Source organism: Pseudomonas sp. MAFF 730105, from assembly GCF_055380705.1.
Genome location: NZ_AP018438.1, coordinates 3,580,217 through 3,695,559 on the forward strand (window position 1 = coordinate 3,580,217; position 115,343 = coordinate 3,695,559).

Below are 115,343 nucleotides of genomic sequence, written 5' to 3' on the forward strand. Positions count from 1 at the left end.
GATGCCGTTGCCGCCGAAGAACAGACTCTCCCCCCAGATCAGCCCGTGACGCCCCGCGCGAACCGATAACGTACGGTCGGCCAATTCACCGTTCCAGTAGACGAAGGCATCCAGCAGTTCGCCGTCACCACCGTGCAACTGACGGGTATCGCTGGTGAACTCGTCGAAGCCCACCGAACGTTGGTTGGCACTGGCCGCGTCGTTGTTGTCGTTGCGGTCCTGGTAAACGGTGTCGTACCAAGCGGCACCGCTCAGGCGGGCACCGAAGTTGTGATAACCAATATCCAGTTCGGAAAGGATATCCAGGCGATTGGAGATCAGCCCCTTGCCAAAGTTATGATCACCGTCATTCTGATTAAGCGCCGTCTGGCCCTCACTGAGTTTGCTGCTGGGGTTCTTGAGGCGCCACGCCGCGCTGTACTTCAGCGTGTTGTCCCAACGCAAGCTGAGATCGGGGTTACCGGTATCGATCTGAAACGCCTGGGCAGCCGAAGCACCAAGCCCCAGGCTGGCCGCGAGGGTCAGGGTGAAGGGGACACGCCGCGAGGCAGCGATCTTGCGAGTAGCCATCGAAGTAACCCTCTTTATTGTTGTTGTATGTCAGCTCTTCTGATGAACAGCGCCCGCCGTCGAGCAGGCCAAGCCTGCACGGGCATGAACATCCTTGGGAAAACGAAATCAGTCCTGCCGGCGCCTCAGATGGGCTCTGCCGTGATCTCGAGCATCCGCCTGACCAGGCCGATCCGATCGAAGCTGCGGTCGTGGGCAATTTCCTTATCGCCTGCCAACACCGAGCTTTCGCTGATGAATTTGCAACGCTCATAACGGCGCGCCATAAAGCGTTCGAACTGCTGTTCGACGCTGCCACCGGCAACCAGCTCTTCGCCTAGCACAACAGCATCTTCAATGGCCATGCCAGCGCCTTGGCCCAGGTGTGGCGTAGTGGCGTGCACCGCATCGCCAATCAGCACGACACGACCGCGGTACCAGGGCTCGTTGACGAACACCACCTCCAGCGGCTTGTAGATCACCCGTTCGCTGTCGATTATTTGCTCGCGCAGCTCGCCGATCAGGCCAGTGAAACCACTCAGGCGCTGGCGCATCCGAGTCGCCAGCGTGGCGGCCTCCATCCTCGGGTTGGAGGGCTCATGGGAAGTCACGAACAGGTACATCTGGTCGCGCCCCAGCGGCACCAGCCCGGCATTGCCGGCGGCTCCCTGAAAGGTGGCCAGATGATCGATTCCAGCGGCGCGCGGAAAGTTGTAGCGCCACACCGATTGGCCGGTGAAGCGCGGCAGGTACTGCTCGCCGAACAGCAAACCACGCATGTGGGAGTACAGGCCATCGGCACCCACGACCAGGTCATAACGGCCACGACTGGCATCGGTAAACAACACATCAACGCCCTCGCCCACCTGCTCCAGCGACTTGACGCTCAGGCCCAGACGGACCGGGACGCCAAGGGCAGCAACGGTTTCGCTGAGGACCTGATGCAGAGCCAGCCGCGAGATGCCGACGTTGGCTGGATACTCGGGGCCAGCCAGGCGCTGACCGGGGATTCGCGCCAGCTGTTCACCGTCCGTGGTATTGATGGTCACATCCTCAAATGCGTAGGCGGCGCCGAGGTAGCCGTCCAACACACCCAACTTGGCCATCTCGCGCACGACGTTACTCTGCTGGATGATGCCAACGCCGTAGACTGTCCACTGGGTCTTGAGCTCGACAAGATCGACTTCGATGTTCTTGCGACGCAAAGCGATCGCGGCACATAGACCACCGATACCACCACCGACGATAAGCACCTTTTTCACTGCGTTCATGCTCGTCTCACTCTTATTCTTGTTATTCACGCTAGCGTTCTGCCGGAGCGGTCCCAGGCTTCACTACCGGCTGTTTCTGCACACATTCGCTACCGCGTTGTGTTCACTTTCTCGGCAAAGCAGGCGTTTGACTAATCGCATGTAGGGATACGATGTATCAGCTAGCGCGATACGTTAACTAAGGTTCACACACTTACAATTGACCCGCTTCGAGCACCAGCCAATCGGCCTCTGCATGCCATTGCAGCGCACTCAGGCGCTCCCCCAGGCAAGGCCCGTAGACACACAGGCCACTGTCCGGAAGGAACCGGGCACCATGGGCGTAACAGACGATCTGACGACCATCGACACTGAGAAAACGATCCTTGCGGTACTCCAGCCGCACCTCCAGGTGCGGGCAACTGTTGCGATAGACCCGAACCTCACCACCATGGCGCAGGGCGAACACACTGTCCTTTCCCGTGCCCAGAGGATCGAACCCGCGTGCCTGGCCTTCCACCAGTTCATCCAGGCGACAGAGCACAAAGGCGTCGTGACTCATGGGCGACATCCGCACTCAGACCTGCTTGGGCGGCGGACCGCTCGGGAACCATTTTTCCCTTGACGTGAACAGGAACAACTGCGAGTTATCCGCCGACAACGGCGCCTGGCGTGCTTGCCAGGCATCATCGTGTTTGTCCATGTCTGCGTCGTATTCGATGTGACAGCCCAACGGACTGTTGAAGTACCAGAACCAGTTGGAGCCAAAGAGGTGGCGGCCCGGCCCCCAGAAGCTGGTCCAGCCTTTCTGCTCGAAGCGTCGCCCGGCCAGCAGTACTTCCGTGCCGCTGCCCATGTGAAAGGTGAAGTGCTCGCAGCCCTTCATGTGCGGTGGCGTCTGGATCATGAACAGGCAATGGTGATCATCGGAACCGGCCGGACGCATGAATGGACCCGCACCCACGAAGGTATCGGTGGTCATGAAGCCCAGGCGTTTGTAGAAGGCCTCGGCCTTGGCGGCATCCGGCACGAAATACACCACGTGGGAGAGCGTCCGCGGCAAGGCCTTCATGTCGGGATTGATGCCCGGTTGGTTGACCGGACGCTGAGGGGCATGGCCCGGCGCATTGGTCAGGTCAGCCGGCGCAGTGTATGGACGCCGCACACTGATCTGGAAAGCAATGGCAAAGCCCATGTCGTCGACACTGTGCACGGAGCCGTTGGCACCGCGAGTCACCGGGCGATCACGCCCCAGCTCATCGGCGATGGCATCCAGGTCAGCCGCGCCGGCCACGCCATAAACGGTTTCACGAATCGAGGGCGCGGGCCCGATGGCTGTCGGCAGACGAGTATCGTCAGCTCGACGGATAATCACGGCAGTGCCATCAAGGGCTTCAAAACGGCCGCCCTCGCTGTCGACATCGACAGCTTGCAGGCCATAGTCACACAGGCAATGGGTACAGGCTTGGATGTCGTCGACGCCAAAAATCAAGGCATCAAGGCCGATAATGTTCATTGTTACCACTCCATTTAAATTTTCAGCGCAAGGCCAACACTCACTTACGGCAGCAGTGCCGATGCGATGCGCTGCGCTGCCAATGCTGGTTCCTGGAGTCGATAAAGCGTCACGGCCAACCGACTGCGTGCCGATACTGACGCGGGGAAAATCCACTGACTAATCGCTTGTCGGGATGCGACCTATCGGCAAATGCGATACCTGCCTGCACCAAGCCAACGACGGGGAAGCTCGAACATTCATCGGTCACTTAGCCCCTTCGAGGGACTTGACGCCGTGATAGGAACGCCGGAAGGTATTTACAAAATAAATACAAAAATCGAGACCGCCATGCGCTTCAACCACCTGGATCTCAACCTCCTGGTGGCGCTGGATGTGTTACTGGAAGAGCAGAACATCACCCGCGCCGCCGAACGCCTGCACATGACCCAATCCGCCACCAGCGGTGTACTGAGCAGGCTGCGTGTCTATTTCGAAGATGAACTGCTGGCGCAGGTCGGCCGCAAGATGCAGCCCACGCCCTATGCCCGTGAACTCGCGGCACCCGTGCGCCAGATCCTGCTGACGATCCAATCGTCGATCACCGCCAAACCGGTGTTCGATCCAGCCACCAGCAAGCGTCATTTCCGACTGATCACTTCGGACTACCTGATCAGCGTCCTGTTTGCCCGGGTGATCCAGAAGATTTCCCTGGAAGCTCCGCACATTACCTTCGAATTGCTTGGACCCGGCGACACGTCCACCGAGCTGCTGATGCGCGGCGAAGCCGACATGATGATCGTGCCAGAGCGTTACCTCATCGAAGGCCACCCATCGCAGCTGTTGTTCGAAGAAGAGCACGTTTGTGTTGTATGGGACGGCAACACCCAAGTGGGCGATAGCATCACGCTTGAGCAGTACATCGAGATGGGCCATGTGTCCGTGATCTTCGGCCGCAACCGGCAACTGAGCGTCGAGGAGTGGCTGATGAGCCAATACGGCATCACTCGTCGCATGGAAGTGGTCACCCATGACTTCAACACTTTGCCGCAGTTGATCGTCGGCACCCAACGTGTTGCCACCATGCTCCAGCGCATGGCCAGGCTCTACGCCAACTACCTGCCGCTGCGCATCCTGCAACCACCGGTGAAAATTCCGGTGATGCGTGAGTTCATGCTCTGGCACCGAACCATGGACGGGGATCCGATGCATCGTTGGCTGCGTGCGAAGATCAGCCAGATCATCAACGAACTGGAGCAATAGATGCTCCTGTCGTTCGGCAACGAATCAGGTGCGGAAGTGCCGGACGGCCGCATTCAACTCTCCGCTCACCTGTTGCAGAGCGGCCGTTGATACTTGCAGTTGCAAGCTTCCCCTTGCACTGCCCTCGGCCACTTCGCGCACCCGTGTCATGCTATGGCTGACTTGCTCGGCCACCACGCTCTGCTGCTCGGCGGCGGCGGAAATTTGCTGGTTCATCTGCTCGATACGTGACACCGCCCGGGTGATTCGCGCCAATGCGTGAGAGGCTTGGGCGGCAAGCGCCACCGTTTCATCACTGAGCACATGGCTGCCTTGCAGACGCTCGGCGGCTTGCTGGGCAACACCACGCAGACGAGCGATCAGCCCTTCGATTTCCGTGGTTGAATGCTGGGTGTGCCGTGCCAGGCCCCGCACCTCATCGGCGACCACGGCGAAACCGCGCCCCTGTTCACCCGCACGTGCAGCCTCGATAGCAGCGTTGAGCGCCAACAGGTTGGTCTGTTCGGCCACCGCCTTGATCACATCGAGCACCCCGCCAATCGCTGCACTCTCCAGCAGCAGCGCCTGCATGGCTTGCGCACACCCCCTCATCTCCACCGCCAGCTGGTCGATCTTGCCAGCCGCCCGACGCACCAGCTCATCGCCCTCACGGGCCTGTTCGTCGGCATGTGCCACCGCTTCACGGGCCTCACCGGCGTTACGGGCGACTGCCTGCGCCGTCGCGGCCATCTGCTGCATGGCGGTGGCTGCCAGTTCGGTTTCCTGGTGTTGTTGTTCAACACCACGACTGTTGCTCTGACTCACATCGGCCAGGCTGGCGGCCATACCGTCAAGCGAGCCAACACCACGGTCGATGCGCCCGACCAACCCACGCAGGTTGCCCAGCATACTGCCCACTGTGGTCAACAGCTGGCCCAATTCATCGCGACGAACGCGGCCTGACGGCGGCTGACTCAGATCTCCCGCCGCCACGCGTTCGGCCAACTGCACGGTCTGACGCAGAGGCTGCAGAATCGACTGGCGGATCAACAGGCTGGCGCCCATGCCCAAGGCCAGCGCCAGCACGGTGATCAGGCCCAACTGACGAGACGCGGAGCGATTATCGTCTACTACTGCTTGCCTCTGCTGCTCGTCAGCCTGAGCCAGCAACTTGCTCACCTGCTCGGTTTGTGCGTTCATCGCCGCAGTGCTTTGTGCGCTTTTTCCACGGCTGTCGACGAACTCGATAAAGGCCTTGCGGTAGTCGCCCAGGGCCGTGCTTGCCTCTTGCAATGACTCGCCTTGCTGCTCGCCAAGATCAAGCGTTTGCATGGACGCCAGAAGGTCACTCATGCTCATTTCCCAGTCACTGCGGTAACGCTCCTCGCCGTCGAGCGAGTAGTACAGTTCACTGTCGCGCAGCTTGGCCAGCTTGTCCCGCAACGCGGCGGTCTGCTCAAGCAGTACCATCTGCTCACTGTTCGGCGGCGCCCCCTGCCCCAAGCGAGTGTTGAGCCCGTCCAATTGATCGAGGAACAGCAGGGTAAAACTATCGCCGGCCGCGCGCGCCAGCGACTGCATGCGCAGGCGCGCTTCGCGGGCCCGACGCAACGAGCCGGCATAACCGAGAAACTGCTCCAGATAAGCACTGGTAGCCGTGCGTACAGGGGCGCTCGCGGGGTCATTGGCTGGCTCAACATCGAGGTGCTGGCTCAGTTTTTCCAGCGTCTCGCGCACCTGGTCCAGGTGCTGCGAAGCAAGATCCAGAGCGAATTCTTTCTCGGCGATGCGGGCGCGCAGGATCAGTGCCTGAATCGATGACTCCTGACGTAGTTGCTCGCCGCGTTGCTGCAGCACGCCCAGAGAACGAAAAGCGGTGACAGCCACTCCCAGCGTCACCAGCAGTACCAGGCCGAAGCCCAGCGACAGCTTGGCCCCCACCGATAGATTGCCGAGCACACGGCTCAGTGCAGACATGCCCATTTCCTTGCACAGGAGGGAATAGAACGCCGTGACGAACGGTGTCAAAGCTCATCAACGGCGGGATCGAGTAGTGCCGACCGCCAACGGCGGCACGGTATGCGGCGGACTTTAATGAATCGAATCTCGACAGCACCAATCGCATCCTTCGCTAGGAACAATCGCCAAGTACGATGACAGGTGTCTGGATTTACGGCTTGAAGTGTGAGCGTCGCGTTCATTGACCCGATGCAATCCACACAAGCCATCGTCGTTTGCGATACCTGTCATCCCGACTCGCGATTGGCCAGATAGCCCACCTGCCCTTAGCCTGCTTCAAACCGCCCTGCCCGGACCCAATTGGCCTGGACCTGGCTGCCTGCCTTTGCTTGCACAAGGACAATAACAATCATGTTCCGCTACTTCCCAACCAACTACGTGTGGAATCTATCCGTCGACCTCGCCATTGAAATGGGTGCCCGCATCGGCGAAATCGAAGAGATGTGCGCGCCGCTGCAGGAAGCGGCCAAACAACCGGATGCCGCCGGTAGCAAGGCCTTCCGTGAAACCTGGGCAAAAATGGCGGACAAGCTGTGCGGGTTGGCCGAGGAAGACGAAGCCAAAGGCCGACGGTTATCAGCCGGGGAAAAATACAACCGCGCTGCCACCTATTACCTGAGCTGCGAACGCCTGCAAGCCCATGGCGCTCCCGGCCGCACGGCGCTGTACCAGCGTTTTTTACAAATCTTCCAACGCGGTATCGAACTGTCGCGGGAAAACTGCGAGCGCGTTGAGATCCCCTACGAGGGCAAGCACATCTCCGGGCTGCTGGTACGTGCCGAAGGCGTAACTGGTCCAGCGCCGATTCTGGTACAGGTCAATGGCTTGGACTCCACCAAGGAAATGAAATACCGGGTCGGTCTGCCCGCCTGGTTGGCCAAGCGTGGCGTGTCGTCGTTGATCATCGACCAACCCGGCACCGGTGAAGCACTGCGCCTTCATCACCTGACCGCACGTTTTGACAGCGAACATTGGGCCAGTCGCGTAGTGGACTGGCTGGAAACCCGCAGCGACATCGACGCCAAGCGCATCGGCCTGGAAGGCGTGTCGCTCGGCGGCTATTACTGTCCCCGCGCGGTAGCCTTCGAGCCGCGCTTCGCTTGCGGTGTGGTATGGGGTGCCAACCATGACTGGCGTGATGTGCAGAAGCGTCGCTTGGAGAAGGAAGGCAGCTTCCCGGTTCCCCATTACTGGTCGCATGTGGCCTGGGTATGGGGTGCCAAAGACACCGATGAGTTCATGGCCATTGCCGAGAATGTCCACCTGGACGGCATACTGGATCGCATCAAGGTCCCCTTCCTCGTCACCCACGGTGAAAAGGACTCACAGATTCCTTTGAAGTGGGCGCACCGCACTTACGAGCAGTTGGTCAACAGCCCAAAACGCGAACTGAAGATATTCACCGAGCGCGAAGGTGGGGTGCAACATTCGAGCTTCGATAACAGCATCAATGCCGGCCAGTACATTGCCGACTGGGTGGCCGAAACCCTGAACGGGCACACTGTCTGATCAACCGCGGCAGTATCCCGACCCTGTTTGTAATTCATTCGTCCGCACGCGTGGAAAAGTAAGGCTGCACCGCAAGCGATCTCAAGCGCAGCTGATCGCTCATGATTGCGGTCGCCTGTTTTCCGCTGCGCAGCGATCCGGCAAACAACCTGATCGAGTGTCAGAGCGTACATGGTCGTATCTGGCTCTCGATCTGGTTGTTCAAAGTCAACCAGGAATCGCTCGCCGCCATCCCGTCAGTTTGCTCTCCAATACTTTGGCCAACGCCAGGATACGGTCCTCCTTCCAATTCGGCCCGACGATCTGAATGCCGATCGGCAATCCCAGATCCGGATCCAGACCTACCGGTAACACCACTACAGGCGAACCGGAAAGACTGAAGGGAAATACATAGGAGTAACGTGAGCGCTCGTCCAACGACTCGCCCGGTTTAAATGCAATATCAGGGAAAACCGGGCAGACCAAAACATCATGCTCCCTGAAGAACCGACTCAGACCGCGGCGAAAGGTATTGATATACGCCAGCTCGCCTTTGAATTGGTCGACACTCAACTCGGTCGCCCTACTCGCTTTGACCAACCCGTCCAGGCAAGGCGACAATTGATCGCGCCCCAAACCGGGAAGGAACTTGTCCCAAGCCCTGCCCGCATCACCTCCGGACAGGAAGATATTCCACAGGCTGTCACAGGCCAGATCCATGCCTTCCGGGCAGGCCTGGCTCACACTCTGGACCACTGGTTCCAGCAGCCCCGCGATCCTTTGCATCGCGTCGACTATGGAGGGCCTGACCGTCACACCCGGCAGTTCATGGAACATCGCCACCCTGATCTGCTCGATAGCCAGTTCATCCTCGAACGGCACATCGACGGTATCCGGGTCATGCCCATCGGGCCCGGCGATCAAATAGCCCAGGGTCTTGACGTCATCGACGTAGCGGCCCAGAACACCATAGGCCGAAGTCATGTGGATCAACCCGGTGCGCTCCATCGGATACTGCCCGGTCAGCGGCACGCGGCCGTGGGTCAACTTGAGTCCGCAGATGCCATTGAAATGGGCCGGTATACGCAAGCTTCCACCCGCATCCGAGCCCAGGCCTCCCGGGCTGCAACCGGCGGCAATAGCGGCCGCCTCTCCTCCGCTGCTGCCCCCGGGGGTCCGGGAAAGATCGAAAGGATTGCGGGTACGCCCATACAGGAAGTTTTCCGTTTCAAAGGACATGCACAGCTCGGGCACATTGGTTATGCCCAGGATCAGCGCACCGGCCTGACGCAACCGTTGAACCACCGTGGCATCGCTGACGCTGGCCGGCCCATGCCACTCGGGCATACCGCAGGACATCTTGAACCCCTGGACATGACAGACATCCTTGATGGTGATGGGCACCCCTTGTAGACGCCCCAGCGGCAACCTGGCCGCTACCCGGCGATCCGTCTCGTCCGCTTGCTCAAGCAGTTGCGCCGCATCCGGCTGCTGGACGATGGCGTTGATCAACCCATTGTTTTCGGCGATTCGGTCCAGATAAAACGTAACGAGTTGTCGACTGGTTGTTTCCCCCGCTGCGATGGCTTGCGCCATGCCGGAAATACTCAGCGAGTCAAAATCCATTATGAACCCCTTTCATTGAATGAACTTCAGACTAAGGGAAACAGCTCTGGATTCGTAGCGCAGAAATTGAAGTGCCCGGCGGCGCTATCGCCGCCACACAGGACAAGACTGTCGGGCTTAAGGATTTTTTCTCTCAATAGCATCGAGAAAAAGAAAAAATATTTCTATAACGCTGCTGCCGACCTCGAAAAAAGCAAAAATCCTCTCACGGAGAAACAGATAATAGTTCCACACGATTTGCATCGACACACCCCTTATTGAAGTGCTCATAAAAACAAGGGTTCGAAAAACCTAACTGTAACGGCACTTGGCTGGAACAAACCTTCGCAACATACCGCCGCCCCTCAATCTGGTTCCCTCGGGAAAGCTTCATCGTGCAGAAGAACGTCACAAGGAGTGGACATGCTTCAAAGTAAAGTATTCAGGTATTCCCGCTGGGATATTGCGTGTTGCCTGGTGATCCCTTTCCAAATCAGCGTTTACACCCTATTGGCCTACCATTATCAAAGCCTGTCGCTGATCGCGCTGTTGGGCATGGTCCCCGTCCTGTTTGCCCTTTCCCTGCAGAACGCCGGTGCCAACCACAATCACTACCACACTCCATTCTTTCGCATTCGCTGGATGAACACGCTGGTGCGAATGGGCTTTTCCATGACGGAAGCGCCTAAAACGCCCTATAACATCGGCCATGGCATCCACCACGCCACCCATCAGTCATGGAACGACAAATCCATTCTGGCGATCCTCGGCCTGAAGCGCCCGCTCACAAAACAACTTATCAGCTTCGCTCTGTTCATCTTCGAATCGCTGGGACTGAAGTACTTCACCTTGTTGATCCTGCTTAAATACTGGCCTATCGAACGCGTCGCAGCCCTCGCCTCCCCGGAGGATCCGGAGTTAGCGACTCGTGCATTAAAGAAGCTGCTGGAACCGTCGAAACTGAAGGCCGCGAAATACGACCTGGCGGCGTGGTTCCTGTTCCGCCTGGTACTTTGCCTGATCGACTGGCAGTTTTTTTTCTTTTACTTCATTCCGGCCACTTACGTCATCGACAGCCTCAGACAAGGAGAAAATTATTTTCAACACTGGGGCGCAACAGACGCCTACGACCCGAAACGCGACTCCGTCAGCTGTTATGGAAAACTCTACAACCTGCTGACCTTCAACCTGGGTTATCACCAAGAACATCATTACAAACCCGGCCTGCATTGGCTAAGACTTCCAGAACTGACCAAAGAACTCCCCAGCGACCGGCATACCGTGCCTTATTCGCACTACTTCAATTCCCCTTGATGTTTCCGGAACGCGCCGTCCAGCTCAGTAAAGAAAACACGGCCAATGCGTCGTCCTAATCCCTTGTCGACCAGCAGGACCCCGCTACCACCATCGACACCGCGAAACTTCAGGGCCGTCAAATGAACAAGCCAACTACGCAAACCTTTAATACTTTCCTGGAAGTTGTTCGCTATAGAGCGGCTCAACATTCAGGCAGCGCTGAGCACCTGGCCTTTACTTACCTGGCTGACGGCGAGTCGGTAAGCGATAGCATGACCTTCGCTCAACTGGATCAGAAAGCCCGTAGCCTGGCGGCCCACCTGCAACGCCGTACCCAACCCGGGGACAGGGTGCTGCTGGTGTATCCCCCTTGCATGGAATACACCGTTGCCTTTTATGCCTGTGTCTATGCCGGGGTCATCGCGGTTCCGGCCCTGTCGCCGGCCAACGCCAAGACGCTGCCTCGACTGCATCTGTTGGCGCAGGACTCACAACCGACCCTCGCCCTGACGCTCGACACTGTACTCACCGGACTCGAGCGCATGGCCGCCACCGGTGGAACGGACAACCCACTGGACGACCTCATCTGGCTGGCCAGCAATACCCTGGAGGATGCGAGCGCGCAGTGGCGCAGTCCGCCGACCGTTGCGAGCGATATTGTGTTCTTGCAGTACACCTCGGGATCGACGGGCGCGCCGAAAGGCGTCATGGTCAGCAACGCCAACCTGCTGGCGAATGTCGAACTGTCGAAACAGACGTATCGGATACGCGAACAGGACGTCTTTGTCTCCTGGCTGCCGCCCCATCACGACTTCGGCCTGATCGGCGCGATCATACTTCCGGTCTATATGGCCAGCCACTGCGTGCAGTTCCCCCCGGCGGCGTTTGTCATGCGCCCCTACCGCTGGCTGAAATTGATCTCCGATTACCGCGCCCGGATCACCGGCGGCCCCAACTTCGCCTTCCAGCTCTGCGTTCAGCGCATCACCGAAGAACAGAAGAGTTCCCTCGATCTCAGCTCGCTGGAAATTGCCGTCAACGGCGCGGAACGTATCCGTCCGGCAACCCTGAAGGCGTTTGTCGAAGCATTTTCCGACTGTGGCTTGAAACCTCACGCCATGGTCCCGGCGTATGGCATGGCCGAGTCCGTACTGTTGGTGACCGCCAACATGCGAACCCCTGTCGGACAGCTGCCACTTATCCGCAGTATCAGCAAAAGCGCGCTTGAAGATGGCCAGGTCAAGCCTGAATTACATGCCGCGGATGCGGTGGAGATGGTGGCTACGGGCAACGAGTTCACCGGCGATCATCAGGTCGGGATTTTTCATCCGCAGCGCTCGGTGCGACTCGCTCCGGAACAGGTGGGTGAAGTCTGGATAAGAGGTCCGTCCACCGCCTTGGGTTATTGGCAACGGGAAGAAGAGAGCCGTATTTTCCATACCCAGGCTGAAGGTGAGGAAGGTCGCTGGTTGCGTACCGGCGATCTGGGGTTCATCAGCGACGGCGATCTCTATATCACCGGCCGGTTAAAAGAGGTCATGATCTTCGGCGGCCGCAATATCTACCCTCAGGACGTCGAGATGACGGTCGAGGCCCTGGACCCTGCGTTTCGCGCCAATGGCTGTGCCGCGTTCTCCATCGAGGACGGCGAGACCAGTCATCTGGTGATCGTGCAGGAGTTGGAATCCAGGCAACAGGCCGATACCGACAGGCTGATTTCCCGCCTCCGGGCTGAATTGGCCGATCGTCACGAAATCTTCGACCTGTCGGCGCTGCTGCTGGTCAAGACCGGCGTCATACCCAGGACCTCCAGCGGCAAGATCCAGCGGGGCCGCTGCCGACAGCTGTTCGATGCGGCACAACTGCCGACGCTCTGGTTCTGGAGCAGGGATGACGAAACGCATGAGGCGCAGGCTCAGGACAATCCGCGCCATGCGGAAATAGAGGCGCAGTTGTTATCGATCTGGCGGACCGCGCTGGATCGAGAGGACATTTCCAGTACCGACAGTTTTTTCGTCCTGGGCGGGCACTCACTCCTGGCCACGCAGATGGTGATGGAGGTGCGCAAGCAGTTCAACATTGAACTCCCCCTGAGCACCCTCTTCCACTCGCCGACACCGCGCCTGCTGGCAAGGGAAGTCGCCGCTGCGAAAGGCCCATCCAGTCAATCCCTGCCGGCCATCGCTCGCTCGCCACGCCAAGGTCCACTGCCACTGTCCTATGCGCAGCAACGTTTCTGGTTTCTCGACCAGTACCAACCGGACAATCCGTTCTATTCGTTGCCCCTGGCACTGACCATCGACGGGCCCCTGGACGTGCAGATTGTCCAGCAGGTCCTGAACCTGATGATCGCGCGCCACGCGCCGTTGCGAACCCTGTTCAAAAGCGAAGGCGGCATGCTCCAACAGCAGATCCTGCCGACGCTGGAAATCCCGCTGACGGTGGTCGATTTCAGCCAACAGGGCGACAACGCAGCGCCTGAAATCGCCAAGGCCATACGCGAGGAAGCCTATAAACCGTTCAATCTGGAACAAGGGCCGCTGATTCGCGCACGCTTGCTGCAAAGCGCTCCACAGCGCCATGTCCTGCTGCTGACCCTGCACCATATCATTTGTGACGGCTGGTCAAGCAAGGTGCTGCAAAGTGACTTCTCGGCACTCTACGACGCCCTTGCGCAAGGTCATCCGCTCCCACTTCCCGCGCTGCCCATCGAGTATGCCGACTACACCGTGTGGGAGCAGCAGAATCTCGCCGGGCCTTGGCTTGAGGAGCAACTGAATTTCTGGCGGACACACCTGGCCCACGCCCCGACCTCCCTGGATTTGCAGACAGATTTTCCACGCCACGAGAATACCGGCCAGGAAGGCGCTGTGCGCGAATTGCAAGTTCCATCGCCACTCGTTCGACAGCTCGAAACATTCGCCCGAGCACAAAACGCCACGCTGTTCATGGTCATGGTGACCGCCATGAATGTCTTGCTGCGACGCATGACGGGCCAGAATGACCTGTGCATCGGCGTCATGTCGGCGAACCGCCCGGAGGGCACCGAAGGCCTGGTCGGCAACTTCATTAACGTGGTGCCTTTGCACAGCCATATCGAGGGCGACGAGGATTTCAGCAGCCTGGTGAAATCCACGGCCCAACAGTTACTGACGACTTACGACCGACAAATCCCGTTCGAACTGATCCTCAAGCACCTGGCCCCACCGAGGCAAACCAGTGGCACCCCTTATGCCCAGCTCGTGATGAATTTTCACAACGAAATAGCCGAGCACGCACAGCCCTCGGGGTTGCAAAAGAACGGCGGTATCACCCTCGTCGGTCATCACCCGAACACAGTCAACCACGCAGCGTTCGAGCTGAAAGTGGAAGTGCACGCGTCAGCAGCGAACCTGACCGTGGCGGTCGAATACAACAAGGCGCTGTACGCTGCTTCGACCATCGACCGCCTGATGAATCACTTCTTCGTCGTGCTGGCCGGTGCGACTGCACAGCCACAGTTGCCGGTCAAAACCTTGCCCCTGCTGCAAGACGCCGAGCGGCAACAGTTGATCACCCAGTGGAACGACACCAAACGGGACTATCCCGTCGGACAAACGCTGCACGAGCTGTTCCAGCAACAGGTTGAACGCACCCCCGAAGCCATCGCGCTAGTCTTCGAGGAGGAGCAACTGAGTTACTCGCAGCTCAATGTCCAAGCCAACCAGCTGGCTCGTCATCTGCTCGACTACGGCGTCAAGCTCGACTCGCGGGTTGCGCTGTGCATCGAGCGCAGTCCGCAAATGGTCGTTGCGCTACTGGCCATCCTCAAGGCCGGGGGCGCTTATGTGCCCCTGGACCCCGGCTATCCGGCCGAGCGCCTGGCGTACATGCTGGAAGACTCGAAACCTGACGTGCTGGTTTCACAGGAGAACATGCGGCACTGCTTGCCTGAACATTCGGTACCGACCCTCTGGCTGGAGACCGAACAGCCAGAGATCGCGAAGCACCCATCGCACAATTTGAATATCGGTGATGCCGATTGCCTCGCCTATTGCATCTACACCTCCGGTTCCACAGGCCGTCCGAAAGGGGTGATGAATGCCCATGGTGCGGTGGTCAACCGGTTGCAGTGGATGCAAGAGCAGTACGCATTATCGAGCAACGACCGGGTCCTGCAAAAGACGCCCTTTTCGTTCGATGTATCGGTCTGGGAGTTCTTCTGGACCTTGCTCCAAGGGGCCCGGTTGGTCATCTGCAAACCCGAGGGTCACAAGGATCCGTCCTATTTGCAGGCCATCATCCGTGAACAGGAAGTGACCACCGCGCACTTCGTCCCCTCGATGCTGCAAGCCTTCCTCAAGTCAGGGGCATCGCCATCCGCGTTACGCCAGGTATTCAGCAGTGGTGAAGCCCTGCCGGTGGCCGTGGCCAATCAATTCCTCGAATATTATCCACACACTCGGTTGCACAACCTGTACGGTCCGACCGAAGCGGCCGTGGACGTCACGTACTGGGAATGCCAGCCCGGTTACCGTCACCCACTCGTACCGATTGGCCGTCCCGTGGCCAACACTCGGTTGTACCTTCTCGACGACACGCTGCAGCCCGTTCCCGTGGGCGTCATCGGCGATCTCTACATCGCCGGCGTGCAGCTTGCTCGAGGCTACCTCGAACGCCCTGACCTGACGGCAGAGCGTTTCATCCCGGACCCTTTCGATAGCCATGGTCGGCGGATGTACCTCACCGGGGACCGCGGGCGATATCTGCCATCGGGCGATATCCAGTACCTCGGACGTGTCGACGATCAAATCAAGATCCGAGGTTTTCGCATAGAGCTGGGCGAGATCGAAAATGCCTTGCTGCAGTGCACCGGTGTGCGCGAAGCCGTCGTCGTACCCAGGGATGATGCCTTTGGCGGCCAGTGCCTGGTGGCCTTCATCGCCTCCAGTGCGGGCGAGATCAATAGCGCGGAGCTACGCAAACAGCTTGGCAAAGTGCTGCCCGACTACATGCTGCCGAGCTTTTTCGTGGGTCTCGACGCATTGCCGCTCAGTGCCAACGGCAAGATCGATCGAAAGGCGCTTGCGCCTCACGTGCATCACGCGGACACACCGGCAGAGGAATACCAGGCCCCTACCACCGCCACAGAAAAAACCCTGGTCGCCCTATGGCAAGAGACGTTGAAAGTCCCGCGAATCGGGATCAACAACAGCTTCTTTGAACTCGGAGGGCATTCCCTGCTGGCCGCGCAGATTCTCGCCAGAACCCAGGAAATCTTCTCGGTCAGCCCTCCCCTGAAGCTGTTGTTCGAGTCGCCAACAATCGCTGCCATGGCGGTTTATGTGGACCAGGCAACACGAATGCCACGGTCGTCGCCTCCGCCGATAAGGCGCCTGGCGCGAAACCAGACGGTTGAGTGAGCGCCCGACTCCACAGCCGACCCACGGGTGCCGATCACCGGTCGCCCCTAAAAGAATGCCCTAGTGCCCCTGTTCGGATTCGATTGTTCTCGATGCATGCGCCACGCGAAGCGCTCTATCAAGACCCGGCGAACCCTGACAGGGAATCAGAGAGAGTTTGAGTCATGTCAGCCGATCAATTCAGTACTTCCTTTGCTCAGCAACGCCTGTGGTTCCTTGAACAATATGAACCCGGCACCGGCCTGTACAATATTCCGGCAGCCTGCCGGATCAGGGGGGTACTGCGGCTCGATGTCCTGGAACGTAGCCTCAACGCCGTCATCCAGCGGCATGAAGCGCTACGCACCCGTTTTGCGGTGGACGACGATCTGCCTGTGCAAATCGTCTCCCGCGAGGCGCCTGTGAAGATCACGCCTGTCGAGCTGACAGCACTCGTCGAACAGAACGTCACGCTACAACAGTTCATGGACGATGAAGCCGCCAAGCCTTTCGATCTGACGACCGCTCCGCTGATCCGGGCCACGGCCGTCAAGGTTCAGCCCGACGAACACATTCTGCTGCTGACTGTGCACCATATCGTTGCGGACGGTTGGTCCATGAGCATCTTGCTGAACGAACTCAGCAGCTTCTACGACGCCCAATTGCACGCCACTGCGCCCGCGCTGCCAGCGCTTGAAGTGCATTACGCCGACTACGCCGTCTGGCAAAGGGAATGGCTGCAGGAAGAAGTGATGCAGCCGCAACTGGACTACTGGGAAACCCAGCTCAAGGATGCGCCGAGCGTCCTCGAACTACCGACCGACCGTCCCCGCCCTCCTCGGCTCGATTACGCCGGCAACCGCGTCTATTTCAGCCTTCCCGTCGAGCTGGGGACACAACTCCAGCAACTCAGCCAACGTCATCACACGACCGTGTTCACGGTGCTGATCTGCGCCTTCAACACACTTCTTTTTCGCCTGGGCAATCAGTCCGACATCAGCGTCGGTTACCCGGTCGCCAATCGCAATAACGCAGAAATCCAGCCGCTGATCGGCTTCTTCGTCAATACCCTGGTGTTGCGCAGCCAGATGCGCGCGGAACAGCCCTTTGCCGACTACCTGCAACAGGCACAATCGACACTGCTCGAATCAGACCTGCACCAGGATATCCCCTTCGAACGCCTGGTGGAGGCACTGCGTCCAGCGAGGGAACTCAACCACTCGCCGATCTTCCAGGTGCTGTTTTCCTTCTTCAACCAAGATGTGGCGCAGGCACTGACACTCAGCGCAACGACCTCAAGTGCACTGACGCAGAACAGCCGTTTTTCCAAGTTCGACCTGTCGCTTGAAATGAACACCTGCCAGGGAACCCTGGGAGGCTTCTTCGAGTACCGGACCGCGCTGTACGACCAGGCCACAATCGAGCGCATGAGCGGCTATTACCGCGTATTGCTGGAGTCCATCGTTGCCGACGCCAACACCCGTATCGGCGACCTTGAGCTTCTACCCCAGCAAGAGCGGCTGTCTCGGCTGGCACCCGCCGCGACGTTGGCTGACCCGCGCGCCGTAGACCAATGCGCTCATGATCTGTTCCTGGCCCAGGCGCAGCTCACCCCCGATGCGATCGCCATCCTCTGCGCCGGACAACAAGTCAGTTACCGTCAGCTTGAGCAGCAAGCACGTACCATCGCGGCACGACTGGTGGCGCTGGGCGCGGGTCCCGAAACCTGCGTGGCGGTATGCCTCGATCGCTCGATCACCATGGTGGCAGCATTGCTCGGCACCTGGATCGCTGGCGCGACCTACATCCCGCTGGACCCCGGCTATCCCCATGCCCGCCTGCTGCATATGCTCCAGGACTCCGGCGCGAAGGTGTTGCTCAGCGAGAAACAGTACGCCGAGACATTCGTCGACGAAGGACTGCACATTGTCCTGCTCGATCGCACTGAACCCGAACCGCTCTACTCCGATAGCCGCTATCCCGTCACCGCCCGGAACACGGCGTACGTGATCTATACCTCGGGCTCCACCGGTTTGCCGAAGGGCGTCCAGGTGCCTCACCGGGCGGTCGTCAATTTCCTGCTCTCCATGACTGAGCAGCCCGGCATCAACGCCCAGGACCGGCTGTTGGCGGTGACCTCGATCTCGTTCGATATCAGTGTCCTCGAACTTTTTCTGCCGCTGATCAATGGGGCCAGCCTGGTCCTGGCCGAACGTGATGCGGCGGCCGATGGCCAGGCCTTGATCAAGTTGGCCATCCATCAGAATGTGACCTTCATCCAAGCCACTCCCTCGACCTACTGGCTGATGCTTGAAGCCGGTTGGCCCAGCACGCTGGCACTCAAGGTGCTCTGTGGTGGAGAGGCCCTCGCACCGGCGCTGGCGCGCAAACTGCTGCAACGCACCGACTCGCTGTGGAATATGTATGGGCCAACCGAAACCACGATCTGGTCGGCCATCAGCCGCGTGACGGACGAAACCAGCTCCATTGGCCGTCCGATCGCCAATACCGTGCTGCGTGTCCTCGATGAAGGTTCCCGCCTGTGTGCCACTGGCAGTCCGGGCGAGTTGCACATTGGCGGAGAAGGTGTCGCCCGGGGATACCTCAATCGTGCGGATCTGACCGCGCAGAAGTTCGTACCTGACCCCTATGGATCCGCGGCGGGAGATCGTCTTTATAAAACCGGTGACCTGGTCAAGTGGCTACCCAACGGCGAAATCGAATTCCTCGGGCGCATTGATCATCAGGTCAAGGTCCGCGGCTTCCGCATCGAACTGGGTGAAATCGAAGCACAACTGGTCAGTTACCCCGATGTGCGCCAAGGGGTGGTGATTGTCCGTGAGGATCAGCCGGGAGAGCAGCAGATCGTGGCCTACCTGCTGGTCGGCGAGCAATACTCGGCAGATCCGGCGCAACTGCGTCAGCACCTCGCGCAGACCCTGCCGGGGTACATGATCCCGTCACATTTCGTGGTCCTCGAACAACTGCCCCTGACTCCCAACGGCAAAATCGATCGCAAGCGCTTGCCAGCGCCTTGCGTAACGCCACCCGGCGATAGGCATGTCCTGCCCGGCACAGCCATGGAAAAGGTCGTGGCCGATATCTGGCAGCAAGTGCTCAAGCTGGAGAACATCGGTATCACCGATAATTTCTTCGACCTGGGCGGACACTCGATACTCGCCACCCAGGTGGTTTCCCGGCTGCGCAAAGCCCTGAATATCGATCTCACGGTGCGCACCCTGTTCGAAGCGCCGACCATTGCGCAACTGGTCGAATGCCTGGGCTCGGAGTCGGTTCGACAGGCCCCGCCGATTCTGCCGTATTCGCTGCCTGGAAGGCCTCAACTGCTGTCTTTTGCCCAGGAGCGCCTGTTCTTCCTGAATCATTTCGAGCCTGCCAGCGCGGCCTACAACATTGCGCTGGCCCTAGAGCTGAGCGGCGAGCTGGAAGTGGCGGCGCTGCACCGATCCCTGGACGAGCTGATCCATCGGCACGACTCATTGCGAACCACCTTTGCCCTCAACGAGGACGGAAAGCCCCAGGCACAGGTTCATTCCGAGGCGCTGGGTCAGATGGTCTACAGCGATCTGCGTCATCACCCAACACCGCGTTTGATCGCTCAAACCCAGGCCAATGCCGAAGCGCAACAGCTGTTTTCCCTGGAAGAGGGCCCGTTGTTACGGGCATCGTTGCTGCAAATCGCCGACCAGCGACACCTCTTGCTGTTGACCCTGCATCACATCATCGGTGACGGCTGGTCGGTCGCGGTCCTCGCCCGTGAGGTCATGGCTCTTTACCAGGCCTTTACCCAGGGACAACCCTCGCCCTTGCCGCCACTGGAAATCCAGTACAGCGACTATGCATTCTGGCAACGAGAATGGCAGGCGCCCATCGAGTTCGACGCGCAGATCGCCTACTGGGCCCAGCACCTGGACCAGGCCCCCACCACCCTGGAACTGCCGACCGATCGGCCGCGCCCGGCGATTCAGACCTACCGCGGCCAAGTCATCAGTCGGTCGCTGGACAAGTCACTGTCCGAACAGATCGACGCGTTGAGCCAGGCCCAGGGGGCCACCCCGTTCATGACCCTGTTGGCCCTGTTCAATGTGCTTCTGAACCGCTACAGCGGCCAGCAAGACATTGTGATCGGCACGCCGATCGCCAATCGGACCCGCTCTGAGGTCGAACCACTGATAGGCCTGTTCATCAACACCCTGGCCTTACGCACGCGGCTTGAAAGCAACCCGACCTTCAGCGAGCTGTTGGAGCAGGTTCGCAATACCACCCTCAGCGCCTACGCCCATCAGGAGTTGCCCTTCGAAAAAGTCGTCGAAGCCCTGGCGATCCCTCGTGACATGAGTCGCTCGCCGCTGTTCCAGGTGCTGTTCATCCTGCAAAACACCCCACTGGAAACACTTGCCCTTCCGGGCCTGGACATTGGCAGCTTCCCAGTCGAATCGACGACAGCCAAGTTCGATCTGACCCTTGAGCTGACGCCCTCGGCCCAGGGCTACCAGATGCGTTGGGAATACAACTGCGACCTCTTCTACACCGACACCGTCGAGCGCATGGCCAGCCACTTCGAAACACTGGCCCGCTCGGCGATCGACAATGCGCAACAACCGATCCAATTGTTGCCAATGATCACCGCGCAAGAGAAGCAGCGAATCCTCCTCGACTGGAATGCAATGCACCGCCCCTATCGTCCCCTGGCGGTCCATCAGTTGTTCACCGAAATGAGCGAGCAGTGCGCCAGCTTGCCGGCGGTGGTATTCGGCACCGAGTCGATGACCTACCTGCAACTGGAAGCCCGCTCCAATCAATTCGCCCATCACTTGCAACACTCGGGCGTCCAGCCGGGCATGCTGGTGGGAATCTGCCTTGAACGCTCGATGCATGTACCCGTGGCGATTCTCGCCATTCTCAAGGCCGGTGCCGTGTGCGTGCCCATGGACCCGAGCTATCCGACCGAGCGTTTGCGCTTCATGGCCCAGGATGCCCGCGCCCACCTGATTGTCACCCAGACCAGCCTGCTGCCCCGTGTCGAAGGTTGCAGCGATACCGTTATCTGTATGGACCAGTGTGCGAGCGCCTGGGAGCAAGCTTCGTCAAATCCAGCCAGGCAGCAGAACCTGCTTGATCTGTGTTATGTCATCTACACCTCGGGGTCGACCGGCCAACCCAAGGGCGCAGCCCTGACCCACGAAATGCTGACCAATCTGGTCCAGTGGCAACTCACCGAATCGCGCCTGGGCCGGGGCGATAACACGCTGCAGTTCTCGCCGCTGAGTTTCGATGTCAGTTTCGACGAGTTTTTCTCTACGTGGGCCAGCGGCGGCACACTGGTCATGGTCAGCGAAGAAACCCGCCGGGATCCCGTCCTGCTGCTGGAGCTTATCCAGCAACAGGAGATCGCGCGTCTGTTCATCCCATTCGTCGCCCTGCAAGGCATTGCCGACGCCGCCAGGGACCTCGATCAACTGGCCTGCCTGAAGGAGATCGTCTGCGGCGGGGAGCAACTGCAAGTCACTCAGGAAGTCGTCGAGCTGTTTCAGAAATTGCCCGATGCCTTGCTGCACAACCAGTACGGCCCCACGGAATCGCACTTTGTGACCGGCTACCGGCTCAGCGGCGACGCCTCCCAATGGCCAGCCCTTCCGCCTATCGGCAAGCCGCTGTTCAACTCGCAGATGTATGTACTTGATGCCAGTCTGGAGCCGGTTCCCGTCGGGGTGCGGGGTGACCTCTACATTGCCGGTGTACACCTGGCGCGCTGCTATTGGGAACGCCCCGACATCACCGCAGAACGCTTCATTCCCAACCCCCACAGCCTCACACCGGGCGCTCGAATGTACAAAACCGGTGACGTCGCGCGTTACCTGCCGGATGGCAACATCGAGTATCTGGGACGCTCGGACCATCAGGTCAAAATCCGCGGTTTCCGTATCGAGCTGGCCGAGGTCGAACAAGCTCTGATGGCCCTCGATACGGTGGCCAGCGCGGCGGCAGTCGTCAGGGAAGATCGTCCGGGACTCAAGAAACTGGTGGGCTACCTGGTCGCTAAAGGCGACTGCACGCCGGTGATCGCGGACATCAAAGAGCAACTGAAACGAACGCTGCCGGACTACATGGTCCCGACCGCCTTCGTCATCCTCGAATCCTTGCCCCTGACCCCCAGCGGCAAAGTCGAAAAACGCTCCTTGCCGCAACCCGAGGCCGACGCTCTCGGCGATAACTACGTCGCCGCCCGAAGCGAGAGCGAGCAACAGCTCGCCGCTATCTGGGCCAGTGTCCTCAACCTGCCACGGGTCGGTATCACCGATGACTTTTTCGAACTCGGCGGACACTCTCTGCTCGCCACCCAGGTCGTCTCGCGCATTCGTAAAAAAATGAACGTTGACCTGGCGCTGCGCACCCTGTTCGAAGCCCCCACGATCGAACAACTGCTGCTGCGTATCAACAGAAGCCCGGCATCGGCCCTGCCGGCAATCGCTGCCGCCGGCACGGGGTCGGGGATCAAAGCTGCGTCTTTTGGCCAGGAACGATTGTTTTTCTTGAATCGCCTTGACCATTCGAGCACGGCCTACAACATCCCACTGGCCCTGGAACTGAACGGCGCGCTGCACGTACCAACGCTGCGTCAGTGCCTGGACGAACTGATCCGGCGCCACGAGCCGCTGCGCACGACCTTTTCCCTTGGAGAAGACGGCCAGGTGGTGAGCATCGTTCACCCCCAGGTCGCCGACGTACTGGTCTATACCGACCTGTGTCATGCCCCACAACCGCTCTCGCTGGCCCGGGACCAGGCACGCAGGGACGCGCAGCAATTGTTCTCGCTGGAGAACGGCCCACTGCTACGGGTATCCCTGCTGCGGGTAGCGGAACAGCAACATGTCCTTCTGTTTACCTTGCATCACATCATTGCCGACGGCTGGTCGATCGCGGTGCTCAGCCGTGAAGTCAGCGCGCTCTACCAGGCGTTCAAGGCGGGTCAGGCCTCCCCCCTGCCGCCCCTGGAGATCCAGTACAGCGACTACACCCTCTGGCAACGGGAGTGCCTGGCCCCGAGTGTATTCGAGGCGCAGGCCGATTACTGGCGCCAACAACTATCCCGGGCCCCCGCCAGCCTCGAGCTGCCAACCGACCGACCGCGCCCGGCGATACAGAGCTACCGCGGCCAAGTCATCAGCCGGACGTTGGCCCCGGCCCTGTCCGGGCAGATCGACTCCTTGAGCCAACGCTTGGGCGCGACGCCGTTCATGACCCTGCTGGCCCTGTTCAACCTGCTATTGAGCCGCCACAGTGGCCAACACGACATCGTCGTCGGTACGCCCATTGCCAATCGGACCCGTACCGAGGTCGAACCCTTGATCGGCCTGTTCGTCAACACCCTCGCCCTGCGCACGCGGCTCGAGGGAAACCCAACCTTCCGCCAATTGCTGGAACAGGTCAGAAACACCACCCTCGGCGCCTACGCCCATCAGGACCTACCGTTCGAGAAAGTCGTCGAGGCCCTGGATGTTCCCCGGGACATGAGCCGCTCACCGCTGTTCCAAGTGATGTTCGTCCTGCAGAACACCGCGCCCGAGGAGTTGCGGCTTCCTGGCCTGGACGTCCGCAGCTTCGACATCGGCGCCACCGCCGCCAAGTTCGATCTGAGCCTGGAACTGACGCCTTCGGCCGACGGCTACCAGGCGCGCTGGGAATACAACAGCGACCTCTTCGAGGCCGCCACCCTCGAACGCATGGCCACGCAGTTTCAAACCCTGGCGGAATCTGTCGTCCAGAACGCCGAGAAACCAATCGCCAACCTCGATCTGCTCTGCCCATCGGAAAAAAACCGGATGCTCGAGCACTGGAATGCAACCGATGTGAGCTTCCATCCGGTGGCGGCGCTTCATCACCTGTTCGAACAGCAGGTCGAGCAGACCCCAGGCGCCATCGCGGTCAGCTTTGAAGGGCAACATCTCTGCTATCGGGAACTCAACGAAAAAGCCAACCAGTTGGCCCATCACCTGATTCAACGCGGCGTCGGGCCAGACGATCTGGTCGCAATCTGTCTGGAGCGAAGCGTCGAGATGGTCGTCGGTCTGCTGGGGATCCTGAAAGCCGGCGGTGCCTACGTACCGATCGATCCGCACTACCCGGACGAGCGTATCGCCTACATGCTCGAAGATGCCTCGCCGGTCATGACCCTGACCCAACGCAGCCTGATCGATCGGGTCGTATTGCAAAATAGCGACAGCCTGTGCCTGGACTCGGACGCGGCGTTTGCCCGCCAGCCGAAAACCAACCCCGGGCGCTCGCTGGAACCGGCCTGCCTGGCCTACTGCATCTACACCTCGGGCTCGACGGGCAAACCGAAAGGCTCATTGAACAGCCACCAGGCCATCATCAACCGAATCCTCTGGATGCAGGACGCCTTCCCGCTGGACGCCACTGACCGGGTGCTGCAGAAGACGCCGTTTTCGTTCGACGTATCCGTCTGGGAGTTCTTCTGGCCACTGTCCGTGGGCGCTCGCCTGCTGCTGGCCAAGCCCGAAGGACACAAGGACCCTGGCTACCTGGAAGCGCTTATCGAACGTGAATGTGTCACCACCGCGCATTTCGTCCCTTCGATGCTCAGCGCCTACATGGCCTTCACCCAGGCCGATCATAGCCGTGCCCTGCGCCGGGTCTTCAGCAGTGGCGAGGCGCTTTCCAGTTCGGTGCAAAATGAATTCTTCAAGCGCTACCCGGCGACGCAACTGCACAATCTGTACGGCCCAACCGAGGCCGCGATAGACGTCACCCATTGGCACTGCCAGCCCAATGACACGCGTGATGCCGTACCCATCGGCCGACCGATCGCGAACACTCGCACTTACATTCTCGACGATGCGCTGCAACCCGTTCCCATCGGTGTGACCGGCCAGCTTTACCTGGCCGGCGTGCAACTGTCCCGGGGCTACCTGAAGCGTGCGGACCTGACCGCCGAGCGGTTCCTGCCCGATCCCCACGGAACACCGGGAAGCCGGATGTACATGACTGGCGATATTGCCCGTTACCGTGCCAGCGGCGATATCGAATACCTGGGACGCAACGACCAGCAGATCAAGCTGCGCGGCTTCCGCATCGAGTTGGGTGAAATTGAAATGCGGCTGTGCGCTCACCCGCAAATCAGCCAGGCCGTCGTCAGCATGCACGCCAGCGAGCCCGACAACCCGACCCTCACGGCCTATTTGGTTGGCGTTGCCGGGGACCAGCCGAATGTCGCTGAGCTGAGAGCGTTTCTGGCCCAGACGCTGCCAAGCCATATGGTGGATATCTCATTCCTGTTCCTTGAGCAGCTGCCATTGACCTCGAACGGCAAGGTCGACCGGCGCGCACTCCCCGCGCCTGTCATCACGTCTCAGCCGCTCCCTGGCCAACTGTGCGCGCCGACCACGCCGCTCGGAAAAAGCGTGGCGACTATCTGGAAAAACACGCTGAAACTCGACGCCATCGCCTTGAACGACAACTTCTTCCACAGAGGCGGGCACTCGCTGCTGGCGATGAAGATGATCGATCAGGTCAACCGGGAACTGGGACTCGCCGCCTCCGTGCGCGACGTTTTCGAGTCAGCGGATCTGGGCACCTTCATCGACAGAATCAGCCAGGGGCTCGGCGAACGGAACTCGACCTGTATCAGGCTCAAGGGAGGGACGCACAAACACCTGTTCCTGGTGCATGCCGTTGGCGGTGTAGTGTCGCCCTACATCAAGCTTTCACAGCTGTTGCCCGATGACATGAATGTGCATGCCTTCCAGGCCAAAGGCATTGAAGGCGGCGCTCCCGTCTTCCAGACCCTGGAAGAGTTGGCCATGACCTATATCGCAGAGATGCTTGAGGTCCAGCCCGAAGGGCCGTACTTGCTGGGTGGCTGGTCAATGGGCGGGGTGATTGCCTTTGAGATGGCCCGTCAACTTGAAAGGCAAGACCGGCAAGCGCACCTGTTGCTGATCGACGCACCAGCGCCAGGCCGTCCAGCACAGGCGCAGACATGGCCCTTGGGGGCCTACCTGATGGACATGGCCCGCTCACTCTCGGTCAGCCTGCCATTCTCGGCCAGCGAGATGAGCCAACTGATTGAACATCCAGACCGGGACCCTCTGGCTATTACCGCGGCACGGCGGATCGGCTTGATCCCGGACAGCATGGACGACCACCAGCTGACGCGACGACTGCAGGTCTTCCAGGCCAACCAACAGGCCCTGGCGGATTATCTTCCCGAAGCCGGGATAAACAGCGACCTGACGTTACTGCACACAGAAGAAAGTGCCGAACTCCGGAACCAGTGGCGACCTTGGTGTGAGCGGTCGTTCAAGACGCATGCCTTCAAGGCCGACCACTACAGCATTCTGGAAGCTGCCACGCCGTATATCTGCAAGCACTTCAATTAAACACGAACAAACAAGATGGTTTGATAAGGAATGCCATGACCAACTTCAACGCTGATGTTTACACCCCGGCCAGTGTGCAAAGAGCCTCCGCGAACATGGCCTATGGCTTGAGTGACGTCGCTCATCCAAGCCCACTATTCCTGGAGACCCCGTACAGCGAACTCTGGAGCCGAAACGTCGGCTCCGCAGTCGTCAGCCTCTCGATCACAGCCGACGTCGCCTTGCTCGTCATTGCGTGTAAAAACCGCAACCTGAAGGTGCTGTCCCGCGACTGCGAGTTGCTCTGGTCCCATCGGTTTGCTGATGAGATCACCGCCACGGCCATCTCTTGCGCTCATCACATCGCGGTAGGCTCGCAACGGACCTCGGATGGAACGGGCACGGTCTATCTCTTCAGCGCCGATGGCCAGGAGCTGTTCAACGCCGTACTGGAATCGCCGGTTCACAGTATCAGCTTCTCGGCTGATGGTGCTCGCCTGACCATTCTCTGCAAAAACCAGGCGCATCATATCGCCACGCGAGTGGAGAACACTTATCAGCTCAGCCAAACTCGGCAACCGCATCTGGAGAACTCCAGCCATACCGACACCCTGTGGGCACTCAAGGACCGAGCGCTCGGCGGGCGGCATCAGGATGCCCGCACTTCAAGTGTGGCGGTGTCCCAGGGCGGAACGGTGGCGATAGGGTCGCTGGATGGCAAGATCCATCTCCTCAACCGCCAAGGCAAGCAACTCTGGTCCCGGCAAGTGGATGGCGAGGTCTGGGCCCTGGGCATTTCGGAAAATGGTTCGATCATCGTTTCAGGCTGCACCGACGGCACCGTCAAATTGCTCGCCAACCACGCCCATGATGCCTTTAACGAACAGATCAGCATTCAACAGTCCATCGCCGAACGTCTGGACAATGCCGCCGAGCAACGCCACGCGGTCAATGAAACCCTCGCCAGCCTGGGTCAGATGGGCCTGACCGAGTACGCCGCAAACTGGCTGAACGAAGGAGCGCTGCAGCTGGGCCAGGACAACCTGGATGAACTCGCCATCAAACTGCTCAGCGAGGACGTACAACGCTTCCCCAAGCACTACACCAGCCATTTTCTCCTGGCCCAGGCCCACCAGAAACGCCAGGAATGGCATCAAGCCGCACGGCACTTCACCTGGGCCGGCCAGGATGAACGGATGAAACTGCAGAGTTTCACCCTGGCCGGAGAATCCTTTCTCAATGCGGGTCTGCCCTCCGCAGCCAAATCCGCGTTCCGGCGAGCACGGGAGCTGACCGTCACCGAAGAGGCGAAAAAGACGCTCTACACCTTGGGCCGCATCCATGAGGAACAAGGCTCTGTCACTGAAGCCCAGAAATACTACGAGGTGGTGTTCACCCTCAACCCCAATTATCTCGATGTCTGCGCCAGGCTGCAGAGTCTCAATGCCCCATCCTCACAGCACACTTCCCGCCCCAACCCGGAAGACACGGACTGGTATGGCAGCCTGATTCACGAACTGCTCAGCCCGGTCTCGCAGCGCGGTTTCGACCTGGCCCCTGAAGACGGTGTCCCACATCCTCGGACCACGGAACTGACGTCAGTGGCCGAGCATCGCAAGCGCTTGCTGTCGATCATTTCCGAGTACGCTCTGGACAGCCAAGACAAGGTCGCCGACGCGAAGCTCGACTACGACGTCGCCGCCTATATGCGCTATGACTGTTCCGTCCCTGAGGACGAGGCGAAGAAGTCGCTGGAACTGGTCAACATGCTCGATTGCATCAAGCATTACGGACCGTTCAGCAAAAGCCTGGACATCGGCGCAGCCACCGGCCGCTACCCGACCCTGCTGGCCCAGCAAGGCATCCAGGCCTTTGGCGTCGATCTGGAACCGATGGCGGTGGAATATGCCCGGCAGAAGAGCAACGGTGCACTCAATCCGAACTTCCACCAGGGCGATGCCCGGGCACTGCCGTTCGAGAGCACCCAGTTCGATCTCATCACGTGCATGATGGGCACCGCGGCGCACTTTCCCAGACAAGACGTTCCCACCGTCCTTTCAGAAATTCATCGCTGCCTGGTGCCCGGTGGGTTCTGTGTCATCTCGACCTGGGACATCGAATGCCCGCACCTGACCTACCTTTCCATCTACTCCCATGAACAGAAAGAGTTGATGCGCCAGAACGCGATCAGCCGCGCCGATGCCAGCAAGATGGCCACCGCGCAAGGCTTCGTCGTCGAAGAGATCAGGAGCCTGGGATTGTTCCCGGAATCCCTGGGCTATGAGCTCGACCTGCAGCAGGACGGCCCTTACAGAATCAAGAACCTGCTGGACATGGATCTGGCCTTCAAAGCCAAATTTCCAAACCTGCATGGGCAGATGTACATGCTGATTATCAGGAAAATCTAACAATCCCTTACATTCCAAGGTAGTGCAACCATGACCACTGAAGAAAAAGACCACGGCGTTTACCTGGTCGTCGCCAACGCTGAAGAGCAGTACTCCATCTGGGCGGCCGACCTACCGCTGCCAGGAGGCTGGCACCTGGCGGGAAAACGCGGAAGCAAATCCGAATGCCTGGACTACATCAAGGAGGTGTGGACCGATATGCGGCCACTGAGTCTACGGCAACGCTTACAGGCTTGAGTCGATTGCCGCGCACAGGGGTTCACAACTATCGTGGCCCCTCTGCAGGCGTCGAGATGTTCAACCGGTGACCTGCTCTCCAGCCCCAAATCCCCCAGGTGCGGATTCCAGGGGCCATGTCTTTATCTAAAGGAATAGCCTGATGTCCGTGCGCAAAAGTTTCGCTGAAAAGGCAGCCATTTCAGACAACCGCGCCTCTCTTCTGCTACTGCTCATTGCGTTCGTCGATGCCGCCGGCCGTGGGCTTTTTCTCGCCGGAGCCACATTCTTCTATACCCAGGTCGTTGGCCTGAGCAACGTTGAAGTCGGTATCGGCCTGGCCTTGGCCGGTCTATGCGGCCTGGTCTGCGCGGTGCCCATCGGGCGCCTGGCGGATCGCCTTGGCGCCGCTCGGGTCCTGGCGTTTCTGCAGGTCTGGCGAATGGTCGGTTTTTTAATCTATCCCTTCGTCGACGAGTTCTACACGTTTCTACTGATTGCCTGCTTTATCGGCTGCGTCGAGCAAGCCGTCTGGCCCATCATCCAGACCCTGGTAGGGTCCGCGGTCAAAGCGGATGCCTATGTGAAGACAATGTCCAAGGTGGCGATCGTCAGGAATGTCGCCTACATGCTGGCCGCCGGTGTCTTTTCCATTGTGGTCAGCTTCACCAGCGGTCCGGGGGCAGTGATTGGCCTGCTCGTCGCCAACGCGCTGGCGTTCCTGTTTTCCGCCCTCTTGCTGGTGACCGCCAAGCTGCCTCACACCACAAAGGAGCCGGTGGATACCCAACGTGTAGCGGCGCCTGCACACCCGTTGAAGAACCTGAATTTCTTATCGCTCTCGCTGTGCAACGGCATTCTGTCGTTACATCAGGCGGTCATGACCATCGCCATTCCTTTATGGTTGCTGACCAAGACACAGGCACCGAAGTCACTGATCGGTATCATTCTGGTGATCAACGGCATCATGGCCATCACCCTGCAACTGGCGTTCAGCAAGCACGGCAACGAGGTGGTCCATGCGGCACGCAAGCACTTGTATGCTGGGATCACATTGGCACTTTCATGCGCGATGGTAGCGTTCACCACGGCGGAGCAACCCTCCTACCTGGTCGCTGGCATCCTGCTATTTGCCTGTGTGGTAATGACGTTTGGCGAGTTATGGCAATGTGCGGGCGCCTGGGGCATTTCGTATTATTTGGCCCCAGCCGAACATCGTGCCTACTACCTGAGCGTCTATGCGCTCGGAGCCAATCTGATGACCGTGATTTTTCCTGGGATATTGCCCATTGCCGTCGTAGAGGGCGGCTCCGCCGGGTGGATCGGCCTGGGGATCATCTTTGCCTTGGCAGGCATCGCCACCCCGCTTCTCGCCCGATCCGCGAGCCGTCGAGCCGTGACTGCAATGACCACAGAGGTGAGCGTGGGCGGCGCGCAGGCTTGACAGTGCGAATGTTCTGATAGGTGCGCCTATCCGTTGAAAACCGAGCACAGGGGGCACAATGTGTCCCCGGCATTGCCACCACGGATAGCAACTCGCGTCGCACGGTCTCTCATAAATCCCCTCTACGCGCCATGTCTGCAATGTTGTTGGCACGACATTTTGTAACCTCCTAGTGACATTCAAGCGCACTTTGGCCACTGCCTGGCCGCCCTTTCAAAAAATTTGCATCATCTAAAAATCAATGGCATCGTAATCAGCCAGGACGCTCTTTGCCGGCCCATTTTAGAAAGGATTCTATTTTGAAAAAGAACTCTACGGCGCTCGATGCAATAGATTTAAAAATCCTGAGCATAATGCAAACTAATTGCCTGACCACCACATCGAAACTTGCGGAAGTTCTTTCCATGAGCGAGACGCCCTGCTGGCGCCGCCTTCAGCGTCTGGAAAAAGAGGGCTTCATCCAGGGCTATCAAGCCATACTGAACAAGGAAGCCCTGGGGTTCGAAGTCACCGCATTCGTTCATCTTTCTGTCGACTCCCATACCGAAGAAGTGACCAGGAAGCTTGAGGAAAAAATCACCTTGTGCCCTGAAGTCGTCGCTCTTTACAACGTAACGGGGGATTATGATTTTTTGGTGAAGATCGTCTGCAAGAGCATTGCCTTATATACAACATTCATTGAAAAAACGTTGCGCAAAATTCCTTGCATCACGCAAATCAAAACATCGATCACACTTCGCGAAGTGTATGACTCAAAAATAATCCCGTTGTCCGCCTACACTTAAAAAGCATTCCCCCTCCAAAATGGCCTTGCGGCCAGTAACTCACTACCCGATCAAGCTCTATCAACACGCCGTCCTTGCATTAAAAACATAACTTTCAAGGAGTTGAATTGTCATGCCTACATTGGATAACGCTTTTCACAGTCTGCACCAGAATGGTCTGTTGGTCTTGGCCAATGTGGCCGATGCAGGTGGTGCGCGCATTGTCGAACGTTTGGGGGGCAAGGCAGTCGCGACCAGCAGCGCCGCCATGGCCTGGTCGCATGGTTATCAGGATGGCAACAAGCTGCCTCTCGACCTGCTGGATGCCACCGTCAAGTCGATGGTGCGGGTGCTCAGCGTACCGCTCACGGTGGATATCGAAGGCGGCTACTCGGATGACCCGGAGCGGGTCGGCCAGGTGATTGAGGCCGTCGTCGCCGCAGGGGCGGTCGGGATCAACATCGAAGACGGCCTGGGCTCTCCAGAGCTGCTTGTCCGCAAGATCGACGTCGCGAGAAGAGTGGCGGACCAGGCGGGCGTCAAGCTGTTCATCAACGTACGGACCGACGTCTACCTGAAAAATCTGTTCCCCGCCGAACAGCGCCTGGAGGAACTCCTGAAGCGCAGCGCACGCTATACCAGCGCCGGGGCGGATGGCCTGTTTGCCGCTGGCGTGGTCGATTCGAACGAAATTGCCACCGTCTGCCGCGAGACCAAACTGCCCGTCAACCTGCTGTCCCGGGACGGACTGCCCTCCCCGGACGAATTGAAGCGCCTGGGTGTCAGGCGGCTCAGCGCGGGTTCCAGCATCGCCGAGTTTCTGCACGGTGCCATGGGAGCACTGGTCCGTAGCTTCCTGGATAACGGCCAACTCGACACTCAAGCCTTGAAAGCCCATACATACGGCGAATTGAATGCGCTGATGGCGGCGAAGAGCGAGTAACGCTGTCCTGCGGACGAGGCCACACGCCAACGTTCGATTTGTACGTCCACCACTCCCCCTGACACTGGGAAATCCCAGGGCAAAAAAGAGCCACTCATTTAAGTGGCTCTTTTTTGCAGTTCCAGGAAAACCAGCAAACCCCTCCTCCTTCTTTGACAGGACGTCCCTCCATGCAACGGATCGTGGTGTCGGCAAATAACAGCCCATCGACCCTAACCCGTAAAATAGGTAATCACCTGGGCTTATCGCTTTTACTAGGGTGCTTATCACTTACTCAAACACCCCTATCCCTGGCGGACAACACCAACGGAAAAAGTCTCTACCTGCAGAGATGCGCCATGTGCCACGGATCAGATATCAAAGGCACAGGACCATTGGCTGACAAAAGCACCCCTCCGACCCCTGACCTGACCACCACCGCTTTCAAAAAACGACTCCATGATTATCCCGGCGTTATCGTTTCATCGGTCATCCTTCGTCCCAATGGAAACCTGATTCCAAAAACCCTGCGAGAGAATGGTGTGAAGCTACCGCCCCACGCTTGGAGCGTTCAGGACCTGCGGGATTTGAATGAATACATGAGCGGTGTGATTTCAAAAAATCGATAAGCCACAGAACGCCTGCGACGCTGCTTGCTTGATCCAAGCGATGTCGAGGCGTGCTTGAGTCGGAACCTTCAGGGCCTGTCGAAAATCCTCAGATGCTGCAGATCGGACCGCGCAGGCTACGCGACGAATGCGATAGTCCGACGTCCCCACGCAGAGTGTGAGGACGATCGGAGCCGTGGTAGCTATGGCGCTTGCGTTTCAGCCTGCAGGCTCGTCGGGTATTTCCGAGCCCGTTCAAGCATGGTCTTGGTATCCGGTAATCCAATAGTCTCCGGGCCGACAAAACCGGTTTTGTTATTGTTCTTGCCAATTAATTTAGGGTTGATTGCATCGAACAGGAAACTGAAACCCTGTTTCAACTGACTCTGGGCGATGCCGTGACACCCCATGCAGCCGCCCATGGTTTGGCTATGAGTGGCGTTGTCGAAATCCGGCACCCTGATGTTACTGAAGTTGCGCGTATGGGTAAGGACGTGATCTGGCGGAATCGGGAAGACGTTGCTACCGCGAAACAGTTGAATCCCCGGTTGGCTGCTTTCGACCATGATGTTGGCCAAATAATAATCCGGGTCGGTTTCCTCACTCGACGGAATGGCTTGCACGCCTTTGAGTTGGTAATACTTCCAGACTGAATTGCTGAATTCACCACTGCCGTTCATCAACTGTTTGACCTGGTCGTTTACTGCCTTGACTTCGGAGAAAACGGTTTGCGGCTGCACCACACTGATGGGGCCGGCCTGCCCGTCTGGAATCCCCTTGCTGCCGGAATAGATGGGCGGCGATACGAAGTTGCTGGCGGGCAGGGTCACCTGATGAATCCCGTTGCCGTCGGAGAATGTTGCCACCGGCGGCTGATTGTTTGAGTCGGGATAGGCGATACTTTTGTAATTGGCGACGTAGTAAAGCCCGGTCAGTGAGTTGCTATCCGGCAAGGTCAGAGCATCCTGATGCTCGAACGTGGCGAAGATGAACGTCGGATAGTTGGGCGTCTTGTGGATGATGTGCAAGGCGATCAATGCATAGGTTTCGTTATAAGCCACTGGATGCTGATCGTCGCCGTGATACGTCACCACAGTTGCTGTGTGGTAACGCCCTTGTTGAGCGCGCGGAATGTCCGCCAGTTTGCGCCATGTCGCCTTCACCTCCAGCGCGCCATCGGGCAGCACGACATTGGGTGGAAAGGCGGGCAAGGTTCGCGCATATTCGTAGATCACCGGGTTGGCCTTGGCTTCGAACAGAAGCTGACTGTCGTTCGAAGGAGCAAAGTTGTCCCCGTTCTTGGCCGGGTTGGGAGGGTTGACCGGGAAAAATATCGCGTTCTGGCCGATCTGGGTCGCCTCGTCGAGGTTGTTGTAATGGGCAAAGCTGGCACCCGCCGCTAAAGGGATACCCTTGGGGAAATTGATGTAGCTGTATTGTGGAAGGGAAGCGAACGGACGCGTAGGTCCGCCTGCCTTGTTCGGCTCCATTGCCGGAAACAACTCGGATCGATGGGCGAACGTCTGCCATAACAAGGGGCTGGGCGGTTGCGGCAGCTTGCCCGAATCAGCGAAGCTGGCAGCGGGATTACCGACGCCGCGGTTGGCCGGCAGCGGCGTGTTGGCTGTATTATTCAGGGCAATGAAGCTGCGCCAGGCAAAGGTTGCATAGTCGGTGTGGCTCAGGCCTGTCGCCAGATCCGTTGGCAGTTGCGGGTTGTTGGTGGTCAGGTCGTTTGCGGTGATGGCGTAGGAAACGCCCACTCCTGAGGGGTATGCCTCGAACGAAGGAAACGGGGCGGAGAAATACGGCGACCAGTTCACTCCATCGGTTGAGTAAAAGGTATTGGCATTGCTGGTGATGAATAAGCGTTCATCGATCATCGCTGCACTGTTCAGGAAACCCTTGGCCCCCTTGCCGATGATCCCATTCACCGTTTGCCGGGCTTCCCAATTACCGGCGCGATTATAAGGGCGTACATACATGGCGCCGCTCTCAAACCCGTAATAGGTCCATAACTTGCCGTTGTAAACGACCGGAACCATCGTCAAAATATCGGTGTTTTCCGCGAACGCCTGACTCTCCTTGCTCCAGTTAACACCGTCATCCGAGGTGACGTAATAGATAGCTTTGCCTGAGTTCTCACTGAAAAAAACGAACAGTTTTCCGTTGTACACGACAGGCTTGTTGTTAATGGCCGTATGAACAGTACTGATCGGACGAGGGGAAGACCAGTGTATGCCATCTCCGGAACTGATGGTCTTCAAGCGGCTCTGGGGATCGGCAAAGGTCAATACCAGTTTCTGCTTGAATACACTTACCGAGACATTGCCGTAGACGCTGTCCACCGGAATGGTCTGGGCCTTGGACCAGTTTTTTCCCTCTGCCGAAGTAGCGAAGTTGATATTTCTTATGTCGTTGTTTTCTGCCCAGAACATATAGATATTACCTTTGAACGACTGCACGGCCGGTACGAAATATGCCGAATGCCCGAATTTCACCGTGCTCGTCGAAGAAGGCTTGCCGCTTGTCGCGTCCGGACTGTCGAAAACATCGACTTCGATCCCAACTGCTTGTCCTTGTCTAGGCGTGGCGACAATCACACTCTCCCCATACGCCGTCGAGACCATCACCCAACTGCACAAGCACAGCATTACGTGGCGAAGCATTGTTGTAACTTTCATCTCTGTCATTCCTTTGAGTGTTTTGCTACAGGCACGTAAAACCCAGACCCGATTTGCTTTTCCCATACCCAAAAGGCGATAGGCAGACAGCGAATTGCCAGGTCAACAGGCTTTGTATTGCTACCGTGGAAAACTTACGGCGTTGCGACAGAAGCGCACGCTCTGAGCTTCGACGTCGTCGGCACCCGGGAGCGATATGCGAAGGGATGTAAGTACATAGTGCGATGCCTCCTGGCTTGGAAAAACGTTCGTCCTCCGGTGATTGTAGGAAAGATTATTCGCAAGGTGAGAGAAATTTATTATCGCTACACTCCCCTCTCTTTTTGCTAATGCGCCTTCAGGGGGGGAGTCTTCGAGAAAGGCTTCCAGAACGGCTGAGGCTTGCAACCGAATCTATCTGCGAGTTCGGCGCATCTGTTCAGCACCGCGTTGCGATAGCTGACCAGTGAATAATCGTCCTGGTGGTCGCAGAGTTCGTATCCCGTCTCTTCGACCATAAAGCGAGTAACAACCCCTTCATTCCCGTCTACGCTTGCTGGACGAGGCTAGGTTCTGTACGAAAAGTCTTGAGACGAAGGTAAGTCAAGGCGAAAACAGCCGTGGAACGGCCGGGGTCGCGTCCGACTGTACTGGAGTACATGAGCATTCCGAGGCTGTTTTCAACGCAGCATGAACGAGTATCAAGGCTTTTCGTACAGAACCTAAAGCGCTCGACAACCCCGGTCCGTAGAAGACAGATGGGCTGAGCGCCGAATAGACCGATAGGGAGATCATCCTGTGATAGATAGATATGCAGTCAAGACTGCCCGCTGACGTCCGAACCCGAGCCAGAGGACGCCGTTGATGCCAATCACGCAAAACACCCGCCTGGTGCAGGTCGACAGCCCCCTTGGTGGTAACGTCCTGCTGCTGCAAAGCATGGAAGGCAGTGAAGAATTAGGCCGGTGTTTTCACTATGAACTGGATCTGACCTCCGAAGACCGGGCGATCACCTTCGATCAGTTGCTGGGCAAGCCCATGGGCTTGACCCTGGAGCTGTACGAAGGCGCTAAACGCTACTTCCACGGGATGGTCTGCAGTTGCCGTCAGTTGACCGGCCACGGCCAGTTCGCCGGTTACCGTGTCACGCTGCGGCCCTGGTTCTGGTTGCTCACGCGCACGTCGGATTGCCGGATTTTCCAGAACAAGACAGTGCCGGACATCATCAAGCAGGTGTTCCGCGACCTCGGTTTCTCCGACTTCGAAGACAGCCTCAGCGGCAGTTATCGCGAGTGGGAATACTGCGTGCAGTACCGCGAAACCAGCTTCGATTTTGTCAGCCGGTTGATGGAACAGGAAGGCATCTATTATTACTTCCGGCATGAAAAGGCCCGCCATGTACTGGTGCTGGCCGATGCCTATGGTGCCCATACCACGGTGCCGGACTACGCCTCGGTTCCCTTCTATCCGCCCGATCGACAGATGCGCGAACGGGATCATTTCTACGATTGGCAACTGGCACGGGAAGTCCAACCCGGTTCCCTGGCGCTGAACGACTATGACTTCCAGCGCCCGCGCGCCAGCCTTGAAGTACGTTCCAGCGTCATGCGTGGCCACAGCAACGGCGACTACCCGCTCTATGACTATCCCGGGGAATACCTGCAGAGCAACGATGGCGAGCATTACGCGCGTACCCGTATCGAAGCCATCCACAGTCAGTTCGAGCGGGTGCAGTTGCGCGGTCTCGTTCGTGGGCTGGGCTCCGGTCATTTGTTCACACTGACGGGTTACGACCGGGCGGACCAGAATCGCGAATACCTGGTGGTGGTCGCACGCTACCAGATTCGCCAGGATCCCTATGAAAGCGGGCAGTCGGACCTCACCGAACAGTTCGTCAGCGAACTGGACTGCATGGACGCCCACCAGGCCTTCCGCCCTCTCCCGCTGACACCCATGCCCATTGTTCGCGGGCCGCAGACGGCGGTGGTGGTGGGTCCCAGTGGCGAGGAAATCTGGACCGACCAATATGGCCGGGTCAAAGTGCATTTCCACTGGGACCGTCATGACCAATCCAACGAGAACAGCTCCTGCTGGATTCGGGTGTCCCAAGCCTGGGCCGGCAAGAATTGGGGTTCGGTGCAGATTCCAAGGATCGGCCAGGAGGTGATCGTCGGTTTCCTGGAAGGCGACCCGGACCGACCGATCATCACTGGCCGCGTCTACAACGCCGAACAGACCGTGCCCTATGGACTGCCCGCCAATGCCACACAAAGCGGGGTGAAAAGCCGCTCCAGCAAGGGCGGTTCACCGGCGAACTTCAATGAAATCCGCATGGAGGACAAGAAAGGCGCGGAGCAGCTGTTCATCCACGCCGAGAAGAACCAGGACATCGAGGTCGAGAACGACGAAACCCACTGGGTCGGTCATGACCGCAGCAAAACCATCGACAACGACGAAACCGTGCACGTCAAACACGACCGCAAGGAGACGGTGGACAACAACGAGACCATCACCATCGGCGTGGACCGTACCGAGGATGTGGGCAACAACGAAAAAATCACCATCGGCGTCAATCGTACCGAGAAAGTCGGCAGTAACGAGACCATCACCATCGGAGCGGACCGCACGGAGAAGGTCGGCGCCAACGAAACCATCACTGTCGTCGGCAACCGCAGCGAGGACGTGGGCGGTAACGAGACGATCGGTATTTCCGGCAACCGCAATGAATCGGTCAAAGGCAACGAAGGCATCGAGATCAGTGGCAACCAGAGCACCGATATCAACGGTAATCACAACACCCAGATCGGCCAGAACGAATCCCGCGACGTCACCCAGAACCGCAGCACCGGTATCAAGCAGAACGACAGCCTGGATGTGGGCAAGCATTTCTCCCTCACCGCCGGCGATTCGATCACGCTGACCACGGGAGCCGCCAGCATCACCATGAAGAAGGACGGCACCATCATGATCAGCGGCAAGAACATCACCCTCGACGGCTCCGGCGCCATCAACATCAAGGCCAACAGGAACGTCGTCGTCAAAGGCCAGAAGATCCTGCAGAACTAGCCATGGAGTGGCCGCTATGACCATTGAATACCACCTACCCTCAGCCACCACCTGCGCGCCGATGCGCGTGGACGGCGTGGTGATTGGCGTATTGCTGGACGTGCCCAAGGTGGACGCCCCGGTGGTGGCGTTTCCCGGCTGTCCCGGTGAAACAGGCCTCGTCGCACGCACCACCACCCCGCTGACCCGTGAAGACATCGGCGTTCAGGTCGCATTGATGTTCGAGGCGGGCGACCCGGCACGGCCGCTGGTGATCGGCCGCATCCAGCGCCTGGAGGAACCTGCAGCGCCAGCGCTTGCCCACCTGGACGGTGAACGGCTGGAGTTCACCGCCGAGCGGGAAATCGTCCTGCGCTGCGGCAAGGCCAGCATCACTCTGACCCGCGCGGGCAAAGTGATCATCCGCGGCGCCTACCTCTCCAGCCGCTCCAGCGGGGTCAACCGCATCAAGGGCGGTTCGGTGCAGATCAACTAGAAGGTAGCCGGACCATGGAGCTGCTCAACGCCAGCAAACTGCTTGCTGCCTATACCCTGGGCATGGCCAGTGATGGCCGTGAATCCCTGGTCGTGGTGGTCAAAGGTACATTCAATCTGCCGCTGGACGGCCGCGTCGCGACCCTCGCCGACGTCCAGCAACCGCTACTGATGGCCGACATTTTTTTCGGCGAGCCGGGCCTCAGCGCGCCGCTGCGGGAGATGGACTTTGCGCCGTTCAAGCCATGTTGCGATGTGCTGGTGTGCGGCAAGGCCCATGCGCCCGGCGGCCGCCCCGTGACACAGTTGACCGCAGGCATTCGCGTCGGCCGCGTCAGCAAGGCCTTTTCCGTCTTCGGCCCACGGCAATGGCAACAGGGAATGCTCGGCGTCTCTCCCGGCTCACCGCAGCCATTCACCGAACAGGACATCACGTATGCCCAGGCTTTCGGCGGCACTCACTCCAGGGTGAACGCCCCCGAAATGCAGCAGTGCTACCCGGACAACCCGAGCGGTCGCGGCTGGTTTCCTGGCGGCATGGACAGCACGGTCATCATCGGCAGACCCATGCCGAACACCGAGGAACCGGGCAAGCCAGTCGACAGCCCTTGCGGTCACTTCCGCCCCATGGCCCTCGGCCCCATCGGCCGTAGCTGGCCGCAACGCGCCCGTTTCGCCGGTACTTACGACGATGCCTGGTTGGCGGACTGCTTTCCGTTTTTGCCGGGTGATTTCGACAATCGCTACTTCCAGGCCGCCCCTGCCGATCAACATACCGATTACCTGCGCGGCGGCGAGGATGTGCTGCTGTTGAACCTCACCCCCCAGGAGCGCGCCGGCTTTCGTATCCCTGAAATGGAAGTACCGGTGACCTTCTGCCTGAAAAAAGGCGGTCATGACACGGTGCAAGCGGTGATCGATACCTTGCTGATCGACACAGACGCGGGTCAGGTACAGCTGACCTGGCGTGTTTCCCGGCCACTGCGGCGCAACCTGTTCGAGATCGCTCAGGTGCTGGTCGGGAGCATGTCCGCGGGTTGGTGGCGAGCCCGTGAATTGGGCAAGAACTACTACCCGTCGCTCTCTTCCCTGGTAAAAGCCAGGCAGGCGCCCGAGGAGACGGACTGATGAGCGCGCTTTGCATCGTCGGCTCCGGCATGGTTAGCGCAGTCGGCCTCAGCGCGCCGGCGAGCTGCGCGGCGATCCGCTGCGCCATCGATAATTTCCAGGAGACCCGCTTTATCGACCGCGGCGGTGAATGGCTGATCGCTGCCAGCGTGACCTTGGAGCAGCCCTGGCGCGGTCGCATCAAGCTGATCAAGATGGCGGCCCGCGCCATCGCCGAGGCCTTGCAGAACACCCCGGGCGTCGACCCACAAAACACCCCGCTGCTGCTGGGGCTGGCGGAAGCCGAGCGCCCCGGCCGCCTCGAAGGTCTCGACAAGGGGCTGTTGCACGCCATCGAAGCCGAGCTGGGCCTGCGCTTTCATCCCAGCTCCAACGTCATCGTCCGTGGTCGGGTCAGTGCCGCGGTGGCGCTCCTCAATGCGCGCACGCTGATCTACCAGGGCGGCCACCGCCATGTGCTGGTCGCCGGCGTCGACTCCTTCCTCAGCGCCCCGACGTTGGACGCCTTCGAAGCGCGCCAACGCTTGCTCACCAGCCAGAATTCCAACGGTTTCATCCCTGGCGAAGGCGCCAGCGCCGTGGTGCTGGCCTCTCCCGTCGCCAGTGCAGATGCGCAACTGACGTGCGTAGGCTTGGGCTTCGGCATGGAAAAGGCCACGGTGGAAGCCGAAGACATTCCGTTGCGCGCCGAAGGCCTGACTCAAGCCGTACGCGCGGCCCTGAGCGAGGCCGGTTGTGGACTGGAGCAGATGGATTATCGGCTCACCGACCTGTCCGGCGAGCAGTACTACTTCAAGGAAGCGGCCCTGGCCTTGGGCCGCAGCCTGCGGGTACGCAAGGAGTTCTTCCACCTCTGGCATCCTGCCGACTGCATCGGTGAAGTCGGCGCCGCCATCGGCCCGGTGATGCTTGCCGTGGCCCTGGCCGCCAGTCGCAAGGGCTACGGCGAAGGCCCGAATATCTTCTGCCATCTCGGCAACGACGCCGGCGAACGCGCCGTGGCGCTGCTCAGTTACCAGAACATGAGGGCTGCGTGATGGCGAACGAGGTCTACGCCAACAACATGGAAGTGTCTTGCAAGGCGGCGGATGGCAAGTCCGTGGCCTGCTTTCCGGATGTGTGTTTCACCCCGCCGCAAACCGCGGCCACTCCGCTTGGCGTGCCCATCCCCTACCCCAATACCGGCATGGCCAAGGACACCACCCGGGGCACGCGAACCGTGAAGATCAGTGGCAAGGAGGCCATGCTCAAGGATAAGAGCTACTTCAAGACCAGTTATGGGGATGAGGCTGGCAATGCGCCGAAAAAGGGAATCATCACCAATAAGATCAAAGGGAAGGTCTACTTCACGGCCTGGTCGATGAATGTGAAGTTCGAAGGCGAGAACGTCGTGCGAAACATGGACCTGACCACCCATAACCATGGTTCGACGGCCAACACACTGACATGGCCCTATCTGGATGCGGTGGCCATGGCGGATCCCGAAAATCCCTGCGTCAAGTCAGGCAACGTGAAGAAGGTAAAGGCCGCCTGTCCTCCACCGGCCAAGTCGTTGTCACGCGGAGCCATACCTGGCCCGGCCGACAATACCAGCCCCGAGTGTTGTGAAGCACGCAAGTGCATGCTGGTACCAAACTCGCCAAAGAGCCGCTGTTCCAAGTGCGGAGGAAAGACGCCGCACCACCCGGTGCCGGTGGCCGATCTGTCGACCCCTCGCCCCATAAACCCGAAGACCGGGAAGCTGAAAGTCCGCGGCGATCCTTTCGTGCCCACCTATGACCACAACAAGGCACCCTGCATATGCGTAGAGGGCGCCGACCACAATTCCCGTGAAGGGCCGACAGATAAGCTCATGCAGCATGGACGTATCGGCCGCGGCTACGTGGTCAAGCGAGACGCAATGTTGAATGGTCGCGATGACTTCACCTACGCCGAAATCAGTGATCTCTCGGCACAAGCGGTCGCCGATGAGACGGGCTGCGACAAGGACTGCCTCAAGGCCCAGATCGACAAGGGACACCAAGACCTGGGGGTGGGTCCAAAATCAGGGATGCGCAGGGGAGAAGTTCGCGCACCTGCCCTTGAAAAAAAGCCGAAGAACCCGGCCCCATTGATATAGAGAAACCATCATGGACAATGAAGACTCCCTGTTTTTTACCTGCGGCCTGGTTGTGAAGGCCGGCACAATCGTTGTGCCTGCACAATACAACTCCCTGCCGGGCGAGCAAATGTCCAGGGTCGCCTTTTGCTTCGATGACAACTGGGTCTACAACGACGTCGACAACGATGTCATCGGGTCCGTCTGCTTCAGGCGCAGCGACAATAGCCTCTGGATGCTAGGACGCCATGGCAACCTTCGCCACGTGACGTCTGGCTCGGCGGACTTCACCCTCGCCAATATCCGAGGCAAGTTCGAAAACGATCGCATTGAAACAGGCCGCCTTGGCGAGCTGCTGTGCATCCGGGAAATCGCCAACGAGTTGTACATCTGCGGCCAGTCATCCCAGGTCTATCGACATTCGAACGGAGCCTGGGCAAGCATGAGCCCAACCGGGGCAAAGATCGGCTCGCCTACCCTGGAAAGCCTGGATGGGCTGGCCCACGACAACATTTATGCCGTGGGAGAAAAAGGCCTCATCCTGCACTACGACGGTTCACGCTGGAACTCGCTGGACTCCCCCACCAACCGTCCTCTGTCTCGCGTGCTGTGCAAAAGCGAAGACGAGGTTTACGTCTGCGGTAATGACGGTCTGTTGCTGGTTGGCAATCGCCATCAGTGGCATGTTCTCGACACAGAGAGAACCCTGAATTTCTGGGACATGGCGTTGTACGACGGGCAACTCTACATTTCCCACGTGCATGGCCTCGTTCGCTATGACGGGCAAGCCTTCTTCGATGTCGACACGGGCCTCACCCCTCCTCCCGGCGCCCATAAACTGGATACGGCAGATGGGCTGCTTTACTCCTTTGGTATCGACGACCTCCTCAAGTTCGACGGCCATCAGTGGGAGCGGGTGATATGCCCACACAACACGTGAGTTTGCGCATCGCCGTTATCATTGCGATGCCTATCCCATGAGCGACTCGCTGTCCCTGGTAATCGAACAACACGCCGAAGAAGCCAGCTTCCTCGCCAATCTGCGGGACGATGCCCTGCACGCCCCCCACTACGACATCGAACACCTCGGCACACTCGACAACCGCCTCGATGCTCACCTCGACGGGTTGCGTATCGCAGCCCATGACGGCCTGGAAACGCTCCTGGCGCAGCTCGGCCCCCATGCCATCGGCGAGATGTTCGCCTGTGTGGTACTGGCCTTCGAGACAGCCAATGGGAAAGTGTTGTCGCAGTTGAGCGAACACCTGCGACGTGCCCCAGAAACGGAACGTGGTTATCTGATGGCCTTGGGCTGGATTGACTGGGAACGGCTAGCGCCCTGGATCGAGCGCATGCTCGCCGCCCCTGAGCCGATGTTTCGCCGACTCGGCCTGGCCGCCTGCGGCATGCATCGGCACGACCCGGGCCCCGCCCTGCTTAAAGGGCTGTGCGACACGGCCCCAAGCGTGCTGGCCCGTGCCGCCCGCACCGCCGGCGAACTGCGCCGGCGCGACTTGCTACCCAACCTCCGTGCCCACTGCCGACACCCGGATCCAGCCACGTGTTTTTGGGCCAATTGGGCTACCGTCCAGATGGGTGATCAGCAGGCCTTGGAGCCCCTGCGCCAAGTCGCCGAGCAGCCGGGCGAATTTCAATACCGCGCCCTCTGCGTGTTGCTGGCCTGGCAGGAACGGGAGCCCAGCATCGCCTGGATACGCCAACTGGTACAGGATCCCCGGCACCGACGCGTCGGCATCCAGGCCCTTGGATTGCTGGGTGATCCGGTCTGCGTGCCCTGGCTGATCCAGCAGATGAGCGAGTTGCCTTACGCCCGTGTGGCCGGCGAAGCCTTCAGCCTGATCACCGGCGCCGACCTGGCGCTACTCGACTTGGAATTGCAAGAACTGCCGGACTTCGACACAGGCCCGAACGACAACCCCGCGGACCCGAACGTCGCCATGGACCCCGATGAAAACCTGCCCTGGCCCGACCCTCGGTCCATCGAAACCTGGTGGCAAGCCAACAACGGGCAGTGGCAGGTCGGCACCCGCTACCTGCTGGGATTGGCCCACAGTGAACGCACGTTTGCACAGGCACTGGTTCGTGGCCAGCAACGCCAGCGCATCGCCGCCGCCTGCGGTCTGGCCCGTTATCGGCCGAACGAGGTGCTTTTCCCCACAAGCGCGCCGACCTGGCGGCAAAAGCGGTTGCTGGGCATGACGGCGACGTTCGGGCGTTGATCCGTCAGTCACCCAGCAGCAAAAGCGTTTTGGAATCGGGCTCACCCGAATAGAACTGATCGAGCGCCTGCGGGTACAGGGCGGACTCGGGTTGCGCCGCCATGAACAGCGTCAGGCAGGAGCGAAACTTCAGATCGTCGGGCGAGCCGAATAGCTGCCCGGCGCTCAGGTCGTGGTGTTGCAGGACAGTGCTCACACACGCCTCCAGCCGGGGGCCGAGCACTTCGTGCTGCAGATACGCGCGGGCTTCGGCCACGCCAGAGATGGCGAACCGAGCGGCCATATCGGAACGACCAAGCCCCCGCAGTTGCGGAAATATGAACCACATCCAGTGACTGGTTTTCCGACCTGAGCGCAGCTCATCCATGACGCGGTTGAACACCGGGCCCTGGGCTTCGACAAAACGGGACAGGTTGTAAACGTCATACATGATGCGTATCCCTCCACCCGCCGGCCGCATCGTTCGCAGCCGGCAGTGTCCGTTCCAGCGAATGACCCATGACTCAGGCAGACTGCTCCTGCTTCAGACGCTTGAGCAGCGCATGGGCGGCGGCTTCGGAAGACGCCGGATTCTGACCGGTGATCAAATGCCCGTCCTCCACCACATAACTGGCCCAGTCCGCAGCCTTGGAATACTCGCCGCCTTTGGCCTTGAGCATGTCTTCCACCAGGAATGGCACCACCTGCGTCAAGCCTACCGCCTCCTCTTCGGAGTTGGTGAATCCCGTCACCTTTTTACCTTGCACAATCGGCTGCCCGTCCGGTGCGTTAACGTTTTTGAACACCCCGGGGGCGTGGCAGACGGCGGCAACAGGTTTATTCGCCTCGTAGAAGGCTTCGATCAGGACCTTGGAGTCAGTGCTCTCGGCCAGATCCCAGAGCGGGCCGTGGCCTCCTGGATAAAACACCGCATCGAAATCATAGGGATCGATTTCACCCAGCGGCACCGTGTCGGCCAATGCCATCTGGGCCTGGGTATCCGTGCCAAAGCGACGGGTCGCATCGGTTTGCGCGTCTGCTTCGTTGCTCTTGGGGTCCAGCGGTGGTTGCCCGCCCTTTGGAGACGCGAGCGTGACCGAAGCCTTGGCGTCGACGAACACGTAGTAAGGCGCGGCGAATTCTTCCAGCCAGAAACCGGTCTTCTTGCCGGTGCCGCCCAACTGATCGTGAGAGGTAAGAACCATCAGAATGTTCATGTGCATCCAGCCTCCGAGGGTAAACGGGCGAAGTGGGCTCGCCCTGCATTACTCTCAGAGGCCACATTGGGGCAGACGTTCAAGCCGGTTGGATCAACGTCCTACCAAAGCGCGACATCGTAGGTGAAGTAGATTCGGTTGCTGTCACGGCCCCGTGAGAAATCCGAACGATAGACGTAGTTGCGCAGCTTCACCCCCAGCCCCTTGAAAGTGCCTTGCTGCACGACATAGGCGACTTCGGCATCACGCTCCCATTCCTTAACGGTGCTGTTGGACTTGCCATCGTTGCCGCTCAGGTAGCGAGTGGAAAACGTCAGGCCAGGCACGCCGAGGCGGGCAAAATCGTAGCCATAGCCGAGCATCCAGGTCTTCTCGTCTTCCTCGATGAACTTGCCAATCCCGACATTGCTGAAGGAATAGACCGTGGCACCGCTGATGTACGGCAAGCCGGCCTCGCCGCTGAGCGCCTGGTAGCCAGCACTGAGCGTATGGCCGACAACAGCGTAGGACAGCAGGCCGCTGAGCATGTCGTTGTCGATCTTGCCGCCGTAGGCCGAACCTGAATCGACACTGTTGAAGTAGCGCAGGTCGCTGGTCAGTACCCCGCTGCCCAGCGGCAGGTCGTGTTGGATGCCGGCAAAGTTCTGTCGGTAGAAGTTCTCAAGCTCGCCGTAGAAGTAGCTCAAGCGGGTATTTTTCCCCAGCTTGTAATCGGCACCGGCGTAGTTGAAGTCACCTGACTGATCGCCACCGTAGCCGTCAGGCACGATTGGCATGCTGTCGCTGGAGTCCCGCAGCTTGAAACGCTCAAGATGCCCCCCGGTCAGGGCGAGATTGTCGATGTCGGTGCTGCTGATCTGCATGCCCTGGTAGGTCTGCGGCAACAGCCGTGCATCGTTGTAGATCAGCACCGGAGTCTTGGGCAACAAGGTGCCGTACTTGAGGGTGGTTTTGGCCACCCTGGCCTTGGCGGTCATGCCCGCGCTGGCAAACTCATCGGCGGCACGACCATCGTCATGCACAGGTAACAGGCCGGTGCCACTGCGGCCACGTCCGGAGTCGAGCTTGACGCCGAGCAAACCCAGGGCATCGACGCCAAAGCCAACGGTGCCGGGGGTAAAACCGGATTGGTAATCCAAGAGGAAGCCTTGGGCCCATTCGGTGCGCTCGCTCTTCGCGGTTCGCGCCGCTCGTGCGCTCATCCCGTGCTCGTCGCGGAAGTTTTCATTGAAGTAGACGTTGCGCAGTTGCAACTTGAGCTTGCTGTCGTCGATGAAACCCTCGGCGTTGGCGGCAGCCAGCGGCAATAGGCCAAGCATAGGAAATACAGCCCCACGGATCAGAGAAGTGTGCATATCGGTTTCTCGTTGTTGTTATTTGGCGTGCAAGCCAGCGCACACCTCGGCGACGAGGCGTGACAGGCGCAAAACGAAGGTGTCGGGTGGTTCAGGAAAACAGGGTCAGCGCACCGGTCAGCAAGGCCAGCGCGGTAATCACCAGGGACGTGAGCACGGCCCACTTGACGGTCGCTTTCTGGAAGTCGCCAAGGTCACGATCGACCATGCCCACCAGCAACAAAGTCGAAGCCACCAGCGGGCTCATCAGGTGCACCGGTTGACCGAGAATCGACGCCCGGGCGATTTCCACCGGATCGATCCCATACGCAGCAGCGGCATTGGCCAGGATGGGCACGACGCCGAAGTAGTAGGCATCGTTGGACAGGACGAAGGTCAGCGGCATGCTGGTGATCGCCACCACCAGCGGGAACAGATGTCCCCACGAGGGCGGAATCCAATCGACCAGAGTCTGTGCCAGTGCGTCGACCATTTTCGTCCCGGAGAAAATCCCGGCGAAGATGCCGGCAGCGAAGACCAGCAGGACCACGGTCATGGCGTTGCCCGAATGGGCAAGAATGCGCTCCTTCTGAATGTCCAGTTGCGGATAGTTGATCATCAGCGCCAGGACGAACCCGATCAGGAACAGGATCGCCGAATGCATGAGCCCCATCACCAGAGCCGCCATGACCGCGATCACCAGGAGCAGATTGACGTAGGCCAGTTTCGGGCGCTTGTGCGGGGTGTCCTCGATGATCGCCTTGATATAGCAATCCCCGCCGCCGCTTTGCAGCTGGACGTTGCCAATGCGCTTGCGCTCGGCACGGCCCAGCAGGAATGCGGTGAACACCACCCACAGCGCACCGCCGATCATGGTCGGCAGCAAGGGCACGAAGTAATCGCCGGCATCCAGGCCCAGTGCGGCAATCGCACGGGTCGCCGGGCCGCCCCAGGGGGTCATGCCGCTCATGATGCTCAGGGAGAGCATCGCCACGGTTGCCAGGATCATCGGGTTCATGCCGATCCGCTTGTACAACGGCAACATGGCGGCGCAGGTAATCATGTAGGTCGTCGTGCCATCGCCGTCCAGTGCCACCACCAGCGACAGCAAGGCCGTGCCGACGGCGATTTTCATCGGGTCGCCATTGACCCGCTTGAGGATCTTGCGGATCAGTGGATCGAACAGGCCGGCGTCGATCATCAGGCCAAAAAACAGGATCGCGAACAGCAGCAAGGCGGCCGAAGGCGCGACCATTTTCAGGCCGTCCAGCATCATTTTGCCGGTGGTGCCGCCGAACCCGCCGATCACCGCAAAGACAATGGGCACAATCGTCAGGGCCACGATCGGCGACAGGCGTTTGGTCATTATCAGGAAGGTGAAGACCACCACCATGGCCAAGCCAAGTAAAGCGAGCATAGGTCAGTTCTCTTGTTGTTATTCGTAGCTTTACCAACACCCAGGCGCGCGCCTTCCAACCTGCCAGGCGACACGTTCAGTGTGCCTGGCAGAATTCAGGAATGATGCAGCGCCGAGATATCGAGTTTGCCGTGACCGGCTAGAGGTGTTTCGCGGCCTTGGCGTCGTCCCAGGCGTCATCTGTCGCCTGGACCACTGACGGGGAAGGCTTGCCATCCAGGGTCTGCAACAGCACCTGGCGGTCGCAGGCATTCTCCGAGAGGGCAATCACCACGGTCGCCACCGCGTTGCTTGCCAGACTCGTCAGTGCCCGAGCCTCTGACATGAAGCGGTCGACGCCGATCAACAGGGCCAGGCCGGCCAGGGGAATGTCATGGATAACCGTCAGGGTCGAAGCCAACGCCACGAACCCACTGCCGGTCACCCCTGCCGCGCCCTTGGACGACAGCAGCATGATCGCCAGCATGGTGACGGTCTGGGTCAGCGTCAGCTCGATGTTGCAGGCCTGTGCGATGAAGATCGCTGCCAGCGACAGGTAGATTGCGGTGCCATCCAGGTTGAACGAGTAACCGGTTGGCAGCACCAGCCCCACTACCCCTTTCTTGCAACCCAGGGCCTGGAGTTTTTCCAGCATTCGCGGCATCACCGGTTCGGTCGAAGACGTACCCAGCACCACCAGGAACTCTTCGCGCAGGTAACGCAACAGTTTCCACAAGCTGAAGCCATGGGCACGGCAGATACCGCCCAGGACCACGAAAACGAAGAACCCACAGGCTATGTACAAGGTCATGATCAGCTTGGCCAGGCTCCCCAGCGACGTGATGCCGTACTGCCCGACCGTGAACGCCAAGGCGCCAAATGCGCCAATCGGGGCGAAACGCATCAGGTAGGAGAAGATCTTGAACACCATGTGCGAAGCCGACTCCAGTACGTCCAGTACCGGTTTGCCCCGCTCACCCAGCGAAGACAGGGCAAAGCCGCAGAGCACCGCGATAAACAAGACCGGCAGCACCTCGCCTTTATTGAAGGCGCCGATGAAGGTGTCGGGAATGATGTGCATGAAGAAGTCGACCACCCCCAGCTTCGCCGCCGAGTCGGTGTACTGCGCCAGGCCCTGGGTGCTCAAATGGGTCGGGTCGATGTTCATCCCGGCTCCGGGCTTGAACACATAGACCGCCACGAGGCCGATGATCAGGCTGACCACGGTCAAGCCCAGGAACAGCAGCATCGTCTTGCTCAACAAGCGCCCCAGCGAGCGCTTGTCGCTCATGCCGGCAATGCCGGTGACGATGGTGCAGAACACCACCGGCGCGATCATCATCTTGATCAGCTTGATGAAGGCATCGCCCAGCGGCTTCAAGGCAATCGCCTGTTGCGACCAGAAGTGCCCGACCACCACGCCCAGCAGCACGGCGCAGATGATCTGGAAGTAGAGCGATTTAACAACTTTCATGGCATCACCCATTTTTAGAATTGTTCTGATGCTAACGACAGCGACAGCCTGGCTACCCGGCCAGTCGCTGGGAACCCTTGGCGTAGACGAAACCTGAAAACAGTCGGCGCGCGGTACGCACCACCGAGGCGCGGATGGTCTCACCCTTTTCCCCGGCGTAGGACAAAACAACGTCGATACCGCCGCTTGGGTGCTCGATGCGGACCCGCTGCAAACGTGGCTCGCTGACACCGCCGATCAATCCGGCGGCCACGCTGCCTTCGGTCACACACGCGGTGGCAAGGCCGATGGACCCGGTAATCGCCAGCGCGCGATGGCAGTTGTGCGGCATGAAATAGCGCACCTGGAGCGTCCCGCCAGATTTGGCCGGCGACACCAGCACCGGCTTGGGAATCACCTTGTCGCTGACGTCGCCCAGGCCCATGGCCAGGCCGGCTTTCAACCGCAGGGACTCCAAGCGTTGCAGGAACACTTTATCGGCATCCAGTTCGGCGGGGCTTTCATCGCCGCGCTTGCCGAGCTGACTCGCTTCGACGATCACCATGGGCATGGCCATATCGATGCAAGTCACCGCAATGCCGTCGATGACGTCCTGCGCTTGCCCGGTAGGAAAGAGTTTGCCCGTCTTGCTGCCCGCCGCATCCAGGAAGGTCAATTGCACCGGCGCGGCAGTGCCCGGTACGCCGTCGATGGCGGTGTCACCCTCATAGCTGACCTTGCCGCCCGGGGTTTGCACCTCGGAAACGACGAAGGTACCGGTATTGAGGTTGCGGATACGCACCCGGGTATGGTCGCCGCCCGCCTTGACCAATCCCTGCTCGATGGCGAACGGACCGACGGCGCAGAGCATATTGCCGCAGTTGGGTGCGGTGTCGACCCGACGCTGGGACACCATGACCTGGACGAACAGGTAATCGACATCTGCCTCAGGGTGCAACGATGGGCTGACGATCGCCACCTTGCTGGTTTGTGGGCTGCCGCCGCCGATGCCGTCGATCTCCAGCTCATGGCCGGATCCCATCAGGTCGAGCAACAGCTCGTCACGTTCAACGATGGCGGCCGGCAGGTCCCAAGCGAGAAACACTGGGCCTTTGGAGGTACCGCCGCGCATGAGCACACAAGGAATTCGCTGCATGAACACTAACTCTTGTTGATCAATCTGGATAATTGATGTTCTGGAGGCAAGAGTGGCAGGCTTTGAAAAGTGTTTCCAATGCAAAGATCGGAGGCTTTATTGCGTTTTACGAATGAATGGTCGTAGGATGATCGGCACGACGCCTCGCTTTGCTTATGGGATCTGGCATGGAATATGAGCTTCAGGACATACGATCTTTCGTTAAAATCGCCGAACTAGGCAGTTTCCACGAGGCTGCTGATGCACTGCACCTGTCTCAGCCCGCCCTGAGCCGGCGCATGAAAAAACTGGAGGAAGGTCTGGGCACCGCCTTGCTTGATCGCACGACGCGCAAGGTCAGCTTGACCAGCGTTGGACGCGACTTCTTGCCCAAAGCCCGGCGTCTGCTGGACGACTTCGACGATTCGATCCTCAACATTCGCGAGCTGGCCGAGCGGCAAATCGGCCGGGTGACCCTGGCGTGCATTCCCACCGCAGCGTTCTATTTCCTACCGTCGGTGATCCGCTTGTACAACGAGCGCTATCCGAAAATCCGCATCCGCCTGCTCGACCTCAGTGCCAACGAAGGACTCGAGGCGGTCCTGCGCGGCGAAGCCGACTTTGGCATCAACATGATGAGCGGCCAGCACCCGGACATCGAATTCGTGCCCCTGGTCAACGAACCCTTTGTCCTGGCCTGCCGCCGCGATCATGAATTGGCTGGGCGCAGCGCCGTCACCTGGTCGGAACTCAGCGACTATCGCCTGATCGGGGTGGGTCGCCTGAGTGGCAATCGGATGCTGCTCGATCACGCCCTGTCGGGCCTGAGCTGGCGTCCGCAGTGGTTCTACGAGGTGCAACACCTGTCCACGTCACTGGGGCTGGTGGAAGCAGGCCTCGGGGTGTCGGCAATGCCCAGCCTGGCGATGCCCGCCGGGGACCATCCGACCCTGGTCAGCGTGCCGCTGATCGAGCCGGTGGTCAACCGATCACTGGGTCTGGTCTACCGACGAGGCGCGTCCTTGTCCCCCGCCGCCGAGAAGTTTGTCTCGATCCTGCTTGAGCAGTGGCCGCAGTAAGAGCGGTCCGCGGCAGGGACAGTCCTCAAGCTCGGCGCGCTTTGGGTCAGTCACCTGCGCCCGGCTGCGCCGCAACGGTTCGCTCGCCAACGAAGTCAGTACCTCCTGAGTGCCAAGACGAGCGTGACTTGCGCCTCAGGAATGATCTCGCTCAATCAACATCCGAGTCAGCGTGTTGTCTCTTACCCAATAGTGATGAAACAGTCCCGCCGCCGCATGCAGACCGATCAGCCAGTAGCCGGTACTGCCCAACAGTTCATGCCAATACTTCAGGCGCTTTGCGAAGTCAGGATCGATCGCCACCGGGGCCGGCAAATGGAAACCGAAATACGGGAACGGTTTGCCTCCAGCGGCCAGCATCAGCCAGGCCAGTAGCGGCGTGGCGATCATCAGCACGTACAAAGCCAGATGCATAAGGTGAGCCGTGCCGGTTTGCCATGCAGGCGGTTTCGGGGTGACCGGTGGGCGTGGCGTCAGGCGGCCGAGCAGTCGCACCCACACCAGAGCAAAAATGCTCAGACCGAAGAGACCGTGAAAGCCCATCAGCAGGCCGCGCGCTTCGCTGCCCCTGGGCAGGAAGCCTTTGATTTCGACACACGCGTACACGCCGACAAACAACGCGAGCATTAGCCAATGCAGGGTGATTGAAAGTTTTCCATAACGGGGTATGCCTTTGTCGCGGGTCATAGGAAGCGCCTCGTGATTGTCCTTCTCGACGGTCGACTCATTCGACAGTCTCCGGTTGCCCAGCGAACCGATGCCGCCACCCTGCCAGTCCATCCTTAAGGCAATCTGAAGGCAGAGCGCTCGTTAACTTGTTTTCAGCGCGCATGAGCATCATTGCCATCATTTGTCCGCCAGCCGTGGGCGGACTGGGCCAAAAGCGGCCCTCCAACCCGTCCATACAGAGAGCATAAAGAGTTTCACTGATTCGCCTGGGCATGGAAAAAATAAGCTACCTTGTTGAGCCAGTTTGCTTATCGCTCAGGGAGAGCACCGTGCCTTTGAACATCCAACTTTCGGAAAATGTGACTGAAGCAGAGCGGTTAGGAATCTTGAACCCGCTGCTGGCCCATAACCTGGCCAATGGTGGGGACGATGCACACGAGACGTTCGCCCTGTTGCTACGAGCCCCAGACAGCAATGAAGTGATGGGTGGACTGTATGGAAAAATTTCTTATCGATGGCTACTCATCGATCTCGTCAGTGTTCCAGAATCGATGCGTGGTCAGGGTATCGGAGAACGACTGATGCACATGGCAGAAGAAGTCGGAAAGGCGAAGCACTGCATCGGTATTTGGCTGGAGACTTTCAGCTTCCAGGCACCGGGGTTTTATCAAAAACTGGGTTATACCGAATTTGGACGCCTGGTGGATTATCCGCCGGGACATACCCGGTTTTATTTCCAGAAGCGGCTGTGCTGACAGCGCCTTATCACGCACTTCCAAGGTCGCCATCTCCATACATCGTCCAGGGCCGATCGCATGTCAGCTAAAAGAACGGCATTGATCTTGGCCAGCGCATTCGCCACAGCGAGGGTGAGCGTATCGTCGGCTTGGCGACTCACCCACTGGTCGCCGATGGCTAGCGCCTGTATTTCCTCTTCGGTGAAAGACAGCAGGGGCAGAAGGAATCCTGGTCGAAGAATGTAGCCGACACCGGGTTCTCCCTCGATGTCGGCGCCCATGTCCTGCAATGTGGCGACGTCACGGCGAATGGTGCGCTGGGACACACCCAGCTCATGCGCAAGCGCTTTGCCTGACACCGTTCTGCGGTGTCGGCGAAGCGCTTGCATCAGGTCGAGTAATCGGTGACTTCTGCTCATGCCTACTCCATCACCACGAGGCCCTTGCCACCGAGAGTCGTAGACGCTCTGCACGCCGAGCGATCTGGCCCGTTCCATGTCTCGGGCGCTGCAACTGCCGGAGACAACAGCACCGAAAAGCCGTGCGATCTGCACAGCGGCTTCGCCCACCGCCCCGGCACACCCGTTGATGAAGACATGCTGATTGGCCTGCAGCTTTGCTTTGTCGATCAGCCCATTCCACGCAGTGACGCCAGGGGTGCCCAGGCAGGCCGTCTCCTCGAAGGAAACACTGTCGGGCTTTTTGGCCAGGATGCCTCCTTTGTCACCAGCGCTTGGCAGAGCGCACCACTGTCCTTGAAGCGGGCTAGACCGAATACGGCGTCACCGACCTTGAGTCGCGTGACACCGCTACCAACGGCCGTGACGATGCCGGAGAAGTCCATGCCCATCGCGCGGGGAAACGCTCTGCCGGTGACAATCTTCATCTGTCCGTCGCGCAGCTTCCAGTCGATTGGATTGATGGCTGCGAACCTTACCCCCACCGCTACTTCCCCGTTGTCGGGCGCGGGTAATTCGAAATCTTCGACCCGCATCACTTCCGGGCCACCATAGTTGTTGTACTGGATACGTTGAAATCCGGGCATCGTGCAGTTCCTTCACAAAGCAAGCAGCGACGGGAATGGATGGGTATCTCTGCTTGAGGAGCACAGCATAAAACCCGGTGGTGCCAATTTATGGCACCATTCATAAAGATCGCGGGGCGTGGACGGTCGAGTTTCGACCGGCCTGATCAGTGCCTCCCTTCCATTAACTCCAAAGGAACTTGCAATGCCTCCAGGGCAACGTGAACTGGTGCAGATCGAACGCCGGTTGATCCGCACGCTGACCGAAGCGTGCGAAACAGCAAAAGGTGAAATCAAAGGCTTTACCTGGCTCACCCACACGGCTGACCTGAACGCGCTGACTAAAACCCTGAAGGTGACCTGGGTGTTCGAAACCCTCGCTGACAGACAGCAGGCCCAGGTTGAGGCGAAGGCTCGCATCCTTGAGCTGACGGCCATCGCGTTGAAAGAGGCTGGCATCGATCTGAACGTGTCGGATCGCAATGTTCGCCTTGACTCTGAGGAAGAATGCCAGCGCGGTCATAGCGGTGATTGGCAAAAACGTCTGGCTAAAAGTGGTTAAGGATGGCCAAGGCAATCGCCCTCCTGCATCTCGATATGCCAACTGAGGGGGACCTGCATGGAACGACCTCGCTATTTGCTGCTCTGGATGTGGCAACCGGTTCCAGCCGCAAGTTTCTGATCATAAAAGTATCGCGGTTCAATAGCCTTGCGCCGGCTCAACCGGCGCGAACGCTTTGGCAGCGGCTACGGTGTCCATGGATTCGCGCAATAGTTGAATTTTGCCGTCTTTGGCCACCAAGCGGCCGGCGTACATCTGCCGGTAGATGCGGCCGGTGGCAGGCACCAGGGCCTCTACGCTGTATTCGGCAAACGCCTGGTCGGGGGTGTCGATCAGAAAGCGCACGTTGCGGAATTTGAAATCTGGCACTTTACCAAGCAATGAGCTGATAAAGCCCTCAATGGCTGCTGGGCCCTGGACGCTGTGGGGGATGCCGAGCGACTCCAGATAGGGCAACTCCAGCACGCCATCCTCTGCGAACAGAGCCGCCGCCAAGAACGGCGTCTGGATGGAATCCAGGTACTGTTGAAGCAATTCCACGGCATTTCTCATGATAGCTTTCTCCCGAAACGAAATTGGATGGGCACTCCGCGCGGTGCCGACCAAACCACGTTAAAGGATCCACTCTGTTTCAAAAATAGAAGCCAATGAAATCCATCATTTCATAATTGAAAGGTTTGTACCCATCGTCTCATAACGGCCATCGCCAGACGGGCTCACTTAAATGCTCTGCAAAAAAGTCCGACAGCGCTTTGATTTTTACCGGCCGGGTACGGGCCGTGGGGGTGACGAAATACAGGCCGCCACGGGCCATGCTCCATTCCGGTAGCACCAAGACCAAGCGCCCATCCGCCAGGTATTCGCTGGCAATGAATTCCGGCAGTTCAGCGATGGCCAGTCCCTCAAGTAACACGGGTAATAACGCATCCGAGTTGGTCACTCTCAACGGGCCGCTGGGCACCACGTCTTCTTCGGTGCCGTCTTTATGGGTGAACCGCCACACTTGGCTGCGGGCTCGGTAGGCATAACTCAGGCACGTGCGGGCCGCCAGTTCGCGGGGATGACCGGGGTGGCCATGGGTGTCTAGATAAGCCGGTGAGGCGACCAGATATTGGGTGACAGCGCAGAGATGCCGTGCAACCAGCGATGAGTCCGGCAATACGGCAATGCGTAATGCCGCATCAAAGCCCTCGGCGATCAGGTCTACCGAGGCGTCTGAAAGGTGCAGGTCAATCGACAGCTCGGGATACTGCCGGATCAACTGCGGCATCAGCGGTGCCACCCAACGCAGTCCGAACGACATGGGGATCGCCAGGCGTACCTGGCCGCGGGGCTGGATCGATAACTCCTGAGCCTCGCTTTCCACCTCCTCGGCCTGCCGATAAATCTCCCCAGCCTTGGCTGCCATGCTCGCGCCGAACTCTGTGAGTGCCAGTTGCCGCGAGGTACGGTTGAACAAGCGCCCACCCAGGCGTTCCTCCAGCCGCGCGACTGCTCGGGATACCGTTGGCACCGACACGCTCATGACACGCGCCGCGCCAGCGAACGAGCCTTCTTCGGCCACCTTGGCGAACATCGCCAACCCTTCGAAATCTGGAAGTTTGCTCATTTCATTTCTGCAACGATAGGTTTCAGACAATTCTATTTTGAAAGTTTCGCCCCGTCGATAAGCTTCTCCCACACCGCAACTCACTCAATCGAAATACGGGAGAAACACCATGACTAACAAACTCGAAGGCAAAATTGCATTGGTTACCGGCGGCACTACTGGCATCGGCCTGGCCACCGCCAAACGCTTCGCTCAGGAAGGCGCCCACGTTTACATCACGGGCCGTCGCCAAGCCGAACTGGACGCCGCGGTCGCCGCGGTCGGCAACGCCACCGGCGTGCAGGTGGACTCCACCAAGCTCGACCAGCTGGACGCGTTGTACCGCCAGATTGGCGCGGCCCACGGCCGAATCGATGTGCTGTTCGCCAATGCCGGCGGCGGTTCCATGCTGCCACTGGGCGACATCACAGAACAGCAGTACGACGACACCTTCAATCGCAACGTAAAAGGCGTGCTGTTCACTGTGCAAAAGGCCCTGCCGCTGCTGGCCCAAAAAGCCTCGGTGATTCTCACCGGCTCCACGGCGGGCAGCTCGGGCACTGCCGCCTTTAGTGTGTACGCCGCGTCCAAGGCCGCCGTGCGCTCATTTGCACGCAACTGGATTCTGGATTTGAAAGACCGCCAGGTGCGCATCAACACCATCAGCCCCGGCGCCACCCGCACTCCTGGCCTGGTTGAATTGGCCGGCCCGGATGCCGCTCAGCAGCAGGGCTTGCTGGACTACATGGCGTCGCTGATCCCCATGGGGCGTGTCGGTGAAGCTGACGAAATTGCCAGCGCTGCGTTGTTCCTGGCCTCGGATGACGCCAGCTTCGTCAACGGTATCGAGCTGTTTGTTGACGGCGGCCAGGCACAAATCTGACCACCCAGCGGGCGACTGCCACGGTCGCCCGCCAACCCATCTCAAGAGGAACAGGTTATGAACCCAGTGCAATGGGCACTGCTGGCCGCCAGCGTGACTCTGACTACCGCTACTCATGCGGCGACCACGCCCCCGCAGAGCCACCCCGCCACGAGCGCAGCCGCACCGCTTCAAGTTTCAGCCATCGACCATGTTGGCATCAATGTGCCGGATATCGACGCAGCCATCCGCTTTTTCTCCGCGCTGATGGGCGCACGGGTGGTTTCGGATATCAGCCCCGGCAAGATCCCGGATCAGTGGAAAAGCCAATTCCGCTGGCATGGCTCCAGCGAGCTGCAACGCTTTGTGATGTTGCAAATAGACGGCGGCGCGAAGCTGGAGTTGTTTCAATACCAAGGTTCTGAGGTCAATCAGGCCCAACCCCATGGCGACGACGCCGGGGCCAGCCATGTGGCCTTGCGTACCGCCGATATTGACAGCAGCCTGGCTACCCTCAAGCGCCTGAATGTGACCATTCTCAACGAACCCATCACCAACTCGGACGGTATTCGTTGGTTCTATTTTCAAGCGCCGTGGGGCACGCAGATTGAGCTGGTGTCGCTGCCCCATAGCGTCGGTGGCTAACCCCGCTGTAACTCCAACACAATACTCTTCGCCTCCAGAAACCCTTCCAACCCAAACACACCAAACTCCCGCCCGACCCCGGACTGCTTGACCCCACCGAACGGGGCCAGCAGCTCCGGTGTGATTCGGTTGATCAGCACCGAGCCCGCCTGCAGCCGGCTCGCCAGGTTTCGGGCGCGGTCCACTTGGCGAGAAAACACGTAGGCCTGCAGACCGTAGGGTGTGGCATTGGCGATGTCGATCGCCTGCTCTTGCGAGTCATACGCGATGATTGACAGCACCGGGCCGAAAATCTCCTCTTGTGCAATATCCATGTCATTGCTGACGTCGGCAAAGACGGTGGGCCTGACGAAATAGCCTTGGTCAAAACCAGCCGGCCTGCCCTCACCGCCAATGACCAGCGTTGCACCTTGCGCCTGGCCGCGGCGGATGTAGCCCTGCACGCGGTCGAACTGGGCCTGGTTGACCAGCGGTCCAATGACGGTGGACGGGTCCTGCGGATGGCCGACGACCATCGCCTCGACCAGGCTTTTCACCCGTTCAATGACTTCTTTGGCCTGCGTGCGCGGTACGAGCAGGCGCGTGCCAGCGACGCAGGCCTGGCCGTTGTTCATGAACGCCGCGTTCAAGGCAAGGGGAATGGCCGTGTCGAGGTCGGCGTCATCCAGGACGATAGAGGCCGACTTCCCGGTGAGCGACAGGTTTACGCGTTTCATGGTCTCGATACCGGCACGAGCGATCAGCTTTCCGGTGGCGGTGGACCCGGTGAATGAAATCTTGGCGACCTGTGGGTTGGTGCTGATTTCATCACCAACGTCACTGCCGCGTCCCAGCAAAATGTTGAAAACGCCTTTCGGCAAACCGGCGCCATGCAATGCACGCGCAAGCACGTCGGTCTGCAAGGGACTCAACTCGCTCGGCTTGATGACCGACGCACAACCGGCGGCGATGGCAGATGCCAGTTTGCTGCAGATCGTTCCGGCGGTGCTGTTCCAGGGGGCGATTAGTGCCGATACGCCGACCGGCTCCATCACCACGGTGGCGTCGCCGATCGAACGAACCAGCTCGTAGTCCTTCAACACCTGCGCCGCGTTGGCAAATGATTGCGAAGCATAACGACTGACCCATTGGGCACGGGCGAGCGGCGCGCCGTATTCCTCGATGGCGGTATCGCGGATCTCGTTCGTGCTCGCCAGCACGGCGGCCTGCAAGCGTTCGAGCATCTCGATACGCTCAGCCTTGGAGGTGCGATTCATCGCGGCTTGCGCACGGGCCGCCGCAGCGATGGCGCGGCGGGCGTCATCGCGATCAGCCAGGGTGACCGTTCCGATGACCGCCTCGGTCGCCGGGTTGATGCATTCCACCGTTTCATTTCCATGGACGGGAACGAAGGCTCCATCAATGTAACTGTGATCGATTTTCCACATCGCGGCGTACCTGGTCGATTGCGGTTTTTACGAGATGAAGCGTCAACGCCCGGAATGCCCAGGCGTGCGCAATGGCAGCGCTGCGGTTCAACCCGGCATGGACTCGCGGCTGAAGGCTTGCACCTCTTGCACCAGGCCTTGTGCGGCCAGCATCACCAGTTGCCGGCCTTTCTCCGCAGAAGCTTGCGCCGGGTCTGACCCCATGCGGCCATCTGGATGACGGGCGCGGAAATCGGCCGCTTCCCGGATCGGGCCCCAGTTGGCGATCTGTGGCGAGTAGTCAGCGGATTTGATGGCGTGGGGATAGGCCCATTGGGTCACGGCGATTTCCGACGGCGTCGCATGAATGCCGTGACCGGTGGGGAACTGCTCCCGCGCCAGCTCATTGACCCCTTCCAGGTCCCACCAATTGCACAGCTTCAAGGCGAAACCCGCCGGGCGCCGGGCAAAACTCGCCTCGGCGTAGAGCTCCGAGAACGCCGCTTCAATGGAGGCGATATTGCCGCCGTGGCCGTTGAGGAACAGTATCTTTTCAAACCCGTGGGCAGCCAGCGAACGTACCCAGTCACCGATGGCGGCGATGAACGTCGAAGGCCTGAGCGAGATCGTTCCCGGGAACCCGAGGTGATGCTGCGCCATGCCGATATTGAAGGTCGGAGCAATCAGAATGTCTGCGGCCTGCTGCGCCTGATGGGCGATGATTTCCGGGCACATCCAGTCCGTCCCCAACAAGCCGGTAGGCCCGTGCTGCTCGTTGGAGCCGATCGGGATGACCACGGTACGGCTGCGTTGGAGAAATGTTTCGATTTCGGCCCAGGTCGATAGATGTAAAAGCATCTGCGTTCTCTCTTTGGAAAGGTTCCTTGCGGAACACGATGGGTGTTAAGTTCAAAGCGCCTGTTCAATCTGCACGGGATTCAAGACCCGGTCGCGACGCGCCAGCGGTTTGCTCGCGATGATCACCAACGCGGCGCAGAGAAACACGCAACCGACCGCGACGATGCCAGGGTTCATGCTCGCCGTTGATGTCTTCGCCCAACCGATCACCGCTGGCCCCCAGAAACCGCCGCACAGGCCGATGGTGTTGATCAGGGCGATGCCTCCCGCTGCCGCTTCGCCCTTGATCAACTCGGAGGGCATCGCCCACAAGACCGTGTAGGCCATGAACATCATGGCGATCGCCAGCGTCAGCAGAACCATTGATAGCATCAGGTTCCCATCGGCAGAAGGATACAAAAGTATCAGTACCGCCCCGACGGCTGCCGGGACCGCACAGTGGTAGCGACGCTCGCCGAAACGGTCGGAGCGGCGCCCGATCCAGTACATGCCGGCGCCCGCAGCCACGTAGGGAATGGCGGCGCACCACCCTAACTGCATCATGTCGTGGACACCTTGGGCCTTGAGGATTGCCGGCAGCCAGAAGCTCATGGCGTAGATCGAAAAGATGATGCAGAAGTAGGCGCTCGCCAGAATGTAGATCCTGCGATCGCGCAACACCGCCCGGAACGAATGCGCGCCGCCAGGGGCGGTCCCCAGCTCACGCTGCAGCATCTGCTTTTCCTCGCCGCTCAGCCAGCGAGCCTCGGCCGGGTGGTTGCACAGGTAGAAATAGGCAAACACACCGAGCAGGACGCAGGGCAAGCCCTCGATCAGGAACATCCATTGCCACCCGGCAAGCCCACCCACACCTTCGAATGCGGTGATCAGCCAGGCCGAAAGCGGCCCACCGATAATGCCGCCAGCGGGACCGGCGATGAATACGATCGCGATGGCCCGGGCCATGCGCTTGGGGCCGTACCAGCAGGACAGGTAATAGATCATCCCCGGGGCGAATCCAGCTTCGAAGACCCCCAGCAGAAAACGCATGGCATAGAACATCGGCACGTTGCGCACGAACAGCATGCACGCCGAGGTAATGCCCCATAACACCAGGATGCGACTGAAGGTTCTTCTCGCCCCCACCCGAGGCAACATCAGGTTGCTGGGCAGTTCGAACAGCACATAGCCCAGGAAGAACACCCCTGCCCCGACACCATAAGCCGCATCGGACAGCCCGAGGTCGTTTTGCATTTGCAACTTGGCAAAGCCGACATTGATTCGGTCCAGGTAGGCGAAAACGTAGCAAACGAACAGGAGCGGCAACAGGCGCCAATTGAGCTTGCGGTACAACGTTGAAAGGGCTGCGCTGGGTACCGGATTCACGATGGTCGACATGGGCGTCTCCAATTTTCTTGTTGCTCTGACGTGTCGAAGATGTTGCGCCGACGGCCTCAATAGCAGCAAGAGCAACTATGTTCGTGTAACGTTGCTCTATAGGCAACGCAGAATCGGGAGGACACCAGCCATGCGCGAGATCAACCAGCAACGCTTGCGGTATTTTCATGAGGTGCTGACCCACGGATCGATCCGTGGCGCAGCGGACAGCATCAACACCTCTCCCTCGGTGATCACCCGTCAGATCAAGTTGCTGGAAGAGGAATTGGGCACCCGGCTGTTCGAACGCCAGGCCCGTGGCGTCCAGCCCACCGAGGCTGCCGCACACCTGCTGGAGTTCTGGCGCGGCTATCGATCACATCAGGAGAAGCTCGAAGATCAGCTCCAGGCCATCAAGGGGCTGCAACAGGGACACGTGCGGGTGGTCATCAGCGAAGGCTACGTCGATACCCTGGTGGACCACGTGCTCGCACCGTTCTGTAAACAGTATCCCAAGCTCGACGTCAGGCTGGACATACTGCCCGTGGACGATGTCCTGAACGAAATCGCGGAAAATCGCGCGCACATCGGCCTGGCCTACAACCCGCCTCCCCACGCTCACATCGATTACCACGCAATGTCCCGGCAGCCCATCATGCTGCTGGTTCGCCCGGACCATCCGCTGGCCTTGAAAGGGACAATGGCCACCGTCACCGACTTGCTCCACTGCCCACTGGTGCTGACGCCGCCAAGCTTCGGTATCGGCCATGCGCTGAAGATGCTCGAGTACGCCGAGAAAATCGAGATTCGTCCGGCGCTGGTCAGCAACTCCTTGGCCGCCCTCAAGCGCCTTGTCGCCAGCGGCGAATTTGCCTCGCTGTTGGGCGAAGTGGCGGCCTATCGGGAGATTGCACAAGGTAGCCTCACGGTGGTGGCCGTCGATCACCCTCTGTTCCAGGGGGTCGAGGCGAAACTGCTGGTGAAGTCCGGACGCCCGCTGGCGGCCCCTGCCCAAGAGTTGCTGAACTGGATGTTGCAGCGGTTGCCGATGTTCGCGTCCGGCAACCCTGCACAAGAACCCGGTTCAGTCGTTTGAAACCTGCGACTCGGCCCCGGCGAGCCTGAACTCCGACCGCACCGCCTGGACGATACCGCTGATGACATCCGCCACCAGCAACTGCCCCTTCTCTGCGCTCGACCCCAGCGCGGATGACAGCACGCCGCTGGCCGGCACCCATTCGGTTCGGGTCGGGTACATGTCGTAGACCGGGAACTCGGCCGGGCCGTGATCGGGGATTTGGTCCAGGCACACCAGCTCCGGGTGGTAATGCAGCATCATCGACGTCTCGATGACTGCTGCGTGCTCCAGTGCGATGCCCGGAAAACCGTTCGGAAAGACCTTGTCGAGGGTCTGTGACTTCACGAACTCCCAGTGCTCCAGGCGCATGACCTCCAGCCCGGCCTCCGGGCCGATATCCCGCATCGCCAGCTCGATGCCTTCGGTCACGAACCATTGGTTTTCATAGTGACCGATCACCAGGACCAGGCGCTTCACGCCATGGCGATGAAACTCGCGCACGGCATCGCGGACCATGGCGATCAGCGTCGCGCCATCCACGCTGGTGGTGCCGCAGAAGTGCTGCCCACCTCCACACTTGGGCTGGGATTTATAGCCGTAGGACAAGGCCGGGGCGACCACGCCGTCGATCTCCCGTGCCACGTCTTCACTGATTGCACTGGCGAGCAAGGCGTCGGTACCCAAGGGCAGATGGGGCCCGTGCTGCTCCGTGGCGCCGATAGGCAGCAAGACCACTGCGCCTGATCGCACTCGGCGCTCATAGTCCACCCAACTGATGTTATCCATCCGGACAGGGTTCATGGTTCTACTCCTGTGTCGTTGCAAAGCGGCCAAGCCTGGACGCTAGGCTCTGTACCTAGTGGCGCCCAGGCGAAACCCGGTGATGCCGTGCGGGCTTATGCCCGAGGCGGATACCAGGACTCCGGCTCCGGATAATCCCAATCGGCAGGAAAGGCGTAGGTTTCGAAGACCGTGGTGGTGTCGGCCTCGGTGCCGAAGAACGCGAAATGATTCACACCCATCCAGGAGCCGGACTGCACGCATTTGAAACCGCGCCGCTGCAATTCAGCGATACGTTCCTCGAACGGAATGTTGTTGCAGTCATAGGCAACGTGCTGGATCCCTTCGCCGTGTTTTTCCAGGAAGTCGGCGAAAATCGTCGGCCCGGACACCGGCTCCATCAGCTCCCAGACCATGTTTCCGGATTGGGCGAAGCAGACTTTCAGCACAAAATCGGCCGGTTCACCGTGGTACGTCTGGTTCTGGGTGTTTTCCGGGCTGAAGGTGTACACCCGCCATGGACCGATCCCCAGCTTGAGCAAGCCGTCCATGGTGCGTTTGTGATCCCGGGTCACGATCGCGATCTCCACGACGTTGCCCAGGAACGCATCGATCTCGGCGCCGCCGCTCAGCGCAGCCAGCACATTGGTTTGTTCAAGATGAGACATTTGCAATAACCTCTTTAATGATGAATCGTTGCACAGCGCTTACTTGGCCATCACTGACGAGCGAATAACTTCAGTGGGGCGCGAACGGTGCAATACGTAATAAATACCGCCGCCCACGCCAAACCCGGCCAACCAGGACAAATCAATTCCACCCAATGCCATCGCAAGAGGGCCTTGCAGCGATTGAATGGTGCCTACCTGGAATAACCAGGCCGCCAACACCCCGACCGCCAGTGCAAATACCCCTCTCCAGTTCACATCGGTGCAGTTGCTTTCCGAGTGATGGCAGTAGAGCGACTTCAAATCGACCTGGCCCCGGCGAATCAGGAAAAAATCGACCAGGGTGATACCCGCCCACGGACTGATCCACACCACGAAAAACACCATCAGGTTTTCAAAGGCGTGGACAAACTCGCCGGATTGCAGGAACAGATAGAGGATGAACAGCGCCACCAGGCCCGAGACCGTTGAAACCACCCAGCGTGGGACGCGCAGGTCCAGGGACAAGGTGGCCAGCGCTGCCGAGTAGATGACCACGATGTTGGTCGCCACCGGGCCATGGAGCAGCACCAGCAGGACCGGCAACGCCATGGTGCCGAAGACCGCAATGATCAGTTGCGCAGGGTCCGAGCCGGCCCCCGCGGAGGCAATCGCCGCGCCGAGGAAAGCCAGCCATACGGTGGGCAGGAACATGCCGAGGAACGTCGAGCGGAACACCTGCCCATCGGACAGTTTGCTCTGGGTGAAGCGGGTGTAGTCCGAAGCGTATACCAGCCACGAAATGCCCCAACCGATCCCGATCGCCGTCATGAGACTGCTCATGGCCGATAGCTTGCCGATGCCCTCGACGGTCGAACGCTGCCACTGGATATCCACGTGTGTGAAGGCCAGGCCGGTCATCACCACCATGATCAGCAGGATCACCGGCATGGTGTAGCGCTCGAAGCACTTGATGGCGTTGAACCCCCAGGCAGCGATCCCGACCTGCACGATCATGACGACCAGGGCAATGCCGTACTTGAGCTCCATGCCACCACTGATGCCGATTCTTTCCAGGGCGGCCACCGCAAGGTCCAGCACGATCCATGTGTTGGTCGCCACCCACCCCATCGGCATCAGCACCTGCATGAGGGTCGGGAGGTAGGCACCGCGTCGGCCAAACGCCAGCCGGGACAGCACCATCTGCGGCACTCCCGTGCGGTGTCCCATGATGCAGATGCCGCCGAACAAGGCGGCGCCCAACAGGTTGCCGACCACGATGACCAGCAAGGTTTCGATCAGGCTCAGGCCCAGCTGGATACCGATGGCACCCAATACCCAGTTGATCGGCGCCACGTTCGCCCCTGCCCAGATCCAGAACTGGTCCAGGGGTGTAGAAGTGCGATGGCTATCGGGCACGGGCTCGACACCGAGTGCATCATAGTTAGCCTCGTTGATTAAGTTGTTTTCAGATTCGCGACGCGTTGACATTATTATTTTCCTCGCTGACCGGCGACCACCTGTATCGCCCGGGTTCATTAAAGCGAGGTCTGCAAGTTTAAGTAATTGACGATAACTAAAGCGCCCTTTAGAAAACTTGTCGCCTTGAGTTTTCCTCAAGCGCGCAAGACTTCCAGACATGAAACTAGTATTTCAGGGCTGAAAATAACGTCTTTTCAAAACAGTCCGAGCAAGAACATTCACTTGTTGAGTTTTATTTGATGTCGTTCAAATAAATATCAATAGTCGAACAACTGAACCCCATGGCCAACTTGTCTCCGTCACTGAGGTTTTTCCACCTCGGTATTAACAGGAAACATGACATGACCACCCTTCTTCACATTGACGCCAGCGCACGATCCGACCGCTCACTGAGCCGTAAACTGTCCCAGGCCTTTGTCGAGGCGTGGCTTGAGCGCGATGCCAACACCCAGGTCATCACCCGTGACGTCGGCCGCAACCCACCGCCCTTCGTGACCGAAGCCTGGATTGCCGCAGTCTTTACCCCCGCAGAGCAGATGACGCCGCAAAAACGTGAGGAAATCCGCCTTTCGGACGAACTGATCGATGAGCTCGACCGCGCCGACGTCATCGTCATCGGCACCCCGATGTACAACTACGGCATGCCCGCCGCGCTCAAGTCCTGGTTTGACAAGGTGATCCGAATCGGCAAAACCTTCACCTTCGACCTGGAGCGTGGCGACTACCCACTGGAACCGATCATGAGCGGCAAGAAACTGGTCATCCTGTCGTCCCGAGGCGAATTCGGGTTTGGCCCGGGTGGCGTTCGCGAGAACATGAACCACCTGGACACGCACATCCAGACGTGCGCGCACTACCTGGGCGTGAATGAAACCCATGTGATTTCCATCGACTACCAGGAGTTTGCCGACGCTCGCCATGAAGCCTCCATCGCCAATGCCTTCGACGCCGTTCCGGTGCTGGTCCGGCAGATGATCGAGCAGAGACAACACCAGGTGTCGCTGGCTTGAGCGTCCAGCACCGTCGCCTATTCGACAAGGGAGAACACATGATCACCATGTTGCAAACCGCCGAGCGATTGAGGCAAGGCCTGACGACACCCGATGAGTTGGTCGCCTGCGCATTGGCCGCGGCGAAAGAAGCGCAGCCGGTGTTCATCTCCCTGCTGGAGCAACGCGCTCTCGACGCCGCCCGCGCGTCGACCCGGCGCTGGCAACAAGGCTCCCCGTTGAGCGCCTTCGACGGCATTCCCTACGCGGTCAAAGACCTGCTGGACGTTGCCGGCAGCCGGACGACGGCCGGCTCCATCACGCGGGTCGACGCTGAAATCGCCGTCGAGGATGCGGCAGTCATCGCCGCCCTCACCGCGCAGGGCATGATCCCGCTGGGGAAAACCAACCTCGCGGAGTTCGCTTATTCCGGCCTGGGCCTGAACCCGCATTTCGGGACACCGACCTCAGCTGTCGTGGTCGATGAAACCCGCGTGCCCGGCGGCTCCTCCTCCGGTTCGGCCATCGCGGTTCAACGGGGCATCGTCACCAGCGCCATTGGCACGGACACCGCCGGCTCGATCCGCGTCCCGGCGGCGTTCAATGGCGTGGTCGGCTACAAGGCCTCGACAGGCCGATACAGCCAGCAAGGCGTTCACCCCCTCGCTGTCACGCTCGACAGCCTGGGCGCCTTCGCCCACAGCGTGGCTGACTGCGCCGCGCTGGACAGGGCGATGCGCGGGATCAACAACGGGGGTTGCCAGGCTGCGAGGCTTTCGGACCTGCGCCTTGTGGTCGACGAAGGTGTGTTGTCCGACCCGGCACTGCAACCAGCGGTACGGCAGAACCTTGTCGCCACGATGGAACGGCTGCGCGCCGCCGGGACCCAGGTTGAGTATCGAGCGGTAGCCGCCGTTGCCCGAACCCGTGAACTGATTGCCCGCTCGGGCTGGTTGGGCGCGATAGAAGCCTGGCGCCTGCTGGGCCCGATCGTGGAAAGCCCGCAGGGTGTCCGGATGGACAGACGCGTGCGCGCGCGCCTGCGTGCGGCCAAGGACATCGACTCGGCCACCGAGGCCAGGATCCGACAGTCACGTGAAGCACTGATGGCGGCCATCGAGCATGAGCTCGACGGTGCCTTCCTGGTCATGCCGACGGTCAAGCATGTCGCCCCGCCCATGGCGCCCCTGGAGCAAGACGACGCGCTGTTCGCGGCGGTCAATCTGGAAACCTTGTCACTCACCATGATCGGCAGCCTGCTGGACATGCCGGGGGTCGCCCTCCCATCCGGCCAGGACAGCCTCGGGCTTGCCACCTCAGTGTTGTTCTCGACGACCCGGGATCGCGATGCCCCACTGCTCAGCGCATGCCTGGCCATAGAGTCGGCCATGCTCGCGAATGGCCTCAGGTGGTGAGTAACCGTTGATGTCCCGCCAGGTCATTGAGGGCATTGCCCCTGAATGACCTGGCCTCGTCCAGGAGCCATTCCCTGAACAGCGCCAGGCTGCGCCGCGGGTTGCCATGGCTGTTCTCGACCAGGTGATAGGTGAACCCCGCCAACACCGGTCCTTCAAGCCGCCGGATCCGCCCGGAACGCAGCTCATCATCAATCAGCACATCGCTGCACAACAAGGGCCCCAGGCCCTGCTCCAACGCATGCAGCGCCAGGGTTTCCTCGCTGTACCAGGAAATACGCAGATCTGCGGCAGCATCGCGCTTGACCCCGGCGAGCCAGGCTGACCACGAGGGGGCTTCGAGTGCCTGGTTCTTCCATTTGAACGCCAGCAGCGGTCGATTAGGGAAATCGTTGATCGTTGCGTGGTGTTCCAGTGGGCAAATGCGCTTGTCCGCGACCGCGATGAACCGGTCTTCGAATAACACCGGCCCGCGCACATCGGCATCGACCGGTCCATATCGGATCGCCAGGTCGACGGTTTCAGCACACAGATCCACGACTTTTTCCGAGGCGTGGATGGACACCACGATGTTCGGATAAATCTGGTTGAACTTCGCCAGACGCGGCATGAGCCAACGTTCGGCGAAGGCCCGTGTGGTGGACACGTGGATGGCATCGCCCTCCTTTGCCCCGCCCAACAAGGCAAACGCCTGGGCAATCTGGTCGAAGCCCTCGCGCAGCAATGGATAGATCGCCTTCCCGGCAGGCGTGAGGGTCACCATCCGGCCTCTTTCCAGGAGCTTCTGCCCCAAGCCTTCTTCCAGCTGGCGCACTTGATGGCTGACCGCGGCGACCGTCACCGAGAGCTCGTTCGCCGCGGCAGAAAAACTCTGGTGCCGTGCGACCGCCTCAAACGCGCGCACGGAATTCAGAGGAGGGATTTTGCGCATGGTTTTCTCCGGGCACCCGACGGGGTGCTTGCGACGTATTCAGTGTCCTGCTGGCGAGCAACAGGGGCCAGCAGGTTGGCGATCCGTCAGAGGATGCGGTAATGGACGTCCTGGGGCCGCATGCCGTTTACCGCCGTCACGTCCTGGGGGCAGGCGGACAGCACCACAATAGCGTCCATTTCCGCTTTGAGGCAGACATATTGTCCTGGCTTGCTGACAGGCTCGGCAAACTCGATGCGTCCATCTTCGTGCACCGGGACGTTCATGAAGAGGTTCAAGGGGCTCGGCGTATCAGGCGCCAACAGACCGATGGCCTCCAGGGCCAGGAAGAGGTTTTCGTTGCAGCTGGCGTGATGGCCGACGACGCCCAGTTGAACATAGCGGGTCGGGTCACAGGCGGCGACCAGGGTGTCGTGGATGCCCGGCGTCGTGTCCTCGACCAGCGTCAGGATCCTGCGACGCTTGTTGGTCAGCAAGCTGTCGCCTTCCCGTGGGTTGAGTTTCAACCAGAAGGGACGACTGTGCTCCATCGACATGGCTTCCTGCAGGTCGCCCGGGTTGAAGGCCCAGGTGTCCACCACCTGTTTGCCATGGGTGTTGATCACCTGGAGGGTCTGCCCCTGCTTCAACCAGAGCGCTACACCCTGCCGCGCTGGCAAGAGAAGCCGCTCACCGGGGGTCATCGAAGTCATCGTGTTCATGTCGCGGTTTTCCTCTGCGCTGATGGGCCTGCAATCAAGGAAAACACAGAAGAAAACCTCAAACCAATAATATAAAGTGGCTTCAGTATAAGTTGAATCTATAGGTCAACCCATGCGAATCCGCCAGCTCGAGTGCTTCAGAACCTTGATGATTCACGGCACGATGACCCGCGCTGCGGAGCTCTTGAATATTTCCCAGCCGGCGATCAGCAGCACCATCGCCAACCTGGAACATGAAACCGGCCTCAAACTGTTCGTGCGCAAGGGCGGTCGCCTGCAACCCACCCCTGAAGCCCGGCTGTTCTTCATCGAGGCGGAACGGGCGCTGGAGGCCGTGGAGAAAACCCAGCGTATCGCCAGGGAAATCCGCACGGGCAAGCGCGGTCATCTGGCGATCGCCGCCTACGCCAGCATCTCGATCAGTTTGCTGCCACGCCTGATGGCCGAATTCGCCAGAGAGCGCCCGGGCCTGGAGCTCAAGGTCATCACCCGCAACTCCCAGTCCGTTCGTGAGTTGATCACGACGCAGCAATTCGACCTGGCCATTGCCGAGCTGCCGCTCGACTATCCGACGTCCCGCATGGAGGTGATTGCCTATGAATGCCAGTGCATGATGCCTGCCGATCACCCGCTGGCAGCATTGGACATGATTACCCCGGCGGACCTGGATGGCGTGCCGTTCGTTTCGCTGTTCAAGGGCGACCCCCTCTACCAGCAACTGGCAATGGCGTTTTCGGCGTACGGGTCATCCTGGAACGTGGTGGCCGAGACAGAGTTCTTTGCGACAGCATGCGAACTGGTCCGCTCCGGAATGGGCGTCGGTATGGTCGATCCGGTGGTCAGCCGTCCCTTCGCCCGCGACCTGGTCCTGAAACCCTTCAAGCCCGCCATCAAGTACGAGATTGCCTTGCTGCTGCCTACCCAGGAAGAACCTTCGCAACTGGCCCTTGAGTTTATACGCTTCCTGAAGCAGCACCTGTGACGTCCTAGAGCTTGTGGCTCCCCAATGCCAGATACCGCTCCGGGGCGCTTTTGCGCAGTCGAGCCGCCAGGAACACTCCGGCCAGCAAAGCTGCGGGAATAATCGCGCAGAGGCCATAGGACAAGGTCTGGCTGGCGCCTGTCAGCACATCGAAATGCAGCACCGCGATGATCAGGACCGCCAACAGGACCAGGCAGGATAGCGCGGGAAAGATCCCCCCACGCCAGAGTCCGAGCCTCAGTTCGGGGTGGCTGCGGGAAAAGGCAAATACCGCGGCGGACGTGAGCGCCATCAGCAAGATCACGCACAGCGTGGCCAGGTTGGACAGCCAGGCAAACAACTGCAGGATCGGATCGGCATCCATGGCGGCGAAAATCAGCACCACCACCGCAGAAATCAAGCTCTGCAAGACAGAGCCCATATGGGGACTCTGGTGGACGCGATGAGTCGTCCCCAGTTGGCGCGGCAACAGGCCGTCGCGTCCGATGGCGTAGAAGTAACGGGCGGCTGCGTTGTGAAAGGCCAGCAGCCCGGCATAGATACTGACCATGAACAGCACCCGGATAATCTGGGTCAGGTGTGGGCCGACAAAGTGATCGGACATGCCGTAGATGAAGGTCGTGGGGTCCTGCAAGGCCTGCAGCATCGGCACGATCTTGTCCGCGCCCACACCCACCACCATCGACCAGACCGACAGTGCATAAAACCCGCCGATCAGCAGTACCGAGCAGTAGGTGGCAATCGGGATGGTCCGTTGCGGGTTCCTGGCCTCTTCGCCGTAGATGGTCGTGGCCTCGAAGCCGATGAACGCGGCGAAGCAGAACAGCAAGCCGATCGAGGGTGTGCCGCTGAACACATGGCTGCGATCGAATGCGTCGAGATTGACGCCACTGTCACCGCCCGTGCTGAGGATGGCGAAATCCAGGGTCAGGATCGCCAGGTACTCGGCAATCACGATGACCGACAGCACCCGGGCCGAGAGATCGATCTTGCGATACCCCAGGATCGCGACGCTGGCCATGGCCATGAGCGAATAAGCCCACCAGGTCAGTTCCAGGCCGAACACGCTGGCCATGGTGCCGCTGACCACGCCACCGAACATGCCGTACAGCCCCACCTGGAGGATGTTATAGGCAAACATCGCCAACACCCCTGCCGCGCCACCCGCCAGGCCACCCAGGCCGCGGGAGGTGAATGCATAGAAACCACCGGCATTGGTGACGTGCCGGGACATGGTGGTGTAACCCACCGAGAACATCAGCAACACCAGCAGAGCCAGGATCAGCAACGCCGGTGTACCGGCACCGTTGCCCAGCATGATGCCAATGGGAAAACCACCGGCGATGACACTCAACGGACTCGCCGCCGACACTACGAAGAAAATGATGAAGCCGACACCCAGGGCACCACGCTTGAGCTCCGTGGAGCTGTTGACCGGGAGAGATACACTCATGTGCTTGACCTTTCTGTATGAGGCAGTCGCTGTGGGATCGATGCAGTCATCCGTCCACCGGCACCGAATGGCTTATTGTTTTTGTTGCACGCCGGGTTCGATCCTATGCCTGCCCATCCATGTCGCACTAACCCAAATCGGTCATCAGGCGGCTCTTTTCACAAAAACCGTGGCGAGGGGATTTATCCCCGCTGGGCTGCGAAGCAGCCCCAAACCCTGTTTTGTGGAGTATCAGCCAACTATCACCAGCCTTATGGGGGCCGCTACGCAGCCCAGCGGGGATAAATCCCCTCGCCACAGGGGTTGTGTTGCTCAGGCGAGGGCGCAATCGGGAATGGCTGCGCGCTGGGTATGGGACGGCAACTCTGCGAACAGTTCCTGGTACTCCGCCGCGAAGTGGCTCAGGTGATAAAAGCCCCACTGGGCAGCGGCATCGCCAATCGACAGATGCGACGCCTGGGTGGACATCAAGGTGCGGCGTACACCGTTCAGCCTGACGGAGCGCAGATAGTTCAGCGGCGTCGTCTCGGCCACCGCACGGAAGCTGTTCTGCACGGTACGCCGACTCACCTGCAAGCGCTGGCACAACTCGTCCACGCTGGGCACGTTGTTCATTTCGGCAGTGGTCAGACGGTGGCATTTCTCGACAATGAAGCTACGGGTGGAGCTCGTGGTGCGTTGGTATTTGTCGCAGGCCGGATCGGTCATGAGCTGCAGCATCTCGCCGAGCATCGCCTGTTCCAGCTCCTGTTCCCACACATTGTCGAGCTCTTCGTTCACCAGGGCCTGGGAGAATATCGCCAGCAACCGCCGACGCGCCTGCGCGAAGTGCGGCGTGGAAACCCTGATCACCGGTTGACGCAGCAGTTGGCTGATTTCCTTTGCCGAAGCCGTTTGCGCCAGCGCCTGCTCGAACAATTCCCGTTCGAAGGTGATGGACAGCAGCTCCATGCCCATCGGCATATGGAACATGAACTCTTCGCCACCGTGGAGAAAGAACAGGCTGCTGTCATCCACCTCGCGCCCTTGCATCCGAATCGCGCCAGGGACATTGATTGGCACTGCAAAACACATTTTGCCGCGGGGGGCCACGCCGTGCTGCACGACGCGCTGGTTGATCTGCTCACGAAAGATATGGCAATGGGCGGTGGTCAGTTGCATGAGCGTACTTTCGGCCGAACCGGCGGTGAGCTGGTTGTAGTCCTGACTCCACTCCTGGACGGTAGCGGCATGGAGGTGGACGTCGCGAAAGTGATCTACGTGAACATTTCTCATAATATGCGAAAGCCTCTCAAATATTATTGTTCTTATCCTGCCTTCTTGACCGATATTCGCACATTAAAGGAATTTCGCAAAATCCCATAGCGGAATATCACTCACCACTTTCAGCGCAATTCACCCATGTGCCGATTCGGGCTACCGCCTGGGGACTCGCGCTAGAGATGATCGGCGCACTCCAACCGAGATCCAGAGAAACCGTCATGAGTGAAGCCAAACTTGAATCCCTCCACTTCGCGGATGCCCCGCGGATTATTTCCAGCACCCTCCCCGGTCCCATGACCCGCGAGGCCCTGGCGTTGTCGGCGCGTACCGAGTCCATGGCCCGCGGCGGCGGACGCATGCCCGTGGCCATGGACCGGGCGTTCGGCGCGACCTTCAAGGACCCGGACGGCAACACCTACATCGACCTGTCCGCCGGCGTGGGCGTCAGCAGCGTGGGCCGCTGCCACCCGAAAGTGGTGCAGGCCATCCGCGAACAGTCCGAAGTGCTGATGCACGCCCTGGAAATCAACAGCACCCGACGCACCGAGCTGGCAGCCAAGATATCCGAGATCGCGCCCGATGGCTTGCGCGGCGATTGCACCACGTTCTTTACCCAAAGCGGCAGCGACGCGTTGGAGGCCGCGGTCAAGTTCGCCAAGCGCATCACCGGGCGGCACCAGATCATCGCCTTCCATGGAGGCTACCACGGCGTCTGGAACGCATCGGGCGCGCTGACCACAGGTACGGCTTACCGCAAGGGCTATGGCGCCATGATGGGGGGCGTCATTCACGCGCCCTACCCTTACGCCTACCGTTTCCCGTTCGACACCACTCACAAAAGCGCCGAGCAGATCGCCGGCGATTACGTCGACTACTTGCTGAACACCCCCTACACCGCCGCCGATGACGTCGCCGCCGTGATCGTCGAGCCGGTGCAGGGCGAAGGCGGCTACGTGCCCCCTTCACCCGAGTTCCTGCAGCTCCTGCGCAAGGCCTGCGACCGCAGCGGCGCGCTGCTGATCGTCGACGAAGTACAGTCCGGCGCCGGCCGTACCGGCAAAATGTGGGCGGTCGAGCACTCGGGCGTCAAGCCCGACATGCTGACGTTCGGCAAAGGCATCGGCAGCGACCTGCCCATGGCGGGCCTGATCATGCGCTCGGACCTGGCTGCCGCGATTCCTGACGGCTCGGTGCCCAACACCTTCGCTGCCAACTCGTTGTCCGCCGCCGTGGCGCTGACCAACATCAGCATCCTGCAGGATCCGGAGCTCGATCTGCTCAACCGTGCGCACACCCTGGGGCTGGAAGCGCAGGAGCGTATCCGTGGCTTTAACAGCCCGTTCGTGGGTGAGGTGCGCGGCCGCGGCCTGATGATCGGCATCGAACTGGTTGAAGACCCGGCCACCAAGGCACCGCTGGAAGGCGCCAAGATCGGCCAACTCATGGGCTACCTGCTGAACCACGGCGTGCTGATGATCCCCTGCGGTCGCTACAGCAACGTGATGCGTGTCATGCCTTCGCTGACGATCTCGCGCTCGCTGTTCTTCAAGGCGCTGGACATCTTCGGCGACGCCCTGGCCTCGCTCAAGGCATGAAACGGGTCTACCTGACCACTGCACAACATTCATGGATCCAAACATGACACAGCATCTGAATCACTTCATCGAAGGCGGCTCCTTCGAGGCCTCCGACGGCCGTCGAACGAACCTCATCAACCCCGTGACGGAACAGATTTACGGCAGCGCCGCGCGCGGTACGGCCGAGGACGTGAACCGCGCCGTGGCGGCCGCCCGCAAGCAGCTTGAAGGCGGCGCCTGGAGCAAGCTCGACGGTGCCCAGCGCGGCCGGCTGCTGCTGAAACTGGCGGACCTGGTGGAGCGCGATACCGACCTGCTTGCCGACATGGACGCCGACGCCATCGGTCGCTCGCCGATCGAACCGCGTCGCCTGGACATCCCCAACGTGCTCGCCAACCTGCGTGCCGCCGCCGGTTGGGCCAATCAGCTCGAAGGCCGCACCATCCCCTCCGGCGGCTACTTTGGCACCAAGACTCTTTCATACACGGTACGCGAGCCGGTGGGCGTGGTCGGGGCCATCGTGCCTTGGAATTCGCCGCTGATGATCACGGTCTGGAAACTCGCCGCGTTGCTGGCGGCAGGTTGCACCGTGGTGATCAAACCATCGGAAGAGACCCCGCAGTCAGCCCTGCACCTGGCGGCCCTGGCCCAGGAAGCGGGCTTTCCCGACGGTGTGATCAACGTGGTCACCGGTTACGGCAATGAAGTCGGCCGAGCCCTGTGCGAGCACCCGGATGTCGCCAAGATCAGCTTCACCGGCAGCCCCGAGGCCGGACGCGAGATCCAGCGCACTGCCGGTGTGCTGTTCAAGCGCGTGGCACTGGAGCTGGGCGGCAAGAGCCCGCAGATTGTCTTCGATGACGCCTCCTTCGACGATGCACTGTTTGGTTGTACCCTCGGCCTGTTCGCCAACCAGGGCCAGGTCTGTGCTGCCGGTTCGCGCATCCTGGTCCAGCGCAGCCTCGCGGAGCGTTTCGCCGCAGCGCTTGCCAATGCCGCGTGTGCCGTCAAGGTGGGAGACCCTCGGCAGCCCGATGTGCAGATGGGACCGGTGGCCAAGAAGGCGCAGTTCGATCGGGTCAACCGCTACATTCAACTGGGCATCGATCAAGGCGCTACGCTGCTGGCCGGCGGTGTATCGAACCCTGAGCAAGGCTGGTTCGTGCGGCCGACGATTTTCACCAATGCCCGCAATGACATGGCAATCGCCCGGGACGAGATTTTCGGCCCGGTCGGCACGGTGATTGCCTTCGATACTGAGGAAGAAGCTGTCGCATTGGCCAACGATTCCAGCTACGGCCTCGCGGCCACGGTGTGGACGAGCGACCTGGTGCGAGCCCATCGCGTGGCCGCAGCGGTGAAGGCCGGTGCCGTAGGCATCAACTGCTGGAGCCCGCTGGACGCCAACCTGCCCTGGGGCGGCGTCAAGGACAGCGGTATTGGCCGTGAAGGAGGGTTCAGCGGCGCACTGGCCTACACCGAGGAGAAGGTCATTACCGTACTGCTACCGGCCTGAGAACAATATTGCACTGAGCTAACTACCCTCCAAACCCTGAGAGGTGTCGAGGGTGGTGGTTCAAGTGCGTTCCCGATGTCTTTGACGATTGATGAGGCGACTGCGATGAACACCACAAATCAAGAGATAATTGATCGGTATCCGACGTCCCTGTTGCTGTTGCACTGGGTACGCGCCGTGCTCGTAGCCGGCCTCCTCTGGGCAGGCTGGCACATGACCGGGATGAATGACGAAGTGGCAAGCAAGTACGAGCTCTATTACCCCTGGCACAAATCCTTCGGGGTGTTGACGTTCCTGGTGGTGCTGGTCCAGATCGCCCTGCGCTACATGACGCCCAGGTTGCCGAGGCCGCTGCACACGCTGACCGGCCCTGAGCAGGTGATGTCAAACCTGGTGCAACGGGTCATGTATGGGCTTCTGGTGATCGTGCCGTTGATGGGTTACTCCATGTCGAGCACCTACACGATGAGCGACGGGGTGTTCTTTTTCGGGGTCAACCTCCCGGAGCTGCTCCCGAAAAATGACGATTGGTTCGTCGTGTTCCAATGGCTGCACAAAGTACTGGCCTATACCCTGCTCGTCCTGATTCTGCTGCACATCGCCGGCGCCCTCAAGCATCGGTTCCTCGACCGGGATCCGCACAAAGACGTGTTGCGTCGCATGCTGTGATTGCTGGCGGGTTTGCTTGCCCGCTGATGGCCATGCCCCGCCTTACCGCGTCTCGGTCACTTTCTTCAAGAACCGCGGCTGGTCAGGATCGCGCCCCCGAGCCTCGGCCAGTCGGGCGGCCATCAGGTAGAACCCCTGGATCATGGTGAACGGCTCCAGCAGCGGGTGTCCGGTGGGCTCGCTTGCAAGGTCGAGCCCTGCCGTGCCCAAGGGCGCGACAACCAACACGTTCGCGCCGCGTTTGCGCATGTCATCGACGAACGCCAGCGTGCCGGCCTGCTCGGGTCCACTGGGAGCAAACACCAACACGGGATAACCCGGCTCGATGATCTCCATCGGCCCATGACGCACCTCCGCGCTGGAAAACGCTTCGGCCTGGATGCCGCTGGTTTCCTTGAGCTTGAGGGCGGCTTCCTGGGCAATCGGCAACGCACTGCCGCGGCCGATGACCAGCATTTTGTCGGCCGCGGTCAATAATGCCACCGCCTTGGACCAGTCATGTTCGGCGGCGGCCCGCATCTGGGTCGGCAAAGGCGGCAATGCATCTGACAATGCACGGCTGCCTGTCAATGAGGCCGCCAGGCTCGCCGTCAGTTGAACGCCGGCCATCAGCATGGCGACAAAGCTTTTCGTCGCCGCCACGCTCTGTTCAAGGCCGGCGGGCAACAGCAGCGGTGTGTCGCAGACTTGCGCCAACGGAGACGCCGGGGTGTTGACGAAGGCCGCGGCTTTCGCCCCCAGTTGCTGGAGCCGTTCGACACTGTCGATCAGGTCAGGGCTTTTGCCGGATTGAGAGAAGGCCGCCACCCAGGCATTTTTCAGGCGCAATGGCGCTCGTTGCAGGCTGACCAGGGACAACGGAATGGACAGGCACGGCACACCCACCTGGCTCATCAGCGCATGCCCGAAGTAGGCAGCGGCATGATCCGAGCTGCCCCGTGCCACGGTGATCATCAAGTCGGGAACGTCCGCAGCCAGTGCCTGCGCAAGCGCCTGGAGGGCGTGATCATCCTCCAGCATGCGCTGGAGAATGTCTGGAATGGACAGGGTTTCGATATGCATCAACGACATCAATTTCTCCAGAGGCCGGTTCAAGGGATGGCCACAGGTTCAAGCGTGGCAGCGATCGCTCGCTGATCGATCTGCTCAAGATGAGCGGCTTCCATAGCCATGCTCAGGGCTCCCCACAGCGGTGCGTCCTGGGCAAACCGGGCCGCCACCACCTGCGGCGCGAACGGTACGATCCGGTCGATCAAGTCCTTGATGAGCGGTTTCAAAAGGCTGGCCTGGCGGTACAGTCCACCGCCAATGGCGATGCGCTCCACATCCAGGGCGACGGCGACGTTGGCGACCTGCACCGCGCAGGCCGTGATGCGCTCGCGCAGTGCCCTGTGCACCGCCGCATCGCCACTGGAAAAAAGATCCAGCGCCTGGTGGCCTTCACCGAGCAACTGCCGGGCAAGCTCGCCCAGCGCGGTGCCGGAAAACAGCTCTTCCAACGGCGCGGCGCCCTCGGCATGAGTGCGCCATTTGCCCGGGTCTTCGCTGTCGAGAAACGGCGACAACAGGTAGCCGATCTCCATCGCCGCGCCATTGTGCCCACGCAGCAACCGTCCATTGACGATGGCCGCCGCCGCCAACCCGGTGCCCAGGTTCAGGTAGATGGCGTTGTCGATGCCCTGCAACGCCCCCCAACGGGCTTCCGCCAGGGCGCCGGCCTTGACGTCATTGTCCAGCAACACCGAGGGGCATCCGAGCCCTCGAACGATCAGCCCGTGCAGGTCCAGCCCATCCAGCCCGGGCGTGTTCGGAGCCATGAGCAAAGTGTGGCCCCGGATGACCCCGGGGAACACCGCGGCGACGCTCAGCAGCGGAGCGTCTTGGAAAGCCTCGGCGCAGGCCCGCGCCGTATCGAGGATACGCTCCAGCGCAGCGACGCCATGGAGGCCGTCGGCATGGGTCGCGACGATGTCACTGCGCAACTGCCCACTGGCGATGTCGTAACAGGCGACGTGGGTCTTGGTGCCCCCCACGTCGATAGCCAGCAGCAACCCCTGCCGGGGTACGTCGCGGCCGGATGATTCAAACGGCTGGTACATGGGTAAGTCTCACTTCTCGAACGGCCAGAGCTTTTGCATCCGCGCCCACAACAGGAACACCACGGCCCCCGCCACCACCCACACCAGCGACCATTGGATCGGGTAGGCACCGGGGGCGTTGTGATTGGAGGCGAAGTAGATATAGACCCAGCCCAGCAAAGCGATCACCGCAGGCACCGGGTACAGCCACATTTTGTAGGGCCGGGCCAGGTGCGGCTTGGTCTTGCGCAGCACGAACAAGGCTACGATCTGCGACAGCGACTGCACCAGGATCATCACGGTGGTGAGCAACTGGATCAACGTGGTGAGGTCGGTCAAACGGCCGATCATGAAGCCCGCGGAGGTCAGCACACCCATGCTCAGGATGCCGTAGGTGGGAAACTGGTGCTTGGGGTGAGTCTTGCTGAATACGCCGAAGAACACCTTGTCGTTCGCCGCCTCGAACGGCACTCGGGAACCGCCCAGCAAACCGGCGAACACCGACGCCACCGCGGTAATCAGGATCAGCACGGTGACGACTGCGGCAGCCGTTTCGCCCCAGGTCTCACTGAGTACCACCGAGGCCACCGACTTGTACGCCGCCGAGTCCGGATCGAGCATGCGGTGCCAATCCACGACCCCCAGTACGCCCACTTGCATCAACAGGTAGATGCACAGAATGCCCAGGATCGACAGAACGATGGATTTCGGGATCACGCGGCCGGGCTGCTCGACTTCCCCAGCCAGGTACGCCGAGGTGTTGTAGCCCAGGTAGTCATAAATGCCGATGGTCAGGCCGCCGGCCATGCCGAACCAGAAGCCGCTGTCGACCAGGTTGAACGCGCCTTCGGGAAAGCTGAACGCCAGGTCGGCATGAAAGTGCGAGAGTGAGGCCACGATCAAGGCGCCGATGCTGACCAGCATGATGCCCCACAGGACGATACTGAGCCGGGCAATCGACTCGATCTTGCGCCACAACAACAGGACGATGGCCCAGATCAGCACCAGGCCGATGACGTTGCCCGCCGTCTGGCTCATCTGCGGCCAGAACCAGCTCAGGTACTGGACGAAACCGATGATGCCGGTGGACATGATCAGCGGAATGAACAGCATCGCCGTCCATACGAATAGAAACGGAAACAGCTTGCCGGTGCGCTTGCCAAAGGCTTCTCGCAGATACACATAGGTACCGCCCGCCCCGGCAACGACGCACCGAGTTCGGCCCATACCAGACCATCGCAGAGCGCCAGCAGCGCACCGAAAATCCAGCCGAGATAGGCCTGGGGCCCGCCCATGGCGACGATCATCGCCGGAATCGTGATGAACGGACCCACGCCGCACATCTGGCTCATGTTGAGCGTAACAGCGGGAAACAAACCTATTTTGCGACGGATAGCCGACGTACTTTGCCCGGCGGGAATTGGCGCATTCATCGATGACGACCTCGTGTGGATGGACAGTGCGGTTGGGGCAGGTTTTGAAGTCATACATGCCAGCAACTGGCGTCTGTCGCATGGACCTTATTGTTATGGGCATCGCCCCGGCCATGAGCCGGGGCAGCACTAGAAAATCACAGCGGAGATATTAATTCAACTTGATTTAATTAATCCCCAACCGCGATGATTCCCCGATGAAAACCACCAGCAGCCCCATGACCACCACCGGCACCAATGCCGAACACTCTCGCCAGCACAACCGTCGAGTGATCCTCGAAGCGGTTCGCCTGGCCGGACGCCTGACCCGTGCCGACCTGACACGCCTGACCTCGCTGACGGCACAGACGGTGTCCAACATCGTCAGCGAGCTGCAAAGCGAAGGCATGCTGCTCGGCCATACCCCGGAAAAAGGCGCGCGGGGCCAGCCGGCGGTGCCGCTCTCGATCAACCCCGAAGGCGGCTTTTCCATCGGTTTTCATGTCGAGCAACACTGCATCATTGGCGTGCTACTCAACCTGCTGGGCGAAACCCTTGCCCAAGTGACCCTGCCGGTCCGTTACCCGACCTACGACGAAGCCCTTCCGCTGATCCTGCAGGTCATCGAAGACTTCCGCCGGCAGCGTCCCAGCGGTCGTTTCATCGGCACCGGCATCGCCCTGCCCGGCCCCTTCAACGTCGAAGGTATTTCCTCGGTGGGCCCGACAGCGCTGTCGGGTTGGGATGGGCCGGACATCGCCCAGCGTTTGCAGCCACTGGCCGGCATGCCGGTATTGATCGAGAACGATGCGACCTGCGCCGCCATGGGTGAACGCCTGCACGGCCTGGCCAGCGAAGTGCAGAACTTCGTCCACCTGTTCATCGGCAGCGGCCTGGGTGCCGGCATGTACCTGGGAAATCGCCTGTATGCCGGCCATTGGCACAACGCCGGCGAAATCGGCCACATGACCGTGATTGCCAATGGCAAGGCCTGCTCCTGCGGCAACCAGGGCTGCCTGGAACGCTACATCTCCATCGCGGCGTTGATGGAACACCTGGGCCGCGACACCGATCAGAACCTGTCGGCAGAGGACATGGACGATCCCCATGTCAGCGCCGCCATCGACGCCTGGCTTGACGAAGCGGCCCCAGCCTTGCGCCAGGCCATCAACATTCTGGAGTCCTTGCTCGACCCGCAGACCATCCTGATCAGCGGTTTCCTGCCCGAAGCGCTGCTGAAGGAACTGATCCGCAGGCTCGAACCCCTCAGTCGCTCCATCAGCAGCCGCGCGGACCGCCAGTATCCACGCGTGCAACTGGGCTCCGCCGGTCCCGACGCGGTTGCGGTCGGGGCCGCGGCCCTGATGATCCTGGCGGAAATCAGCCCCGATTATGAGGCGCTGTTGAAGATGCCCCTGTAATCCCGGGCAAAGGGCAGGCAGGAATTCATCGCGGATGGGCCGGGAACTGACACAATGCGCCCACGTCTTCCTGCCCTATCGAGACTGCGCACTTGGACACCGTCAAGAACCGTCGCAACGAGCTGTCGCTGGATAGCCTCAACTTCTTCCTCGCCGACGTGCGTGACGGCCTGGGTCCCTATCTGGCGATCTACCTGCTGGCGGTGCACAAGTGGGACCCGGCCAGTATCGGCCTGGTGATGACCCTCGCCGGTGTCGCTGCGCTGCTGGCCCAGGCCCCGGCGGGCGCGCTGCTCGACCGCACACACGCGAAACGGACAGTGGTCATTGTCGCCGCACTGCTGGTGACCGGCAGCTGCCTGCTGCTGCCATGGATGAGTGCCTTCACACTGGTCGCCCTGACCCAGACCGTCAGCGCCATCGCCGGCTCTGTATTCGCCCCGGCCATCGCCGCCATTTCCCTGGGCATCACCGGTCCACAGGCCTTCACCCGCCGCACCGGGCGCAACGAAACCTTCAATCACGCCGGCAATGCTTGCTCGGCATTGCTGGCCGGCGGTTTCGCTTATCTGTTCGGGCCGGTGGCGGTGTTCTATCTGATGGCGGTCATGACGGTGGGCAGCATCATTGCCGCCAGCCTGGTCTCGGCCAACGCCATCGATCATGACGTGGCCCGCGGCTTTAACCCGGCATCGACCGGCGGCCATGGGCATCCATCCGGGCTAAGCGTGTTGTTGAGCAACCGGCCCCTGTGCTTGTTCGCGGTGTGCTGCGCACTGTTTCACCTGGCGAACGCCGCCATGCTGCCGCTGGTCAGTCAAAAGCTGGCGCTGGTCAACCTGCAGATGGCCACGCCATTGACCTCTGCCTGTATCGTCGCCGCACAGCTGGTGATGGTACCGATGGCGATCCTGGTCGGCGCCAAGGCCGACCGATGGGGGCGCAAGCCGCTGCTGCTGGTCGGCTTCCTGATCCTGCCCCTGCGCGGGCTCCTGTACGTGGTCTCCAACGCCCCCTACTGGCTGGTGGCGGTGCAGTTACTCGACGGCGTCGGCGCCGGTATCTTCGGCGCGCTGTTTCCCGTGGTGGTCAAGGACCTGACCCAAGGCACCGGGCGTTTCAATGTCAGCCTGGGGGCGTTGTCCGCGGTGTTCGGCCTGGGTGCGGCACTCAGCCCTGGCCTGGCGGGATGGGTGGTGCACAGTGCCGGCTACGATGCGGCTTTTGTCACCCTGGCGGCGGTCGCCGGGGTCGCATTCTTGCTGCTGTTGCTGGCGATGCCGGAGACCCGGCATCACTCGACCGGTGCGAAAGAGCTTGCGCCGGCAGGAACCGCCCCGAGGGCCGCCACCTGATCCTCCCGGATCACTGCCCGCCCCTGGGTTACCAGACTGCGATGTGCGAATCCGCCCGGGGCTCGGTCCCGCCGCACAGCACACCACTGACCAGATCGCGAAGAATGATCTGTCCGCGACCGTAGTCGGTCAGGTCGCTGCTGACCTGCACCTCATGGCCGCGGCGCGCCAGGGCGTTGACCAGGTCCGGTGACGCGCCGTGCTCGATGCCGACCTTCATCCCGCCCAGCCACTGCCAGCGCGGCGCGTCCAGGGCCGCCTGGGGATTCAGGCCGAAGTCCACCAGATTCATGACCATCTGCACATGCCCTTGGGGCTGCATGTAGCCGCCCATGACGCCGAAAGGACCAAGGGCCTGACCGTTCTGGGTGAGGAAGCCGGGGATGATGGTGTGGAAGGTCTTCTTGCCCGGCGCAAGACAGTTGGCGTGCGTCGGGTCGAGGCTGAATTCCTGCCCGCGGTTCTGCAGGGCGATACCGCTGTGGGGCAGCACCACCCCGGAGCCGAAGCCGTGGTAGTTGCTCTGGATGAACGAAACCATGTTGCCTTCTTCGTCGGCGGTCGCCAGATACACGGTGCCGCTGGCGTGGGGATCGCCGGGCGCGGGCGGCTGGGCCTGTTCGCCGATCTGTTCACGGCGCCGGGCGCTGTATGTCTCACTCAGCAGATCGGCCACCGCCACGCGCATGTGCCGCGGGTCGGTGATGTAGTGCAGGCCATCGCTGTAGGCCAGCTTCATCGCTTCCAGTTGGCGATGCCAGGTCTGCTGGCTGTCGCGGTGATCGAAACTGAAGCCTTCGAGGATGTTCAGCGCCATCAAGGCCACCAGGCCCTGCCCGCTCGGCGGGATTTCCCAGACATCGATGCCTCGGTAGTTGACGTGGATCGGCTCCACCCACTGAGCGCGATAGTCCTTGAGGTCGGTGCTGCGCAGGTAGCCACCGGTGGCGCGGGAATGGGCATCCAGGCGCTCGGCCAGGGCACCGCGATAAAGACTTTCGCAACGAGTGGCGGCGAGTTCTTCGAGGGTACGGGCCTGGGCGGGGTTACAGAAGATCTCTCCTGCCCGCGGCGCGCGCCCTTCGACCAGGAAGGTATCGAACCACGCGTCCAGCACCGGATCGCGATGGGGCGTGAACTCCTTCACGGCGATCTGCCATTGATGGGCGACCACCGGCGACACCGCAAAGCCACCCCGCGCCAGGCTGATCGCCGGTTGCAACAAATCGGCAAAGGGCAACTTGCCGAAGCGTTGTGACAACTCGGCCCAGGCCGACGGACAACCGGGCACCGTCACCGGCGTCCAGCCGTAGAGCGGCATGCGTTCATGGCCGGCCGCCTGCACTGCTTCGACGTTCAGGGATGCCGGTGCATGCCCGTTGCCATTGAGGCCATGCAGCTGGCCCTTGCACCAGACCAAGGCAAAGGCGTCACCGCCAATACCACAGCCGGTGGGCTCCACCACGGTCAGCGCCGCCGCCGTGGCGATGGCAGCATCGATGGCGTTGCCGCCCTTTTGCATGATTTCGATACCCGCCTGCGCGGCCAGTGGCTGAGAAGCGGCGACCATGCCACGACGGGCAAAGACGCTCTGGCGTTGCGACGGATACGGGTACTCGTGAGCAGAAAATTTCAACATGACAAACTCTCTTCACAGACAAAACGAGTCAAAGCACGCGACTGAGAAAGGCCCGGGTACGCGGGTGGCTGGGGTGACTGAAAATCTGCTCCGGTGGCCCTTGCTCGATCAGTTCGCCCTGGTCCAGGACCACCACACGGTCGGCCACCTCCCGGGCAAAACCCATTTCGTGGGTCACCACCACCATGGTCATGCCCTCTTCCGCCAGCTCCTTCATTACTTGCAGCACCTCGCCCACGGTTTCCGGATCGAGGGCGCTGGTGGGCTCGTCGAACAGCATCGCCTGGGGTTTCATCGCCAACGCCCGGGCTATCGCCACGCGCTGCTGCTGCCCGCCGGAGAGCATGGAGGGGTAATGGCTGGCCTTGTCCGCCAGGCCGACCCGTGCAAGCAAGCTACGGGCTTGTTCCAACGCAGCGGCGCGCGGCATCCCGAGGACCTGGATCGGCGCCTCGATGATGTTCTCCAGGGCGGTCATATGTGGGAACAGGTTGAAGCGTTGAAATACCATGCCGATGTCCCGGCGCTGACGGGCGATGTTGCGCTCCGAATCGCGCACCAGGCTGCCGTCGGCCCGTTCCCGATATCCCATGGCCTGGCCGTTGACGCGGATGCGCCCGCCCTGGATGTCCTCCAGCAGATTGATGCAGCGGATGAAGGTGGTCTTGCCGGAACCAGAGGCCCCGATCAGCACCACCACCTCACCGCGGCGTACCTGCAGGGAAATGCCCTTGAGGATCTGCAGGTCGCCGAAGGACTTGTGGACATCCAGCGCCTCGATGATCAGCTCTTCACTTTTGTGCGCCATGGTCAACGTTCCCTCAGCAATTTCAGAGTGCTGCGGCCGAACATCCGCGTGGCCGCGGGCGGTGGCGAAGACGGACGGTCCGATTGGCCGAAGCGGGCTTCCAGCCAGCGCTGGAAGAAGCCCCAGAGGGTCGTCAGCAGCAGGAAGTAGATCGCCACCACCAGGTACAGTTCGAACACCCGGAACGTCGCCGACGTCACCATCTGGGTGCTGAGCAGCAGTTCCTGAACGCCGATCACGCTGACCAGGGTGGTGTTCTTGAGCATCACGTTGAACTCGTTGCCCAGCGGCGGCACGATGACCCGGAACGCCTGGGGCAGAATGATCCGGCGCATCAACCTGGCGAAGGTCATGCCCAGGGACCGCCCGGCCTCATATTGGCCCTTGTCGACCGCGCCGATGCCGGCACGGATGATCTCCGCCATGTAGGCGCCTTCGTTCAGGCCCAGGGCAATGATCGCCGCTTGGATATTGCCGGGGATCACCAGGCCGAACAGGTCGATGTCCTCGAAGCGGAAGATCCCGCCGGCGGCCAGCGCGGTGTAGAGAAAGACAATCTGCACCAGCAATGGCGTGCCGCGCATCAGCCACACGTAAAAGCGCACCGGCAGGTGCAGCAGCGGGTTCTTCGACAGCCGCAAGAGCGCCGCCGCCAGGCCCAGGGCGCAGCCCAGCAACATTGCCAGCACGCTGATCAGGCAAGTCAGCCAGAGCCCGGTGAGGTAGACCCCACTGGGCTGCAGCAGGTACTGCCAGAACACATCCCAATTGAAATTCATCGACGCTTACCTCAATCGAGAGTGTCGCCGGCGACATGCCATTTGTTGAGCAACTGGCTGTAGCTGCCGTCGCCGCGCATGTCGCTGATCACCTGCTGCACCGCGGCGCTCAGTTGCGGATCGTCCTTGCGGATGCCGATGCCGGTGAGAATTCGACTGAAGGCCGGCACCCCTTCCTCGAACAGGTCGGGGGCCATGGCGGCGTAATAACCGGCAGTTTCCACGGTGGTGCCATAGGCATCGACCTGACTGATGCGCAGCGCCTGGAACGCATCGGTATCGGTGTTGTAGACCACCAGCTTCATCGCCGGTTTGCCGGCCTTGGTCAGCTTTTCATTCTCGGCGTCGAGCAGGGTCTTGATGGTGGAGCCGTTGAGCACCGCCACCTTGCGCGCGGAAAGATCCGGGAGCGTCTTGATGGCCTTTGGATTGCCCTTGGGCACCACCACCGCCTGGCTGGAGTACATGTAGTTGACGATGTCGATCACTTCGCGGCGTTCGGGCTTGTCGAATAGCTGGTCGACGATCATGTCGCACTGTTTGGCCAGCAACGCGGGGAGCAACCCGGAAAACGGCACGACTCGCCATTCCACTTTCTTGTCGTCCAGGCGTTTGGCGATTTCCAGGCCCAGGTCGACGGTCAATCCTTTGGGTTTCTGTGCCTCATCGAAGGACACCAGCGGTGGCGAGTCCATGCCCGAGCAATAGACCAGTTTGTCGGCCTTGATCAAGCGCTCCGGCACCACGGGGGCGGCGAACGCCCACTGTGCACAGAATCCCAAGGATATTGCGGCTATCAACACGCGAGGCTTATGCATGACCAGACACTCCAGTTCAGTGGGTAACGGGCAGTACTCGAAGTCAGAACACGGGCAGGCTCAGGCCTGCTCTGCTTATTTTTTCGCTTGCAGGAACTCGATCAATTCAGGGATGGTGCCTTCGATGTGCGCGCGTACCACCGCCTCGGCCTTGTCGGCGTCACCGGCGCGGATCGCTTCGAGGATCACCACGTGCTCCTGGCGCGCACTCATGGGTTTCTCCACGTGCTGCAACCACAGGCGCATGGGCGCCTCCACCAGGGAATAAAGGGCGCTGATCTGCTTCAGCAGCCTGGGGCGACCGCTGAGGCTGCACAGGTATTCGTGAAAAGCCCGATGACGGCTGACCCACTCGGCGCTTTCGTCGCGGTAGTCGTCCATCTCGTCCAGCAAACGCTCCAGGGCAGCCAACTGGCGGTCGCCAATGCGCCCTACCGCGACCCGGATCGCCAGGCCTTCGAGGGCGCTGCGCATCTCGAACACTTCTTGCAGTTCGTCGATGTCCAGGCCGCTGACGACGGCTCCGCGATTGGGTCGCAGCGTGACCAGGCCCTGAGCATCCAGGCGCCGGAACGCCTCGCGCACCGGCATGCGACTCATGCCGATCTCACTGGCGATGTCCTCGGCGATCAGCCGATCCCCCTTATGGAACCGGCCACCGCAGATGGCCTCCAGCAAAAAGTTGTAAGCCTCTTCCTCGGCGGTCACCGGGGGACGTTCAGTGTAAGACGGAGCAAATTGCATGGCCGCACCCCTTGTATTTTTGTATCCAATTATCCATGGATTCAAAAAAGCAGGATGCGTGCCAAAACCAATGGCGAACGCGCAAGGGGTTGATTTCAAGGCGAAGAGGAATAGCCAGGCAGGCCGGTAGGTACTCCGGCATCACGGCTAAGCCGTGGGGATGTGCTACTTATTGGCCCAGGGGGCGCCCATTAATGTGCAAAGCAGTAGCCCGGTAACATTGCCAGGCTATCAACCTGTGGCTCCTGTAATGCTGTTCACTTAAGACTTGCCCGGTTCATTGTGGCGAGGGGATTTATCCCCTCGCCACAGGTTCATCGCTTTTCTTAAGTGAACAGCATTATCTGGCCCTGGGGGTTTCCGAAGGGGATTCACCGAACAGTTCCCGGTAATGCGTCGCGAAGTGGCTCAGGTGAAAAAAGCCCATGGCCACGGCGATCTCGCCGACGTTCTGCGCGGTCGCCTGGGTGGTGATCAAGCGCCGCCGTACGGCATTGAGCCTCAGGTTGCGCAGGTATTCGACCGGACGCATCCCGGTCACAGCCTGGAAGCTGTTCTGCAGGGTCCTGCGACTGACCCGCAGTTGCTCGCACAGATCGAGGATGCTCAGCGATGTATCGCCGCTGTCTCCTACCAACTCCTGGCAACGCTTGACCAGATAAGCACTGACGGCAACGTTGCCACGGCGACTGCGCACTTCGTCCGAGGCATGGCTGAACAGATCGAGGAAGGCGTTGAGCAGCACGTCCTCCAACATTTTTTCCGAGGCCGAGGTGATCGCGTCCGGCTGCTCCAGGAGGCGGCGAAACAACGGATGGATCCTCTGCTGTACGCGCAGCAGGACCGTTTCATCCACGCTGACTTGGGACACGCTTTTCAGCCGCTTGAGCTGGTCGTGCGGCAGCTCATAGGCCGCCAGCTTGGCGAAACGCACCATGTCGACGTTGATCGCGAAGAAGCGCGTCCCTTCCGGTGCGTGCAGGACAAAGTCTTCTCCGTCGCGCAACAGTACGACGTTGTGAGCGTCGACCTGATGCCCCTGGACCACCGGTGCGCTGCCCAGCGACATGGCAATGCACAGGCGTCCTTTTGGCGCAGAGCCTCGCTGCACCACACGCTTATCCAGCACTTCCTGGAAGATCTGAAAGCGCTCGGCGCAAATCTGCTGCAGCTCGCTGGACAGGCATCCGCGCCCGAGCTGGTCATAGACCTGCTGCCAGCCCAGGATCGAACCGGCATGCTGTTGAGGATCATTGAAGGTACGGACTTCGGCGAGCATGATCAGTGTTCCTCGAGGGTCGGTCTTCGATTGACCGACCCTGCGTAAGGTGCTCGATCGTCCATGACAGCGGCAGGGTTTACGGAGCGCCAGCGTCCGCCTGGAAAACCAGAGCCAGTTCCGTGCCAAGCATGTGCAAACGGTATTCCGCGGGCTGGATGTCCATAGGCGGCAGCAACGCCCCCGACAGTACGACCTGCCCCGCTTCGAGGCGCTGCCCGTCCGCCAGCAATCGCCGGATCAGCCAGCAGAGATTGACCTGTGGCGTATCCTCCCGCGCTTGGGTGTCACCGTTACCGCAGGCCACCCCATCCCGCTCCAGGCAATAGCTCACATGGGGCAGTTGGCCCGGCTCGAGTTCAACACGCGGGCCGACGCAGTACAGCGCCGCCGCCGCGTTGTCGGCCAGGAACGCCCCGACGCCGAAGTTCCAGCCTTGCCATCGACAGTCGGCGATCTCGAAGGCCGGCGCGACCGCGGACACGCAGGCCAGAATCGCCTCGTCACTGTGCTCGCCCGGTGCCAGGGTCCGCCCCAGGAAGCATGCCAGTTCAATTTCCAGCTTGGGCTGGATCAGGCTCGCCAGGTTTACCGAACCGCCGGGCTCGACGGCCATGGCGTCGGTCAGCGCACCCAGCACCGGTTCTTCGATACCCATCCGCTTCTGCGCCGCGCCCCCGGCGAAGGCCACCTTCCAGCCGCTCAACTGCTCGCCTCGGGCCTGACGCTGGCGCAACGCCTCGCGCTGCAGGGCGTAGCCGGTCGACAAGTCAAAGGCCTGGGGGCCAATGGCGGTAGCGCCCGCGCCGTCAACGTCGCCTGATGAAGCTGGCCCGGCAGTTCATCCCATGGCTTCATGACAGTTGCTCCGCGAGTTTGCGCAGTACGCCTTCCAGCCTTTCGGGCGTGGTAATCGCCGCAACGAAACGGTCTGGCCGCACCACCACGACGCAATCCCGCACCTTGGCAAACCACTCTCCCAAGCGGTTATCGACGTCTTCGACGCAGATCGCCTGGCTCGCGGACAACGGCTGGTTACGCCCCTTGCCGCTGCGGGAGCGATTGACCTGAATGAAGCGGGTGTTCCAGCGCGCCCAGTAGGCACGGGTCTCTTCGCTGAGCGGCTCGTTCGGATTGACCCGATAACCCAGCACGGCATATGACGTTCCCAGCACCTCGTCCAAGCGCCGACGCTGACCTTGTTCATCTTCGACGGTCGGCTGGATGAACAACTGCCCCACCAGGTCATCCTCGTGCAGCTCCGCCCGTTCGTGATGCACCAGGCCTTTGGTAATGGTCGCCTTGGGTTTGAACTTGAACTCCAGCAGGTGCGAACGCAGATTGTCGACGCTGTTGACGGCCTGGAACAGCCAGTCCCGCACACCCGCCATCAGCGGATTGGTCAGCCCCAATACGGCGCCCATGTTGTCGGCCAAGGCAATGAGGTCGGTGGCGTGCCCGCGTCGCTCCTGGTCGTAACTGGCAAGTATCGATGCCGACGCACGCCCCTGGATGATGGCGGCGATTTTCCAGGCAATGTTCACCACGTCCCGCAGCCCCGAATTGAGCCCCTGCCCGGCCCACGGCGGGGAAATGTGCGCCGCATCGCCCACCAGGGCCACGCGCCCTTCGACAAACCGCGCCGCGACCCGGGAGTTATGGGTGTAGGCGCGTATGCGGATGATCTCCAGGTCATCGGCGGCATTGCCGATGTGCCCGCGGATCAAGCCACGGATGGTCGCCTCCTCGCACATCGTGTTTTCATCTTCGCCCTCCAGCAGCATGAACTCCCAGCGGCGCTGCTGGTACGGCAGGTAGATGCAGACGAAGGGCCGTTGAGGATCGGCGTGCAAGGCCGTGTAGGGTGCATCCAGGGTGTCGTTGGCCGTGTCGACCACCACCCATTTGCGCGGATGGGTCAGGCCCAGCAGCTCGATGCCGAGCTTCTTGCGCACGCTGGAACGGCCGCCATCGGCGCCGATCACGTATTGCGCCTGTAACTGGTACAACTCGCCCTGGGCGTCGCGCACCTGCAACGTCACCCCTTGCCCGTCCTGCTCCAGGTCGAGCATTTCATGCCCCTGGCGCAGCTCGACACCGGGGTGTCGGCCCAATTGCTCACGCAGCGTTCCTTCCAGCAGCTGCTGCATGAAAATGTTGCGCATCGGCCAGCCATAGTGGGCGGTGCTCGGTTTGACTTCGGCAAAGCACACGCCGCGGGCGTTGTAGTAACGCAGGGGCACGTTGCAGATCATGTCCCGGCTGGCCAGCTCGGCAATGTCGATGCCCTGCAACACCCGCAGCGCTTCGTCATCCATGCCCACCGCGCGGGGGTACGGCAGGATCCCGTCCGCCAGTTCGAGGACAACGCAATCGATACCGTACAGGCCCATGTAATGCGCGGCGGTGATGCCGTTCGGGCCACCGCCCACGATGACCACCTGGGTTTTGTCCTGCTTCATCACGCTTCACCGCTTCGTTGTTGTGGTTGTAGGTGCTGGCCGTGCAAGTAGTCCCTGACGACTCGGTTGAAGGTTTTCCCCTGGTCATCATGGACGTAGTGACTGGCGTCGGCGACTTCCGTGGTGTGCACCAGCGGATTGGCGATCTTCATGGCTTCCAGGGTTGCCGCCGGTAGAAAGTCGGAACGCCCGCCACGGATGAACAGCGTCGGGCAATCCAGCGCCCGCACTGCCGGCCACAGGTCGGTCGGCGTGATAGTCAGGCGTGCCTGGGCAATGCCTTGCTGGTCGTGGCGCCATTCGATGCCTTCGAGGGTTTCCTTCATGGAATACGTCAACCTGGACGCCAGCGCCTCCTGGGACAACCCCGGACGCGCCCGCAGCCAGAATTGAGCGGCACTTTCCCAGTCGGGGAAACGCAGGGGCGTTTCGCTCATTTCCCGGCGAATGCGCGCGGCACCGTCGCCGCTGATGGAGGAACCGGGGCCGATGTCCTCGATCACCAGCGCCTGGAGCCGCCCGGGGTTGAGCCGTGCATACTCCAGCGCATTGGTGCCACCGAGGGAATGGCCCACCAGAACGAACCGCCGCAACCCCAGGTGCGCTACCAGGTCTTCCAGATCGCTGACATAGGCCTCGGTCCGGTAGGTGTCGGCGGGCGCCCAGTCGCTGTGCCCTCGGCCACGCTGGTCCAGGGCATAGCAACAATAGGGCGCACCCAAGGCATCGGCCAGGGATTGCCAGGTCTGGGCGTAGGATCGCAGCCCATGGAGCAGCACCACCGGGATGCCTGACGGGCTGCCCCAGGACAGATAGTGCAGGCGCATCCCCGTTCGATTGCTGAAGAAATGGCTGTTTGCGGACATTCGTTCGGTTCCCACGGTCAATGCCCCTTAATACAAGCCGTCGAGGCCCTTGACGTCCGCGGCTTGCAGGCCGCCCAGACGCGCATGCAAACGCCCACGGGTGGCGAAGGCCCAGATGATGATCAGTTCGTCAGCCGAAGGGCCGTCGCCGAACGCAAGCGAAATGCTGTCGTAGTGCGAACGCACGTACAGCGCATCCTTGTGGGCCAGCGGCACATCGATGGTCACGCCAGGGCCGCCACGCTTGCCGGTGGACGGCACCCAGGACTTGCCGCCGCCCAGGGCGACGCGGATCGGGTCCGCCGCCGGATTGGTCAGCAGGGCATTGCCATGCTCATACTCGCCCTGGCTGCCGACCAGGCACGCCTTGCCGTAGCTGACGATTTCGTGTTCGCCCGCCAGTGCCTGGATGCGCCGACCGAACTCCTGGCCCAGCAAGGGCGACGGCTCGATCAACTCGGCCAGGCTTTCGCTGTAGCGGCCGGCGTAGGGGTTGGCGATCACCGCGCCAATGGCATATTTGAACAGGGGTTCGCCATCGGCCAGTTGGCCGCTTTCGTTGGCCAGGGTTTCTTCGACGAAGCTGTACCATTTACGGATGTGGTAAGTAGCAAAATTTGCGGTTTTCATGGCTCGGTGCTCTTTCAAAGTGGGTCGAGATCAAACTTGCGACTGGGTGCTCCGGCGGCCTTGAAACGGGCCTTGCCGCGTTCGTCGTCATGTTCGGTCTCGAGGAAGAATTCCATGCGGTTGCCGTCGGGGTCGTTGAAGTACACGCCATGGCCGATTTCGTGGTCGGTGATTTTCACCACTTCGATCCCCTTGCCGAGCAACATGCCGTACAGCTGGCGCAGCGTGGTCATGTCACCGGCGATTTCCAGCCCGTAGTGCTGCAATCCCAGGCCGCCCTGATGGGCTCCCGGCTCGGCCCGGAGCAACGCGATGTCGTGGTGCTTGGCACCGAACGCCATCATGATCCAGCTGTCCCCCGGGCGCTTTCGTGCATGCCCAGGACATCGGCGTACCAGCGTGCCGACGTTTCCGGGTCGCGAACGAACAGCGACAGGTGGGTACGAACGACCTCGACTTTCATCGCGCGATACCTCAGTTCTTGATGATGGATTGGTGTCCGGACTTGATCTGCGCCACCGCCGGTGTCCAGAGCACATCGGCGATCTCACTGAACTCACGCCACTGCTTCTGCCAACCGTCACCGCCGTTCTCGGAGGTGAACAGGTGCCCGTACTTGGTGCCGGCGACGATCTGGCGCGGGTCAGCCGGGTTGCAGGCAATCGCCCAGACGCACGAATTGGGTTGCTGCGGCAGGGGCAACACCTCCCAACTGACCGCCGCATCGCGGGAGACGAGGACCTTGCTGGTGGTGCCGGGCGTGCCGTCGGAAATGCTCAGGTAGAGCGTGTTCTCGCTGCCCAGCGGTGCGTTCATGGCCCGCACGTAGTACAAGCCGAAGGTTTCGCGGGCAATGATCCCGGTCCAGGTCTGTCCTTCATCGAGGCTGCGGTAGACCGCGTTGACACACACCACCACGATGACCTTCTGGCCGTGGTTGGGCAGTACCAGGATGTTGTGGACATCCGAGTTGAAGTCCCACAGCAGCCGGTCGTCGACCCGAGTCCAGCTGTCGCCGCCATCGCGGCTATGGAACAGACCGCCCTCTTCCAGGCCGAACCAGAGCTGGTTGCGATCCGTAGGGTCATAGGCGAAGGCCAGCAAGCGTGGTCGACTGACACCCTCGCAGAACTCCGGAATGTCCACCGGTGCGCGGTCCCAGCTCTGGCCGCCGTCGAGGGTGCGCCAGAGCACGGCGCGGGAAGGTGCGCCCGTACCGACGAAAATACGCTGGGCATCCGCAGGGTCCACGGCGACCTTCCACACGGTCTGGCCGTTGAATGGCGAGTCCACCCGCTGCCAGTGACCGCCGGTGTCGTGACTGACACACAGGCCGACGTCGGTGCCGGCATAGATCACTTCAGGCGTGCCAGGGTGGACGCTCAGGGACCGGGTGATTGCATCGAACTCAAGGTCCTGCCCCAGGCCCAGGCGGTGCCAGGTGCGGCCGTCGTCGGCGCTGCGGATCACTGCCTGCCCGACGGTGGCGACCAAAAGGGTTCCGTTACTCATTGCTGCTGCTCCTCAAATGAAGATGCCACGTGTCAGGCCGCCATCGATGCCGATGGATTCGCCCGTCACCGCGCCGGCCTTGGGCGATGCCAGGAAGCCGATCAGCCAACCCATTTCGATGGGCGCGAGGGTGCGTCGGATCGGCGTCGCGTCGATGTAGCCCTGCTCGACCTGCCCCGGCGTCTTGCCCTGCTTGATCCCTTCGCGTTCGTACAGCTCCTGGATGTGCGGGGTATCCACCACACCGGGATGGATCAGGTTGACGGTGATGCCGGCAGGGCCGAGCTGGTCGGAGAGCGTCTTGGTCATGTGGGCGATGGCCAGGTTGCGCATCCCCGAGAGGACCTTGCTGCCACGACCGGTCAGGCCGCCGATGTTGATGATGCGACCGAAGCCGCCCGCCTTCATGTGCGGGGTCACGGCCTTGGCACACCGGAAATAGCCGATGACCTTGGTGTTGAGGTCCGAGAGCAGTTCGTCGTCGCCCGCGTGCTCGATGTCATTGCGCACCACGCCGGACGGCGCCGCGGCACCGTTGACCAGGATGTCGATGCGACCGAAGTGCTTGTGGGCGGCGTGCACCATGTCGGACACGGCCGACATCTGGTTGGTGTCACAGAACAGCGGCAGCACTTCGTTGCCGGTCTCTGCGGTGATTTCTTCAGCGGCCTGTTCGAGATACTCCATGCGCCGCGCGCAGATCACCACCTTGCAACCTTCCTGGGACAGAAAGCGTGCGACTTCCTTGCCGATGCCCATGCCACCGCCGGTGACGATGGCCACGCGGCCTTGTAATTCCAGATCCATAGCAGTTCCTCTTGTGATTGTTCGGCTCAGGCGAGATCGACGAAAACACTTTTGGTTTCGGTGTAGGCATCGATCACGTTCTTGCTCATTTCCCGTCCCCACCCGGACTGTTTGTAGCCACCGAATGGCGAGGCCGGGTCGACGACGTTCCAGCAGTTGATCCACACCGAGCCGGCCTTCAATTGCGCGGCCACGCGGTGCGCGGAGCGCAAGTCCCGGGTCCAGAGACCGGCCGCCAGGCCGTAGGGCGAGTCGTTGGCCCGCAGGACCAGCTCATCGACCTCGGTCCAGCTCATGACGGTCAGCACCGGGCCGAAGATTTCCTCGCGGGCGACGCAGGCCCGCTCGGCGCGGTCAAGGAACACGCTGGGCTGAATGAAATGGCCGCGCTCCAGGTGGGCCGGCCGGTCGCCGCCGCAGATCAGTTCGGCGCCCTCCTCCTGGCCCCGTTGCAGATAGCCATGGACCGAGCCCAATTGCCGGGCCGACACCAGCGGCCCCATGCTGCTGGCCGGATCCAGTCCAGGGCCCAGCACATGGGCGGCGGCATGGCGCTGGAGTTCTTCCAGGACCTGGTCGAGGACGCTGGCGTGCACATACAGACGCGAGCCGGCGGTGCAGACCTGGCCCTGGTTGTAGAAAATCCCATCCGCGGCGCCCTTGGCGGCGCGCACGATATCGGCGTCCGGCAAAATGATGTTGGGCGACTTGCCGCCCAGCTCCAGGGACACCTTTTTCATGTTGCCGGTGGCCGCTTGAGCGATCAGCCGACCGACCTGGGTCGAACCGGTAAAGGCGATCTTGTCCACGTCCGGGTGCCCGGCCAGCGGCGCGCCGGTATGGGCGCCCAGGCCGGTGACCAGGTTGACCACCCCGGCCGGGAAGCCGGCGGCCTCGATCAACTGCACCAGGCGAATCGCAACCAGGGGCGTCTGTTCGGCCGGCTTGAGCACCGCGACGCAACCGGTCGCCAGCACCGGGCCGAGCTTCCACACGCACATGGTCAGCGGGAAATTCCACGGCACGATCAGCGCGCAGACGCCCACGGGCTCACGCACGGTGTAATTGAGCATCGGCGCGCCGCTGGCGGGAGACACCGGGTGCGTGCTGCCCTCGATCTTGGTCGGCCAGCCGGCAAAATAACGAATGATGTTGGCGGCGCTGGCCGCTTCACCGCGGGCATTGGCAATCGGCTTGCCGTTCTCCAGCGTGATCAACTGGGCCAGTTCCTCGCGGTGCTGATCCAGCAATTCCGCCAGGCGGAACAACAACAGGCCACGCTGGGCCGGCGAATGCTGCGCCCACGGCCCGGTGAAAGCTGCGCGGGCCGCTGCGACGGCCGCGTCGACATCGCGTTCACCGCCTTCCGCCACTTCAGCCACGCTGCTTTCGCTGGCCGGGTTTTCCACGGCAAACCGGCGACCGCTGGCGGCGTCCTGCCAGGTGCCGCCAATGAACAGGCGGCCGGGTTGCGCAAGGAATTTCTCGACGGCAGGTAACAGTTGGATCTGGCTCATATCCCCTCCTTCACAGCGCCATTTCAATCAGGCAAGGACCGCCATCGGCGGCCGCATTGGCCAAGGCGCATTGCAATTCGGCATTGGTGTGCACCGTGCTCGCCGCCAGGCCGTAGCCCTTGGCCAGGGCTTTCCAGTCGATGCGTGGACGGTCCAGCACGGTCAGGCTCAGGGCTTCGGGACCGAAATCAGTCATGCCAAACCGGCGCAACTCGTTCTGCAGAATTGCGTAGCGATGGTTGGCCGCAATCAGAATCACCACCGGCAGCTGTTCCCGGGCGATGCTCCACAGGGTCTGGATGGTGTACTGGGCACTGCCGTCCGATTGCAGGCAGAACACCCGATTGCCTCGCTCGGCCAGCGCAGCACCGAACCCCACCGGAATGCCCTGGCCGATGGCGCCCCCGGTATTGGTCAGCACTCGATGCCGTGCGGCACGGGCCGACGCGGTGAAGAACGGGTAGCCGCAAGTGCCACCCTCCACCGAGACAATGCAGTCATCCGGCAACGAAGCGGCCAACACCTGCCCTATCGACTGCGGGGTCAACTCGGCGGTGGCGGGCGGCAACTCGACCCCCATCGGCGTCGGCACGAAGGCCGGTGCTTCCAGTGCGTCGGCCAGTGCGGTGAGTGCACCGGCCACGTCATCACCGACGTCAGCCAGGTAAAGCAGGCGATCCCGTTCCGCCAAGCGAGACGGAATGCCTTCGTAGCCGAAGTAACTGATCGGCTCCGGAATCCCGGCACACACCACCGCGTCGTATTGGTCCAGGACGCCGATGGCCACTTCGGGGAAATAGGGCAAGCGATCCAGGTCCGGCAGGCCACCGCCGCGATAGCTCAAGCGCGGAAAGGTTTCGGCGAACAAGTGCACACCGGGCAGCTGTGCCAGGCGCCCTGCCGCTTCAAGGCCGGCAACCGACAGGCCCTGGTCACCGACGATAAACACCAGGCGCTGACCATTGCGCAGTGCCTGGGCGATGGCTTCGATCCGGTCACCGGCAAACCGCCGAACCGGCGCGTGCAAGGTGCTGAAGGCCGTTTCCCGCGCCACTTCGTTGGCTTGCAGGTCCATCGGCAGGATCAGGCTGGCGATCTGGCCCTTGGCTTGCCAGGCGGACCGCACGGCCTCCTGGAGATCCTCGCCGATACCCGATGCCGTGCGCGATGTACGCACCCAGCCGGAGACGCTCCCGGCCAATGCCTGGATATCGCTGGCCAGCGGCGGATCGTAGTTGACGTGCCAGGAGGCGTGATCGCCGATGACGTTGACGATCGGGGTGTTGGCGCGACGGGCATTGTGCAGGTTGGCAATGCCGTTGGCGAAACCAGGCCCCAGGTGCGTCAGGGTCATCGCCGGCTTGCCGGCAATCCGCCCGTAACCGTCCGCGGCGCCGGTGCACACACCTTCGAACAACGACAGGACCGGCTTGAGGGCCGGGGCGCTGGCCATGGCGGCCACCAGGGGGATTTCGGTCGTTCCGGGGTTGGCGAAGCAGTACTCGATACCGCTTGCCACCGCCGCCTTCACTATCAATTGCGCGCCATTCATTTCCAGCCCTCTTGTTCGAGCGTTTGCAATGGCTGAGATTTATCACACATCAAAACCAACATAACAAGCATTTTATTTTCATAAAGCTCGTATTTTGAGATTAATGTGAATTTATGGCGCATCATATCTTGCAAATCCGCTTGCATTTCTCAAGCCCTGGAGTAACGTTGCAGCGCTTGCATCAGCCGGTGAGCAGGCTTTCCATCCCAGGCGCGTCTACCTATAGTGCTCACCAAACGGCCAGCCACGCGCCCTTCCCCTTTAGGAGCCAAATGAGCAGTCTGAGTAAAATGTTGAGTGTCCTGGACCTGTTCGGCCCGCAACGGTTGAAGATCGACCCCGACACCATTGCCGAGCACATGGGCCTCTCACGGGCGACCGTGTATCGCTACGTCAAGGACCTGTGCGACGCGGGTCTGCTGAGCCGGGTGGATGCCGGCAGCTACGGCCTGGGTCCACGGATCATCGAGCTGGACTGGATGATGCGGCAGTACGATCCGATCCTCGTGGCCGGCCGCGAGCTGATGCACGAGCTGTCCGAGGAAACCGGCCTGGCGGTGTTCGCCAGCGTTTTCTACGACGGTCACATCATCAACACCTACATCGCCGAACCCACTGACACGTACCGCTTTGCCTTCGGTCGCGGCCAGCCGCTGCCGTTTTTTCGCGGTGCGCAGTCCAAGGTCCTGATCGCCTTCCAGAAGAGCCGGCGCCTGCAACGCCTGTACGACGAGCACTTGGCCAACGACCCGGACAATCCCTACGACTGGGCCAGCTTTTCCAAGGCAGCCAAAAAGATCCGCAAGGATGGCTACTGCCTGACCCACGACGAACTCAACCAGGGACTGACCGGTATCGCCGCGCCGATCATCAATTCCGAGATCGACGAGGTGGTGGGCAGCCTTTCCGCGGTCGGCAGCACCCAGAGCTTCAAGCTGCTGCGCCAGGAAACCGTGGTTGAAATGGTGATGGAGACCACCCGGCGCATTGCCGAAAAAATGCACAACCCACCCGCCCTCCTTCAGCACTAGGCCGCCGCAGCCCGTGCCTCAGAACGGAACGGCCACACTCACCTGGCTGTACACGTTGGTGCCGTTGCCGGTGGCTTGATTGCCGCCGGTGGTCGAGTCCCGGTCCGGTTTGTAGAGCCCTATGAGCGGCGTGACGATCAGGTGCGGATTGACGGCCCACTCGGCATAGAGGTCCAGCTCCCGCGCATCCAGGTTCAGCGCATTGCTTTTGCGCACCGTGTTGAAATCGAAGAACAGCGCGCCGAGGGTCAGGTTCTCCAATGGCGTGGCCTTCAGGCCGACGTGATGGATGGCGGTATTGCTGTTGAATGGCCCGGCGTAGTTGCCGGCCACTTCGCCCTGGAACCAGGTCCCGTAGCCGGTACTCTGGCCGGTAAACAGCGAGTCCCATTTCTGCGAGTAGCGGGAATAGCGGTATGTCAGTTTCGGTGACCAGGTCACGTCGGCAAAGGTATATCCGGCCTCGGCGTACCAGGCTTTCTCGGGACCGGCGTCCTTGTCTTGCCAGGCATATTCAAACGCCAGGCTGGCGTTCTCGATCCCTGCGTCACCTTCACCGCGAATGCTGTAGACATCCATCCCCTTGCGTTGCTTCTGGAAATCACTGGCCCAGCGATCACTCACGTCAATGCCATGGACCCAGGTCAGCCCCAGCGTTCCGGCCTTGGCCGTGTAGTCCAGGGTACCGGCGGCCAGTTCGGTTTCGGCCTGGGCACGGTTGTCGGACTTGAGCCACGCCACGCTGCCATGCACACCGTCCTGCCCGCCCAGGCGCACCACCGCGGTTTGGTCGAAAGCGTGTCGAGCGGCCAGGTAATAGGCACCACCACGGTTCAGGCGGCCATCGGCTGGGCCCTTGCCCATGTTCGGCCCGTCGTCGTTGATCAGAAATCCCCTGCCCAACTTGACCGCCTGGCGTCCACCGGAGATGTCGACGCCGTCCTGGCCCAACAGCGGGAACAGATCGGCGGAACGCCAGCCCAGATAAGCGTCTTCAATTTTCGTGGTCCGCTCGCTCCCCAGGCTGTTCCCTGCCGCGTCACCGTCGCCCCAGGTCGCGGAACTGACCAGGCTGAATGCGCCGTAGGCGGTTCCCTGACCGGCCAAGGCCTGGTCGCCACTCACGCCATATTTGATGAAGCCTTCCCGCCAGGTGGACCCGCCCGGTGTGCCGTCATAGTTCTTGCGGCTGTTGAAATGACCGAACACCGCCAGCAGGTCGGCGTTGAGGTGGCTGTCTTCGTCGGCGTACAGCTCATAGGCCTGGGTCTGGCCCATGGCGCAGAACGCCAACGTGCAGGCGAGACCGCTGCTGAAAAATTCAATACGCGATGGATACCGCATGGCTGAAGCTCCTTGTGGTGCGCCTTTCAAAGGCTGTCTTGGCGATTCGTGAAGCCGGTGTAGATGACTGCACCGGCTTTGCAGGTCAGCGGCAGGTGGCCAGGGCGTGATCGAGGGCCCGAACGATCAAACCGGCTTCTTCTGATGTCAGGGTCAGCGGCGGCGACAAGACGATCTTGTTGCCGATCGGACGCACCAGCACACCGCCACGGCGCGCTTCATCGGCAATCCGCGTAGCAAGGCCGGTCGCCGGATCGAGGGGCTCGCGGGTGGCCTTGTCCGTTACCAGGTCCAGGGCGATCATCAAGCCCTTGCCGCGCGCCTCACCGACCACCGCGTAGCGCTCCGCCAGCGGTTGCAGCTGCTCCAGCAACTGAGCGCCGATTTTCCCGGCGTTGCCCGGCAGATCCTCGGCCTCGACAATGTCCAGCACCGCCAGGGCCGCGGCACACGCGGTCGGGTGGCCGCTGTAGGTGTAGCCGTGCATGATCACACTGCTGAACCCCGGGCCGTTCTCGATGGCATCGGCGATCCGTTGGTTGAACACCGTGGCGCCCATCGGGATGTAACCGGCGGTGATGCCCTTGGCCAGGCACAACACGTCCGGCGCGACACCCCAACCCCGACTGCCGAGCATGCAGCCCGTGCGACCGAACCCCGTCACCACTTCGTCGGCGATCAACAGAATGCCGTGGCGATCGCAGACTTCCCGCAGCCTCTTCCAGTAGTTCGCCGGCGGCACGATGACGCCGCCCGCCCCCTGCACCGGTTCGGCGATCAGCGCAGCGATGGTTTGCCCGCCCAACAGCGCGATCTGGTCTTCCAACTGACGGATGCAGTGGGCAGTCAGTTCTTCCGGATCGCGGCAATCCCAGGGGTTGCGATACAGCCACGGCGTGTCGAGCAAATGGCAGCCCGCGAGCAATGGCCCATGGTTGTAGTGATAGACACCATTACCGCCCACCGAAGTGCCGCCCATGTGCACGCCGTGGTAGCCGTTACGCAACGACAGGAAGCGGGTGCGCCCCGGCTCGCCACTGGCGATCCAGTACTGGCGGGCCATTTTCAATGCCGTCTCCACCGCATCCGAACCGCCGGCGCTGAACAGCACCCGAGCCATGTTCTCCTGGGCAAACATCGAGACCAGCCGCTCAGCCAGGTCGAACACCCGCGGATGAGCGATACCATCGAACGTCTGGTAGTACGCCAGTTCGTCCAGTTGCGCGGCGATGGCGGCCTTTACCGAGGCTCGATTGTGGCCCACGTTGACGTTCCACAAACCGCCGACGCCGTCGAGCATGCGCTGGCCGTCAATATCAGTGATGTAGTTGCCGTCACCCTTGGCGATGATCAGGGTTTTCGAGCGCTGGGCCGGTGCCGCGGAACTCATCGGGTGCCAGAACTTCTTCTGCGCTGTCTTGTATTGCTCGTACATGATTCAAGTCCTCACTCAGTTTCACGGGTGCGTACAAACAGCAGTTGCTGGCCGGTGAACTCCAGCAACCCTTCAAGGCCGAACTCGACGCCGAACCCGGACATCTTGCTGCCGCCAAAAGGCGTATTCGGTTGGATCTGCGCGTGGCAGTTGACCCAGGCCACGCCGCTTTCCAGGCGACCGGCCAAGGCCTGTGCCTGCGCGACATCACTGCCCCACACCGAGCCCCCCAGGCCCATGTCGCTGGCATTGGCGCGACGCAAGACGTCCTCGATATCCTGATAGGCAATCAACGGCAGCACCGGACCGAACTGTTCTTCATCGACCAGCCGGTGCCCGTCCGTCACGTCGGCCACCAGGGTCGGCGGATAGAAAAACCCCGGCCGGTCCAACCGAGCACCGCCGCACAACACCCGACCGCCATGGGCACGGACGTCGGCGACCAGCGCCTCGACCAGTTCCAGCTGTTCAAGGTTCTGCACCGGCCCGAAAGTAACGCCGGGCTCCAGGCCGTCACCCACCACCTGGCGCGCCGCAATCCCCACCAGCGCGTCGGCGAAGGCCTCGTATTGGGATTGGTGGATGTACAGGCGCTTGAGGGCGGCACAGGTCTGGCCCATGTTCAGGAAGGCCGCCTGGAAAATGTCTTCGGCCACGGCCTCCACCGGGGTGCCGGGCAACACGATGGCGGCGTCATTGCCGCCAAGCTCCAGCGTCAGGCGCTTGAGATTGCTCGCGGCGCCGCGCATCACGCTCTGGCCGGTGGCGGTCGAGCCGGTGAATACGATCTTGTGGATGCCGGCATGGGAGGTGATCGCGCTGCCGAAACCCTGTTCTCCGGTCACGACGTTGATCACACCCTTGGGCACATGGCGGGCGATGATGTGCACCAGGCTCAGGGTACTCAACGGCGTGAGGCTGGACGGTTTGCTGATCACGCAATTGCCGGCCCGCAGCGCCGGCATGATGTGCCAGATGGCGATCATGAACGGCCAGTTCCAAGGCGTGATCGAGGCCACCACCCCCAACGGCTTGCGGTGCAGCTCGATACGCTGGGTCGGGGTTTCTTCCACCCGCTCCACCGGAATCTGCTGTTCGGCGGTGTAGCGCGTCCAGGCCACTGCCCCCATGACTTCGAACAGCGCGAGCGCCAGCGGCTTGCCCTGCTCTTGGACAATCAATCGTGCCAACGCCTCGGCTTGCGCTTCGATGTCCGCGGCGATGCCCAGCAAGCGCTCCCGCCGGTCTTCGTGAGTGCTGTGGCGCCACTCGCTGAAGGCCGCCTGGGCCGCGTCGACCGCCAGGTCCAACTGGGCCAGGGAGCCGGCGGGGCAGCGGGCAAAGGCGCTGCCGGTGGCCGGGTTGATGACATCGAAGCCACCCTGTTCGCCGCTGACCGCAACCCCGTTGATGAGCATTTGATAATCGTGCATCAGTACCTCCCTTTCGCGCGCGGACGGGCCGTCCCGTACCACGCGGACCGGTATTTTTCGTGAGAGTTGAACAGTGCTGCGACAGACCCTAAAGCTTGTGGCTACCCAGGGTCTTGAACCGCTCGGGGGAAATCCTGCGTAGCCGGATCGCCAGGCCTACACCGGCGACCAGCGCAACGGGGATGATGGCGCAGAGGGCATAAGACAGCCGCGCACTGGCCCCGGTCAGCACGTCGAAATGAATCACCGCGAGCGCCAGGACCACCAGCAATGCCAGGCAGGAAAACACTGGCAGGATCCGCCCGCGCCAGAGGCCGAGCTTCAGTTCCGGGTGGCGCCGGAAGTAGACCACCACTGCCGCCGAGGTCAGTGCCATCAACAGGATCACGCACAGAGTCGCCAAGTTGGAGAACCAGGCGAACAGCTGCAGGATCGGGTCGGCATCCAGCGCGGCGAAAATCAGCACCACCACGGCGGCAATCAGGCTTTGCAGCGCCGAGCCCATGTGCGGGCTCTGGTGGACGCGGTGGGTCGTGCCCAATTGGCGATGCAGCAGACCGTCACGGCCGATGGCGTAGAAATAACGGGCCGCGGCATTGTGGAACGCCAGCAGTCCGGCATAGATGCTGACCATGAACAGGATACGGATGACCTGGGTCAGGTGCGGGCCGACAAAGTGATCGGACATGCCATAGATGAACGTGGTCGGGTCCTGCAATGCCTGCAACGTCGGGACAATCTTGTCCGCCCCCACCCCCACCACCATGGCCCACACCGACAAGGCATAGAAACCGCCGATCAACAGCACCGAGCTGTAGGTGGCGATGGGAATGGTACGGTGCGGATCGCGGGCCTCTTCGCCATAGATGGTGGTGGCTTCAAAGCCGATGAAGGCGGCAAAACAGAACAACAGGCCAATGGACGGCGTGCCGCTGAGCACGTGGCTGCGGTCAAACGAATCGAGATTGATGCCACTGTCGCCACCGCTCTTGAGGATGGCGAAATCCAGGATCAGGATGGCCAGGTACTCGGCGATGACCACCACCGAGAGCACCCGCGCAGAGAGGTCGATCTTGCGATAACCCAGAATCGCCACACTCGCCATGGCCAGGAGCGAATAACACCACCACGGCAAGTCCAGGTTGAAGACACTGGCCATTGTGCCGCTGACGACCCCGCCGAACATGCCGTACAGGCCCACTTGCAGGATGTTGTAGGCGAACATTGCCAACACCCCCGCCGCGCCGCCGGCCAGGCCACCCAGCCCACGGGCGGTGAAGGCATAGAAACCGCCCGCGTTGGTCATGTGCCGGGACATGGCGGTGTATCCCGCCGAGAACGCCAGCAATACCAATAGGGCCAGGATCAACAAGGCCGGCGTACCGGCACCGTTCCCCAGCATGATGCCGATGGGAAAGCCTCCGGCGATGACGCTCAGTGGGCTTGCAGCCGATACCACGAAGAAAATGATGAAGCCGACACCCAAGGCGCCTCGCTTCAACTCCGTCGAGTTGCTGATCGGAAAAGATACGCTCATTTTTTTAACCTTATTGTATGAGGCCGCTGTTGCAGGATCCGGGCACGCCAGACTCACCGCTGTGCACACGCTTGCTGCCTGGGTGCTGGGGTCGATCCTATGCCCTCGCCAAAACCGTTCGCTATCCCAAATCGGCAGCATCGGGAGCCCCGCCCCAAAGCGGGGCAATCGCGATGTCCGGCACTCGGCAGTGGCTGCCGATTCGGGCTAACGACATGGACATTGCGTCCGGCAAGATGACCTCGCCCGCTCTTGAACCAAGTCCGGGTCCCCCACAATAACAATCAGGCGGGACGCGCCTTCCAATGCCACCCCAGGCTTTGTCTGCGTGCGATCTGAAGCCTCCAGCAGGAAGTCCCGGCATGTTCTTCGCGCGTCTCAGTATTCAGTGGCGGATCACGCTTTTGAGTGGGCTGTCCCTCCTCGCCGTGGTCGGCGCATTGACCGGTGCTTCCCTGTACCAGAACCAGCAGGGCGCAAAGTTGTTGAAGCAACAGAGCAGTCTTTTGTTGGGCCAGTCAGCCCTGGAACGCCTGCAGGCCCAAGCCCTCGCCCACGGCCAGCGGGTTGAGCGCTTCTTCAACGAAACAGCGTTGTACGGGGAAGGATTCAGCCAGGAAGTGCTGCAGCTACGCGCCCAGACCCTGGACGGCCGATTGACCGCCACGCAACTGCGCCAGGCGCTGATCGGCGCCGCCCGCCAGGCCTTGCTCAAGCGCGAGAAGATCCTCGGGCTGTACGTCGTGTTGTTGCCCGACGCGCTGGCCGGGGAAGATGCCGGTTTTTCCGACCAGCGAAACCTGGCCGGGAACGAAAAAGGTCGCTTTGCCTTGTATTGGTCGCAAAGCCAGCCGGGGCAACTGGTCCAGGAAGTGCTCAGCGAAGCCCAGATCGTTGCAAACAGTGCTCCGCCGGGCAGCGAGCCGGGGAACGCCTGGTACTTTTGCCCACAGAACGAGCGGCGCACCTGCGTGACGGAGCCCTACGAAGTCGAAGTCGAGGGCAAGAAAACCCTCATGAGCAGTATCTCGGTGCCGCTGATGGACAAGGGACAGGCCATCGGCGTCGTGGGTATGGACATCAGCCTCGACACCTTGCAGAAACTCGCCGCCAGCTTGGCCGATGACTTGTATCCTGGCCATAGCGAGATCAGCATTCTGTCCTCATCGGGCCAGCTTGCCGGCCACAGCGGCAGCGTATCGGAGACCTCGGTCGACGTGCGCCAGAGCGTGCAGACCGTCGCGAACGGCGCTCCGTGGCAGTTGCAGATACGGGTTCCCGAAGCGCTGGTGCAGGCACCGGCCTTGCAGATGCAGGCCCAGCTGGATGAACGCCAGCAACACGCCAACTGGGTCAACCTCGGCCTGGGCCTGCTGGCCGGCGGTCTGGGCTTGTCGCTCATCTGGCTGACCGCCTACGGCGTAACCCGGCCGCTGCTCAGCGTCGCCGACATGCTCAATGCCATTGTCGAAGGCGACGGCGACCTCACCCGGCGCCTGCCCGACGACCGCAGCGACGAGCTGGGCCAACTGGCCAACGGCTTCAATCGCTTCCTCGCCAAGCTGCAACCCATCATCCGCGATATCCAGCAAGCGTCCCAGGACACCCGCAACACCGCCGATACCTCCTCCCAGGTGGCCCAGGAAGTGAGCACGGGCATGTCCAGGCAGTACCGGGATGTCGAGCTGGCCGCTACCGCGCTGCATGAGATGAGCGCCAGTGCCCAGGAAGTCGCCCGACATTCCCATCAGGCGGCGGATGCGGCCACTCGCGCCGAAAGTGCCAGCCGATCCGGACGAGCTCTGTTCGCCAACGCCGTCAGCAGTATCGGTACCCTTGATCAAAGCCTCGAAACCACCCTCGGCCAGGTGCAGACCCTGGCCGACAACAGCCAGCAGATCAACCAGGTCCTGGACGTGATCTGCGCCATCGCCCAGCAAACCAACCTGCTGGCCCTGAACGCTGCGATTGAAGCGGCCAGGGCCGGCGAACAGGGGCGCGGCTTCGCGGTGGTGGCAGACGAAGTCCGACACTTGGCCAGCAATACCCAGAACTCGGTGGAACACATCCGCAGGGTGATCGAGGCGCTGCAACAGCTCAGCCAGGAGGTCGTACACAACACCCAGCTCAGCCGCGAACTGGCCAGGGGCAGCGTGGTTCAAGTCGAGCAGACCCAAGTGGCGTTGCAGCACATCAGCGACGCCGTGGAAGTGATCGAACAAATGAACCAGCAGATCGCCAGCGCGGCCCTGGAACAAAGCTCAGTGGTCGAAGACATCAGCCATCGTGTCAGCGACATCCGCACGATCAGCGAAACATTGACCAGCAGGATGCAGGACGCGTCGCAAGCCAGCCTTCAGCTCTATGACATGGCGAATCATCAGCAGCAACGGGTGGGGCACTTCCGCACCTGAGTGGTATCGGCAGTGGCCTGTACGGTTACAGGCCACTAAAGCCTGAACAGCTGTCCCATGGCCTGGCCCAGCAAATCCACCGCCTCATCGGCCTCGCCACCGGGCGAGCGCATGAACACCACGTCATGCTCCGGAATGACCGGCAAGCCCGTGAGTATCTGCATCTTCTCCGTCACACGGGCACGATCGATCAGGCTGATCGCCAGCCCGGCCTCGACGCACGCCTTGACGGCCTGGTTGGAGGGACTTTCCAGCACGATGCGCACCTTGCGGCCGCTGCGCCGGAGCGATTCGAGCATGGCTTGTCGATAAGGGCACTGCGCCGCGTGTACGGCCAATGGGAGCGGTTGCGAAAGGGGCAGCATCATGTTGATCGGCCCGACCCAGACAGGCGCGGTCGGTACCAACACCTGCCCCTGCGTGTCCTGCTGTCCCTTCGGCAGGGTGACGACCGCCGCCTGGAGTTTTCCACGCTGCACCAGGTCCCGCAGTGCATAACTGGGGGCGGTCTTGAGCTCCAGCACCACGTTGGGCCAGGCCGCCACGAACGTCGGCAGGATGTCGCGGATGACATGATTGGCATATTCGTCCGGCACTCCCAGGCTGATGCGTCCCGCCAGACGGGTGCCTTGCAGATCGGCCAGCACCCGGTCATGGGCGCTCAGCAGTTCCGTGGTCGACATGAGCAGGCGCTTGCCCAGCGCCGTCAGCGAGACCGATTGATTGTCGCGGTTGAGCAGGCGCCCGCCGGCGACCGCCTCCAGCCGCTGCACGTGCACGCTCACCGCCGCCGGGCTTTTATGCAGGTGCTCTGCTGCGGCGCTGAACTTGCCGATACGCGCAACGGCGTGAAATGTACGAATCAGCTCGATGTCGAGTACGGCCGCCATGATTCACCTTTTGTGAAGGACTGCTGCAACACATTTTGATTTATCAGATTACTGCGTTTTTGTAGCGTGGGGTCATGAAAACGATCCCATGCCCTGCCTCGAACCGTTCCGCCTGGTACTGGATGATTCCGTTACCCTTGCTGGAAGCCGCATTGATCCTGACCTGGAGCTCCGGTTTTGTCGGAGCGCGCTTTTCCATCGATTACGCGTCTCCGTTGCTGGTGGTGTTCTGGCGCTGCGTCGTGATCACACTGGTGTTGTTTCCCTTCGTTGCCAAGCCGTTACGCCGGGCGCCGGCGGCGGCGCTACTGAAAAACGCCGGCATCGGCCTGCTGGCCATGGGGGCTATCTCGCCGGTATCACCCAGGGCATTGCCCTGGGCGTGCCCGCGGGCCTCGCCGCGTTGTTCGCCGACCTGCTGCCGATGGGCCTGGCGCTGCTGGGTGCCTGCGTCCTCGGACAGCGACAGCCCTGGCAAGTCTGGGCAGGCCTGGTCATCGGCCTGGCCGGCGCCGCGCTGGCCACCCACGGTGCGCTCGCCTGGGGACACGCGCCAGGGTGGGCCTATGCCCTGCCCTTGCTGGGCATGCTTTCCCTGGCCGTCGCGACCCTTTGGCAAAAGTGTCTGCCAGCGTCCGAAGCCCTGGGCCTGATGCCCAACCTCTGGCTGCAATGCTGTGTATCGGGCGTGGTATTCGCCGTTCTTGAAGGCATACCGGGTAGCCTGGCTCCGATACCCAGCGCCGGGTTCGCCCTGAGCGTGCTATGGACGGTGGGCTTGTCGACGATGGGCGGCTATGGGCTGTACTGGCTCTGCCTGCGCCGCGCAACCGCCACCCGCGTCGCCAGCCTCCTCTACCTCAGCCCACCGGTCACGATGCTTTGGGCCTGGGCCATGTTCAACGAACCGCTGTCATGGCCGATGGCGTTGGGAATGCTGGTGTCCGGGGCGGGCATCTGGCTGGTCGTTCGCGTCGAGGCCCGGCAAGCCTGATGTCAGTCAGTTAAGCCACAACCCGTGGGAGTAAAGCTTGCTCCCACAGGATTAGCGCCGTTTGCTCCTCAACTGACTGGCATTGGGGCAAGCCCGGCAGCGAGCGACCTAACGAGACGCCGTCACGACATTGGAAATCCGGCTGAAGAAAGGCTCCAGGCGCTCCCGCGGCGCGTCGTGCTCCACCACCAGTGCGGAAACTTCGCCACACGCGGCCACCTGGTAGTGCGCCACGCTGGAGAGTTTTTCGTTGGTCACCGCCACGACCACCTGGCCGCTCGCTGCGACCACCGCGCGCTTGAATTCAGCGTCGTCCAGGCCGAAAGCGGTAATGCCGTTGTCCGGATCGATGGCGCAGGCGCCGAGAAAGCACAGGTCGAAACTGAACTGCCGCAGCTGCTGCGCCGCGGCCAGCCCGATTGCGCCGCCTGCCACCGGGTTCAAGCGCCCGCCCAGCACGATGACCTCGGCGCGAGGCAACTTCATCAGTTGCACCGCAATCAGTGGCGAGTTGGTGGTGACGGTGAACTGGAGCTGGGGGTCAATGGCGCAGGCAATGGCCAGGTTGGTGGAACCGGCATCGATGAAGACGTGCTGCCCGGCGCTCAACAACCCGGCGGCGGTCTGGCCGAGACTGTTCTTGCGCCCGGCGTCCTGCCTGACGCGAACGTCTATCGGTCGCTCGGCCGCGGGCAGGAGAATGGCGCCCCCGTAAACGCGTTTACATAGCCCGGCCGCCGCCAACGCCCCCAGGTCGCGTCGGATCGAGTGCTCGGACACATTCAGTTCACTGGCCAGATCGGCCGCGATCACGCGGCCATATCGCGCAAGGCGTTCGCTGATGAACTGCTGGCGTTCGCCGGGGAATACATCGTTGGGTGAGCTCATGGGTCTACAACCTGCATAAACGAGCATAAATGCTCATGATCGAGCAAGCATGCCGCGTATACCGCGGATCGTCAAATCGCCGATTCGAATGGCTGTGAGCCTTCGCAAAATAATCTAAACGAGCGACTGCGCCAGGGGTCTAGACCATTAAGCCCATCCGATGAGAGCTCTACCATGTTGAAATTTCTTGGCAGTACCGTTGGCATTATTTTCCTGATCGGCCTGATCGTGGTCATCGCGCTACTCAAGTTCATCTTCTGACTGAAACAACTGCCGGGTTTGGGGCGCGTGTCTCCCGCACGTCTTGAGCCCGGCAGATATCCTCCTGCTTCGCCCGCCCGTCATCCATCGTGTCGCCGTGGAGATTGTGCGTGGCCGGCGCCATTTGCCGAAGGCAGTACCCTGGGCGAGGGAATTCTGAGACGATAACGAAAAAACAGGATGCCAGGGACCCAGGTATTCGACTCCATCTCTTTGGCGACTTACATGTATTCCCTTCCCTTTCAGAGTTTACGAGCGCGAATAGCACTGGCTGTCGCCTTGGTCGTACTGGTCCTTAGTTGCCTGTTCGGCGCCGTCATTGGTGAATCGTCCATCTCCAGGCTCAAAGAGAAAACCGGCCTTCAACTGAGCGAGTACGCCTACTCGATGGTTGATCGCCTCGATCGCGATATGAGCAACCGGTCCAAGGCGCTCACCGTCCTGAGCCAACTGGAGACGTTGCGCAACGCCGCCAGCATTGGCGAAGCGCGAGCACTGCTCAACCATCTCAGCGATCAATTTCCAAGCTATTCCTGGATCGGCCTGACCGATGCCCATGGCACGGTAGTCGCCTCGACCGACAAGTTGCTCGAAGGCGTCGACATTTCACAGCGGCCGGTCTTCGCCAATGGCCTGAACGAGACCTTCATCGGCGATGTCCATGAGGCGGTCATGCTGGCGAAGCTGCTGCCCAACCCTTCCGGCGAAGCAATGAAATTCGTCGACATCAGCATGCCGGTCCGGGACGACTCCGGGCGTCTGGTGGGCGTGCTCGCGGCGCACCTTTCCTGGAAGTGGGCTGCCGAGGTTGGCCGGTCCTTGTTCGAGCCCTTGCAGACCCACCTCCCCGGGCTGGAATTCCTGGTACTCAGCAAGGATGGCACCGTCCTCCTGGGTCCCAACGAAATGATCGGCAAACCCATCGGCATCACCGTCAGCGAAGGGAGCGGGCAAAGCTGGTCGGTCAAGCGCTGGCCGGACGGTAACCTGTATATGGCTGGTTCGGCCCAGAGCGTTGGCGTCGGCGACTATCCCGGTTTGGGGTGGACAGTCATCACGCGACAGCCGGCCGAAGCCGCTTTCGCCGAGGCTCATCGGTTGCGTAACGAGATCCTCCTATGGGGTGGCCTGCTGTCCGTTCTGTTCGCCGTGGTCGGGTGGTTTGTGGCGGGCATTATTACCGGGCCCATCAATACCATTGCCGAGGCGGCCGCCCGGTTGTCCGAGGGGGCCGATGTCAGCATCCCCCTTCTCAAGGGCAGTCGCGAGGTCGAAACATTGAGTGTTGCAATCCGCCACCTCGTCGACAGCCTGACCCGTAAGAGAGGACAGCTGGCGGTGGTCGAAGGCATTGCCTATCGCGATGTCGTCACCGGCCTGCCCAATCGGGCGGCGCTGGAAAAGTATGTCGAGGCCGTGGGCCGCGAAGTCGATACGCAACGCGACTTCGGCGTGCTGTGCGTGGATCTCGACGGATTCAAACCCGTCAATGACGACTTCGGCCATGCTGTTGGTGATGCGTTGCTTCATGAAGTCGGCATTCGACTGCTGACGGCCGTACGCGAAGGCGACATTGCCGTCCGCCACGGAGGGGACGAATTCGTGTTGCTGCTGCGCCTGAACAGCGAAGAATCACTGGCCAGTATGCAGGGTGCTGCGCAACGCATCCTCGCGAAACTGGCCGAACCGGTGGTATTGGCCGGACACTCGATCAAGATCGGTTGCAGTATCGGTGGCACGCTCTGGAGCGGCGGCGCGTTTGCCGACGCGCTGGCCCAGGCCGACGAAGCGCTGTACCGGGCCAAGCGTGCCGGCAAATCCCAGGCGAAGTTCCACGAGGCCGCGTAGCAAACCTGCCAGTCAAATGACTGCAAGCCGATAGGCCGCCATCGCGAGCAGGCTCGCTCCCACAGGGTTCTATGGCGTACACACATGCTGCGCACACCGCAGGATCACAGTGTGGGAGCGAGCCTGCTCGCGATAGAGGTGTGTCTGCCACGGAGATGTTGGATGGGCTGACGTCTTCGCGGGCAAGCCCGGCTCCCACAGGGTCTTGTGGCGTACACACATGCTGCGCACATCGCAGACCCAGTGTGGGAGCGAGCCTGCTCGCGATAGCGGCGTGTCTGCCACGGAGATGTTGGATGGGCTGACGTCTTCGCGGGCAAGCCCGGCTCCCACAGGGTCTTGTGGCGTACACACATGCTGCGTACACCGCCGATCAGTGTGGGAGCGGGCTTGCTCGCGATGGCGGTGTGTCTGCCACGGAGGCGTTGACTGTGCTGCCGTCTTCGCGGGCAAGCCCGGCTCCCACAGGATCTTGTGGCGTACACACATGCTGCGTACGGCGCAGATCCAGTGTGGGAGCGAGCCTGCTCGCGAAAGCGGTGTGTCTGCAACGGAGGCGTTGGCTGTGTTGCCGTCTTCGCGGGCAAGCCCTGCTCCCACAGGATCCTGTGGCGTATGCAAAGGCTGCGTACACCGCAGACCCAGTGTGGGAGCGAGCCTGCTCGCGATAGCGGTGTGTCTGCCACGGAGGCGTAGGCTGTGCCGCCGTCTTCGCGGGCAAGCCCGGCTCCCACAGGATCCTGTGGCGTATGCAAAGGCTGCGCACAGCGCCGATCCAGTGTGGGAGCGAGCCTGCTCGCGATGGCGTCTGTCAGGGCGCCGCTTACTTGTCCTGGAACTCCGCCGGCCGCTTGGCCACGAAGGCCGCCATGCCTTCTTTCTGATCCTGGGTCGCGAACGCCGCATGGAATACCCGTCGCTCGAAACGCACGCCTTCGGACAGGCTCACTTCAAACGCACGGTTGACGCTTTCCTTGACCATCATGCTGATCGGCACCGACTTGGACGCGATCAGCGCGGCAGTTTTCAGGGCGTCGTCCAGCAGTTCGTCGGCCGGTACGATCCGCGCCACGATGCCGCAACGTTCCGCTTCCACCGCATCGATGAAACGCCCGGTCAGGCACATTTCCATGGCCTTGGCCTTGCCCACCGCGCGGGTCAGGCGCTGGGTGCCGCCCATGCCCGGCAGCACACCGAGGTTGATTTCCGGCTGGCCGAACTTGGCGTTGTCGCCGGCCAGGATGAAGTCGCACATCAGCGCCAGCTCACAGCCGCCCCCCAAGGCGAAGCCGTTCACCGCCGCGATAATCGGCTTGCGGCGGTTGGCCACGCGGTCGCTGTCGCTGAACAGGTCGTCGAGGTAGATCTGCGGATAGGTCAGCTCGGCCATTTCCTTGATGTCGGCCCCGGCGGCGAAGGCCTTCTTCGAGCCGGTCAGCACGATGCAGCCGATCTTCGGGTCCGCTTCCAGGCTGTCCAGCGCGTGGTTCAACTCACTGACGATCTGCGCGTTCAAGGCGTTCAGCGCCTGGGGACGGTTGAGGGTGATCAGGCCGACGCGGTCCTTGATTTCCAACAAAATCGTTTCGTAGCTCATGCAGGACTCCTGTTCAAAGATTGCGCGAAATGACCATGCGCTGAATGTCGCTGGTGCCTTCGTAGATCTGGCAGACCCGTACATCGCGGTAGATGCGTTCCAGCGGGAAGTCGTTGAGATAACCGTATCCGCCCAGGGTTTGCAACGCCATAGAGCAGACTTTTTCGGCCATTTCCGAGGCGAACAACTTGGCCATGGAAGCCTCTACCAGTGCAGGCTGACCGTTATCCCGCAGCGCGGCGGCGTAATGCACCATCTGCCGCGCCACGGCGATCTGGGTCGCCATGTCCGCCAGGCGGAACGCCACGGCCTGGTGCTCGATGATCGGCTTGCCGAAACTCTGGCGTTCGCGGGCATAGTCCCGGGCCGCTTCGAATGCCGCTCGTGCCATGCCGACCGACTGCGCCGCGATGCCGACCCGCCCGCCCTCCAGGTTCGCCAGGGCGATCCTGT

The 115,343-nt window shown here is 60.9% G+C and carries 88 protein-coding genes and 6 pseudogenes (2 of these 94 running past the window's edge); 38 read left to right on the top strand and 56 right to left on the bottom strand.

The genetic code is table 11. From position 1 onward, the window contains the following. The 4 genes from PCOSP_RS15615 to PCOSP_RS15630 form a co-directional block, all read right to left on the bottom strand. Positions 1–570, bottom strand: the 5' end (the start) of a protein-coding gene (locus PCOSP_RS15615; RefSeq protein WP_464708918.1) for a DUF1302 domain-containing protein. It extends 1,110 nt beyond the left edge of the window; the window shows 570 of its 1,680 coding nt (coding positions 1–570); it begins with the start codon at positions 568–570; its stop codon lies beyond the left edge, outside the window. A 125-nt stretch (positions 571–695) separates the two neighbouring features. Continuing rightward, positions 696–1,820, bottom strand: coding sequence for an FAD-dependent oxidoreductase (locus PCOSP_RS15620; protein ID WP_464708919.1), 1,125 nt, complete (start codon positions 1,818–1,820; stop codon positions 696–698). Between the two features lie 193 nt (positions 1,821–2,013). After that, positions 2,014–2,361 (bottom strand): Rieske (2Fe-2S) protein, encoded by a 348-nt coding sequence (locus PCOSP_RS15625; RefSeq protein WP_464708921.1) that lies wholly within the window; start codon positions 2,359–2,361, stop codon positions 2,014–2,016. A gap of 15 nt (positions 2,362–2,376) precedes the next feature. Continuing rightward, a complete protein-coding gene (locus tag PCOSP_RS15630) occupies positions 2,377–3,315 on the bottom strand; it encodes a VOC family protein (protein WP_139642809.1) in 939 nt (312 codons plus the stop codon). A 330-nt stretch (positions 3,316–3,645) separates the two neighbouring features. Here PCOSP_RS15630 and PCOSP_RS15635 point away from each other — a divergent pair, with 330 nt between their 5' ends. Continuing rightward, positions 3,646–4,557 (top strand): LysR family transcriptional regulator, encoded by a 912-nt coding sequence (locus PCOSP_RS15635; RefSeq protein ID WP_139642812.1) that lies wholly within the window; start codon positions 3,646–3,648, stop codon positions 4,555–4,557. A gap of 24 nt (positions 4,558–4,581) precedes the next feature. On the opposite strand, the gene PCOSP_RS15640 is transcribed toward PCOSP_RS15635, so the two are convergent. Together PCOSP_RS15640 and PCOSP_RS15645 are read right to left on the bottom strand one after the other, a co-directional pair. Continuing rightward, a complete protein-coding gene (locus PCOSP_RS15640) occupies positions 4,582–5,445 on the bottom strand; it encodes a methyl-accepting chemotaxis protein (protein ID WP_464711949.1) in 864 nt (287 codons plus the stop codon). After that, positions 5,440–6,519, bottom strand: a pseudogene (locus PCOSP_RS15645) (HAMP domain-containing protein); the annotation flags it as partial. The gene PCOSP_RS15640 and the pseudogene PCOSP_RS15645, both read right to left, overlap by 6 nt. 387 nt (positions 6,520–6,906) lie before the next feature. Between PCOSP_RS15645 and PCOSP_RS15650 the strand changes: the two are divergent. Continuing rightward, positions 6,907–8,064 carry an alpha/beta hydrolase family protein gene (locus tag PCOSP_RS15650; protein ID WP_139642815.1) on the top strand — a complete coding sequence of 386 codons (1,158 nt, stop codon included), beginning with the start codon at positions 6,907–6,909 and terminating at the stop codon, positions 8,062–8,064. A 207-nt stretch (positions 8,065–8,271) separates the two neighbouring features. On the opposite strand, the gene PCOSP_RS15655 is transcribed toward PCOSP_RS15650, so the two are convergent. Continuing rightward, entirely contained in the window at positions 8,272–9,669 is a 1,398-nt protein-coding gene (locus PCOSP_RS15655) for an amidase (protein WP_217505565.1), read from the bottom strand. Positions 9,670–10,071: 402 nt separating this feature from the next. Between PCOSP_RS15655 and PCOSP_RS15660 the strand changes: the two genes are divergently transcribed. The 9 genes from PCOSP_RS15660 (at position 10,072) to PCOSP_RS15700 (ending at position 33,108) form a co-directional block, all read left to right on the top strand. After that, positions 10,072–10,962, top strand: a complete 891-nt coding sequence (locus PCOSP_RS15660; protein ID WP_464708922.1) for a fatty acid desaturase family protein — start codon at positions 10,072–10,074, stop codon at positions 10,960–10,962. Between the two features lie 122 nt (positions 10,963–11,084). After that, on the top strand, positions 11,085–16,346 hold the full coding sequence (locus PCOSP_RS15665; RefSeq protein ID WP_464708923.1) for an amino acid adenylation domain-containing protein: 5,262 nt from the start codon (positions 11,085–11,087) through the stop codon (positions 16,344–16,346). 164 nt (positions 16,347–16,510) lie between these two features. Beyond that, positions 16,511–26,746: a non-ribosomal peptide synthetase gene (locus PCOSP_RS15670; protein ID WP_464708924.1), complete on the top strand. Its 10,236-nt coding sequence runs from the start codon at positions 16,511–16,513 to the stop codon at positions 26,744–26,746. 35 nt (positions 26,747–26,781) lie between these two features. Continuing rightward, a complete protein-coding gene (locus PCOSP_RS15675) occupies positions 26,782–29,133 on the top strand; it encodes a methyltransferase domain-containing protein (RefSeq protein ID WP_464708926.1) in 2,352 nt (783 codons plus the stop codon). Between the two features lie 30 nt (positions 29,134–29,163). Beyond that, a complete protein-coding gene (locus PCOSP_RS15680) occupies positions 29,164–29,370 on the top strand; it encodes an MbtH family protein (RefSeq protein WP_139642834.1) in 207 nt (68 codons plus the stop codon). Positions 29,371–29,512: 142 nt separating this feature from the next. Next, a complete protein-coding gene (locus PCOSP_RS15685; RefSeq protein ID WP_464708928.1) occupies positions 29,513–30,793 on the top strand; it encodes an MFS transporter in 1,281 nt (426 codons plus the stop codon). Between the two features lie 299 nt (positions 30,794–31,092). Continuing rightward, positions 31,093–31,578, top strand: a complete 486-nt coding sequence (locus PCOSP_RS15690) for an Lrp/AsnC family transcriptional regulator (RefSeq protein WP_139642840.1) — start codon at positions 31,093–31,095, stop codon at positions 31,576–31,578. A gap of 112 nt (positions 31,579–31,690) precedes the next feature. Beyond that, positions 31,691–32,500, top strand: a complete 810-nt coding sequence (locus tag PCOSP_RS15695) for an isocitrate lyase/PEP mutase family protein (RefSeq protein WP_139642843.1) — start codon at positions 31,691–31,693, stop codon at positions 32,498–32,500. 170 nt (positions 32,501–32,670) lie between these two features. Continuing rightward, positions 32,671–33,108, top strand: a complete 438-nt coding sequence (locus PCOSP_RS15700; protein WP_464708929.1) for a c-type cytochrome — start codon at positions 32,671–32,673, stop codon at positions 33,106–33,108. 182 nt (positions 33,109–33,290) lie between these two features. Here PCOSP_RS15700 and PCOSP_RS15705 read toward each other — a convergent pair whose 3' ends face one another. Then, positions 33,291–35,771, bottom strand: a complete 2,481-nt coding sequence (locus PCOSP_RS15705; RefSeq protein ID WP_464708931.1) for an exo-alpha-sialidase — start codon at positions 35,769–35,771, stop codon at positions 33,291–33,293. A gap of 843 nt (positions 35,772–36,614) precedes the next feature. Between PCOSP_RS15705 and PCOSP_RS15710 the strand changes: the two genes are divergently transcribed. The 7 genes from PCOSP_RS15710 to PCOSP_RS15740 are packed head-to-tail and all read left to right on the top strand — an operon-like array spanning position 36,615 to position 44,756. Next, positions 36,615–38,816 (top strand): type VI secretion system Vgr family protein, encoded by a 2,202-nt coding sequence (locus PCOSP_RS15710; protein WP_175362668.1) that lies wholly within the window; start codon positions 36,615–36,617, stop codon positions 38,814–38,816. Positions 38,817–38,832: 16 nt separating this feature from the next. Further along, positions 38,833–39,291 carry a DUF6484 domain-containing protein gene (locus tag PCOSP_RS15715; RefSeq protein WP_464708932.1) on the top strand — a complete coding sequence of 153 codons (459 nt, stop codon included), beginning with the start codon at positions 38,833–38,835 and terminating at the stop codon, positions 39,289–39,291. Positions 39,292–39,305: 14 nt separating this feature from the next. Next, positions 39,306–40,418, top strand: a complete 1,113-nt coding sequence (locus tag PCOSP_RS15720; RefSeq protein WP_464708933.1) for a DUF2169 family type VI secretion system accessory protein — start codon at positions 39,306–39,308, stop codon at positions 40,416–40,418. Continuing rightward, a complete protein-coding gene (locus tag PCOSP_RS15725) occupies positions 40,415–41,455 on the top strand; it encodes a hypothetical protein (protein WP_464711951.1) in 1,041 nt (346 codons plus the stop codon). The genes PCOSP_RS15720 and PCOSP_RS15725 overlap by 4 nt, the downstream gene beginning before the upstream one ends. Further along, on the top strand, positions 41,455–42,537 hold the full coding sequence (locus PCOSP_RS15730) for a PAAR-like domain-containing protein (RefSeq protein ID WP_175362671.1): 1,083 nt from the start codon (positions 41,455–41,457) through the stop codon (positions 42,535–42,537). Before PCOSP_RS15725 ends, PCOSP_RS15730 begins: the two co-directional genes overlap by 1 nt. Positions 42,538–42,547: 10 nt before the next feature. Beyond that, on the top strand, positions 42,548–43,456 hold the full coding sequence (locus tag PCOSP_RS15735) for a hypothetical protein (RefSeq protein WP_175385051.1): 909 nt from the start codon (positions 42,548–42,550) through the stop codon (positions 43,454–43,456). 37 nt (positions 43,457–43,493) lie between these two features. Further along, a complete protein-coding gene (locus PCOSP_RS15740; protein ID WP_464708936.1) occupies positions 43,494–44,756 on the top strand; it encodes a TIGR02270 family protein in 1,263 nt (420 codons plus the stop codon). A 4-nt stretch (positions 44,757–44,760) separates the two neighbouring features. Here PCOSP_RS15740 and PCOSP_RS15745 read toward each other — a convergent pair whose 3' ends face one another. From PCOSP_RS15745 to PCOSP_RS15770, 6 genes are all read right to left on the bottom strand, one after another. Then, positions 44,761–45,186 (bottom strand): DUF1810 domain-containing protein, encoded by a 426-nt coding sequence (locus PCOSP_RS15745; protein ID WP_139642870.1) that lies wholly within the window; start codon positions 45,184–45,186, stop codon positions 44,761–44,763. A gap of 73 nt (positions 45,187–45,259) precedes the next feature. After that, positions 45,260–45,952, bottom strand: a complete 693-nt coding sequence (locus tag PCOSP_RS15750) for a type 1 glutamine amidotransferase domain-containing protein (protein WP_464708938.1) — start codon at positions 45,950–45,952, stop codon at positions 45,260–45,262. Between the two features lie 101 nt (positions 45,953–46,053). Beyond that, positions 46,054–47,307: an OprD family porin gene (locus PCOSP_RS15755; RefSeq protein ID WP_464708940.1), complete on the bottom strand. Its 1,254-nt coding sequence runs from the start codon at positions 47,305–47,307 to the stop codon at positions 46,054–46,056. A 91-nt stretch (positions 47,308–47,398) separates the two neighbouring features. After that, positions 47,399–48,703, bottom strand: a complete 1,305-nt coding sequence (locus PCOSP_RS15760; protein WP_139642878.1) for a CitMHS family transporter — start codon at positions 48,701–48,703, stop codon at positions 47,399–47,401. 139 nt (positions 48,704–48,842) lie between these two features. Next, positions 48,843–50,168, bottom strand: a complete 1,326-nt coding sequence (dctA, locus tag PCOSP_RS15765) for a C4-dicarboxylate transporter DctA (RefSeq protein WP_464708942.1) — start codon at positions 50,166–50,168, stop codon at positions 48,843–48,845. A gap of 40 nt (positions 50,169–50,208) precedes the next feature. After that, a complete protein-coding gene (locus PCOSP_RS15770) occupies positions 50,209–51,291 on the bottom strand; it encodes a 4-oxalomesaconate tautomerase (protein ID WP_139642883.1) in 1,083 nt (360 codons plus the stop codon). A 167-nt stretch (positions 51,292–51,458) separates the two neighbouring features. Between PCOSP_RS15770 and PCOSP_RS15775 the strand changes: the two genes are divergently transcribed. Beyond that, positions 51,459–52,349, top strand: coding sequence for a LysR family transcriptional regulator (locus tag PCOSP_RS15775; protein WP_024777250.1), 891 nt, complete (start codon positions 51,459–51,461; stop codon positions 52,347–52,349). 135 nt (positions 52,350–52,484) lie between these two features. Here PCOSP_RS15775 and PCOSP_RS15780 read toward each other — a convergent pair whose 3' ends face one another. Beyond that, a complete protein-coding gene (locus tag PCOSP_RS15780) occupies positions 52,485–53,036 on the bottom strand; it encodes a cytochrome b (protein WP_464708943.1) in 552 nt (183 codons plus the stop codon). Positions 53,037–53,347: 311 nt separating this feature from the next. On the opposite strand from PCOSP_RS15780, the gene PCOSP_RS15785 reads away from it, so the two are divergent. Beyond that, entirely contained in the window at positions 53,348–53,773 is a 426-nt protein-coding gene (locus PCOSP_RS15785; protein WP_464708945.1) for a GNAT family N-acetyltransferase, read from the top strand. A gap of 41 nt (positions 53,774–53,814) precedes the next feature. Here PCOSP_RS15785 and PCOSP_RS15790 read toward each other — a convergent pair. Further along, positions 53,815–54,174 (bottom strand): annotated as a pseudogene (locus PCOSP_RS15790) (helix-turn-helix transcriptional regulator); the annotation flags it as partial. Between the two features lie 30 nt (positions 54,175–54,204). Further along, a pseudogene (locus PCOSP_RS15795) lies at positions 54,205–54,800 on the bottom strand (NAD(P)-dependent alcohol dehydrogenase); the annotation flags it as partial. 184 nt (positions 54,801–54,984) lie between these two features. Here PCOSP_RS15795 and PCOSP_RS15800 point away from each other — a divergent pair. Continuing rightward, complete coding sequence (locus PCOSP_RS15800; RefSeq protein ID WP_175385069.1) at positions 54,985–55,341, top strand: hypothetical protein; 357 nt, start codon at positions 54,985–54,987, stop codon at positions 55,339–55,341. Positions 55,342–55,479: 138 nt separating this feature from the next. Here PCOSP_RS15800 and PCOSP_RS15805 read toward each other — a convergent pair whose 3' ends face one another. After that, a complete protein-coding gene (locus tag PCOSP_RS15805; RefSeq protein ID WP_175362682.1) occupies positions 55,480–55,893 on the bottom strand; it encodes a nuclear transport factor 2 family protein in 414 nt (137 codons plus the stop codon). 139 nt (positions 55,894–56,032) lie between these two features. Beyond that, complete coding sequence (locus PCOSP_RS15810; protein ID WP_139642912.1) at positions 56,033–56,950, bottom strand: LysR family transcriptional regulator; 918 nt, start codon at positions 56,948–56,950, stop codon at positions 56,033–56,035. Between the two features lie 109 nt (positions 56,951–57,059). Between PCOSP_RS15810 and PCOSP_RS15815 the strand changes: the two genes are divergently transcribed. Both PCOSP_RS15815 and PCOSP_RS15820 read left to right on the top strand, forming a co-directional pair. Beyond that, positions 57,060–57,812 carry an SDR family NAD(P)-dependent oxidoreductase gene (locus PCOSP_RS15815; RefSeq protein ID WP_139642914.1) on the top strand — a complete coding sequence of 251 codons (753 nt, stop codon included), beginning with the start codon at positions 57,060–57,062 and terminating at the stop codon, positions 57,810–57,812. Between the two features lie 57 nt (positions 57,813–57,869). After that, positions 57,870–58,436 carry a VOC family protein gene (locus PCOSP_RS15820; RefSeq protein WP_139642917.1) on the top strand — a complete coding sequence of 189 codons (567 nt, stop codon included), beginning with the start codon at positions 57,870–57,872 and terminating at the stop codon, positions 58,434–58,436. Here the strand turns inward: PCOSP_RS15820 and PCOSP_RS15825 are convergent. From PCOSP_RS15825 to PCOSP_RS15835, 3 genes are all read right to left on the bottom strand, one after another. Next, the gene (locus PCOSP_RS15825; protein WP_464708948.1) at positions 58,433–59,863 is read right to left on the bottom strand and encodes an aldehyde dehydrogenase family protein; all 1,431 of its coding nucleotides are present in this window, start codon (positions 59,861–59,863) and stop codon (positions 58,433–58,435) included. The two genes, PCOSP_RS15820 and PCOSP_RS15825, sit on opposite strands and share 4 nt — an antisense overlap. A gap of 87 nt (positions 59,864–59,950) precedes the next feature. Further along, a complete protein-coding gene (locus PCOSP_RS15830; RefSeq protein ID WP_041023536.1) occupies positions 59,951–60,700 on the bottom strand; it encodes a creatininase family protein in 750 nt (249 codons plus the stop codon). A 51-nt stretch (positions 60,701–60,751) separates the two neighbouring features. Continuing rightward, positions 60,752–62,077 carry an MFS transporter gene (locus PCOSP_RS15835; RefSeq protein ID WP_464708950.1) on the bottom strand — a complete coding sequence of 442 codons (1,326 nt, stop codon included), beginning with the start codon at positions 62,075–62,077 and terminating at the stop codon, positions 60,752–60,754. Positions 62,078–62,207: 130 nt separating this feature from the next. Here PCOSP_RS15835 and PCOSP_RS15840 point away from each other — a divergent pair, with 130 nt between their 5' ends. Next, positions 62,208–63,152 (top strand): LysR family transcriptional regulator, encoded by a 945-nt coding sequence (locus tag PCOSP_RS15840; RefSeq protein ID WP_464708952.1) that lies wholly within the window; start codon positions 62,208–62,210, stop codon positions 63,150–63,152. Here the strand turns inward: PCOSP_RS15840 and PCOSP_RS15845 are convergent. From PCOSP_RS15845 to PCOSP_RS15855, 3 genes are all read right to left on the bottom strand, one after another. Further along, positions 63,141–63,935 (bottom strand): creatininase, encoded by a 795-nt coding sequence (locus PCOSP_RS15845; RefSeq protein WP_055134955.1) that lies wholly within the window; start codon positions 63,933–63,935, stop codon positions 63,141–63,143. The genes PCOSP_RS15840 and PCOSP_RS15845 overlap by 12 nt on opposite strands. 95 nt (positions 63,936–64,030) lie before the next feature. After that, complete coding sequence (locus PCOSP_RS15850; protein ID WP_139642935.1) at positions 64,031–64,582, bottom strand: VOC family protein; 552 nt, start codon at positions 64,580–64,582, stop codon at positions 64,031–64,033. Positions 64,583–64,621: 39 nt separating this feature from the next. After that, entirely contained in the window at positions 64,622–65,980 is a 1,359-nt protein-coding gene (locus PCOSP_RS15855; RefSeq protein ID WP_257225607.1) for a purine-cytosine permease family protein, read from the bottom strand. Positions 65,981–66,384: 404 nt separating this feature from the next. On the opposite strand from PCOSP_RS15855, the gene PCOSP_RS15860 reads away from it, so the two are divergent. Beyond that, a complete protein-coding gene (locus PCOSP_RS15860) occupies positions 66,385–67,053 on the top strand; it encodes an FMN-dependent NADH-azoreductase (RefSeq protein ID WP_464708955.1) in 669 nt (222 codons plus the stop codon). Positions 67,054–67,091: 38 nt separating this feature from the next. After that, positions 67,092–68,447, top strand: a complete 1,356-nt coding sequence (locus PCOSP_RS15865; RefSeq protein ID WP_464708957.1) for an amidase family protein — start codon at positions 67,092–67,094, stop codon at positions 68,445–68,447. On the opposite strand, the gene PCOSP_RS15870 is transcribed toward PCOSP_RS15865, so the two are convergent. Both PCOSP_RS15870 and PCOSP_RS15875 read right to left on the bottom strand, forming a co-directional pair. After that, on the bottom strand, positions 68,437–69,378 hold the full coding sequence (locus PCOSP_RS15870; protein WP_464708959.1) for a LysR substrate-binding domain-containing protein: 942 nt from the start codon (positions 69,376–69,378) through the stop codon (positions 68,437–68,439). The two genes, PCOSP_RS15865 and PCOSP_RS15870, sit on opposite strands and share 11 nt — an antisense overlap. An 86-nt stretch (positions 69,379–69,464) precedes the next feature. Then, the gene (locus tag PCOSP_RS15875) at positions 69,465–70,079 is read right to left on the bottom strand and encodes a DUF1989 domain-containing protein (protein WP_464708960.1); all 615 of its coding nucleotides are present in this window, start codon (positions 70,077–70,079) and stop codon (positions 69,465–69,467) included. A gap of 112 nt (positions 70,080–70,191) precedes the next feature. Between PCOSP_RS15875 and PCOSP_RS15880 the strand changes: the two genes are divergently transcribed. Then, positions 70,192–71,061: a LysR substrate-binding domain-containing protein gene (locus PCOSP_RS15880; protein WP_139642951.1), complete on the top strand. Its 870-nt coding sequence runs from the start codon at positions 70,192–70,194 to the stop codon at positions 71,059–71,061. Positions 71,062–71,065: 4 nt separating this feature from the next. On the opposite strand, the gene PCOSP_RS15885 is transcribed toward PCOSP_RS15880, so the two are convergent. Next, a complete protein-coding gene (locus tag PCOSP_RS15885) occupies positions 71,066–72,514 on the bottom strand; it encodes an APC family permease (RefSeq protein ID WP_464708962.1) in 1,449 nt (482 codons plus the stop codon). A gap of 312 nt (positions 72,515–72,826) precedes the next feature. Beyond that, positions 72,827–73,789: a helix-turn-helix domain-containing protein gene (locus PCOSP_RS15890; RefSeq protein WP_464708964.1), complete on the bottom strand. Its 963-nt coding sequence runs from the start codon at positions 73,787–73,789 to the stop codon at positions 72,827–72,829. A 206-nt stretch (positions 73,790–73,995) separates the two neighbouring features. On the opposite strand from PCOSP_RS15890, the gene PCOSP_RS15895 reads away from it, so the two are divergent. The 3 genes from PCOSP_RS15895 (at position 73,996) to PCOSP_RS15905 (ending at position 77,539) form a co-directional block, all read left to right on the top strand. Beyond that, a complete protein-coding gene (locus tag PCOSP_RS15895; protein ID WP_175362693.1) occupies positions 73,996–75,372 on the top strand; it encodes an aspartate aminotransferase family protein in 1,377 nt (458 codons plus the stop codon). A 43-nt stretch (positions 75,373–75,415) separates the two neighbouring features. Further along, complete coding sequence (locus tag PCOSP_RS15900; protein WP_175385033.1) at positions 75,416–76,870, top strand: aldehyde dehydrogenase family protein; 1,455 nt, start codon at positions 75,416–75,418, stop codon at positions 76,868–76,870. A gap of 105 nt (positions 76,871–76,975) precedes the next feature. After that, positions 76,976–77,539: a cytochrome b gene (locus PCOSP_RS15905; RefSeq protein ID WP_464708966.1), complete on the top strand. Its 564-nt coding sequence runs from the start codon at positions 76,976–76,978 to the stop codon at positions 77,537–77,539. 42 nt (positions 77,540–77,581) lie between these two features. Here the strand turns inward: PCOSP_RS15905 and PCOSP_RS15910 are convergent, their stop codons facing one another. From PCOSP_RS15910 to PCOSP_RS15920, 3 genes are read right to left on the bottom strand one after another with little or no spacing between them, the layout of a single operon-like run. Continuing rightward, positions 77,582–78,610, bottom strand: a complete 1,029-nt coding sequence (locus PCOSP_RS15910) for an SIS domain-containing protein (RefSeq protein ID WP_139642970.1) — start codon at positions 78,608–78,610, stop codon at positions 77,582–77,584. A gap of 20 nt (positions 78,611–78,630) precedes the next feature. Next, positions 78,631–79,638 (bottom strand): ROK family protein, encoded by a 1,008-nt coding sequence (locus tag PCOSP_RS15915; protein ID WP_139642973.1) that lies wholly within the window; start codon positions 79,636–79,638, stop codon positions 78,631–78,633. Positions 79,639–79,647: 9 nt separating this feature from the next. After that, the gene (locus PCOSP_RS15920) at positions 79,648–80,844 is read right to left on the bottom strand and encodes an APC family permease (RefSeq protein WP_464708969.1); all 1,197 of its coding nucleotides are present in this window, start codon (positions 80,842–80,844) and stop codon (positions 79,648–79,650) included. Positions 80,845–80,910: 66 nt separating this feature from the next. On the opposite strand from PCOSP_RS15920, the gene PCOSP_RS15925 reads away from it, so the two are divergent. The 3 genes from PCOSP_RS15925 (at position 80,911) to PCOSP_RS15935 (ending at position 83,805) form a co-directional block, all read left to right on the top strand. Then, the gene (locus PCOSP_RS15925) at positions 80,911–81,183 is read left to right on the top strand and encodes a hypothetical protein (RefSeq protein WP_464708971.1); all 273 of its coding nucleotides are present in this window, start codon (positions 80,911–80,913) and stop codon (positions 81,181–81,183) included. A gap of 64 nt (positions 81,184–81,247) precedes the next feature. Beyond that, on the top strand, positions 81,248–82,450 hold the full coding sequence (locus PCOSP_RS15930; protein WP_464708973.1) for an ROK family transcriptional regulator: 1,203 nt from the start codon (positions 81,248–81,250) through the stop codon (positions 82,448–82,450). A 92-nt stretch (positions 82,451–82,542) separates the two neighbouring features. Continuing rightward, positions 82,543–83,805, top strand: coding sequence for an MFS transporter (locus PCOSP_RS15935; protein ID WP_464708975.1), 1,263 nt, complete (start codon positions 82,543–82,545; stop codon positions 83,803–83,805). Between the two features lie 28 nt (positions 83,806–83,833). Here the strand turns inward: PCOSP_RS15935 and PCOSP_RS15940 are convergent, their stop codons facing one another. From PCOSP_RS15940 to PCOSP_RS16015, 16 genes and pseudogenes are all read right to left on the bottom strand, one after another. Continuing rightward, positions 83,834–85,444, bottom strand: a complete 1,611-nt coding sequence (locus PCOSP_RS15940) for a gamma-glutamyltransferase family protein (RefSeq protein WP_464708977.1) — start codon at positions 85,442–85,444, stop codon at positions 83,834–83,836. 28 nt (positions 85,445–85,472) lie between these two features. Beyond that, complete coding sequence (locus PCOSP_RS15945; RefSeq protein WP_175385015.1) at positions 85,473–86,252, bottom strand: amino acid ABC transporter ATP-binding protein; 780 nt, start codon at positions 86,250–86,252, stop codon at positions 85,473–85,475. Positions 86,253–86,254: 2 nt separating this feature from the next. Further along, complete coding sequence (locus PCOSP_RS15950) at positions 86,255–87,031, bottom strand: amino acid ABC transporter permease (RefSeq protein WP_024777287.1); 777 nt, start codon at positions 87,029–87,031, stop codon at positions 86,255–86,257. A gap of 11 nt (positions 87,032–87,042) precedes the next feature. Continuing rightward, positions 87,043–87,849 carry an ABC transporter substrate-binding protein gene (locus PCOSP_RS15955; RefSeq protein WP_139642993.1) on the bottom strand — a complete coding sequence of 269 codons (807 nt, stop codon included), beginning with the start codon at positions 87,847–87,849 and terminating at the stop codon, positions 87,043–87,045. A gap of 75 nt (positions 87,850–87,924) precedes the next feature. Continuing rightward, positions 87,925–88,593 (bottom strand): GntR family transcriptional regulator, encoded by a 669-nt coding sequence (locus PCOSP_RS15960; protein WP_175385014.1) that lies wholly within the window; start codon positions 88,591–88,593, stop codon positions 87,925–87,927. A 340-nt stretch (positions 88,594–88,933) separates the two neighbouring features. Then, positions 88,934–89,872, bottom strand: a complete 939-nt coding sequence (locus tag PCOSP_RS15965) for a helix-turn-helix domain-containing protein (RefSeq protein WP_464708980.1) — start codon at positions 89,870–89,872, stop codon at positions 88,934–88,936. Positions 89,873–89,951: 79 nt separating this feature from the next. After that, positions 89,952–90,730 (bottom strand): annotated as a pseudogene (locus PCOSP_RS15970) (2-keto-4-pentenoate hydratase). After that, complete coding sequence (locus PCOSP_RS15975) at positions 90,727–92,334, bottom strand: bifunctional 3-(3-hydroxy-phenyl)propionate/3-hydroxycinnamic acid hydroxylase (RefSeq protein ID WP_464708982.1); 1,608 nt, start codon at positions 92,332–92,334, stop codon at positions 90,727–90,729. Before PCOSP_RS15975 ends, PCOSP_RS15970 begins: the two are co-directional and overlap by 4 nt. After that, on the bottom strand, positions 92,334–93,200 hold the full coding sequence (locus tag PCOSP_RS15980) for an alpha/beta fold hydrolase (RefSeq protein WP_464708983.1): 867 nt from the start codon (positions 93,198–93,200) through the stop codon (positions 92,334–92,336). The genes PCOSP_RS15975 and PCOSP_RS15980 overlap by 1 nt, the downstream gene beginning before the upstream one ends. 27 nt (positions 93,201–93,227) lie before the next feature. Beyond that, the gene (locus PCOSP_RS15985) at positions 93,228–93,830 is read right to left on the bottom strand and encodes an amino acid synthesis family protein (RefSeq protein WP_041023086.1); all 603 of its coding nucleotides are present in this window, start codon (positions 93,828–93,830) and stop codon (positions 93,228–93,230) included. 14 nt (positions 93,831–93,844) lie between these two features. Further along, positions 93,845–94,293, bottom strand: a pseudogene (locus PCOSP_RS15990) (VOC family protein). 11 nt (positions 94,294–94,304) lie between these two features. Continuing rightward, positions 94,305–95,342 carry a VPS10 domain-containing protein gene (locus tag PCOSP_RS15995; RefSeq protein WP_175385010.1) on the bottom strand — a complete coding sequence of 346 codons (1,038 nt, stop codon included), beginning with the start codon at positions 95,340–95,342 and terminating at the stop codon, positions 94,305–94,307. Between the two features lie 12 nt (positions 95,343–95,354). Then, positions 95,355–96,149: an SDR family NAD(P)-dependent oxidoreductase gene (locus PCOSP_RS16000; protein ID WP_024777297.1), complete on the bottom strand. Its 795-nt coding sequence runs from the start codon at positions 96,147–96,149 to the stop codon at positions 95,355–95,357. A gap of 26 nt (positions 96,150–96,175) precedes the next feature. Continuing rightward, positions 96,176–97,666 carry an aldehyde dehydrogenase family protein gene (locus PCOSP_RS16005; protein ID WP_139643016.1) on the bottom strand — a complete coding sequence of 497 codons (1,491 nt, stop codon included), beginning with the start codon at positions 97,664–97,666 and terminating at the stop codon, positions 96,176–96,178. Positions 97,667–97,676: 10 nt separating this feature from the next. Further along, a complete protein-coding gene (locus PCOSP_RS16010; RefSeq protein ID WP_464708986.1) occupies positions 97,677–99,218 on the bottom strand; it encodes an acetolactate synthase large subunit in 1,542 nt (513 codons plus the stop codon). Next, entirely contained in the window at positions 99,215–99,364 is a 150-nt protein-coding gene (locus PCOSP_RS16015; protein WP_176562985.1) for a hypothetical protein, read from the bottom strand. Before PCOSP_RS16015 ends, PCOSP_RS16010 begins: the two co-directional genes overlap by 4 nt. Positions 99,365–99,490: 126 nt before the next feature. On the opposite strand from PCOSP_RS16015, the gene PCOSP_RS16020 reads away from it, so the two are divergent. After that, complete coding sequence (locus PCOSP_RS16020; RefSeq protein WP_464708988.1) at positions 99,491–100,249, top strand: IclR family transcriptional regulator; 759 nt, start codon at positions 99,491–99,493, stop codon at positions 100,247–100,249. A gap of 18 nt (positions 100,250–100,267) precedes the next feature. On the opposite strand, the gene PCOSP_RS16025 is transcribed toward PCOSP_RS16020, so the two are convergent. From PCOSP_RS16025 to PCOSP_RS16040, 4 genes are all read right to left on the bottom strand, one after another. Continuing rightward, on the bottom strand, positions 100,268–101,593 hold the full coding sequence (locus PCOSP_RS16025; RefSeq protein ID WP_464708989.1) for an alginate export family protein: 1,326 nt from the start codon (positions 101,591–101,593) through the stop codon (positions 100,268–100,270). An 85-nt stretch (positions 101,594–101,678) separates the two neighbouring features. After that, positions 101,679–103,028, bottom strand: a complete 1,350-nt coding sequence (locus PCOSP_RS16030; protein WP_464708991.1) for an aminotransferase class III-fold pyridoxal phosphate-dependent enzyme — start codon at positions 103,026–103,028, stop codon at positions 101,679–101,681. Between the two features lie 11 nt (positions 103,029–103,039). After that, positions 103,040–104,461, bottom strand: coding sequence for an aldehyde dehydrogenase family protein (locus PCOSP_RS16035; protein ID WP_464708992.1), 1,422 nt, complete (start codon positions 104,459–104,461; stop codon positions 103,040–103,042). Between the two features lie 88 nt (positions 104,462–104,549). Next, positions 104,550–105,998 carry an APC family permease gene (locus PCOSP_RS16040; protein ID WP_464708993.1) on the bottom strand — a complete coding sequence of 483 codons (1,449 nt, stop codon included), beginning with the start codon at positions 105,996–105,998 and terminating at the stop codon, positions 104,550–104,552. A 362-nt stretch (positions 105,999–106,360) separates the two neighbouring features. Between PCOSP_RS16040 and PCOSP_RS16045 the strand changes: the two genes are divergently transcribed. After that, positions 106,361–108,412, top strand: a complete 2,052-nt coding sequence (locus PCOSP_RS16045; protein ID WP_464708994.1) for a methyl-accepting chemotaxis protein — start codon at positions 106,361–106,363, stop codon at positions 108,410–108,412. 35 nt (positions 108,413–108,447) lie between these two features. Here the strand turns inward: PCOSP_RS16045 and PCOSP_RS16050 are convergent, their stop codons facing one another. Next, positions 108,448–109,302 (bottom strand): LysR family transcriptional regulator, encoded by an 855-nt coding sequence (locus PCOSP_RS16050; protein WP_464708995.1) that lies wholly within the window; start codon positions 109,300–109,302, stop codon positions 108,448–108,450. A 122-nt stretch (positions 109,303–109,424) separates the two neighbouring features. Here PCOSP_RS16050 and PCOSP_RS16055 point away from each other — a divergent pair. After that, positions 109,425–110,296, top strand: a pseudogene (locus tag PCOSP_RS16055) (DMT family transporter). 108 nt (positions 110,297–110,404) lie between these two features. Here PCOSP_RS16055 and PCOSP_RS16060 read toward each other — a convergent pair. Next, a complete protein-coding gene (locus PCOSP_RS16060) occupies positions 110,405–111,184 on the bottom strand; it encodes a DeoR/GlpR family DNA-binding transcription regulator (RefSeq protein WP_139643042.1) in 780 nt (259 codons plus the stop codon). A 174-nt stretch (positions 111,185–111,358) separates the two neighbouring features. Here PCOSP_RS16060 and PCOSP_RS16065 point away from each other — a divergent pair, with 174 nt between their 5' ends. Both PCOSP_RS16065 and PCOSP_RS16070 read left to right on the top strand, forming a co-directional pair. Further along, positions 111,359–111,445, top strand: coding sequence for a small membrane protein YohP (locus PCOSP_RS16065; protein WP_455710233.1), 87 nt, complete (start codon positions 111,359–111,361; stop codon positions 111,443–111,445). A 279-nt stretch (positions 111,446–111,724) separates the two neighbouring features. After that, positions 111,725–113,293 carry a sensor domain-containing diguanylate cyclase gene (locus PCOSP_RS16070; RefSeq protein ID WP_283812106.1) on the top strand — a complete coding sequence of 523 codons (1,569 nt, stop codon included), beginning with the start codon at positions 111,725–111,727 and terminating at the stop codon, positions 113,291–113,293. Between the two features lie 823 nt (positions 113,294–114,116). Here the strand turns inward: PCOSP_RS16070 and PCOSP_RS16075 are convergent. Together PCOSP_RS16075 and PCOSP_RS16080 are read right to left on the bottom strand one after the other, a co-directional pair. Further along, on the bottom strand, positions 114,117–114,890 hold the full coding sequence (locus PCOSP_RS16075; RefSeq protein ID WP_024777310.1) for an enoyl-CoA hydratase: 774 nt from the start codon (positions 114,888–114,890) through the stop codon (positions 114,117–114,119). A gap of 13 nt (positions 114,891–114,903) precedes the next feature. Further along, positions 114,904–115,343, bottom strand: the end of a protein-coding gene (locus PCOSP_RS16080; RefSeq protein WP_041023099.1) for an acyl-CoA dehydrogenase. The gene runs 688 nt beyond the window's last position; 440 of the gene's 1,128 nt are visible here — the last part of the coding sequence; its start codon lies off the right edge, out of view; it ends in the stop codon at positions 114,904–114,906.

Coding starts and splice junctions, on each gene's coding strand:
- PCOSP_RS15940 (WP_464708977.1), bottom strand. CDS start 85,444: ATGTTGAAATTTTCTGCTCACGAGTACCCGTATCCGTCGCAACGCCAG.
- PCOSP_RS15915 (WP_139642973.1), bottom strand. CDS start 79,638: ATGTACCAGCCGTTTGAATCATCCGGCCGCGACGTACCCCGGCAGGGG.
- PCOSP_RS16035 (WP_464708992.1), bottom strand. CDS start 104,461: ATGCACGATTATCAAATGCTCATCAACGGGGTTGCGGTCAGCGGCGAA.
- PCOSP_RS15820 (WP_139642917.1), top strand. CDS start 57,870: ATGAACCCAGTGCAATGGGCACTGCTGGCCGCCAGCGTGACTCTGACT.
- PCOSP_RS16075 (WP_024777310.1), bottom strand. CDS start 114,890: ATGAGCTACGAAACGATTTTGTTGGAAATCAAGGACCGCGTCGGCCTG.
- PCOSP_RS15650 (WP_139642815.1), top strand. CDS start 6,907: ATGTTCCGCTACTTCCCAACCAACTACGTGTGGAATCTATCCGTCGAC.
- PCOSP_RS15700 (WP_464708929.1), top strand. CDS start 32,671: ATGCAACGGATCGTGGTGTCGGCAAATAACAGCCCATCGACCCTAACC.
- PCOSP_RS15760 (WP_139642878.1), bottom strand. CDS start 48,703: ATGCTCGCTTTACTTGGCTTGGCCATGGTGGTGGTCTTCACCTTCCTG.
- PCOSP_RS15755 (WP_464708940.1), bottom strand. CDS start 47,307: ATGCACACTTCTCTGATCCGTGGGGCTGTATTTCCTATGCTTGGCCTA.
- PCOSP_RS15825 (WP_464708948.1), bottom strand. CDS start 59,863: ATGTGGAAAATCGATCACAGTTACATTGATGGAGCCTTCGTTCCCGTC.
- PCOSP_RS15925 (WP_464708971.1), top strand. CDS start 80,911: ATGGCGACGATCATCGCCGGAATCGTGATGAACGGACCCACGCCGCAC.
- PCOSP_RS15910 (WP_139642970.1), bottom strand. CDS start 78,610: ATGTCGTTGATGCATATCGAAACCCTGTCCATTCCAGACATTCTCCAG.
- PCOSP_RS15805 (WP_175362682.1), bottom strand. CDS start 55,893: ATGAGAAATGCCGTGGAATTGCTTCAACAGTACCTGGATTCCATCCAG.
- PCOSP_RS15845 (WP_055134955.1), bottom strand. CDS start 63,935: ATGAACCCTGTCCGGATGGATAACATCAGTTGGGTGGACTATGAGCGC.
- PCOSP_RS15950 (WP_024777287.1), bottom strand. CDS start 87,031: ATGAATTTCAATTGGGATGTGTTCTGGCAGTACCTGCTGCAGCCCAGT.
- PCOSP_RS15985 (WP_041023086.1), bottom strand. CDS start 93,830: ATGAAAACCGCAAATTTTGCTACTTACCACATCCGTAAATGGTACAGC.
- PCOSP_RS15675 (WP_464708926.1), top strand. CDS start 26,782: ATGACCAACTTCAACGCTGATGTTTACACCCCGGCCAGTGTGCAAAGA.
- PCOSP_RS16010 (WP_464708986.1), bottom strand. CDS start 99,218: ATGAATGGCGCGCAATTGATAGTGAAGGCGGCGGTGGCAAGCGGTATC.
- PCOSP_RS15695 (WP_139642843.1), top strand. CDS start 31,691: ATGCCTACATTGGATAACGCTTTTCACAGTCTGCACCAGAATGGTCTG.
- PCOSP_RS15635 (WP_139642812.1), top strand. CDS start 3,646: ATGCGCTTCAACCACCTGGATCTCAACCTCCTGGTGGCGCTGGATGTG.
- PCOSP_RS15655 (WP_217505565.1), bottom strand. CDS start 9,669: ATGGATTTTGACTCGCTGAGTATTTCCGGCATGGCGCAAGCCATCGCA.
- PCOSP_RS15930 (WP_464708973.1), top strand. CDS start 81,248: ATGAAAACCACCAGCAGCCCCATGACCACCACCGGCACCAATGCCGAA.
- PCOSP_RS15740 (WP_464708936.1), top strand. CDS start 43,494: ATGAGCGACTCGCTGTCCCTGGTAATCGAACAACACGCCGAAGAAGCC.
- PCOSP_RS15905 (WP_464708966.1), top strand. CDS start 76,976: ATGAACACCACAAATCAAGAGATAATTGATCGGTATCCGACGTCCCTG.
- PCOSP_RS16050 (WP_464708995.1), bottom strand. CDS start 109,302: ATGGCGGCCGTACTCGACATCGAGCTGATTCGTACATTTCACGCCGTT.
- PCOSP_RS15995 (WP_175385010.1), bottom strand. CDS start 95,342: ATGAGTAACGGAACCCTTTTGGTCGCCACCGTCGGGCAGGCAGTGATC.
- PCOSP_RS15870 (WP_464708959.1), bottom strand. CDS start 69,378: ATGCGCAAAATCCCTCCTCTGAATTCCGTGCGCGCGTTTGAGGCGGTC.
- PCOSP_RS15955 (WP_139642993.1), bottom strand. CDS start 87,849: ATGCATAAGCCTCGCGTGTTGATAGCCGCAATATCCTTGGGATTCTGT.
- PCOSP_RS16060 (WP_139643042.1), bottom strand. CDS start 111,184: ATGAGCTCACCCAACGATGTATTCCCCGGCGAACGCCAGCAGTTCATC.
- PCOSP_RS15745 (WP_139642870.1), bottom strand. CDS start 45,186: ATGTATGACGTTTACAACCTGTCCCGTTTTGTCGAAGCCCAGGGCCCG.
- PCOSP_RS15775 (WP_024777250.1), top strand. CDS start 51,459: ATGGAATATGAGCTTCAGGACATACGATCTTTCGTTAAAATCGCCGAA.
- PCOSP_RS15640 (WP_464711949.1), bottom strand. CDS start 5,445: ATGCTGGGCAACCTGCGTGGGTTGGTCGGGCGCATCGACCGTGGTGTT.
- PCOSP_RS15875 (WP_464708960.1), bottom strand. CDS start 70,079: ATGAACACGATGACTTCGATGACCCCCGGTGAGCGGCTTCTCTTGCCA.
- PCOSP_RS15860 (WP_464708955.1), top strand. CDS start 66,385: ATGACCACCCTTCTTCACATTGACGCCAGCGCACGATCCGACCGCTCA.
- PCOSP_RS15920 (WP_464708969.1), bottom strand. CDS start 80,844: ATGGGCCGAACTCGGTGCGTCGTTGCCGGGGCGGGCGGTACCTATGTG.
- PCOSP_RS15865 (WP_464708957.1), top strand. CDS start 67,092: ATGATCACCATGTTGCAAACCGCCGAGCGATTGAGGCAAGGCCTGACG.
- PCOSP_RS16020 (WP_464708988.1), top strand. CDS start 99,491: ATGAGCAGTCTGAGTAAAATGTTGAGTGTCCTGGACCTGTTCGGCCCG.
- PCOSP_RS16000 (WP_024777297.1), bottom strand. CDS start 96,149: ATGGATCTGGAATTACAAGGCCGCGTGGCCATCGTCACCGGCGGTGGC.
- PCOSP_RS15900 (WP_175385033.1), top strand. CDS start 75,416: ATGACACAGCATCTGAATCACTTCATCGAAGGCGGCTCCTTCGAGGCC.
- PCOSP_RS15715 (WP_464708932.1), top strand. CDS start 38,833: ATGACCATTGAATACCACCTACCCTCAGCCACCACCTGCGCGCCGATG.
- PCOSP_RS15960 (WP_175385014.1), bottom strand. CDS start 88,593: ATGCAATTTGCTCCGTCTTACACTGAACGTCCCCCGGTGACCGCCGAG.
- PCOSP_RS15625 (WP_464708921.1), bottom strand. CDS start 2,361: ATGAGTCACGACGCCTTTGTGCTCTGTCGCCTGGATGAACTGGTGGAA.
- PCOSP_RS15730 (WP_175362671.1), top strand. CDS start 41,455: ATGGCGAACGAGGTCTACGCCAACAACATGGAAGTGTCTTGCAAGGCG.
- PCOSP_RS15735 (WP_175385051.1), top strand. CDS start 42,548: ATGGACAATGAAGACTCCCTGTTTTTTACCTGCGGCCTGGTTGTGAAG.
- PCOSP_RS16045 (WP_464708994.1), top strand. CDS start 106,361: ATGTTCTTCGCGCGTCTCAGTATTCAGTGGCGGATCACGCTTTTGAGT.
- PCOSP_RS15835 (WP_464708950.1), bottom strand. CDS start 62,077: ATGTCGACCATCGTGAATCCGGTACCCAGCGCAGCCCTTTCAACGTTG.
- PCOSP_RS16025 (WP_464708989.1), bottom strand. CDS start 101,593: ATGCGGTATCCATCGCGTATTGAATTTTTCAGCAGCGGTCTCGCCTGC.
- PCOSP_RS15780 (WP_464708943.1), bottom strand. CDS start 53,036: ATGACCCGCGACAAAGGCATACCCCGTTATGGAAAACTTTCAATCACC.
- PCOSP_RS16065 (WP_455710233.1), top strand. CDS start 111,359: ATGTTGAAATTTCTTGGCAGTACCGTTGGCATTATTTTCCTGATCGGC.
- PCOSP_RS15815 (WP_139642914.1), top strand. CDS start 57,060: ATGACTAACAAACTCGAAGGCAAAATTGCATTGGTTACCGGCGGCACT.
- PCOSP_RS15630 (WP_139642809.1), bottom strand. CDS start 3,315: ATGAACATTATCGGCCTTGATGCCTTGATTTTTGGCGTCGACGACATC.
- PCOSP_RS15705 (WP_464708931.1), bottom strand. CDS start 35,771: ATGAAAGTTACAACAATGCTTCGCCACGTAATGCTGTGCTTGTGCAGT.
- PCOSP_RS15770 (WP_139642883.1), bottom strand. CDS start 51,291: ATGCAGCGAATTCCTTGTGTGCTCATGCGCGGCGGTACCTCCAAAGGC.
- PCOSP_RS15660 (WP_464708922.1), top strand. CDS start 10,072: ATGCTTCAAAGTAAAGTATTCAGGTATTCCCGCTGGGATATTGCGTGT.
- PCOSP_RS15750 (WP_464708938.1), bottom strand. CDS start 45,952: ATGAACATTCTGATGGTTCTTACCTCTCACGATCAGTTGGGCGGCACC.
- PCOSP_RS16040 (WP_464708993.1), bottom strand. CDS start 105,998: ATGAGCGTATCTTTTCCGATCAGCAACTCGACGGAGTTGAAGCGAGGC.
- PCOSP_RS16015 (WP_176562985.1), bottom strand. CDS start 99,364: ATGCAAGCGGATTTGCAAGATATGATGCGCCATAAATTCACATTAATC.
- PCOSP_RS15850 (WP_139642935.1), bottom strand. CDS start 64,582: ATGTCTCATCTTGAACAAACCAATGTGCTGGCTGCGCTGAGCGGCGGC.
- PCOSP_RS15880 (WP_139642951.1), top strand. CDS start 70,192: ATGCGAATCCGCCAGCTCGAGTGCTTCAGAACCTTGATGATTCACGGC.
- PCOSP_RS15665 (WP_464708923.1), top strand. CDS start 11,085: ATGAACAAGCCAACTACGCAAACCTTTAATACTTTCCTGGAAGTTGTT.
- PCOSP_RS16030 (WP_464708991.1), bottom strand. CDS start 103,028: ATGTACGAGCAATACAAGACAGCGCAGAAGAAGTTCTGGCACCCGATG.
- PCOSP_RS15620 (WP_464708919.1), bottom strand. CDS start 1,820: ATGAACGCAGTGAAAAAGGTGCTTATCGTCGGTGGTGGTATCGGTGGT.
- PCOSP_RS15720 (WP_464708933.1), top strand. CDS start 39,306: ATGGAGCTGCTCAACGCCAGCAAACTGCTTGCTGCCTATACCCTGGGC.
- dctA (WP_464708942.1), bottom strand. CDS start 50,168: ATGGGTGATGCCATGAAAGTTGTTAAATCGCTCTACTTCCAGATCATC.
- PCOSP_RS15680 (WP_139642834.1), top strand. CDS start 29,164: ATGACCACTGAAGAAAAAGACCACGGCGTTTACCTGGTCGTCGCCAAC.
- PCOSP_RS15890 (WP_464708964.1), bottom strand. CDS start 73,789: ATGAGAAATGTTCACGTAGATCACTTTCGCGACGTCCACCTCCATGCC.
- PCOSP_RS15685 (WP_464708928.1), top strand. CDS start 29,513: ATGTCCGTGCGCAAAAGTTTCGCTGAAAAGGCAGCCATTTCAGACAAC.
- PCOSP_RS15980 (WP_464708983.1), bottom strand. CDS start 93,200: ATGTCCGCAAACAGCCATTTCTTCAGCAATCGAACGGGGATGCGCCTG.
- PCOSP_RS16005 (WP_139643016.1), bottom strand. CDS start 97,666: ATGAGCCAGATCCAACTGTTACCTGCCGTCGAGAAATTCCTTGCGCAA.
- PCOSP_RS15895 (WP_175362693.1), top strand. CDS start 73,996: ATGAGTGAAGCCAAACTTGAATCCCTCCACTTCGCGGATGCCCCGCGG.
- PCOSP_RS15830 (WP_041023536.1), bottom strand. CDS start 60,700: ATGCTTTTACATCTATCGACCTGGGCCGAAATCGAAACATTTCTCCAA.
- PCOSP_RS15840 (WP_464708952.1), top strand. CDS start 62,208: ATGCGCGAGATCAACCAGCAACGCTTGCGGTATTTTCATGAGGTGCTG.
- PCOSP_RS15800 (WP_175385069.1), top strand. CDS start 54,985: ATGCCTCCAGGGCAACGTGAACTGGTGCAGATCGAACGCCGGTTGATC.
- PCOSP_RS15945 (WP_175385015.1), bottom strand. CDS start 86,252: ATGGCGCACAAAAGTGAAGAGCTGATCATCGAGGCGCTGGATGTCCAC.
- PCOSP_RS15810 (WP_139642912.1), bottom strand. CDS start 56,950: ATGAGCAAACTTCCAGATTTCGAAGGGTTGGCGATGTTCGCCAAGGTG.
- PCOSP_RS15670 (WP_464708924.1), top strand. CDS start 16,511: ATGTCAGCCGATCAATTCAGTACTTCCTTTGCTCAGCAACGCCTGTGG.
- PCOSP_RS15975 (WP_464708982.1), bottom strand. CDS start 92,334: ATGAAGCAGGACAAAACCCAGGTGGTCATCGTGGGCGGTGGCCCGAAC.
- PCOSP_RS15885 (WP_464708962.1), bottom strand. CDS start 72,514: ATGAGTGTATCTCTCCCGGTCAACAGCTCCACGGAGCTCAAGCGTGGT.
- PCOSP_RS15710 (WP_175362668.1), top strand. CDS start 36,615: ATGCCAATCACGCAAAACACCCGCCTGGTGCAGGTCGACAGCCCCCTT.
- PCOSP_RS15965 (WP_464708980.1), bottom strand. CDS start 89,872: ATGCTCGCCGAAGTCCGTACCTTCAATGATCCTCAACAGCATGCCGGT.